General features: G+C 32.2%; 106 protein-coding genes and 7 tRNA genes (1 of these 113 cut by a window edge). 42 read left to right on the top strand and 71 right to left on the bottom strand.

The features are described 5' to 3' along the window. The first annotated feature begins 14 nt into the window (after nucleotides 1-14). Nucleotides 15-1,157 (top strand): geranylgeranyl reductase family protein, encoded by a 1,143-nt coding sequence (locus tag ACR9ES_RS12790; RefSeq protein ID WP_274633529.1) that lies wholly within the window; start codon nucleotides 15-17, stop codon nucleotides 1,155-1,157. A 33-nt stretch (nucleotides 1,158-1,190) separates the two neighbouring features. On the opposite strand, the gene ACR9ES_RS12785 is transcribed toward ACR9ES_RS12790, so the two are convergent. The 5 genes from ACR9ES_RS12785 to ACR9ES_RS12765 all read right to left on the bottom strand — a co-directional run bounded on the left by ACR9ES_RS12785 (nucleotide 1,191) and on the right by ACR9ES_RS12765 (nucleotide 5,303). Then, nucleotides 1,191-1,733 (bottom strand): hypothetical protein, encoded by a 543-nt coding sequence (locus tag ACR9ES_RS12785; protein WP_299000647.1) that lies wholly within the window; start codon nucleotides 1,731-1,733, stop codon nucleotides 1,191-1,193. 163 nt (nucleotides 1,734-1,896) lie between these two features. Continuing rightward, the gene (locus ACR9ES_RS12780; protein ID WP_274633527.1) at nucleotides 1,897-2,316 is read right to left on the bottom strand and encodes a hypothetical protein; all 420 of its coding nucleotides are present in this window, start codon (nucleotides 2,314-2,316) and stop codon (nucleotides 1,897-1,899) included. 35 nt (nucleotides 2,317-2,351) lie between these two features. Beyond that, nucleotides 2,352-2,693, bottom strand: coding sequence for a hypothetical protein (locus ACR9ES_RS12775; RefSeq protein WP_274633526.1), 342 nt, complete (start codon nucleotides 2,691-2,693; stop codon nucleotides 2,352-2,354). 108 nt (nucleotides 2,694-2,801) lie between these two features. Beyond that, a complete protein-coding gene (locus ACR9ES_RS12770; protein WP_274633525.1) occupies nucleotides 2,802-3,443 on the bottom strand; it encodes a response regulator in 642 nt (213 codons plus the stop codon). Between the two features lie 6 nt (nucleotides 3,444-3,449). After that, nucleotides 3,450-5,303 (bottom strand): tetratricopeptide repeat-containing sensor histidine kinase, encoded by a 1,854-nt coding sequence (locus ACR9ES_RS12765; protein ID WP_299000640.1) that lies wholly within the window; start codon nucleotides 5,301-5,303, stop codon nucleotides 3,450-3,452. Between the two features lie 213 nt (nucleotides 5,304-5,516). Here ACR9ES_RS12765 and ACR9ES_RS12760 point away from each other — a divergent pair, with 213 nt between their 5' ends. Both ACR9ES_RS12760 and ACR9ES_RS12755 read left to right on the top strand, forming a co-directional pair. Further along, the gene (locus ACR9ES_RS12760; RefSeq protein ID WP_299000638.1) at nucleotides 5,517-6,242 is read left to right on the top strand and encodes an AAA family ATPase; all 726 of its coding nucleotides are present in this window, start codon (nucleotides 5,517-5,519) and stop codon (nucleotides 6,240-6,242) included. Further along, nucleotides 6,239-6,970, top strand: a complete 732-nt coding sequence (locus tag ACR9ES_RS12755; protein WP_435255650.1) for a YggS family pyridoxal phosphate-dependent enzyme — start codon at nucleotides 6,239-6,241, stop codon at nucleotides 6,968-6,970. The genes ACR9ES_RS12760 and ACR9ES_RS12755 overlap by 4 nt, the downstream gene beginning before the upstream one ends. Here the strand turns inward: ACR9ES_RS12755 and ACR9ES_RS12750 are convergent. The 3 genes from ACR9ES_RS12750 to ACR9ES_RS12740 all read right to left on the bottom strand — a co-directional run bounded on the left by ACR9ES_RS12750 (nucleotide 6,967) and on the right by ACR9ES_RS12740 (nucleotide 9,651). Beyond that, on the bottom strand, nucleotides 6,967-8,598 hold the full coding sequence (locus ACR9ES_RS12750; RefSeq protein ID WP_435254460.1) for an ABC transporter substrate-binding protein: 1,632 nt from the start codon (nucleotides 8,596-8,598) through the stop codon (nucleotides 6,967-6,969). The genes ACR9ES_RS12755 and ACR9ES_RS12750 overlap by 4 nt on opposite strands. After that, nucleotides 8,555-9,067: a DUF4442 domain-containing protein gene (locus ACR9ES_RS12745; protein WP_274633522.1), complete on the bottom strand. Its 513-nt coding sequence runs from the start codon at nucleotides 9,065-9,067 to the stop codon at nucleotides 8,555-8,557. The genes ACR9ES_RS12750 and ACR9ES_RS12745 overlap by 44 nt, the downstream gene beginning before the upstream one ends. Nucleotides 9,068-9,150: 83 nt before the next feature. Next, the gene (locus ACR9ES_RS12740) at nucleotides 9,151-9,651 is read right to left on the bottom strand and encodes a GNAT family N-acetyltransferase (protein WP_274633521.1); all 501 of its coding nucleotides are present in this window, start codon (nucleotides 9,649-9,651) and stop codon (nucleotides 9,151-9,153) included. Nucleotides 9,652-9,778: 127 nt separating this feature from the next. Here ACR9ES_RS12740 and mtaB point away from each other — a divergent pair, with 127 nt between their 5' ends. From mtaB to ACR9ES_RS12720, 4 genes are read left to right on the top strand one after another with little or no spacing between them, the layout of a single operon-like run. After that, entirely contained in the window at nucleotides 9,779-11,113 is a 1,335-nt protein-coding gene (gene mtaB / locus ACR9ES_RS12735) for a tRNA (N(6)-L-threonylcarbamoyladenosine(37)-C(2))-methylthiotransferase MtaB (RefSeq protein ID WP_274633520.1), read from the top strand. Between the two features lie 37 nt (nucleotides 11,114-11,150). Beyond that, nucleotides 11,151-11,900, top strand: coding sequence for a DUF6438 domain-containing protein (locus tag ACR9ES_RS12730; protein ID WP_274633519.1), 750 nt, complete (start codon nucleotides 11,151-11,153; stop codon nucleotides 11,898-11,900). Continuing rightward, complete coding sequence (locus ACR9ES_RS12725; RefSeq protein WP_435254459.1) at nucleotides 11,900-12,565, top strand: alpha/beta hydrolase; 666 nt, start codon at nucleotides 11,900-11,902, stop codon at nucleotides 12,563-12,565. Before ACR9ES_RS12730 ends, ACR9ES_RS12725 begins: the two co-directional genes overlap by 1 nt. 37 nt (nucleotides 12,566-12,602) lie before the next feature. Next, a complete protein-coding gene (locus tag ACR9ES_RS12720) occupies nucleotides 12,603-13,505 on the top strand; it encodes a lytic transglycosylase domain-containing protein (RefSeq protein ID WP_299000622.1) in 903 nt (300 codons plus the stop codon). 260 nt (nucleotides 13,506-13,765) lie between these two features. Here the strand turns inward: ACR9ES_RS12720 and folE are convergent, their stop codons facing one another. The 6 genes from folE to nadC all read right to left on the bottom strand — a co-directional run bounded on the left by folE (nucleotide 13,766) and on the right by nadC (nucleotide 20,579). Continuing rightward, nucleotides 13,766-14,434, bottom strand: a complete 669-nt coding sequence (gene folE / locus ACR9ES_RS12715) for a GTP cyclohydrolase I FolE (protein ID WP_435254458.1) — start codon at nucleotides 14,432-14,434, stop codon at nucleotides 13,766-13,768. 72 nt (nucleotides 14,435-14,506) lie between these two features. Further along, a complete protein-coding gene (gene hisS, locus ACR9ES_RS12710) occupies nucleotides 14,507-15,871 on the bottom strand; it encodes a histidine--tRNA ligase (protein WP_435254457.1) in 1,365 nt (454 codons plus the stop codon). Nucleotides 15,872-16,026: 155 nt separating this feature from the next. After that, a complete protein-coding gene (locus ACR9ES_RS12705; protein ID WP_435254456.1) occupies nucleotides 16,027-16,962 on the bottom strand; it encodes a YihY/virulence factor BrkB family protein in 936 nt (311 codons plus the stop codon). 67 nt (nucleotides 16,963-17,029) lie between these two features. Further along, nucleotides 17,030-17,599: a pentapeptide repeat-containing protein gene (locus ACR9ES_RS12700; RefSeq protein ID WP_435254455.1), complete on the bottom strand. Its 570-nt coding sequence runs from the start codon at nucleotides 17,597-17,599 to the stop codon at nucleotides 17,030-17,032. Continuing rightward, nucleotides 17,600-19,702 (bottom strand): M3 family metallopeptidase, encoded by a 2,103-nt coding sequence (locus ACR9ES_RS12695; RefSeq protein ID WP_435254454.1) that lies wholly within the window; start codon nucleotides 19,700-19,702, stop codon nucleotides 17,600-17,602. It abuts the gene before it with no gap. A gap of 16 nt (nucleotides 19,703-19,718) precedes the next feature. Next, entirely contained in the window at nucleotides 19,719-20,579 is an 861-nt protein-coding gene (nadC, locus tag ACR9ES_RS12690) for a carboxylating nicotinate-nucleotide diphosphorylase (protein WP_435254453.1), read from the bottom strand. Nucleotides 20,580-20,742: 163 nt separating this feature from the next. Between nadC and rlmH the strand changes: the two genes are divergently transcribed. The 7 genes from rlmH (at nucleotide 20,743) to ACR9ES_RS12655 (ending at nucleotide 27,216) form a co-directional block, all read left to right on the top strand. After that, on the top strand, nucleotides 20,743-21,216 hold the full coding sequence (gene rlmH, locus ACR9ES_RS12685) for a 23S rRNA (pseudouridine(1915)-N(3))-methyltransferase RlmH (RefSeq protein ID WP_274634847.1): 474 nt from the start codon (nucleotides 20,743-20,745) through the stop codon (nucleotides 21,214-21,216). A gap of 91 nt (nucleotides 21,217-21,307) precedes the next feature. Next, nucleotides 21,308-22,159: a hypothetical protein gene (locus ACR9ES_RS12680; RefSeq protein WP_274634846.1), complete on the top strand. Its 852-nt coding sequence runs from the start codon at nucleotides 21,308-21,310 to the stop codon at nucleotides 22,157-22,159. A 137-nt stretch (nucleotides 22,160-22,296) separates the two neighbouring features. Next, nucleotides 22,297-22,875 carry a non-canonical purine NTP diphosphatase gene (locus tag ACR9ES_RS12675; protein ID WP_435254452.1) on the top strand — a complete coding sequence of 193 codons (579 nt, stop codon included), beginning with the start codon at nucleotides 22,297-22,299 and terminating at the stop codon, nucleotides 22,873-22,875. Next, nucleotides 22,876-23,907, top strand: a complete 1,032-nt coding sequence (locus ACR9ES_RS12670) for a FecCD family ABC transporter permease (protein ID WP_435254451.1) — start codon at nucleotides 22,876-22,878, stop codon at nucleotides 23,905-23,907. A gap of 6 nt (nucleotides 23,908-23,913) precedes the next feature. Continuing rightward, on the top strand, nucleotides 23,914-24,711 hold the full coding sequence (locus ACR9ES_RS12665; RefSeq protein ID WP_435254450.1) for an ABC transporter ATP-binding protein: 798 nt from the start codon (nucleotides 23,914-23,916) through the stop codon (nucleotides 24,709-24,711). Nucleotides 24,712-24,777: 66 nt separating this feature from the next. Then, complete coding sequence (locus ACR9ES_RS12660; RefSeq protein ID WP_435254449.1) at nucleotides 24,778-25,815, top strand: M28 family metallopeptidase; 1,038 nt, start codon at nucleotides 24,778-24,780, stop codon at nucleotides 25,813-25,815. Between the two features lie 231 nt (nucleotides 25,816-26,046). Beyond that, nucleotides 26,047-27,216 (top strand): histidine decarboxylase, encoded by a 1,170-nt coding sequence (locus ACR9ES_RS12655; RefSeq protein ID WP_435254448.1) that lies wholly within the window; start codon nucleotides 26,047-26,049, stop codon nucleotides 27,214-27,216. Between the two features lie 35 nt (nucleotides 27,217-27,251). Here ACR9ES_RS12655 and ACR9ES_RS12650 read toward each other — a convergent pair whose 3' ends face one another. The 3 genes from ACR9ES_RS12650 to ACR9ES_RS12640 all read right to left on the bottom strand — a co-directional run bounded on the left by ACR9ES_RS12650 (nucleotide 27,252) and on the right by ACR9ES_RS12640 (nucleotide 30,230). Beyond that, the gene (locus ACR9ES_RS12650) at nucleotides 27,252-28,337 is read right to left on the bottom strand and encodes a methyltransferase (protein ID WP_435254447.1); all 1,086 of its coding nucleotides are present in this window, start codon (nucleotides 28,335-28,337) and stop codon (nucleotides 27,252-27,254) included. A gap of 10 nt (nucleotides 28,338-28,347) precedes the next feature. Beyond that, nucleotides 28,348-29,883, bottom strand: a complete 1,536-nt coding sequence (locus ACR9ES_RS12645) for an FMN-binding glutamate synthase family protein (protein ID WP_435254446.1) — start codon at nucleotides 29,881-29,883, stop codon at nucleotides 28,348-28,350. A 95-nt stretch (nucleotides 29,884-29,978) separates the two neighbouring features. Then, a complete protein-coding gene (locus ACR9ES_RS12640) occupies nucleotides 29,979-30,230 on the bottom strand; it encodes a type B 50S ribosomal protein L31 (RefSeq protein WP_133537019.1) in 252 nt (83 codons plus the stop codon). A gap of 194 nt (nucleotides 30,231-30,424) precedes the next feature. Here ACR9ES_RS12640 and ACR9ES_RS12635 point away from each other — a divergent pair, with 194 nt between their 5' ends. From ACR9ES_RS12635 to ACR9ES_RS12620, 4 genes are all read left to right on the top strand, one after another. After that, the gene (locus ACR9ES_RS12635; protein ID WP_435254445.1) at nucleotides 30,425-31,477 is read left to right on the top strand and encodes a glutaminyl-peptide cyclotransferase; all 1,053 of its coding nucleotides are present in this window, start codon (nucleotides 30,425-30,427) and stop codon (nucleotides 31,475-31,477) included. 172 nt (nucleotides 31,478-31,649) lie between these two features. After that, nucleotides 31,650-32,330 (top strand): SDR family NAD(P)-dependent oxidoreductase, encoded by a 681-nt coding sequence (locus tag ACR9ES_RS12630; RefSeq protein ID WP_435254444.1) that lies wholly within the window; start codon nucleotides 31,650-31,652, stop codon nucleotides 32,328-32,330. A gap of 139 nt (nucleotides 32,331-32,469) precedes the next feature. Further along, nucleotides 32,470-33,066: a SprT-like domain-containing protein gene (locus tag ACR9ES_RS12625; protein ID WP_435254443.1), complete on the top strand. Its 597-nt coding sequence runs from the start codon at nucleotides 32,470-32,472 to the stop codon at nucleotides 33,064-33,066. 10 nt (nucleotides 33,067-33,076) lie between these two features. Further along, on the top strand, nucleotides 33,077-34,153 hold the full coding sequence (locus ACR9ES_RS12620) for a mannose-1-phosphate guanylyltransferase (RefSeq protein ID WP_435254442.1): 1,077 nt from the start codon (nucleotides 33,077-33,079) through the stop codon (nucleotides 34,151-34,153). Nucleotides 34,154-34,155: 2 nt separating this feature from the next. Here the strand turns inward: ACR9ES_RS12620 and lpxK are convergent, their stop codons facing one another. Beyond that, nucleotides 34,156-35,193: a tetraacyldisaccharide 4'-kinase gene (gene lpxK / locus ACR9ES_RS12615; RefSeq protein WP_435254441.1), complete on the bottom strand. Its 1,038-nt coding sequence runs from the start codon at nucleotides 35,191-35,193 to the stop codon at nucleotides 34,156-34,158. A gap of 101 nt (nucleotides 35,194-35,294) precedes the next feature. Between lpxK and ACR9ES_RS12610 the strand changes: the two genes are divergently transcribed. The 7 genes from ACR9ES_RS12610 to ACR9ES_RS12580 all read left to right on the top strand — a co-directional run bounded on the left by ACR9ES_RS12610 (nucleotide 35,295) and on the right by ACR9ES_RS12580 (nucleotide 41,488). Beyond that, a complete protein-coding gene (locus ACR9ES_RS12610; RefSeq protein ID WP_435254440.1) occupies nucleotides 35,295-36,389 on the top strand; it encodes a Nif3-like dinuclear metal center hexameric protein in 1,095 nt (364 codons plus the stop codon). A 3-nt stretch (nucleotides 36,390-36,392) separates the two neighbouring features. Then, complete coding sequence (locus tag ACR9ES_RS12605; RefSeq protein WP_435254439.1) at nucleotides 36,393-37,163, top strand: zinc ribbon domain-containing protein; 771 nt, start codon at nucleotides 36,393-36,395, stop codon at nucleotides 37,161-37,163. Between the two features lie 204 nt (nucleotides 37,164-37,367). Then, on the top strand, nucleotides 37,368-37,796 hold the full coding sequence (locus ACR9ES_RS12600) for a hypothetical protein (RefSeq protein WP_274635317.1): 429 nt from the start codon (nucleotides 37,368-37,370) through the stop codon (nucleotides 37,794-37,796). 406 nt (nucleotides 37,797-38,202) lie between these two features. Further along, nucleotides 38,203-38,850 (top strand): pyridoxamine 5'-phosphate oxidase, encoded by a 648-nt coding sequence (gene pdxH / locus ACR9ES_RS12595; protein WP_274635419.1) that lies wholly within the window; start codon nucleotides 38,203-38,205, stop codon nucleotides 38,848-38,850. Between the two features lie 29 nt (nucleotides 38,851-38,879). Beyond that, a complete protein-coding gene (locus ACR9ES_RS12590) occupies nucleotides 38,880-39,368 on the top strand; it encodes a SixA phosphatase family protein (RefSeq protein WP_028892913.1) in 489 nt (162 codons plus the stop codon). An 8-nt stretch (nucleotides 39,369-39,376) separates the two neighbouring features. Further along, nucleotides 39,377-40,273 (top strand): Ppx/GppA phosphatase family protein, encoded by an 897-nt coding sequence (locus ACR9ES_RS12585; RefSeq protein ID WP_435255649.1) that lies wholly within the window; start codon nucleotides 39,377-39,379, stop codon nucleotides 40,271-40,273. 117 nt (nucleotides 40,274-40,390) lie between these two features. Continuing rightward, nucleotides 40,391-41,488 (top strand): OmpA family protein, encoded by a 1,098-nt coding sequence (locus tag ACR9ES_RS12580; protein WP_274635288.1) that lies wholly within the window; start codon nucleotides 40,391-40,393, stop codon nucleotides 41,486-41,488. Nucleotides 41,489-41,520: 32 nt separating this feature from the next. On the opposite strand, the gene ACR9ES_RS12575 is transcribed toward ACR9ES_RS12580, so the two are convergent. The 8 genes from ACR9ES_RS12575 to ACR9ES_RS12540 all read right to left on the bottom strand — a co-directional run bounded on the left by ACR9ES_RS12575 (nucleotide 41,521) and on the right by ACR9ES_RS12540 (nucleotide 49,356). Then, nucleotides 41,521-41,991 carry a thioredoxin family protein gene (locus tag ACR9ES_RS12575; protein WP_435254438.1) on the bottom strand — a complete coding sequence of 157 codons (471 nt, stop codon included), beginning with the start codon at nucleotides 41,989-41,991 and terminating at the stop codon, nucleotides 41,521-41,523. 177 nt (nucleotides 41,992-42,168) lie between these two features. Then, nucleotides 42,169-43,620, bottom strand: coding sequence for a DUF389 domain-containing protein (locus ACR9ES_RS12570; protein ID WP_274635290.1), 1,452 nt, complete (start codon nucleotides 43,618-43,620; stop codon nucleotides 42,169-42,171). A 118-nt stretch (nucleotides 43,621-43,738) separates the two neighbouring features. Further along, complete coding sequence (locus ACR9ES_RS12565; RefSeq protein WP_435254437.1) at nucleotides 43,739-44,854, bottom strand: aminopeptidase C; 1,116 nt, start codon at nucleotides 44,852-44,854, stop codon at nucleotides 43,739-43,741. 144 nt (nucleotides 44,855-44,998) lie between these two features. Then, complete coding sequence (locus tag ACR9ES_RS12560) at nucleotides 44,999-47,398, bottom strand: TonB-dependent receptor (RefSeq protein WP_435254436.1); 2,400 nt, start codon at nucleotides 47,396-47,398, stop codon at nucleotides 44,999-45,001. A 117-nt stretch (nucleotides 47,399-47,515) separates the two neighbouring features. Beyond that, nucleotides 47,516-47,598: transfer RNA gene (locus ACR9ES_RS12555), tRNA-Tyr, on the bottom strand. A 47-nt stretch (nucleotides 47,599-47,645) separates the two neighbouring features. Beyond that, nucleotides 47,646-47,718: transfer RNA gene (locus ACR9ES_RS12550), tRNA-Lys, on the bottom strand. 133 nt (nucleotides 47,719-47,851) lie between these two features. Continuing rightward, nucleotides 47,852-48,616 (bottom strand): ABC transporter ATP-binding protein, encoded by a 765-nt coding sequence (locus ACR9ES_RS12545; protein WP_435254435.1) that lies wholly within the window; start codon nucleotides 48,614-48,616, stop codon nucleotides 47,852-47,854. After that, a complete protein-coding gene (locus tag ACR9ES_RS12540; protein WP_435254434.1) occupies nucleotides 48,616-49,356 on the bottom strand; it encodes an MlaE family ABC transporter permease in 741 nt (246 codons plus the stop codon). Before ACR9ES_RS12540 ends, ACR9ES_RS12545 begins: the two co-directional genes overlap by 1 nt. A gap of 119 nt (nucleotides 49,357-49,475) precedes the next feature. On the opposite strand from ACR9ES_RS12540, the gene pafA reads away from it, so the two are divergent. Continuing rightward, a complete protein-coding gene (gene pafA, locus ACR9ES_RS12535) occupies nucleotides 49,476-51,113 on the top strand; it encodes an alkaline phosphatase PafA (RefSeq protein ID WP_435254433.1) in 1,638 nt (545 codons plus the stop codon). A 135-nt stretch (nucleotides 51,114-51,248) separates the two neighbouring features. Here pafA and ACR9ES_RS12530 read toward each other — a convergent pair whose 3' ends face one another. The 5 genes from ACR9ES_RS12530 to ACR9ES_RS12510 form a co-directional block, all read right to left on the bottom strand. Then, nucleotides 51,249-51,404 (bottom strand): YqaE/Pmp3 family membrane protein, encoded by a 156-nt coding sequence (locus tag ACR9ES_RS12530; protein ID WP_435254432.1) that lies wholly within the window; start codon nucleotides 51,402-51,404, stop codon nucleotides 51,249-51,251. A gap of 191 nt (nucleotides 51,405-51,595) precedes the next feature. Beyond that, complete coding sequence (locus ACR9ES_RS12525) at nucleotides 51,596-54,094, bottom strand: M14 family metallopeptidase (protein ID WP_435254431.1); 2,499 nt, start codon at nucleotides 54,092-54,094, stop codon at nucleotides 51,596-51,598. A 111-nt stretch (nucleotides 54,095-54,205) separates the two neighbouring features. Continuing rightward, nucleotides 54,206-54,826 carry a thioredoxin family protein gene (locus ACR9ES_RS12520; RefSeq protein WP_435254430.1) on the bottom strand — a complete coding sequence of 207 codons (621 nt, stop codon included), beginning with the start codon at nucleotides 54,824-54,826 and terminating at the stop codon, nucleotides 54,206-54,208. Between the two features lie 6 nt (nucleotides 54,827-54,832). Continuing rightward, complete coding sequence (locus tag ACR9ES_RS12515; RefSeq protein WP_435254429.1) at nucleotides 54,833-55,345, bottom strand: TlpA disulfide reductase family protein; 513 nt, start codon at nucleotides 55,343-55,345, stop codon at nucleotides 54,833-54,835. A gap of 129 nt (nucleotides 55,346-55,474) precedes the next feature. Beyond that, complete coding sequence (locus ACR9ES_RS12510; RefSeq protein ID WP_274635155.1) at nucleotides 55,475-56,263, bottom strand: S1/P1 nuclease; 789 nt, start codon at nucleotides 56,261-56,263, stop codon at nucleotides 55,475-55,477. 123 nt (nucleotides 56,264-56,386) lie between these two features. Here ACR9ES_RS12510 and ACR9ES_RS12505 point away from each other — a divergent pair, with 123 nt between their 5' ends. The 8 genes from ACR9ES_RS12505 (at nucleotide 56,387) to ACR9ES_RS12470 (ending at nucleotide 63,293) form a co-directional block, all read left to right on the top strand. Beyond that, the gene (locus tag ACR9ES_RS12505) at nucleotides 56,387-57,247 is read left to right on the top strand and encodes an SPFH domain-containing protein (RefSeq protein WP_274635154.1); all 861 of its coding nucleotides are present in this window, start codon (nucleotides 56,387-56,389) and stop codon (nucleotides 57,245-57,247) included. A gap of 35 nt (nucleotides 57,248-57,282) precedes the next feature. Further along, entirely contained in the window at nucleotides 57,283-57,447 is a 165-nt protein-coding gene (locus ACR9ES_RS12500; protein WP_274635153.1) for a DUF4177 domain-containing protein, read from the top strand. Nucleotide 57,448: 1 nt separating this feature from the next. Next, a complete protein-coding gene (locus ACR9ES_RS12495; protein WP_299000538.1) occupies nucleotides 57,449-57,955 on the top strand; it encodes a hypothetical protein in 507 nt (168 codons plus the stop codon). A 134-nt stretch (nucleotides 57,956-58,089) separates the two neighbouring features. Beyond that, nucleotides 58,090-58,254 carry an Arc family DNA binding domain-containing protein gene (locus tag ACR9ES_RS12490; protein WP_274635151.1) on the top strand — a complete coding sequence of 55 codons (165 nt, stop codon included), beginning with the start codon at nucleotides 58,090-58,092 and terminating at the stop codon, nucleotides 58,252-58,254. 225 nt (nucleotides 58,255-58,479) lie between these two features. Then, nucleotides 58,480-60,399, top strand: a complete 1,920-nt coding sequence (locus ACR9ES_RS12485; protein WP_435254428.1) for a S9 family peptidase — start codon at nucleotides 58,480-58,482, stop codon at nucleotides 60,397-60,399. Between the two features lie 138 nt (nucleotides 60,400-60,537). After that, nucleotides 60,538-61,203 carry a DUF2490 domain-containing protein gene (locus ACR9ES_RS12480; RefSeq protein ID WP_435254427.1) on the top strand — a complete coding sequence of 222 codons (666 nt, stop codon included), beginning with the start codon at nucleotides 60,538-60,540 and terminating at the stop codon, nucleotides 61,201-61,203. A gap of 37 nt (nucleotides 61,204-61,240) precedes the next feature. Continuing rightward, nucleotides 61,241-62,548 (top strand): DUF819 domain-containing protein, encoded by a 1,308-nt coding sequence (locus ACR9ES_RS12475; RefSeq protein WP_435254426.1) that lies wholly within the window; start codon nucleotides 61,241-61,243, stop codon nucleotides 62,546-62,548. A 40-nt stretch (nucleotides 62,549-62,588) separates the two neighbouring features. Further along, the gene (locus ACR9ES_RS12470; protein ID WP_073184486.1) at nucleotides 62,589-63,293 is read left to right on the top strand and encodes a DUF4369 domain-containing protein; all 705 of its coding nucleotides are present in this window, start codon (nucleotides 62,589-62,591) and stop codon (nucleotides 63,291-63,293) included. 67 nt (nucleotides 63,294-63,360) lie between these two features. On the opposite strand, the gene ACR9ES_RS12465 is transcribed toward ACR9ES_RS12470, so the two are convergent. Then, the gene (locus ACR9ES_RS12465) at nucleotides 63,361-64,197 is read right to left on the bottom strand and encodes a universal stress protein (RefSeq protein ID WP_167714188.1); all 837 of its coding nucleotides are present in this window, start codon (nucleotides 64,195-64,197) and stop codon (nucleotides 63,361-63,363) included. Nucleotides 64,198-64,326: 129 nt separating this feature from the next. Here ACR9ES_RS12465 and ACR9ES_RS12460 point away from each other — a divergent pair, with 129 nt between their 5' ends. Beyond that, nucleotides 64,327-65,622 (top strand): hypothetical protein, encoded by a 1,296-nt coding sequence (locus tag ACR9ES_RS12460; protein WP_435254425.1) that lies wholly within the window; start codon nucleotides 64,327-64,329, stop codon nucleotides 65,620-65,622. A gap of 30 nt (nucleotides 65,623-65,652) precedes the next feature. Here ACR9ES_RS12460 and ACR9ES_RS12455 read toward each other — a convergent pair whose 3' ends face one another. From ACR9ES_RS12455 to ACR9ES_RS12400, 12 genes are all read right to left on the bottom strand, one after another. Further along, nucleotides 65,653-66,351 carry a sulfite exporter TauE/SafE family protein gene (locus ACR9ES_RS12455; RefSeq protein ID WP_435254424.1) on the bottom strand — a complete coding sequence of 233 codons (699 nt, stop codon included), beginning with the start codon at nucleotides 66,349-66,351 and terminating at the stop codon, nucleotides 65,653-65,655. Further along, a complete protein-coding gene (locus ACR9ES_RS12450; RefSeq protein WP_435254423.1) occupies nucleotides 66,351-66,797 on the bottom strand; it encodes a FixH family protein in 447 nt (148 codons plus the stop codon). Before ACR9ES_RS12450 ends, ACR9ES_RS12455 begins: the two co-directional genes overlap by 1 nt. A 65-nt stretch (nucleotides 66,798-66,862) precedes the next feature. Then, entirely contained in the window at nucleotides 66,863-68,284 is a 1,422-nt protein-coding gene (ccoG, locus tag ACR9ES_RS12445; protein WP_435254422.1) for a cytochrome c oxidase accessory protein CcoG, read from the bottom strand. Nucleotides 68,285-68,320: 36 nt separating this feature from the next. Then, complete coding sequence (locus ACR9ES_RS12440) at nucleotides 68,321-69,244, bottom strand: cbb3-type cytochrome c oxidase N-terminal domain-containing protein (RefSeq protein WP_435254421.1); 924 nt, start codon at nucleotides 69,242-69,244, stop codon at nucleotides 68,321-68,323. A gap of 14 nt (nucleotides 69,245-69,258) precedes the next feature. Next, nucleotides 69,259-69,426 carry a CcoQ/FixQ family Cbb3-type cytochrome c oxidase assembly chaperone gene (locus ACR9ES_RS12435; protein ID WP_435254420.1) on the bottom strand — a complete coding sequence of 56 codons (168 nt, stop codon included), beginning with the start codon at nucleotides 69,424-69,426 and terminating at the stop codon, nucleotides 69,259-69,261. Nucleotides 69,427-69,431: 5 nt separating this feature from the next. Beyond that, nucleotides 69,432-71,633: a cytochrome-c oxidase, cbb3-type subunit I gene (gene ccoN / locus ACR9ES_RS12430; RefSeq protein WP_435254419.1), complete on the bottom strand. Its 2,202-nt coding sequence runs from the start codon at nucleotides 71,631-71,633 to the stop codon at nucleotides 69,432-69,434. A 26-nt stretch (nucleotides 71,634-71,659) separates the two neighbouring features. Next, complete coding sequence (gene ccoS, locus ACR9ES_RS12425; protein ID WP_274633627.1) at nucleotides 71,660-71,827, bottom strand: cbb3-type cytochrome oxidase assembly protein CcoS; 168 nt, start codon at nucleotides 71,825-71,827, stop codon at nucleotides 71,660-71,662. Nucleotides 71,828-71,940: 113 nt separating this feature from the next. Then, nucleotides 71,941-73,302, bottom strand: a complete 1,362-nt coding sequence (gene hemN, locus ACR9ES_RS12420) for an oxygen-independent coproporphyrinogen III oxidase (RefSeq protein ID WP_274633626.1) — start codon at nucleotides 73,300-73,302, stop codon at nucleotides 71,941-71,943. 51 nt (nucleotides 73,303-73,353) lie between these two features. Further along, nucleotides 73,354-74,052: a purine-nucleoside phosphorylase gene (deoD, locus tag ACR9ES_RS12415; RefSeq protein WP_274633625.1), complete on the bottom strand. Its 699-nt coding sequence runs from the start codon at nucleotides 74,050-74,052 to the stop codon at nucleotides 73,354-73,356. Between the two features lie 175 nt (nucleotides 74,053-74,227). Beyond that, nucleotides 74,228-74,893: a deoxyribose-phosphate aldolase gene (gene deoC / locus ACR9ES_RS12410; protein ID WP_274633624.1), complete on the bottom strand. Its 666-nt coding sequence runs from the start codon at nucleotides 74,891-74,893 to the stop codon at nucleotides 74,228-74,230. A 2-nt stretch (nucleotides 74,894-74,895) separates the two neighbouring features. Continuing rightward, nucleotides 74,896-75,228 (bottom strand): cupin domain-containing protein, encoded by a 333-nt coding sequence (locus ACR9ES_RS12405; RefSeq protein ID WP_274633623.1) that lies wholly within the window; start codon nucleotides 75,226-75,228, stop codon nucleotides 74,896-74,898. Between the two features lie 9 nt (nucleotides 75,229-75,237). Further along, a complete protein-coding gene (locus ACR9ES_RS12400; protein WP_435254418.1) occupies nucleotides 75,238-77,613 on the bottom strand; it encodes a heavy metal translocating P-type ATPase in 2,376 nt (791 codons plus the stop codon). Nucleotides 77,614-77,715: 102 nt separating this feature from the next. Between ACR9ES_RS12400 and ACR9ES_RS12395 the strand changes: the two genes are divergently transcribed. Continuing rightward, nucleotides 77,716-78,402, top strand: a complete 687-nt coding sequence (locus ACR9ES_RS12395; RefSeq protein ID WP_435254417.1) for a Crp/Fnr family transcriptional regulator — start codon at nucleotides 77,716-77,718, stop codon at nucleotides 78,400-78,402. A 44-nt stretch (nucleotides 78,403-78,446) separates the two neighbouring features. Here ACR9ES_RS12395 and ACR9ES_RS12390 read toward each other — a convergent pair whose 3' ends face one another. The 23 genes from ACR9ES_RS12390 to ACR9ES_RS12280 all read right to left on the bottom strand — a co-directional run bounded on the left by ACR9ES_RS12390 (nucleotide 78,447) and on the right by ACR9ES_RS12280 (nucleotide 99,404). Further along, entirely contained in the window at nucleotides 78,447-78,758 is a 312-nt protein-coding gene (locus ACR9ES_RS12390) for a DUF3467 domain-containing protein (protein WP_274633621.1), read from the bottom strand. Between the two features lie 88 nt (nucleotides 78,759-78,846). After that, entirely contained in the window at nucleotides 78,847-83,118 is a 4,272-nt protein-coding gene (rpoC, locus tag ACR9ES_RS12385; protein WP_435254416.1) for a DNA-directed RNA polymerase subunit beta', read from the bottom strand. Nucleotides 83,119-83,216: 98 nt separating this feature from the next. Beyond that, nucleotides 83,217-87,026 (bottom strand): DNA-directed RNA polymerase subunit beta, encoded by a 3,810-nt coding sequence (gene rpoB, locus ACR9ES_RS12380; RefSeq protein WP_274633619.1) that lies wholly within the window; start codon nucleotides 87,024-87,026, stop codon nucleotides 83,217-83,219. A 234-nt stretch (nucleotides 87,027-87,260) separates the two neighbouring features. After that, nucleotides 87,261-87,635: a 50S ribosomal protein L7/L12 gene (rplL, locus tag ACR9ES_RS12375; RefSeq protein WP_028892878.1), complete on the bottom strand. Its 375-nt coding sequence runs from the start codon at nucleotides 87,633-87,635 to the stop codon at nucleotides 87,261-87,263. A gap of 49 nt (nucleotides 87,636-87,684) precedes the next feature. Next, entirely contained in the window at nucleotides 87,685-88,200 is a 516-nt protein-coding gene (gene rplJ, locus ACR9ES_RS12370) for a 50S ribosomal protein L10 (RefSeq protein ID WP_274633618.1), read from the bottom strand. 21 nt (nucleotides 88,201-88,221) lie between these two features. Then, nucleotides 88,222-88,914, bottom strand: a complete 693-nt coding sequence (gene rplA, locus ACR9ES_RS12365) for a 50S ribosomal protein L1 (RefSeq protein ID WP_028892876.1) — start codon at nucleotides 88,912-88,914, stop codon at nucleotides 88,222-88,224. Between the two features lie 20 nt (nucleotides 88,915-88,934). After that, nucleotides 88,935-89,372, bottom strand: a complete 438-nt coding sequence (gene rplK / locus ACR9ES_RS12360) for a 50S ribosomal protein L11 (RefSeq protein WP_274633617.1) — start codon at nucleotides 89,370-89,372, stop codon at nucleotides 88,935-88,937. Nucleotides 89,373-89,436: 64 nt separating this feature from the next. After that, complete coding sequence (nusG, locus tag ACR9ES_RS12355; RefSeq protein WP_028892874.1) at nucleotides 89,437-89,985, bottom strand: transcription termination/antitermination protein NusG; 549 nt, start codon at nucleotides 89,983-89,985, stop codon at nucleotides 89,437-89,439. A 2-nt stretch (nucleotides 89,986-89,987) separates the two neighbouring features. After that, entirely contained in the window at nucleotides 89,988-90,179 is a 192-nt protein-coding gene (gene secE, locus ACR9ES_RS12350; protein ID WP_274633616.1) for a preprotein translocase subunit SecE, read from the bottom strand. Between the two features lie 53 nt (nucleotides 90,180-90,232). Then, a tRNA-Trp gene (locus ACR9ES_RS12345) sits at nucleotides 90,233-90,305 on the bottom strand. 59 nt (nucleotides 90,306-90,364) lie between these two features. Next, nucleotides 90,365-91,552 carry an elongation factor Tu gene (tuf, locus tag ACR9ES_RS12340; protein WP_274633615.1) on the bottom strand — a complete coding sequence of 396 codons (1,188 nt, stop codon included), beginning with the start codon at nucleotides 91,550-91,552 and terminating at the stop codon, nucleotides 90,365-90,367. Between the two features lie 75 nt (nucleotides 91,553-91,627). Next, nucleotides 91,628-91,700, bottom strand: a tRNA-Thr gene (locus tag ACR9ES_RS12335). An 11-nt stretch (nucleotides 91,701-91,711) separates the two neighbouring features. Then, nucleotides 91,712-91,784: transfer RNA gene (locus ACR9ES_RS12330), tRNA-Gly, on the bottom strand. A gap of 23 nt (nucleotides 91,785-91,807) precedes the next feature. Next, nucleotides 91,808-91,890: transfer RNA gene (locus tag ACR9ES_RS12325), tRNA-Tyr, on the bottom strand. A 43-nt stretch (nucleotides 91,891-91,933) separates the two neighbouring features. Beyond that, a tRNA-Thr gene (locus ACR9ES_RS12320) sits at nucleotides 91,934-92,007 on the bottom strand. A gap of 100 nt (nucleotides 92,008-92,107) precedes the next feature. Next, a complete protein-coding gene (gene hpf, locus ACR9ES_RS12315; protein WP_435254415.1) occupies nucleotides 92,108-92,413 on the bottom strand; it encodes a ribosome hibernation-promoting factor, HPF/YfiA family in 306 nt (101 codons plus the stop codon). Between the two features lie 14 nt (nucleotides 92,414-92,427). After that, on the bottom strand, nucleotides 92,428-93,315 hold the full coding sequence (locus tag ACR9ES_RS12310) for a tyrosine-type recombinase/integrase (protein ID WP_435254414.1): 888 nt from the start codon (nucleotides 93,313-93,315) through the stop codon (nucleotides 92,428-92,430). 85 nt (nucleotides 93,316-93,400) lie between these two features. Continuing rightward, nucleotides 93,401-93,598: a 30S ribosomal protein S21 gene (gene rpsU / locus ACR9ES_RS12305; protein WP_274633612.1), complete on the bottom strand. Its 198-nt coding sequence runs from the start codon at nucleotides 93,596-93,598 to the stop codon at nucleotides 93,401-93,403. Between the two features lie 465 nt (nucleotides 93,599-94,063). Continuing rightward, nucleotides 94,064-95,230 (bottom strand): acyl-CoA dehydrogenase family protein, encoded by a 1,167-nt coding sequence (locus ACR9ES_RS12300; RefSeq protein ID WP_435254413.1) that lies wholly within the window; start codon nucleotides 95,228-95,230, stop codon nucleotides 94,064-94,066. 25 nt (nucleotides 95,231-95,255) lie between these two features. Next, nucleotides 95,256-96,155, bottom strand: a complete 900-nt coding sequence (locus ACR9ES_RS12295) for a ComEA family DNA-binding protein (RefSeq protein WP_435254412.1) — start codon at nucleotides 96,153-96,155, stop codon at nucleotides 95,256-95,258. A 13-nt stretch (nucleotides 96,156-96,168) separates the two neighbouring features. Next, nucleotides 96,169-97,860: an alanine/glycine:cation symporter family protein gene (locus tag ACR9ES_RS12290; protein ID WP_435254411.1), complete on the bottom strand. Its 1,692-nt coding sequence runs from the start codon at nucleotides 97,858-97,860 to the stop codon at nucleotides 96,169-96,171. A gap of 315 nt (nucleotides 97,861-98,175) precedes the next feature. Next, nucleotides 98,176-99,180, bottom strand: a complete 1,005-nt coding sequence (locus tag ACR9ES_RS12285) for a potassium channel family protein (RefSeq protein ID WP_435254410.1) — start codon at nucleotides 99,178-99,180, stop codon at nucleotides 98,176-98,178. Then, complete coding sequence (locus ACR9ES_RS12280) at nucleotides 99,177-99,404, bottom strand: PspC family transcriptional regulator (protein WP_099214064.1); 228 nt, start codon at nucleotides 99,402-99,404, stop codon at nucleotides 99,177-99,179. Before ACR9ES_RS12280 ends, ACR9ES_RS12285 begins: the two co-directional genes overlap by 4 nt. 113 nt (nucleotides 99,405-99,517) lie before the next feature. Here ACR9ES_RS12280 and uvrA point away from each other — a divergent pair, with 113 nt between their 5' ends. Continuing rightward, nucleotides 99,518-102,340 (top strand): excinuclease ABC subunit UvrA, encoded by a 2,823-nt coding sequence (gene uvrA / locus ACR9ES_RS12275; RefSeq protein ID WP_435254409.1) that lies wholly within the window; start codon nucleotides 99,518-99,520, stop codon nucleotides 102,338-102,340. On the opposite strand, the gene ACR9ES_RS12270 is transcribed toward uvrA, so the two are convergent. From ACR9ES_RS12270 to ACR9ES_RS12260, 3 genes are all read right to left on the bottom strand, one after another. Continuing rightward, the gene (locus ACR9ES_RS12270; protein ID WP_299034535.1) at nucleotides 102,337-104,958 is read right to left on the bottom strand and encodes a TonB-dependent receptor; all 2,622 of its coding nucleotides are present in this window, start codon (nucleotides 104,956-104,958) and stop codon (nucleotides 102,337-102,339) included. The genes uvrA and ACR9ES_RS12270 overlap by 4 nt on opposite strands. A gap of 2 nt (nucleotides 104,959-104,960) precedes the next feature. Continuing rightward, nucleotides 104,961-105,623 carry a GLPGLI family protein gene (locus tag ACR9ES_RS12265; RefSeq protein WP_299034533.1) on the bottom strand — a complete coding sequence of 221 codons (663 nt, stop codon included), beginning with the start codon at nucleotides 105,621-105,623 and terminating at the stop codon, nucleotides 104,961-104,963. A gap of 67 nt (nucleotides 105,624-105,690) precedes the next feature. Beyond that, nucleotides 105,691-105,909: a hypothetical protein gene (locus ACR9ES_RS12260; RefSeq protein ID WP_435254408.1), complete on the bottom strand. Its 219-nt coding sequence runs from the start codon at nucleotides 105,907-105,909 to the stop codon at nucleotides 105,691-105,693. 355 nt (nucleotides 105,910-106,264) lie between these two features. Between ACR9ES_RS12260 and ACR9ES_RS12255 the strand changes: the two genes are divergently transcribed. The 4 genes from ACR9ES_RS12255 to ACR9ES_RS12240 all read left to right on the top strand — a co-directional run bounded on the left by ACR9ES_RS12255 (nucleotide 106,265) and on the right by ACR9ES_RS12240 (nucleotide 113,411). Continuing rightward, nucleotides 106,265-107,098 carry an alpha/beta hydrolase gene (locus ACR9ES_RS12255; RefSeq protein WP_435254407.1) on the top strand — a complete coding sequence of 278 codons (834 nt, stop codon included), beginning with the start codon at nucleotides 106,265-106,267 and terminating at the stop codon, nucleotides 107,096-107,098. A 154-nt stretch (nucleotides 107,099-107,252) separates the two neighbouring features. Beyond that, the gene (locus ACR9ES_RS12250; RefSeq protein WP_435254406.1) at nucleotides 107,253-107,963 is read left to right on the top strand and encodes a TIGR00730 family Rossman fold protein; all 711 of its coding nucleotides are present in this window, start codon (nucleotides 107,253-107,255) and stop codon (nucleotides 107,961-107,963) included. Between the two features lie 51 nt (nucleotides 107,964-108,014). Beyond that, on the top strand, nucleotides 108,015-110,840 hold the full coding sequence (locus ACR9ES_RS12245) for an aminopeptidase (RefSeq protein ID WP_435254405.1): 2,826 nt from the start codon (nucleotides 108,015-108,017) through the stop codon (nucleotides 110,838-110,840). Nucleotides 110,841-110,957: 117 nt separating this feature from the next. Beyond that, a complete protein-coding gene (locus ACR9ES_RS12240; RefSeq protein WP_435254404.1) occupies nucleotides 110,958-113,411 on the top strand; it encodes an alpha-ketoacid dehydrogenase subunit alpha/beta in 2,454 nt (817 codons plus the stop codon). Nucleotides 113,412-113,472: 61 nt separating this feature from the next. Here ACR9ES_RS12240 and ACR9ES_RS12235 read toward each other — a convergent pair whose 3' ends face one another. Beyond that, on the bottom strand, nucleotides 113,473-114,744 hold the full coding sequence (locus ACR9ES_RS12235; protein ID WP_435254403.1) for a DUF2851 family protein: 1,272 nt from the start codon (nucleotides 114,742-114,744) through the stop codon (nucleotides 113,473-113,475). A gap of 123 nt (nucleotides 114,745-114,867) precedes the next feature. On the opposite strand from ACR9ES_RS12235, the gene ACR9ES_RS12230 reads away from it, so the two are divergent. Next, nucleotides 114,868-115,343: the 5' portion of an NAD(P)H-dependent oxidoreductase gene (locus tag ACR9ES_RS12230; RefSeq protein WP_435254402.1), read on the top strand. Its footprint extends 157 nt past the window's final position; the window shows 476 of its 633 coding nt (coding positions 1-476); the start codon lies at nucleotides 114,868-114,870; its stop codon lies off the right edge, out of view.

Genomic DNA, 115,343 nt, shown 5'->3' with positions numbered 1-115,343 from the left:
TTAAAAATAAATCTATGAAACAACACTACGATGTTGCTGTTATTGGTAGCGGACCATCAGGAGCTTCAACAGCTTTTTACTTAGCTCAAAAAGGAATTTCAACAGTTATTATTGAAAAAGAAACTTTACCCCGTTATAAAACGTGCGGTGGAGGTTTTGTTTTTAGAGGTCGTAAAAACTTACCTTTTGATATTAAAGAGGTAGTAGAAAAAGAGTTCCATACTGTTGATATTTATTTGGGAGAGAAACTTCACTTTAAAACACATAGAGAAGAGCCTACAATTTCTATGATCATGCGTGATTCTTTTGACAATCTTATTACCCAAAAAGCAAAAGAATTTGGAGCTACTTTACTAGAAAATCACAAATTAAAAGGTTTAACTTTTTCTGATGATATTATTACTCTAGAAACTTCTCAAGGTAATTTTACTGCTAATTTTGTTATTGCTGCAGATGGAGCGTTGAGTCCAACAGCTAAAATGGCTGGATGGAAAGAAGATACCCGTAAATTAATTCCTGCTCTAGAATATGAAGTAGAAGTTTCTGACGAAGATTTTGAACGTTTATCAAAAGAAGTTCGTTTTGATATTGATGCCATTCCTAATGGCTATGCTTGGAATTTTCCGAAGAAAAAACATTTATCTATTGGAGTTGCTTCCGCTAGAAGGACTAAAATTAACTTGAAAGAATATTATCAAGAATATTTAAAAACATTAGGGATTACAAATATTGTTAGCGAATCACAACATGGTTTTCAAATCCCTGTTGCCCCTCGTACAGATGGTTTTGTTAAAAATAATGTGTTTTTAATTGGTGATGCTGCTGGTTTTGCTGATCCTATTACAGCTGAAGGAATTTCTAACGCTATTTACAGTGGTAAATTGGCTGCTGAAGCTATCATTGAGAGTGAAAAAAAGTCTGAATTAGCTGAAAAATTATATTTAGAAAAAATATCGGAAAACTTACTTCCTGAAATAAAAACTGGTTTATGGCTTTCTAAATGGTTTTACGAACAAAAAAGTATTCGAAATATTGTATTAAAAAAATACGGCCAACAGTTTAGCGAAGCTATGGCAGATGTTTTTCACGGAGATAGAAGTTATCCTAAAGACATTAAAAAAACCATTGCGAAACGAATTAAAAATTTAGTTTCTTAAAGATGAAAAGCAACCTCAAAAGGGTTGCTTTTTTTAAACAAACTTCAACTTTACTCCTTTCTTCTCTGCATAAATTTTAGCCGCTTCATCTAGCTTAAGGTTTTTCTCTTTAAACTCTTGAAAACTTTTAGCTTCAAACTCATTGATTAAGATATAAATTTCTTGTTGAGATTTTCCTTCGTCGTACATATAGGCTATTTCTGCATAATCTTTTTTATAAAAACCTATACAAAACTCAAACAATTCAATAGAAGTATTTATCAACTCTTTTGAGTCTTCGTTTATTTCTAACTTTTGAACATCTTTTAAACTTTTTTCTAAATCTGGAATTGTTACTTTATGAAGATATTGAGAGAATGTTGCAGCATATTCTTCTCCATCATTATCATAATACTTTAAATATTCATTTTTTTGTAATTCTTTCAGTTGTTCAAAATATCCTATACCATAGTTAGCCGTTAACAAATTGGCTTTTAATACTGTTTTTTCAACAACTTTTTGCGGAGTTTCTTTCTGGCAGCTTACTAATAATACAAACGCTACCATGATTGTTAAAACATTTTTTATCTTTTTCATTTTCGACAATTTTTTATCGGATTATAAAAGTAAACTTTCCTTTTGTATTAAAAAAACATTGCAAACAAGGCTTTTGATTTTTTGATAGAAACCCCACACCCCTACCTATATTTTACCTCAGTTTGCAATGCTATAATTTTTTTCTTTTTCTTTCTTTTTTAGGTTATATGAATAAGAATGAAGCAACAATCATCCAAACTCCTACAATAATACCTAATATTCCAAACTTTCCTTGTTTCGGTGCAATCTTCCCTCTCAACTGTTCTGCTTTTTCTTTAGCTTCAGCATTTTTTGACAAGAATAATTTATTTATCATTCCGTATCCTAACATAAATCCTAAAACAGCTTCAACTACGCTACCAGCTAATAAAGTTACCCACCAAATTGGCGCAGTAGTTAACCAACCTAAGTTTAAAATAGCTGAAATTACCCCCCAAATTCCCCAGATACAAAAAATAAGACCGATCCATCCTTGGTAAGGCTCTATTTTTTCAAGTAACTCTTTTGCATTAGGTTTTTTCGCTAAAATTAATGACGGTACTGCCACTATACTTAGAAATACTAATGAAATTCCGTAAATCATGTTTAATTAAAATTTAAATGGTTTATATATTTGTTTTATTTATGAATTAAAAGTGCTGAAGAAAACACAAACAGCATTAATGAAGTTATGATTATAAGCCCTAAGAACATCCACCAAGGTGTTTTACTTATTTGCTTAAAATCCTTTGCTTTTTTTTGTAAATCTGGAGGCATTTGACTTTTACTCATCTCTAATTTACAATGTCCGCAAATACTATATGTTTTTTTGAATAATGGAAAAAAAGGAATCCAAAATATATGCGCATACAATCTATTTACCTGAATAAATAAACGCTCTGGTGTATTACAATAACTACAACTATGATTGTTTACAGGTTGTATGTTTATTTTGGCTTCACGCCATCCAAAAATGACCATAACTTTATTGCTTAATAATTACGGTACAAAGATGCGTTGGAAGTGTTTCTTAAAATAGACTGAAACTAGCGAAAGTTAATACCCTGTTTTCAGGGGTAGAGGTAAAAACTACTCTACTAAGCCCAGTTTTATTGCGTATTTAGTTAGACCTGCTAAGTTTTTCACATTTAATTTCGATATCAAATTTTTCCTATAACTCTCTATCGTGTGTTTGCTTAAAAAAAGTTTATCAGCTATTTCTTGTGTAGTATATTCTTCAGCAATAAGTTTAAGTACATCTTTTTCTCGTTTGGTAAGTGTTACCATTGTGTCCTTTCCTTTATTAAAGACATTATTCATGTAAGCTTGTTTCACCGATTCTGAAAAGTACTTATCGTTACCAAGTATTGTTTTTACAGCCAAAAGTAACTCTGATTGAGTAGCGTTTTTTGACAAGTAACCATCAACATCACTTTTTATTAATGTATCTATCATGCCTGTATCGGTATGCATACTAACAATCAATGTTTTTATTTCAGAACGAGCTTTCTTTATATAATCGTTTAATGTAATACCATCAATATCTGGCATAGATATGTCACTAATTACAATATCTATTGGTTGATTGGGGTTTGTATCTATATACTTAATAACATTTTCACCACTATTTGCTGTTAACAAAATATTGTAAGCGTCTTCATTATTAAAAATGCTTAACAAGCCGTCTAAAAACATTTTGTGGTCATCTACCAGAATAATATTATATGCCATACTTCATTAATTTAAAGGTACATCTATGTCTATTACCGTTCCTCTATCAGGAAAAGCATTTATAAACATTTCTCCTTTAATGATTTTTAATCTATCTTTTAAGTTTTGAAAGCCAAGTCCGTACTTTACTTTTTCTTGATCAAATCCTACTCCATCATCTTCAAAAAGTAACTTTACACTATTATTAAATACGGAAAGCTGAATATCTATCTGAGCTGCTTTCGCATGCTTTAAAGCATTCGTCAACAATTCTTGAATTATTTTGTACAACTCTACTTTTAAATTTTCTTCAATTTTATCAATCTCCTCTTTTGGATGAATTTGTAATGTTATTTCTTCGTTAGATAAATTCTTCACATTATCTATATATTCTGAAACTATTGATGTAAATGCAGAATCTTTAAATTTCTTAGGCATTAAATTATGAGACAGTTCTCTTACTTGATTGTAAGTGTCATCAACCTGCTGAATAAGATTTTCTTTTTCTGGTTTAATATCGTTTGATAACTGTAATTTTATGGTTGCTAAATTTCCTCCAATACTATCATGAAGCTCTCTCGCAATACGTTGTCTTTCATTATTCTGACCTTCTAACGATGCTTTTACCAATTTTAACTCTTGATTTTTTAATAGTGTTGTTATTTTTTGTTGACTAACCTCTTCTAAGGTTTTGGTAAGTTTACTTTGTGTTTGAAGTTTTTGATAATACATATACAACAAGCCTAGTACAGGAATTAAAACAATTAGAAAACCTATTAATATATTTGTTTTTATTGTTCTCTGTCGTTCTATCTCTTGTTTCTGCTCTAGTGTTTTGTATTGTACTTCAAGTTCATTAACCTGCTGTTTGTTTTGACTAGTTAATATTTTATGATTTATACTGTTTAGTTGAGTCATTAAAGCATGAGCATTTTTATAATCTCCTGTTTCAGCATAGGCATTTTGAAGTCCTAAAACAACTCTTCTCTCTATATCTAAATTTCCCCATTGAATAGAGTTTATATAAACCGTAGACAGTATTTTTTTCGCTGCATCATAGTCTTTCTTTTTCAAATAAAAACCACCAAGTACATTCCCAGTCTTTGCGTAAAGTGTATAAAAACCGTTTGACAAAGATTCGTTAAAAACATTAAAACAAACATTTAATGCTTCTTCAATATTGCCCTCTTTCTCTAATATTCTACTAAGCCATAAATCAACCTCTAAAGCTTTTTTTAAATATCCTTCAGAAACATAAAACATCTTTGCTTTGTTATAGTTTTCTTTTGCTTTTTCTAAGACATCTTTTGTATAATAAATAAACCCTACCTCAAAAAAAGCATCGTGTTTTAGTTTTTCATTAGGAGCGTTTTCTGAGCATTCTTCTATTATTGCTTTTCCTTCTTCTTCGTTCCCTCTAACATATTTTACAACTCCTAATCCGATTCTATTTTTAACATAGAGTTCGTCATCAAAATTCTTTTTAGAATGTTCTATTCCTTTTAAAAACCACTTTAACGCTTCATCAAACAACCCTTTTTCTAGTTTTCCTTCAGCAATAGCACAAGAAACCTTAGATAAGTACTCTTCTTTCTTCGATAAAAATTTTTCATTAGTTGTTTCAGTATACAATTCGTGACTATAATGTATAATTGAATCTATATTCCCTTTTTGTTGATGGAATTCAATAAGATCGTAGGTAGCGACATACTTCGTCTTAAAATCTTTTGCTTGTTTGATGTTTTTAAAGAGAGAATCATTAGGGATTGTTGGATTTACCCCAAAAGCCTTGAAACTTTGCATTTCAGACTGAGCCAACATTTTATAACTAAGTAATAAAAAGACTCCTAAAACTAGTTGTTTTAAGACATTCTTTTTCATTTCATTTTTTCCAAAACAATTTTTATATCCTTTCAATTATGGGTTCTTTTTTCTGAAACAATTATCACTGTCAAAATTACAGAAGTTTTTTCCTTCAAAAAACACCTACTTTCTTTTTTTATTTCATCTTAAGATTCTCTTAAATCTAACGTTCTCTTTCTTGTTCTTGATAGCTCTTAGTATATTTGCTAATCAAAAAAACAAACAACAAAAATGGCTATACACGACTTTATTCTTCATTCGAATGAAACAACTATTGACTTACATAAAATTCATTTAAGTAAGGAAAACAGAAGTTCTTTAAACCAACTTTTAAAAGAGTTTAAACATGTTGCTGTTTTAAACCAATACAAATTACCTGTAGACAACAAATTATTATTATTTGGACATACAGGATGTGGAAAAACAACCACAGCAAAAGCCATTGCAAAAACATTAAACAAGAAAATAATCACCTTAAATTTAGGTAGTATTGTTTCTTCTAAACTTGGTGAAACTGCTAAAAATATTTCTGATGTTTTTAAAAAAGCGACTCGTGAAAGCGCTGTATTATTTTTAGATGAATTTGACTACATAGGTAAAGCTCGTGATTACGACAGTAAAGATTCTGCTGAGATGAAGCGATTGGTCAATACTGTTATTCAATTAATAGATCAATTACCTAACGATGTTTTATTGGTTGCTGCTACCAATCACTCTAGTGTTATTGATACTGCTTTGTTAAGACGTTTTCAATTAAGATTACAATTTGAGGCTCCTAGTGATGCTGATTTAGATATTTATTATCAAGCTTTGTTACAAGAATTCCCTGAAGAATTTAGAGATGTAAATCCTGTATACGGAATTTCTTATGCTGAAGCCAAAGACATCACCTACAGAACTTTGAAAAATAAAATTATAGAAAAAGAAGAATTGAAAAGTCAACTAGTAAATGGATAATATTCAAAAATAACTTACACATTATTCATCATCGAATACAATTTGCCAGTGAAAAAGCTAACAGAAACCCTAAAGATGTTCGTTTATTATTAGCGACCAAAACCGTAACCCCTGAGAGAATTAACTTCGCTCTTACTCAAGGAGAAACTCTTATCGGGGAAAATAAGGTTCAGGAGTTAAAACAAAAATGTGATGCTGTAAAAGAACTAAAACCAGAAGTTCATTTTATTGGTCATTTACAAAGTAATAAAATTAAAGAGGTACTTAAATGGGCTAGTTGTATAGAATCAATCGATCGATTTTCTATAGCTGAAAAACTACATCAACGTTTGACTTTTGAAGAAAAAGAAATTGATGTATACATTCAAGTAAACACGTCTTTTGAAGAAAGTAAATTTGGAGCAAAACCAGAAGAAACTATCGAATTGATAAAAAAGATATCCGAATTTAAAAACATTCATATCAAAGGATTGATGACAATAGGTTTATTAAGTTCAGAATCTACTGAAATTCGAAAATGTTTTCAACTTTTAAAACAACTTCAAGAAGAAATTAAAGCGCTTCAAATTCCCAATGTAGAAATGAATGAACTTTCTATGGGAATGAGTGGCGATTTAGAAATTGTTATTGAAGAAGGTGCTACTATCGTACGAGTTGGAACAGCTGTATTTGGAGAACGAGTGTATCCTGACAGCTATTACTGGAACGAAGAGAAAAGTGATATTTAGCCCTTTTTTACTCTCCTTAAATCCAACAAATCAATAGGATTGATACCTAAACCGTGTACATTTTTTTGCGTAAATCGAATCACCTCATCGTAATATAACGGAACTACAGGAGCTTCTTCAATAATGATGCTATCCATTTGTTGATAGAGCTTTCGACGCTTTAACACATCAACTTCTTTGATAGATTGTTCGTACAAAACATCAAAAAATTCATTTTTAAAGTGTGTATAATTAGGTCCGTTTGGAGTAAAGTTTTTACTGTAAAATAAGGATACATAATTTTCTGCATCTGGATAATCGGCAATCCAACTCGCTCTAAAAACAGGAAGCTTACCACTCGCCTTACCTTGACGTAAAGTTGATGGTGGTATTACATCTACGTTGGTTTGCAAACCTATTTTTTGCAGTTCTCGCTGAATAAACTCACATAAATCCAAATAATTACTATTGGTGGTAATTGTAATTTGTGGATTCTCATCTCCTGTCTCTTCTTTGTATTGTGATACTAACCTCTTCGCCTTTTCTGGTTGATATGAATATCCTTGTTGATTATTAAAAGACGGTAATCCCTTCGGAATAAATCCACTTGTAGCAGGTGTACCAATTCCATTTCGCAAAAACTTGATCATCTTCTCCTTATCAAAGCCATAATTCATGGCTTGTCGTATCAGTTTTGATTTTGTTGGATGTTCCTCTTCTCCATCCTGATAAATTCCTAAATATTCTGTATTTAAATATGCTCCTGTTTGCATGCGTACCTTATCCGCATATTTCTCTTTTAAGGTTCCGTCAGTATTTAAAATATCATCTTTATACGAAGCGTCTAAACTCTTCATAAAATCTATATTTCCTTGAATAAACTGTAAAAACTCACTTTGTTTATCTGGTAAAAAAGTAACTGCTACTGCTTCTAAATACGGGAGCTGTTTTCCATTTTCATCCTTTTCAAAATAGAGTGGATTTTTCCTCAATACCAACTTTGTATTTTCAACCCAAAGTTTAAAATGAAAAGGTCCTGTACCTATCGGATTTGCTCTAAACTCATTCCCAAAATAATCAATAGCTTCTCTTGGTACAACCGAGCAATATTTCATAGCCAGCAGCCCTAAAAAAGGTGGAAAAGGTTGCTTTAAATTAATCGTAAAAGTTGAATCATTTTCAGCTTTAAAATTAGCAACATTTTGCAATACCCAACCACCTGGAGATGCTACATTTTTATCAAGTAATCGATTAAAAGAATATTCAAAATCCTTTGCTACAACGTTTCTTGTAGAGTCTTTTCCAAATAAAATATGTTTGTGAAATTGCACATCATTTCTTAACTCAAACTGATACCTCTTTCCATCTTCAGAAATTGTCCATTTTTTCGCTATTGCTGGTTTTACTTGCAAACTATCATCAAATTGTACCAATCCATTATACAATTGATTTACCGCCCAAATATTTCGCTGGTCTTTTGCAAAAGCAGGATCAAGAGAAGTAATATTAGAATGTTCGTTGTAACGGAAAACTTGTTTGTCTGTATATTTTGATTTCCTTTTAGCACATGAAAAAAGAATCAATAAGCTTAATAATACGACAACTTTATTTCTTCTTACGTTTATTTTTATAGTAGGTTTTATCTGCAATGTAAATGGTTTTAGATACTTCAGCAAAAACAACAGATTCGTCTTTGTTGGTTATTTTAATCTCTTTAATCAGATCGATTTTTTGTTCGTTTTTAACCTGTTCTTTTATTTGCTTTATTTCATTTTCAGAAAAAATAAAATCAACATAAGCATCTTGTTTTACAGGTCTTTTAAATTTTATGCTCGCTTCTTTATCCCAAACTACATAGTCATTTCCAAGAATATTCATTAATTGAATCATAAAAACAGGATCTGTAGCAGAAAATAAACTCCCTCCAAAAATAGACCCTACATAATTCTTATTCTTGTATGTAATGGGAATTTTCACTTGTGCTTTCAACAAGTCTTCAGAAACATAATTTATTTTCCCAGTAGATCTTCTATACATGGGAGAAATATTGAATCCGTACTTAAAAATAGTACTCTGTTTTAGGTACTTCTTTAAAAAATTAGAAATTGTCACGTACATACCTATTTATTGTTTAAAACCATAGTCTCTTTCCGTTTTGTGGTAATAATTACTGTATAATATGGAAATTGTTGTGTCTACTATCATAAAATCAATTCATATTTTGTTTCTGGCAAACCAATATCTTCACTGATAAATTTCTCTATTGCCACAAAATTAAATCGCTGTAAAATTTTTGCCGATGCTACATTTTCATCTACAACGCATCCAATCAATTTCTTCATTCCTATGGATTTACAATATTGTATTAATCCTTCACAAAGTTCAGTTGCAAAACCATTTCCCCAAAAACGTTCAATAAATCGATAACCTATTTCATCATTTCCCTCTTCATCTTTTATTAATGCAATTGTACCAATAAAATCTTCATTTTGTTCATTCTCTACGGCATAAATCCAAAAATCATTCGTTGGATCGTCATACCTTTTTATCAACTGTTCTAAATCTTCCTTACTTTCTTCTAAATTTTTAGGCTCACCTGTAGCGTATTGCAATACTTTCGGATTGCTTTCCAACTCATAAAACGCCTCTAAATCAGAATGTTTTAATTTTCTAACTAATAGTCTTTTAGTTTCAAAAATCATGAATATTATCGTACTTTTGCAAACCTTAAACTGTTAAAAACAGTAGCAGATTAAATAAACTATACGAACTTCTAAAAAATTGAAGACTTGTACAAGACTTTTATTTTTTATTTAGGATAGAGAAAAGATGAATGCAGATAAAAAAGTAGCTTTTTATACGTTAGGTTGTAAATTAAATTTTTCTGAAACCTCAACTATTGCAAGAAACTTTGTTAACGAAGGTTTTGAACGTGTTGAATTTGAAGAAAAAGCAGATGTATATGTGATTAATACGTGCTCAGTAACTGACAATGCTGATAAACGTTTTAAATCCATAGTAAAATCTGCCTTAAAACAAAACGAAAACGCTTTTGTAATTGGTGTTGGATGTTATGCACAATTGAAACCAGAAGAGTTAGCTGCTGTTGATGGTGTTGATTTAGTATTAGGAGCTACTGAAAAATTTAATGTAACTAGTTACATTAACGACTTAACCAAAAATGAAATTGGTGAAGTGCATTCTTGCGAAATTGAAGAAGCTGATTTTTATGTAGGTTCGTATTCTATTGGCGATCGTACCCGTGCCTTTTTAAAAGTACAAGATGGTTGCGATTACAAATGTACCTATTGTACTATTCCTCTAGCTCGCGGAATTTCTCGTAGTGATACGTTGGAAAATGTATTGAAAAATGCCAAAGAGATTTCAGAAAAAGGAATCAAAGAAATTGTATTAACTGGAGTTAATATTGGTGACTATGGAAAAGGTGAATTTGGAAATAAAAAACACGAACACACCTTTTTAGAATTGGTACAAGCATTAGATAATGTTGAAGGAATTCATCGTTTACGAATCTCTTCAATAGAACCTAACTTATTGAAAGATGAAACGATTGATTTTGTTTCTAACTCAGATACTTTTGTTCCGCATTTTCACATTCCATTACAATCAGGAAGCGACACGCTTTTAAAGAAAATGAAGCGTCGTTATTTACGCAAAGTCTATACCGATAGAGTATCAAAAATTAAAGAAGTAATGCCTAATGCTTGTATTGGTGTTGATGTTATTGTTGGTTTTCCAGGAGAAACAGATGAACTTTTCTTAGAAACTTACAACTACCTAAGTGAAATGGACATTTCTTATTTACACGTTTTCACCTATTCTGAAAGACCGAATACAGAAGCGGTTGAAATGGATGGTGTCGTACCTAAAAATGTACGTACAAAACGTAGTAAAATGTTACGCGGGTTGTCTGTTAAAAAACGTAGAGCTTTCTACGAAAGTCAAATAGGAAACACACTTACTGTTTTATTTGAAGGTGAAAATAAAGAAGGCTACATTCACGGATTTACCGAAAACTACGTTAAAGTAAAAGCCGCTTGGAATCCAGACTTGGTAAACACTCTACATAAGGTTACTTTAACTAAGATTGATGAAGATGGTTTAGTGCGTTTTGATTTTGTAGATGCTGAAGTTATTGCTTAACTTGTCAACTAGTTTACAAAATCAGCAAAAACAACCTATGAAACACGTATTATACTCTTTTTTAGCCTTAGGAATCTCTTGTGGGATGCCTAAAAAAAGTTCTGAAACCAACTTAACAGAACCAACAGAAAAAGAAATAATCGTAGAAGAAAAAAAAGCTACAAAACCTGTTGCGCCTCAAAACGAACTAATCATTGTTCTTAACAATGCTAAAAGCATTGACGATGTTAAATCTCTTGTGAAAAATAGCGGTTTAACTTGGAACAAAATGGCTTTTGAAACTGATGCTTCTAAAGTTGGGATTGTTAAAGTTCCTGAAGGAAAACGTGAGTTTTGGGTAGGGAAATTACAAGAGAGCGGAGAGTTTAGAACTGTTGACATCAATACTGAAGAAAAGTTAGCGAAGATCATTTCCGAAGAAAAAAACTCATTACTAAGAATTAGAAAAACACCGTGTTTTGGCGAGTGTCCTACCTATAGCGTTTCGATTGATAAAGATGGAAACGTAATATATAACGGTATTGATTATGTACTCATAAAAGGAACTCAAAGTTTTACTCTTACCGATAATCAATTACAAGAGCTTTCTGAAAAACTCAATAAAAAAGATTTCGCTAGTTTTAAAGAAGTGTACGATAATCCTAAAGTTTTAGATTTAGGCAGCACTTATATTATTCATAACGGAAAGCAAATTCAAATTCGTTTATGGAACAACATTCCTGACGAATTAATTGATATTAATGAATACGTAGCTGACATTTTATTCGACAAAAAATTCATAGAATAATGCCAAAAACTCACCTATATTTTGTTCCTGGTTTAGCTGCCAATACCAAAATATTTGAGCGTATTTCTTTACCAGAAGAACAGTTTGAATTGCATTTTTTAGATTGGTTGATGCCAACTTCTATTAATGAAACTATTCAAGAATATGCACAACGATTGTGTGCTAAAATTCAACATAAAAACCCTATCTTAGTGGGAGTTTCTTTTGGTGGAGTTATGGTGCAAGAAATGAGTAAAATTATCGATTGTAAAAAGGTAATTATTATTTCTAGCATTAAAAGCAATAAAGAACTTCCAAAACGTTTAAAACTAGCTCAACTAACAAAAGCCTATAAACTTTTCCCTTCAAAAGTTATTGCTAATATTGAAAATTACGAACACTATTTTTTCAATGATTATTTAAAAAAACGAGCAGAACTTTATAAAATATATTTATCGATAAGAGATAAAGATTATTTGCAATGGGCTATATACAACGTGTTACATTGGCAGCAAAAAGAACCACTAAAAGATATAACTCATATTCACGGAAAAAAAGACGAAGTTTTTCCTATTAAACATATTAAGAATTCTATTGAAATTGAGAATGGTACGCATGTAATGATACTGAACAAAGCAAAAACTATTTCTAAAATCTTAGAAAAGGAATGTTTTTTGATAGATTAAATACCACACCCAATTTCAACAAAAAATAAAGAAAAAAATGAATAAATCAATCCGCTTTTTATCAATCATAACTATAGTATTCGTAGGAATTTTATTTACCAATACTATTAGTAAAACTAACGAACCAACTATTAAAAATGTAGCTGAAACCTACGAAGTCAAAGCTTTAAAACTACCTGATGATTTAAATTTAGCAGGAGAACGTGTTCCGTTAGAAAAACCAGACATTAAAGAACGAATGGATCGTGAATTATTAGTAAACACCTATTGGCAATCAAACGGATTACTATTAATAAAACGCGCCAACAAGTACTTTCCTATCTTAGAACCATTGTTAAAAAAACATGGCTTACCTGATGATTTTAAATTTTTAGCCTTAGCTGAAAGCGGTTTTATCGATGAAACTTCTCATGCGGGCGCTGCTGGTATGTGGCACTTTATGAAGCAAACAGGTAGAGAATATGGATTAGAAATTAACAACAATGTAGACGAACGTTATCATATTGAAAAGTCTACAGAAGTAGCGGCTGAGTATTTAAAAAAATCAAAAGAACGTTTTGGTTCTTGGACACTTGCTGCTGCAGCTTATAATGCAGGAAATTACGGTGTTTCTAGAAGATTAGATGAGCAAGGAGTAACTAGCTATTACGATGCTTTATTACCTGACGAAACTGAACGATATGTATTCAGAATTTTAGCCTTAAAAGAAATCATCTCAAATCCAGAAAAATACGGTTTCACATTCGATAAAGAAGATTTATACACGTTACCTGAAACTTATACAGTAAAAGTAGATACAGCCATTACAGATATTGCTTTGTTTGCTAAAAAGTTTGGTACTACTTACAAAGATTTAAAACTACACAACTCTTGGTTAAGAGAAAACAAATTAAATAATAAGAGTAGAAAATTATACGAAATTAAAATCCCTGTTCAATAATGAATAAAGTAATGCCCTATTTTTATCTTATATTTGGTTTAGTTATACTATTTGATGGTGTTGCTCAATTTTTAGAAAATAAAGAGATATACAAGTTGCTTTTCTCTTGGACTACGACGGATAAGTATTTTTACTTAGGTATAAAAATCATCTTTAGTTTATTCTTCTTTTTTACTGGATATAAGAGGTTTAAAGCAAAAGCATAAAACAAAAAAGCGCATTCTTTCGAATGCGCTTTTTGTTTATTTATTACTTATTTTCTATTGAAAATCAGTGTTTAATTTTATGTAATCTAAAAATTCACGTTTGGTTTCTTTGTTTTTAAATGCTCCACCAAACTCAGCAGTTACTGTACTACTTTCAATATCTTTAATACCACGTGAGTTTACACATAAATGTTTAGCATCAATAACACAAGCAACATCTTGCGTTCCTAATGCTTCTTGCATTGCTTGTACTACTTGCATCGTTAAACGCTCTTGTACTTGCGGACGCTTAGCATAATACTCTACAATACGATTCATTTTAGATAAACCGATTACTTTACCTTTCGAAATGTACGCCACGTGAGCTCTACCAATAATTGGCAATAAGTGATGCTCACAAGTTGAGTACACGATGATATTTTTTTCAACTAACATTTCACCGTACTTATAGGTATTGTCAAATGTAGAAGGCTCTGGTTTGTTTTCAGGATTTAATCCCATAAACAACTCATTAACGAAAGCTTTAGCTACTCTTTTAGGAGTACCTTTCATACTATCGTCTGTTAAATCCATTCCTAAAGTTTCAAGAATTTCTCTAACACTCTCTTGAATTTTTTCAATTTTTTCTTTGTCAGAAATATCGAAAGCATCTGCACGTAAAGGTGTTTTTGCCGATGTACCGATGTGGTTCTCTCCTATTTCGTCTATTCTATCGTCATTCATTTTGTTGCTGTTCACTTCAAACATTTCTATCTAAAAATTAGTAGGGCGCAAATTTACAACATTGTTGGTAATTTACTGCACTTTATTTATCAATTCGTCTAAAGAACAAGTAGTTTGCTCTCCAACCACCATATCTTTAACAACAAGTGTACCGTTTTCAACAGTAGTTACTACAAACTCAATTTCTCTATTTATAGCGTATTTCCACTGCTTTTTTTGTTGATTATTACTAGTTGCAACATCAGGATACATCTCTGCCTTTATGTCATTACTACGTAATGTTTTTATAATTTTTACCTTTTCTAAACTCTCATTTTCATCAAAATTTAAAAACAATACTTTAGGTTTTGGTAATTCTACCGCTTCAAACAAGCCTAATTCTTCCATTACTAAGTAGATTCTGTCTAATCCGAAAGAAATTCCTACTCCAGAAACGTCTTTTAAGCCGAAGATTCCTGTTAAGTCATCATAACGACCTCCACCTCCGATAGATCCCATTTTTACACCTTCTGGCGCTGCTACTTCGTAAATAGCACCTGTGTAATAGTTCAATCCGCGAGCTAAGGTTACATCTAATTCTAAACTTGCAGAATCTAACCCAATGCTTTCAACACTATCAACCACAGTTCTTAAATCAGCCACTCCTTGTAAACCTTCTTCCGATCCTTGTAACATAGCCTCTAAAGAAGCTAACTTATCTTGATTACTTCCTGAAAAGTTAAATAACGGATCAACTTTTTCAATGGCTTCAGCAGAAATTCCTTTCTCCAACATCTCCTTAACCACACCGTCTTTTCCTATTTTATCTAACTTATCTAAAGCTACTGTAAAATCTATTAATTTGTCTGATGCACCAATTACCTCAGCAATTCCTGATAAGATTTTTCGGTTATTGATTTTGATAGTCGTACCTTTTAATCCTAACTTACTAAAAACAGTATCATATAATTGAACAAATTCAACTTCTTGCCATAATGAAGTACTTCCTACCACATCGGCATCACATTGATAAAACTCACGGAAACGTCCTTTTTGTGGTCTATCTGCCCTCCAAACTGGTTGAATTTGGTAACGTTTAAACGGGAATGTAATTTCGTTTTGGTGTTGAACTACGTAACGTGCAAACGGTACTGTTAAATCGTAACGTAATGCTTTTTCAGAAATTTTTGAAGTAACTTTTTGACTGTTTTTATCTGCCAATAAGTTTTCATCTACTTTCTTTAAATAATCACCAGAATTTAAAATTTTAAAAATTAAACGATCTCCTTCTTCACCATATTTCCCCATTAAAGTTTCAGAATTTTCAAAACTTGGCGTTTCAATAGGTTGAAATCCGAAATTTTCAAACGAATGTTTAATCGTATTAAAAATGTAATTTCTTTTTGCTACTTCTGTTGATGAAAAATCTCTTGTTCCTTTTGGGATTCCTGGTTTCATTTTATTAGTTTTTAGTCGTTAGCTCTTAGTCGTTAGTTACACTAAGTACTAAAGTATATTTATAATTATGAATTAATTGACAATTTGTAATTGTTAATTCCTAATTTGATTTGCATTTTAGCCTGCAAATATCCGAAAAAATATGAAGAAAAATATTATTTAGCTCTCGCTTTATTTTTACGCTTTAAACGGTAAATCGTAGCATTTAACTCAAAACCTAAGAGTAGGATAATTGCGTTTAACCATACAAAAAGCATCAAAATTAATAAGGTTCCTATTGAACCATATAATTGGTTATACTGAGCAAATTTCACCACATAAATTCCGAATAAGTAAAAGGTAAACATCGAAACAACAGTCGTTAAAATAGCTCCTGGAGAAAAGAATTTTACATCTTTACCCTGTTTGGTTCCGTATCTAAAGAGTAGCGATACAATGGTAAAAATCATTACAAGAAACAAGAAACCTCTTCCGTAGTAAAACAAATCTAAATCTCCTGTATTTAACCACCCAAACTTATGGATTCTTGTCAACGCTATTTGATAAAAAATAATCAACGTTACGGTAACGATTAAGAAAAAAGACATAAGTAACGATACGCCTAAAGAAATAAAATAGGCTTTAAAAACACTTCTCATTTCTTTGACATGGTACGAATATTCAAATCCGCCAAAAATGGCATTTACACCATTCGTCATTAAAAAAATAGATGCAAAAAAACCAAACGATAACAATCCGCCATATTGATTGTTAATAATATCTTTTATAACAAGATCTACCGCTTCAAAGGTTTTAGGCGGCAATGCTTCTTGCATTAATGAAAGTAGCCCTTCTTGAAAACCTTCAATTGGGATATATGGGATAAGTGTTAAAATGAATAGTAAAAACGGAAAAATTGCCATAAAGAAACTAAAAGCAATCCCTCCTGCCCTTGTTGTTAATGCTCCTTTTACAATACCTATAACATACATTTCGAGTACATCATACAAAGACATTCCTTCTAACCCCGGAATTTTAATTTTCTTTCCAAAGGCTACCAACCTGTTTATTACTGGAATCTTTTCAAGGTTATCTTCTATTGGTTTTGTCATTTTCGTTAGCTGTTGGCTTTTGGCTCTATGCTATTAGCTTTTAATTTTTCTTTTTCACTTTCAAACTTTACTCCACCACAATATCATATTTATATAACAATCCTGCAATATTCTCATTAGAAAATTTCGCTTTTTTAATACTATTATTTTCAGGATCGATCACAAAATTAGTGGCAGTTGTAAAGTCTGCTTTTTCTAAATTCGTCTGATCAAAAATTGCTCCTTTTAAATCACAATCTTTAAAGAGACCTCTACTTAGGTCAGCTTCAACAAAATCTACTTCTTGCAAATTACAACTTATAAATTTTGTAGTAGGAATTTTTAATTGGTAAAAAGAAGATAAGTTTAGTTGGCAGTTATGAAAACTCATTTCTAGCAAAAAGTTGTTGCATTCATTAAACTTTACCCCAACCATTTTACAATTTTCAAAAGTGCAATCTTTAAAAGAAGTGTGGTCTACCACTGTATTGCTAAAATTACAGTTGATAAACTCACACTCTAAAAATTCGATATTTGAAGCATGTACGTTCTCGAAATTGCAATTCTCGAACGTACAGCTGTCATATTCTCCTTTGTTGATTTTTGTTAGTGTAAAATCAGCTTTTGTGAACGTTTCGTTGTCAAAGAAATCATTCATTTATTGTAATCCTCTCGCTTTTAGCATTGGTTCAGCTTGTGGATCTCTTCCTGCAAAAACTTTATACATTTCTGCATAGTCCATCGTGTTTCCTTTCGATAAGATTTGCTCTCTAAACTTCTGACCGTTTTCTCTAGTTAACAATCCGTTGTTTTTAAACCAATCATAGGCATCGTGACTTAACATTTCTGTCCATAAATACGAGTAGTATCCTGCACCATATCCTCCGCTAAAAATGTGTGCGAAATATGTTGAACGATATCTTGGTGGCACCTCATCAATCTTTAACTTCATTTTAGCTAATGCTTCTTCTTCAAATTTAGCTACATCTTCAATGTTTGTATCTACTGAAATAGTGTGCCATTGCATATCTAAATTAGAAGATGCTAAGTTTTCAATAATTGAATATCCTTGATTGAACGTTCCTGCATTCTTAATTTTTTGTAATAACGCATCTGGAATCACTTCTCCTGTTTTATAATGTAAAGCATAGTTATTTAACACCTCTGGATGTGTTGCCCAGTTTTCATTGAATTGCGAAGGAAACTCAACAAAGTCTCTTGCCGTACTTGTTCCTGAAATTGATGCATATTTTTGATTTCCGAATAAACCATGTAACGCATGTCCGAACTCATGGAAGGTAGTTTCTACATTATCAAAGCTGATTAATGCTGGTTCTCCTTCTGCTGGTTTAGGGTAGTTACAAACGTTGTAAATTACTGGTTTTTGACCTCTTAATTTCGATTGCTTTACAAAAGCTCCCATCCACGCGCCACCGCGCTTACTGTCTCTTGCAAAGAAGTCTCCGTAGAACAATCCTAACTTGCTTCCGTCTTCTTCAAAGATTTCATACACTACTACATCTGGGTGATAAGTAGGAATATCGGTACGCTTTTTAAAGGTGATTCCGTATAATTTTGTAGCTGCATAAAACACCCCTTTTTCTAATACGTTGGTTAACTCAAAGTATGGTTTTACCTCATCTTCGTTTAAGTTGTATTTAGACTTACGTACTTTTTCAGCAAAATGATTCCAATCGTATGGTGCTAAAGTAAAATCGTTTCCTTCTTTGTTGATTTCTGCTTGAATCTCTTTCGTTTCAGCAGCTACTTTTGCTAACGACCCTGGAATTAATCCGTTGAACATTTCAAATACTTTATCAGGTGTAGAAGCCATTGTTCCTTGTAAACTCCAGCTTGCAAAGTTGTCAAAACCTAAAATTTGCGCCTTTTTAGCACGTAACAAAGCCATTTTCTTTACCAAGTCGCTTGTGTTGTACTCACCTGCGTCAGTTCTGTGAATTGATTTTTCAAACAACTCTTTACGAACTTCTCTATTTTCTAAAGTTTGTAATAACGGTTGTTGTGTAGTATTAATCAGTTGTATTTCATACTTCCCGTCTTTTTCTAAACCTTTAATTGTTTCTTCTGAAAGTCCTTTTAACTGCTCTTTATCGGTAACTGTTAAACCTCCTTTTTTACTAGCATCTAATAACTTTTTTCCGAAGTCGTTAGATAAACTTGCTAACTCAGCATTGATTTCTTTTAACTCGTTTTTCTTTTCTTCAGATAAGTTAGCTCCTGCTTTTACAAAGTTTTTGTAATACTCTTTTACCAAGTGTTTAGACTCAGCATCTAAATCAAGATTTTCTACATTATCGTATACCGCTTTTATTTTTTCAAACAACTTAGTGTTTAATAAAACTTCATCGTTGTGTTTAGAAAACTTAGGCGCTAATTCTTTTTGATTTTCTTTAATCGTATCATTTGTATGCGCTCCAGCTAATGCATAAAAAACCGATGTAGTATTGTCTAATGTTTTACTACTTTCTTCAAGTGCAACAATTGTATTTTCAAATGTTGGCGCTTCTGTATTTGCTATAATTTTAGCTATTTCTTCATTTTGAACTTCCATACCTTTTAAAATTGCAGGCATAAAGTGTTCGTTCTTTATTTTAGTAAAATCTGGTGCTCCAAAATCTAAAGAACTTTTAACTAATAATGGATTTTCTACCATATTCGAAGTGGCTTCTTTTTTTGTTCCTTCTGTTTTACATGACATAGCTACAACCAGTGTTGCTATAAGTAATAGTTGTTTTTTCATGATGTAGTAAGTTATATTATTCGACTGCTTTTAAGCTTAAGTCCATATTGTAAACCGAATGTGTTAAGGCTCCTGATGAGATAAAATCCACTCCGCACTCTGCATACTTACGAATGGTTTTTTCGTTAATTCCTCCTGAAGATTCTGTCAAACATTGCTCTCCAATCAACTCAACTGCTTTACGGGTATCCTCATAATTAAAGTTATCTATCAAAATTCTGTATACACCTTCGTTTTGTAAAATCTCTTCAATTTCTTCTAGGCTACGTGCTTCTACAATTATTTTAATATCCAGCCCTTTTTCAGCTAAATACTTCTTAGTTTTCGTAATTGCTTGAGTAATGCCTCCAGCAAAATCGATGTGATTGTCTTTAATCATTACCATATCGTATAAAGCGAATCGGTGGTTTTCACCACCACCTATTTTTACCGCCCATTTTTCTAAAGCACGAATTCCTGGTGTAGTTTTACGAGTATCTAACACCTTGGTTTTAGTTCCTTCTAACAAATTGGCAAAAAACTTAGTTTTGGTTGCAATAGCACTCATACGTTGCATTGCGTTTAGTACCAAACGTTCTGCCATTAAAATAGACTGTGATTTTCCTGATACATAAAAAACAATATCTCCGTACTTTACAGGTGATCCATCATTAATCAACGTTTCAACTTTTAAATCGGCATCTACATAGTTAAACACCATTTTAGCAAATTCTACTCCGGCTATTATTCCTTCGTCTTTTACTAATAATTTTGCTTTTCCTGTTGCATCGGCAGGTATGCATGATAATGAAGTATGATCGCCATCGCCTAAATCTTCTCTAATAGCATTTGCTATAATTAAATCTAACTCTTTATTAAATTGTTCTTGTGAAATCATAGTATTGAATTATTGACGTAAAAATACTAATGATTTTAAACTTTCTGTCGGTTCGAGTGAATTTATGAGTTAAAAACGAATAAATTTGTACCGAGAACATTGCGATATCAAAACTTCTCGATATAATTTTCTCTTAAAATCGAAAATCACTCGAAGTGACATTATGAAAATAAAACTACTCGCCATAGGTAAAACTGACAATAAGCAGTTACAGCAATTAATTGACGAATATCAAAACCGATTAAAACATTATGTAAAGTTTGAGTTGGAAATTATTCCTGATATTAAAAATGTTAAAAACTTAAGCGAGCCTCAGCAAAAAGAAAAAGAAGGAGAATTAATTCTATCTAAACTACAAGCTACCGACCAACTAGTTTTATTAGACGACAAAGGAAAACAACATACTTCTATGGAGTTTTCGCAATATCTTCAGAAGAAAATGAATTCTGGCATTAAACAATTAGTATTAGTTATTGGCGGCCCTTATGGTTTTTCTGAGGCTGTGTATACTAAAGCACAGGGAAAATTATCGTTATCAAAAATGACCTTTTCTCATCAAATGATTCGCTTATTTATTGTGGAGCAAATTTATCGCGGATTTACTATTCTTCGTAACGAACCGTATCATCACGAGTAAATTATTTCCTTTTTCAAAAAAGCCATATAAAGCAATGTTCTTTTAGTAATAAGCTGTACTTTTGCGCCCCAAAAAATTAAACTTATTAAATATGAAAACATTAAGAATATTAGCATCTATCTTCTTTATAACCTTTATTTGCTCACAACAAATTTATGCGCAAAGTGACGTTAAAACGTTAAAGACTCAGGTTAAACACAAGAAAAATCAAATTAGTGCTAATGAAGAAATTTTAATGAGTGGCGTTAGCGCTTTAAAACGTGTAAAAGCAAACTTAGAAAACTTTAAGAAAAGTAAAAAAGCCACAAAAGAAGAAGTAGAGAGAAAAGAAAAAATTGTTGCAAATATGCAACGAAGACTTACCAAATTAAATTCTCAAATTGATTTACACAAACAAGATTTAGCTTCTCTTGAAAAAAAACTAGCTAGAAAACTAAAAAAAGAGCAACCTACAACAGAAAAGACTGAAACTCCTGCTCAAAACACAAGTATTGTATACGAAGACAACATTAGTAGTGAACAAAAAGAAATTCTTTTACAAAAGCAAAAATTAGAAGATGCTCGTAAAAAATTAGACGAAGAAAGAAAAGCTAGAGAGCTTGCTTACTTAAAAGAACAAGAAGCTTTACGTTTAGAAGAAGAAAAACTGAAGCAATTAAGCAATCAAATTAAGGCTAAGGAGCAAAACATTAGCAAAGAGAAAAACACATTAATAAGTGATCTTGAAGATGATATTAGCATTAATGAAGAAATTTTGATTAGTGGAAAAGAAGGTTTAGCAAAAATGAAATCTAAACTAGAAGAAGCTAAAAAAGACGCTTCTACTTCTAAAGAAAGTATCGAACGAAAAGAAGCTATCATCAGCCAAATCGAAACTCGTTTACTTAAAATAGAAAACGAAATAGACGCTAAAAAACTTGAATTATCAAAAATTAAAGGATAAAAAAAAAGAGGCTTTAAAGCCTCTTTTTTATTTTTCTATGTGAACGCTTTATGCAACTGTATTCCTTCTACAAATAAGAAAAACAACAGTAAAGATGATAAAAATTGAATACATTTGCTTTAGTTAATTACCAATACATGAAATTAGTTTTTGCTACTAACAACCTAAATAAACTTGCTGAAGTACAAAAAATGCTTCCTACTACTATCGAGTTACTTTCTTTAAAAGATATTAATTGTTTTGATGATATTGAAGAAACAGCAACAACCTTAGAAGGAAATGCTCAAATTAAAGCCAATCACATTAGCGAAAAATACGGTTACAACTGTTTTGCTGATGACACAGGTTTAGAAGTTCCTGCTTTAAACGGGGCTCCTGGAGTGTATTCTGCACGATATGCAGGTGAACCTACCAATGCAGAGAACAACATGCAAAAACTCTTAAACGAATTACACAACAAAACTAATAGAGACGCTCAGTTTAGAACCTCGGTTTGTTTAAACTTAAACGGAGAACAATTTTTATTTGACGGCGTGTGTAAGGGACAAATTCTATCTGAAAAACAAGGTGAGCAAGGTTTTGGCTACGACCCTATTTTTCAACCTGAAGGTTATAACAACTCTTTTGCTGAAATGACAGCAGAAGAAAAAAACAAAATTAGCCATAGAGGATTAGCTATTCAGCAATTAGTTTCATTTCTAAAATCGATGAGCTAGTTGAACGTATCAAAAACATACACAACACATTTTACACTCCTGTTTGTACTACTGGTTATTTTATTTATTACCAATATTAGTTTAGGTTCTGTTTCTATCCCCATAAAAGAAATTTTCAACTTATTATCAGGAGGTGTTGCATCAAAAAGTAGTTGGGAAACCATTATTATAAGCTATCGCTTACCAAAAGCTATTACTGCAATATTAGTAGGATCTGGTTTATCTATAAGTGGCTTGTTAATGCAAACTTTATTTAGAAACCCGCTAGCAGGTCCTTTTGTTTTGGGTATTTCTTCTGGTGCTAGTTTAGGTGTTGCATTACTTATTTTAGGAGCCAGCGTTTTTGGAGGTTTCTTTTTAACATCAATGTTTTCTAATTGGGCTTTGGCAATTGCTGCTAGTATTGGGTCATTTTTTGTGCTCTCTGCGGTGATTATTGCTGCCAATAGAGTTCGAAATACCATGTCTATACTTATTATTGGATTAATGTTTGGCTCTTTAACATCGGCAGTAATTAGTGTGCTTGCCTTTTTTAGTCAAGCAGAACAAATACAACAATACTTGTTTTGGAGCTTTGGAAGTTTAGGAAATCTAACTTGGGAAGAACTTTCTATTTTTGGCCTTATTTATCTTGTTGGTATACTTGGGACTTTTTCGGTCATAAAACCTTTAAACAGTTTTCTTTTAGGTGAAAATTACGCACAAAGTCTGGGAATAAACATTAAAAAAAGCAGAAACATCATTTTACTAATTACAAGTATTCTTACTGGGGTTATCACCGCTTTTTCTGGTCCTATAGCCTTTGTTGGGTTAGCAGTTCCACATATAGCTAAAATGTTATTTTCAACCTCAAATCACAAAATACTACTCCCATCCGCTGCTTTGATTGGAGCAATTGTTTTACTAATTTGCGACTGTATAGCACAGTTACCAACGAGTGAATACACCTTACCTATTAACGCTATAACCTCATTGTTTGGAGCTCCTATTGTAATTTGGTTACTCGTTAGAAAAAAGAAAATATACGTATAAGTCGTTTTGATAAATTCTGAAAAACATACCGTACTACAAACTGAACAATTAACCATTGGCTATCAGTCAAAAAAGCAACAAACAATTATTGCTTCAGACATAAATATTGCAATTGAAAAAGGAAAATTTGTTGCATTATTGGGTAAAAATGGAATTGGAAAATCTACTTTACTACGTACACTTTCTAAAGTTCAAAAACCACTGAAAGGTATCGTAAAAATTAACCAAAAAGAACTTTCTTCTTATTCGAACCAAGAACTTTCAACTTGTTTAAGCTTAGTACTTACCGAGCGTTTACCTTTAAGTCAGCTCACCGTTTTTGAATTGGTTGCATTGGGACGACAACCTTATACTAACTGGATTGACAAACTTACTCAAGAGCACCTAAAAAAAATACTTTGGGCGATTGAACAAACTGAAATCACCCATATAAAAGACAAACGATTTTACGAGTTAAGTGATGGTCAACTGCAACGTGTATTAATTGCTCGAGCTTTAGCTCAAGATACCGAAATTATTATCTTAGACGAACCTACTGCTCACCTAGACATACACCATACTTTTAAAGTATTTTCATTACTAAAAAAACTAGTGAAAAAGACTGGTAAAACTATCATCATTTCTACACACGAAGTAAACCTAGCTATTCAATTAGCAGATGAGTTCATTTTACTTTCAGAAAATCAATTATATACTGGAACTTCTCAGGAATTGATTGAGCAAAATGCTTTTGAAGAACTTTTTCCGAAAGAACTTATAAGTTTTAACAAAACGTTAGAACAATTCGTTATTAAGAAAAATTAAATTTGAATCCCTGTAACAATTTGTTACATTTGGAAACTAATCAAACTAAACAAACCTTAATTATTGATGAAAAAATTACTTTACATGGCAGGTGCAATTGCATTGGTAGCATGTGGTTCTAGCAAAGACACAGCTAGCACTGACAATGATACTACCACTGATTTTGCTGCTAAATATGCCAAAACTATTACTGCTAAAGATTTAGGTAAACACTTATTTATTTATGCTTCGGATGAATTTGAAGGAAGAAATACTGGTGAACCTGGACAGAAAAAAGCAGTAAAGTATTTAAAAGATTTCTACGTAAGTCAAGGAATTGCTTCTCCGCTAGGTGGCGATGATTATTATCAAGAAGTACCTTCTGAATATTTAAGCAATAACCGTAGAGGAATCATTTTAAAAGATTCTGAAAACGTTCTTGCATACATCAAAGGATCTGAAAAGCCAGAAGAAATAATTGTTATTTCAGCTCATTTAGACCATGAGGGAGTTAAAAATGGTGAAATCTACAACGGTGCTGATGACGACGGTTCTGGAACAGTAGCTATTTTAGAAATTGCTGAAGCTTTTAAACAAGCTGCTGATGCTGGTAAAGGTCCAAAACGTTCTATCTTATTTTTACACGTTACTGGAGAAGAAAAAGGATTATTAGGGTCTAAATACTATTCTGAAAACCCAATTTTCCCATTAGAGAATACAGTTACCAACCTAAATATGGATATGATTGGTAGAGTTGACGATCACCATAAAGGAAATCCGAACTATATATATTTAATTGGAGCAGACAAGCTAAGTACTGAATTGCATAACGTTTCTGAAGCAATGAATAAAAAGTACACTAATATTAACTTAGACTATAAATATAACGATGATAATGACCCTAACCGTTTTTACTATCGTTCAGACCATTATAACTTTGCAAAGCATAATATTCCTGTTATTTTTTACTTTAACGGAACACATGACGACTATCACAGACCAACCGACACTCCTGACAAGATTAACTACGAGATGTTAGAAAAAAGAACTCGTTTAGTTTTTCATACTGCTTGGGAAGTTGCCAACCGTGAAAATCGCCTTGTTGTTGATAAAGCTGCAAACTAAGGTCTATCCAAATTTAAATTACAAGTTATAAAAGCTCATCAAATTGATGAGCTTTTTTTATGCTTAACTATTAACTCAGATTAAAATCCTTCATTAAAAACTAGTATCAAGAGTTCAAAACAGATTATTTAACGGTTAAAATATTTTTATTAGAAAAATAATCTAACTTTTAATATTTTAAATGACAAATACTATTGTTTAACATACTTTTGCGCGCTTAAAATTTCACTCATGGCAAACGAGCAAAAATTATCAGTAGAAAATCAAGAGAAACTACATAAACTAGAGCAAGAATTAAGTAGTGCTCGTGATACTTTTTTAGGCTATCCTGTATCAAAAGATTTTGACTATTCTGAACTAAATAAATTCTTTCAATATCCAATTAACAACCTTGGAGATCCTTTTGAGCAAGGTACTTACCGCGTACAAACTCATGAAATGGAACGTGAGGTTATCGCCTTTTTCGCTAAGTTATTCAGAGCAAATCCGAAAGATTTTTGGGGATATGTAACCAACGGTGGTTCTGAAAGTAATTTATACGGATTGTATATCGCTCGCGAGTTATTTCCGAAAGCCATGGTATACTATTCTGAGTCTACGCATTACAGTGTTCGAAAGAATATCCATTTATTAAACATCCCAAGTATTGTAATTAAATCGCAAGAAAATGGAGAAATGGATTATGAAGATTTTGAAAATACTGTTCGTATGAATCGTCATAAGCCAGTAATCGTGTTGGCAACTTTTGGGACAACTATGAAAGAAGCAAAAGACGATATAGCTAAAATTAAAGGAATTTTAAGCAACCTCGCTATTCAAGACCATTATATTCATTGTGATGCTGCTTTGGCTGGATCATTTGGTCCGTTTATGCAGCCTCGTTTACCTTTTGACTTTATGGATGGTGCAGATAGTATTTCTATCAGTGGACATAAATTTATAGGCTCTCCTATTCCTACTGGAGTATTAATGGCTAAACGATCTAACAGAGATAGAATTGCCAAGGGAATTTCTTATATCGGTTCGTTTGATACTACCATTACAGGTTCTCGTAATGGCCATTCTCCTTTATTCTTATGGTATGCCTTAAAGCAATTAGGAGTTGAGGGCTTACAACAACGTTATGAGCATAGTTTAGCTATTGCTGAATATTGCGAAGCTGAATTACAAAAAATTGGAATAAATGCTTGGAGAAACCCAAATGCGATTACTGTGGTATTACCAAAAACTCCAAAAAGTATAAAAGACAAATGGCAATTAGCTACCGAAGGAGCTATTTCTCACGTAATTTGTATGCCCAATGTAACCAAAGCACAGATTGATGAATTTGTAAGCGATTTAAAAAATTGCACCGAACAAATTATTGAAGAAGAGTTTTCCTATGATTTTTCATTAAGTTAGAGCCCTAACAAAACAAAAAAACGCTAAGAATTTTCTTAGCGTTTTTTTATACATTCTATAATTTGAAACTTTTTATTCTGTTTCAATATACTTACCGAAGCAAACAATTGATTGAGATGTGTACTATAATTTAGATGCGAATTAGCAACTAATAAAAACCTTCCGTTTACTTTTAAACAATTTTCTACACCTCTAAAAAGATTGAGTGCTACTTCTATATTATTTTCATGTTCAAAATGAAAAGGCGGATTTGACACCACTAAATCGAACGAGTTTTTATCTAATTTTCCTAAAGTATCATCACACACAAACTGTGCTTTTTTTCCTTCTAAGTTTATTTTAGATGATTCAATAGCCAAGTTAAAATCGTCTACTAAAGTTACTTCTACATCAGAATTTTGATTCGTTACTTCATAAGCGATGATACCATTCCCTGAAGCAACATCCAACACTTTTAACTCGTCAGATTTTAATTCTAAATTCTCTAAAAAAAATTGGGTACCAATGTCGATACTTCCTGAAGAAAACACTCCGTAATATTGTTGAAGAGTTTTATCTTTCCATGAAATTGTATTGATAAATTCTTTCTTCGGAAGTGATTTTTTAGGCGATTTCAACACTAATAATCGTGCTTTTTTCCACGCTTTTGACTGAGTTACCTCTTCAAAATACTGCTCAGCAACCTTTATAAAAGAAGTTGAAAAATATTTGGTCATAAACCCGCAAACTACTTCAGTATTTTCATGTGAAGCTTTGTGAATTTGTTGTAAGAACAACTCAAACAATTCTATCGACTTCGGAATTTTAATTAGTGCTAACTCAACACTCTGTAAATCGTCTAAAGGAGTTTTATAGTCAACTTCAACAAATAATTTATTCAATTCTAAATTTTGACAAATTGCTTTCTGTTGGCTTGCATACGTCCAAACTGTAGTGACTTTTTTATCGTGCAAAACACAATTCCACACTCCGAAACGATCATTAAAAACATGTACTGTTTCTATGTCTCTATCAGAAACATAATCTAACACCAACAGTTCGGCATTACTCCAAGCTCGCAAACTTTTATCGAACGTTTTTGGGTAACGCTCTAACTGATATGTTTGAGAATTAAACTCCAACAAACTGTTTTTAATACATTAACACATCTTCTTCTTCCGGGAAATAAATCTTATCTAACGACGTAATTTCTCCTCCTCTATCTCTCCTAAAAATGTGTTTTGATTCAATTTCTGTGATAGACTCTTTCCCCATTGCCGCTGTCATTTCTTTAACAGCTTTAATGGTTTTATTATGGTAATTTCTTACACGTACATTCTTATACTCAACAACCAAAGCTTTTACCAAATCTTTCTCTTGAGTTGCTACTCCTACCGGACATGTATCCATGTTACATTCACGAGCTTGAATACACCCTAAACTTAACATAAAACTACGCGCCATTCCAATAGCATCAGCACCTAAAGCCAAATATTTAATAATATCAAAAGCATCAATAGCTTTTCCACTTGCTATTATTTTTATTTGTCCTTTTAATCCGTATTTTTTCAATGTTTTATTCACAAAAGAAAGTCCTTCTAACAACGGAGTTCCTATGTAGTTTGAAAACTCTAATGGTGCAGAACCAGTACCACCTTCTCCTCCATCAACAGCTATAAAGTCAGGGTAATTATTAGCATCAGCGAATGCTTTAATCATGGCTTCTATCTCTTCATTATCTCCTACACAAAACTTAATTCCTACCGGTTTTCCTCCCGATAGCTCTCTAACTTGTTGAATAAATTCAATCATTTCTTCAAAACTAGAAAACGCATCATGACCTGGAGGCGAATCTACTCGTGTAAAAGGTTCTATTGCACGAATTGCTGCAATTTCTTTCGTGTTTTTCTTTGCAGGTAAAATTCCTCCATGACCAGGTTTCGCTCCTTGAGAAAGCTTTATTTCAACCATTTTTACTTCTGGTCTAACCGCGTTTTGCTTAAAAACTTCAGGATCAAAAACACGTCTTCCGTCTACACTTTTTCCTGCTCCGAAATATCCTGTTCCTACTTGGAAAATAAGATCTCCTCCTTGTAAGTGATACGGAGAGATTCCTCCTTCACCTGTATTGTGTGCAAAATTCCCCATTTTCGCTCCTTGATTCAATGCCATAATAGCATTTTTACTTAACGAACCAAAAGACATCGCAGAAATATTAACGATAGAAGCATCGTATTTTTGTGTACACTTATCAGAACCTATTAAAACTCGATCTCCACCAACATTGTGGTGATCTTTAGGAAATAATGAATGCTTTACAAACTCATACCCTTTTGCGTATACGTTATGTTGCGTACCAAAAGGCACGGTTTCTATCTCTTCCTTTGAACGTTGATAAACAATACTTCTCTTTTCACGGTTAATTGGTTTTCCGTTTAAATCATCTTCAATAAAGTATTGCTGAATTTTTTCACGTTCTTCTTCAAAGACCCATCGCAAACGAGCAATGACAGGAAACGCTCTCATAAGCGAGTGTTTCTTCTGAATAAAAGCATCATATATTGCTAATGAAGTAACAGCTGTTGCTATTGTTAACAATATTACATTTCCCATATCTGGCATAAAGTATACTAATACTCCGCACAGAATATTAATGGCTAAAACTACAGATAAGATAGTATCTCTCATTTCTTTATTTTTTTGGGGACAAAAATACGATTTTAAACTATAAAAAAAGCCCTGACACATAGCCAGAGCTTCTCGTATATATTAAATACGTAAAATTACTTTTTGAATTTTGCGTACTTATTTTTGAACTTATCAATACGTCCTGCTGTATCTACTAACTTAGACTTACCTGTGTAGAAAGGATGTGAAGTTCTTGAAATTTCTAATTTGATTAATGGATATTCAACACCATCTACTTCTAAAGTTTCTTTTGTATTAGCAGTTGAACGCGTTAAGAAAACATCTCCGTTAGACATATCTTTAAACGCTACCATTCTATAATTTTCTGGATGTATACCTTTTTTCATCTCTTGTAAATTTAAATCTTTTATTTTTGTTGAAAAATATAAAGTTGGTAAATCTTTATAATCATTTCATAATTCAAAAACCTGCAATGGCTCTTTGAGGGTGCAAATTTAACCCTTTTTTTTAATTTGCAAACAAATAATTTGCTTTAATTTGTACAACAAGATTTTAAATCACAGAAAACAACTTTTAATATATGCGTTTTTATACATTTTTAACTTTAGGACTAACTACTTTATTGATAACTTCTTGTAGTGATACTAATTACAAATTCAAACTTGATACAACAAAGAAAACTACTTTAGGTGAAAAAGCAGCGATAAAATTTGAACAATTAGAAGGTAATCAAATAGATTCTGTTCAGTTATATGTAAACAACAAACGTGTTAATAAAAACGAACCTAGTGTTATCATTAACACAGCCGATTTTAGTGTAGGTAAACATGCGGTTACAGCCTTGGCTTTTTATCCGAATAAATCTAAAAAACTAAACAATTCTATTGAAGTTTTAGCAAAAAAAGCTCCAAAAGTCTATTCTTACAAACTTCTTAACACCTATCCGCACGACAAAGAAGCTTATACTCAAGGATTAGAGTATAAAAACGGATATTTATATGAAAGTACAGGACGTAGAGGTCAATCTACTTTACGTAAAGTGGAGATTAAAACTGGAAAAGTTTTACAAAAAATTGATTTAGATGCGAAATACTTTGGAGAAGGAATGACCATTTTCAATAATAAAATCTATTGGTTAACATGGCAATCTCGCAAAGGTTTCATCTATGATTTAGAAACTTTTAAACAACTTGGTTCTTTCGATTATAACAACAGTAATGAAGGTTGGGGATTAACACACAACGATTCTGAATTAATAAAAACTGACGGAACTAACAAAATTTGGTTTTTAAACCCTGAAAACCTACAAGAAAAAAGAAGTATTCAGGTGTACACTCACGATAGAGCATTAGACAAGCTGAATGAAATAGAGTATATAGACGGTAAAATCTTTTCTAATTACTGGAAAACTGACGGAAAAGGTAAAGCTACCATTGCCATTATAGATCCTAACAGCGGTGCAGTTGAAGGCTTAATTGGTTTAGATGATTTACGTGATGTTATTTTAAAAGAACAAACTTTAGATCAAGACGAGGTTTTAAACGGAATTGCTTACGATGCTGAAAATAATCGTTTGTTTGTTACCGGAAAACATTGGGGAAAGTTGTTTGAAATTGAGTTGATCAAACAATAACCTCTTCGTTAAAAATAAAAAAATCCCGTTTCCTAAATAATTAAGAAACGGGATTTTTTATTCATTCTTATTTTTTTATAAACTACTTCATTTTTCATGATAATTTAAGAATGATTAGACACTAAATGTAGTGATTTTTATGTAGCTTGCCCTTTTAAATTTTGACAATTACATGAAGAATATTGTTATCACAGGAACTAGTAGAGGTATTGGATTTGAATTAGCTCAGCAGTTTGCTAATCAAGGACATCTAGTCTTAGCTCTATCAAGAAACACAAAACCTTTAGAGCAAATAAATCACTCTAATATTACAACTATTTCAGTTGATTTATCTAACGAAAATGACATAAAAAAAGCAGTTGATTTTGTTTCAATAGAATGGAAAAAGGTAGATATTCTTATCAATAATGCAGGAAAATTGATTAACAAACCTTTTGAACAATTAACTACGCAAGATTTTGAAGAGGTTTATAAAGTGAATGTTTTTGCCGTTGCTCAGTTGACTAAAAACCTACTACCTTTTATGCAACAAGGAAGTCATGTAGTAACAGTGAGTAGTATGGGCGGAATACAAGGAAGCATGAAATTCCCTGGATTAGCTGCCTATAGTTCTGCCAAGGGTGCTGTAATAACCTTATCAGAATTATTAGCCGAAGAATATAAAGAACAGCAAATAGCTTTTAATGTATTAGCCTTAGGAGCTGTACAAACAGAAATGTTAGAAGAGGCTTTCCCTGGATATGAAGCAACTTTATCAGCTAAAGAAATGGCTAACTATATTTTTGATTTCGCTTTAACAGGCAACAAATACTATAACGGAAAAGTATTACAAGTTTCTAGTTCTACTCCATAGAAAAATAACGACTGTCACTTCGAGTGATTTTCGTTCAACATAGCTGAAAAGAAAATTGTATCGTGAAGTAGTAGCTAGTTCTCGATACAATTTTTATTTTCCCATTTTATTTCAAAATAAAAACCACTCGAACTAACTTTTGAAAAAAACACTGATTAAATACATACCTGAAGAAGCTATTCCCTTAGTTGAATATTTAATTATTGAGCATAAAATCAACTTAAAAATAGTAAGCGAACGTCAAACCAAACATGGTGATTTTCGTCGACTACCCAACGGTCATATGCAAATCACAGTGAATAACAACTTAAATCCTTATCAGTTTTTGTTGACTTTAATTCATGAAATTGCACACCATGTTACCTATCAAAAATTTGGAAGAGTACAACCTCATGGTAAAGAGTGGAAAACGGTTTTTCAACATTTAATGCTGCCTTTTTTACAACCAGCAATTTATCCGAAAGATATATTACCTTATTTAGCTAATTACCTAAAAAACCCAAAGGCAAGTACAGATACTGATGTGAATTTATCGCTAGCTTTACGAAGAGGAAAATCTGAAGACGGAAAGAATTTTATCTTTGAAATTCCTAACGGAAGCATTTTTCAATTTAAAGAGACGCTGTACAAAAGAGGAAGCAAACGAAGAAAACGCTATGAATGCTTAAATTTGAGTAACAAACGCGTGTATTTATTCAATCAAAATGCAGAAGTGGAACTAGTAGCTTCAAAATAAATAAAACAGTATGAGCAGTAATTATTATGCAGTAATTATGGCGGGAGGTGTAGGTTCACGTCTTTGGCCAGTAAGTACCGAAAAGTACCCAAAACAGTTTCACGACCTATTAGGAACTGGTGAATCTTTACTGCAAAGAACTTTTAGTAGAATTAATCAGTTAATTCCTTCTGAAAACATTTTAATTGCTACGAATCAACGTTATGAAGAGTTGGTATTAGAGCAACTTCCTAAAATCAGCAGTAAACAAGTGCTACTTGAACCCACAATGCGTAATACTGCTCCTTGTATTTTGTATGCTGCATTAAAAATTCGTCAGCAAAATGAAAATGCTGTGATGTTGGTAGCTCCGTCAGATCATTGGATAGAAAACGAAACCGAATTCCTTAAAAACATAGAGACTTCTTTTAACGCTTGTACTAAAGAAGATATGCTGATGACTCTAGGAATACAACCGAATAACCCAAATACAGGGTATGGTTATATTCAATTTGAAGAAAACTCTTCTGAAATAAAAAAAGTACAAACGTTTACCGAAAAACCAAACCTAGAAAAAGCTACTCAATTTTTAGCGAGTGGTGATTATCTATGGAATGCTGGTATTTTTGTTTGGTCTGTTGCTAGTATTTTAGATTCCTTTAAAAAACATCTTCCTGAAATGGTTGCTATTTTAGATGATGGAACGAATGTTTATAATACCGATTTTGAAGACGATTTCATCAATAGCAATTATGAAAAGTGTGAAAACATTTCTATCGACTTCGGGATTATGGAACGCTCTGAAAAAGTACACGTACTCCCTGTAGATTTTGGTTGGGATGATTTGGGCACTTGGGGTTCTTTATATAACAAACTTGGTAAAGATACTCACCAAAATGCAACCGTTGGAGCCACAACTATTTTTAAAGATGCCAACGGAAATATGGTTAGCACTAAAAATGGTAAAAAAGTAGTAGTTCAAGGGCTACAAGATTTTATTATTATAGAAAAAGACGATGTGTTAGTTATTTGTCCACGCAAAGACGAGCAAGACATTAAACAACTTCGAGAAGAGGCTAAAGATACTTTTGGAGAAAAGTATGTGTAAAATTAATTCCTTTTAAAGTTTTTTAAGCTTTCTAAAATAGCTTTATCAAACTGCTCACCTCCATTAAGAAACTCACTTTTTATAGAAATATAATTAAGAGGATCAATCTTTCCTTCTAAACGCATATAATCTTTTTCGGTAGTTAGTATGATTTTTTGTTGAGAAGCTAATGCTTCATAAGATTTTTTAATGTTCTCAATATCCTGTTGAGTAAAATTGTGATGATCAGGAAAGTTTAGATGCTTGAAACTTACTTTCTTTTCTTTCAAAAAACTCAATAAAGGAGTCGGATTCGCAATTCCCGTAACTAACAAAACTTCCTTACCCTGTAAATCATCAATTGTTAACTCTTTTGTTCCTTTTAAATTCTCATCATAAACAATCGTTGTAAAGAACACTTTTTGATACGATTTCGGTTTTATCTTTCGTACTATCTTTTCTTGTTCTGTCTTCGATAAATTCTCAGGACATTTCGTAACCACAATCACACTAGCCCGTTTAGCTCCTCTCCTACTTTCTCGCAAATTCCCTGTAGGCAATACAAAATCATCTACAAATAAATCGTTATACTTGGTTAGTAAAATATAGCTACTCGCCGTTACTTTTCTATGCTGATAAGCATCATCCAACAACACTACTTCTGGCGGATTATTGAGCTGTAACAACTGTTGAATTCCATTAGTTCTATCAGCATCCACAGCTATGGTAACATCTTTTTTAAACTTCTTATAAAACTGTAAAGGTTCATCACCTACATCTTCTGCAGTATGTGTGTCATTTACTAACTGAAATCCTTCTGTTTTACGTTTATATCCACGACTTAAAACAGCAGTATTATAATCATCTTTCAGTAATCGTATCAAATATTCAATCTGAGGAGATTTTCCTGTTCCTCCTACACTCAAATTACCAACAGCAATTACAGGAATATCAAAAGAAGTAGATTTTAAAATGCCTACATTAAAAAACCAATTACGAATCCTCGTAATTACATCATACAAAACAGCAAACGGAAATAATAAAAATCGAAGTAGCTTCATTACATCAAAAGTAATAATTTAAGCATTAATCTACAGGATACTTTTATTTTCATTTTTCTACTTTGTAACTTTGCTATATTAATACTTTGAAAATTACCCAAATGCAAATAAAAGACGTTACCAACTACATTGAACAACTAGCTCCGCTTTCGTATGCTGAAGATTTTGACAATGTAGGCTTATTAATAGGGAACTATACTACTGAAGTTACTGGAGTTTTAGTCACACTTGACACGCTTGAAGAAACAGTAGATGAAGCAATTGCCAAAAATTGTAATCTTATTGTAAGCTTTCACCCAATTGTATTTAGTGGTTTGAAAAAAATCAATGGTAACAATTATGTAGAACGCGTCGTGTTAAAAGCTATTCAACATAACATTGCTATTTATGCTACACATACAGCTTTAGATAATGTTAACAATGGAGTTTCGGCTAAAATGGGAGAAGTTTTAGGACTAGAAAACATGAAAACGCTCATTCCTAAAAAAGGAATCATTAAAAAATTAACGACTTATGTTCCGTTTGCAGAGGCTACTAATTTACGCGAAAAACTATTTGAAGCGGGCGCAGGAAATATTGGTAATTATGACAACTGTTCTTTTAATATAGAAGGAAAAGGAAGTTATAGAGGCAACGAAAACTCAAATCCGACTGTTGGTAAAAAAGGAGAATTGATGTTTGAAGAAGAAACCTGTATTACGGTTACTTTTGATGCTTTTTTAGAAGGAAAAATACTTTCCGCTCTCTTTAAAAATCATCCGTATGAAGAAGTTGCTTACGAAGTAATTACCTTAGATAATCAAAACCAACATGTAGGCATGGGAATGATTGGAGAACTTCCTTCATCAATGAATGAAAAAGACTTTTTATTATTTGTAAAAGAAACCTTTAAAACAGGCTGTGTACGACATTCAGAATTGCTTGACAAACCTATTAAAAAAGTCGCTGTACTTGGAGGTTCAGGAAGTTCTGCTATTAAAAATGCCTTGCGAGCTGGCGCCGATGCTTACATAAGTGCTGATTTTAAGTATCATGAGTTTTTTAAGGCAGAAAAAAGTATCTTACTTACCGATGTTGGACATTATGAAAGCGAACAATTTACAAAAAATCTTTTAGTTGATTATCTTAACAAAAAATTTAGTACTTTTGCAATTATTTTAAGCGAAAAGAGTACAAATCCAATATACTATATTTAACAGATGGCAAAAAAAGAAGTAACGGTAGAAGAAAAATTAAGAGCGTTATATGATTTACAGTTAATCGATTCTAGAATTGACGAAATTAGAAACGTTCGCGGTGAATTACCTTTAGAAGTTGAAGATTTAGAAGATGAAGTTGCCGGATTAAACAAGAGACTTTCTAATTTAGCTGAAGATGTTAAAAATTTAGAAACTGATATTAGCAATAAAAAATCAGCTATTGACGAGTCTAAAACATTAATTAAAAAATACGAAGAACAACAAAAAAACGTTCGTAATAACCGTGAATTTGAATCTTTAACAAAAGAAATTGAATATCAAGAATTAGAAATTCAATTATCAGAAAAAAGAATTAAAGAATTCAAAGCTAAAATCGCTCAAAAGAACGAGGTTATCGACAATACTAAAGAGAAATTAGCACAACAAGAAAACCATTTAACTCACAAAAAAGGTGAATTAGATGCTATCTTAAAAGAAACTGAAAAAGAAGAGCAGTTATTAAAAGAAAAATCAGAAGAGTTCGCTCAATCTATCGACGATCACTTATTATCTGCTTATAAAAGAATTAGAACTAAAGTTCGTAACGGATTAGCTGTTGTAGCTATTGAGCGTGGTGCTGCTGGAGGTTCTTTCTTTACCATTCCACCACAGGTGCAGTTAGAAATTGCTAACCGTAAGAAAATTACAATTGACGAGCACAGTGGACGTATCTTAGTTGATGCCGCTTTAGCACAAGAAGAAAAAGAAAAGATTGATAGTTTATTCGCTTAATATTTTTTCTACCATATATTTCAAGCCCTCTTTTTAGAGGGCTTTTTTATTTTACAAAAAGCTATATTTCTTTTTTTACTATATTTAGTTCGTAAAATGAAAAGGAATAAAATTGCTAAAGCTTCTTTTATCCCGAAATATAAACCAGACAAACTTTTTGTTGATATATAACAAGTTGGCAAACATTCGTGAAAACAAAATTTTATGAAAAACCTATACAAAGAGTATCCGATTTCTATAAAAGAAAAAGCAGATGCTGAAAAACTTTTAGAAAAAGACTTTTTCTCAGGGAAAAGAAAAGATACAGTTAAAATATCAACTACTTTTTTTCATAATAAAACGAAAATTGACTTTTATGATGAACAAATTTGGGTTAGACAGAAAATCACACCTAATTTTGCATTGATTATACCCTTTGCATCTCTTTTAATCATCATATACTTGATTATTAAATCGAATAATTTTTATGTAGCAGAAAACATAGGATTACTATTTGCTACTATTTTTACTAATTATTTATTATTCATTCATTTAGCAGAAACCACTCATACAAAAATACAGAACGAAATATTTATTCATTTATACAACATAGCCAAAAAGAACCTTATTTTCAGATTTTTTATTATTCAGTAAACGTACGGTACCTATACTATAAAAAATACCTACAAGATGACTGAACTAATAATTTTAAAAGAAAAACTGAATAAAATATTAAACGCTGAAAATAAAACTGAAATATCAGAATTTATTAATTCTTTAAAAGAGCACAAAACATCCGACATTTTTAAGAAAAATATAACAATACTTTTTATAAAGTAATTGTAGATGGGTATTCAGGATATGTTTCAAAAAAATGGTTAAAAAGACAATTCTAAAAACCTCAACCATCCTTTTATTTCATTTTCAAAACTCATACTAAACACTATTTCAGCAAGCACCTTTCTAACTCCTCTTTATGTAAAGTTTGTTAAATATTAAAACGTAAAAACAGCAAAACATCTGATAAAATTGTACTTTTACATAGTATAAATTAACAGTAATGGCACACGATTTAAGTGACTACAGAAAATCTTACGAGAAAAAAGAGTTGTTAGAAAGCAACTGTCCTGAAAATCCAATTGAGTTATTTAGAGATTGGTTTTTTGTTGCCGACGAATCTGAGTTGGTAGACGAAGCCAATGCTATGACTATAGCATCTATAGGGCTAGATGGTTTTCCGAAAAGTAGAGTTGTTTTGTTAAAAAAATATACTTGGGAAGGGTTTATTTTTTATACCAATTACAATTCAGAAAAAGGGAGAGCTATTTTAAACAACAATCAAGTGTGTTTATCGTTCTTTTGGTCTGGTTTAGAGCAACAAATCATTATTAAAGGTACTGCCGAAAAATTGTCAGAAAACCTATCTGATGGCTATTTTGAATCGAGACCCGATGGAAGCAAATTAGGAGCTTGGGCTTCTGAACAAAGTAACGTAGTTACATCACGTGAAGAACTAGACCAAAGGTTAGTTTCTTTTGAAAAACAATTTGAAAATCAAGAAATTCCAAGGCCTGAACACTGGGGGGGCTTTTTAGTAAAACCTGTTTCTATTGAGTTTTGGCAAGGACGCCCAAATCGTATGCACGATCGCATTCGATACACCTTACAAAAAGATTTTTCTTGGAAACTTGAACGTTTGGCTCCTTAGTTTTATATTTACATAGTATTTATATTTGAATGAAAACACTATATATCGTTCGTCACGCAAAATCATCATGGGAGTATGATAGCGTTAAAGATATTGATAGACCTTTAAAAGAGCGTGGTATTAATGATGCCCATCTTTTGTCAAAATACCTAGCTAAGAAAATTAACAAACCTGATGTTTTTCTTTCTAGTAGCGCCAATAGAGCACTGCATACAGCGGTTATTTTTTGTGAAAACTTTGGATACCCGTTGTCAAACCTTAAAATAAAACGTCAGCTATATAATTTTAGTGATGGTTATTTAGTAAAAACAGTAAAAGCACTTGATGATAGTTTTGATAGTGCCATTGTATTTAGCCATGACCACGGTATTAATAGTTTTGTAAATAAATTTGGTAACAAACCTATTGCTCATGTAACTACTTGTGGTGTTGTAGGAATTCAGTTTGACACCAAACATTGGAAAGACATTAAGAAAGGAAGCACTATATTAGTAGAGTTTCCTAAAAACCATAGATAAATCTATATATTTTGAAAATAAAGAAGTACGGCGCTATTGATATTGGATCTAATGCAGTAAGGTTATTAGTAGCTAACGTTATTGAAGAAAGAGATAGAGAACCCCAATTTAAAAAATCATCGTTAGTTCGTGTGCCTATTCGTTTAGGAGCCGATGCTTTTGTTTCTGGGCGAATTTCAGAAGCAAACACGCAACGCATGATTGATGCAATGCAAGCCTTTAAACTCATCATGAAAATTCATGGAGTTGAACGCTATAAAGCTTGTGCTACCTCAGCAATGAGAGAAGCAGAAAATGGTGAAGAAGTTGCTAATTCAATTTTAAAAAATACTGAAGTTAAAATTGATATTATCGACGGTAAAAAAGAAGCCGCTATTATATCTTCTACCGATTTAAACCAACTAATAGAATCTGATTCTACCTATTTGTATGTTGATGTAGGTGGTGGTAGTACTGAATTCACCTTATTTTCTAAAGGAAAAATTATTCGCTCGAAATCTTTTAAAATAGGTACCGTACGTTTACTGAACAATAAAAAATCTGAAAACAAGGTTCTTTTTAGCAAAGTACAAAGTTGGATCGAAGAAAACACCCGTGACTACAGACGAATTTCTTTAATTGGATCAGGAGGAAACATCAACAAAATCTTTAAAATGTCTGGTAGAGATATTGGTAAACCTATCTCATACATTTACTTGAATGCTCAGTACCAATTTTTGAAAAAAATGAGCTACCAAGAGCGTATTTCTGAATTAGGTTTAAACCCTGATAGAGCCGATGTAATTGTTCCTGCAACAAAAATATACTTATCTGCAATGAAGTGGAGCGGCGCTAGAAAAATTTATGTTCCTAAAATTGGACTTTCAGACGGTATTATCAAAAGCTTATACTTCAATAAGTTATAACTTATTTTTAACAGTTTTTAACATAAAATAAAATTTACTATATTTGTTATATGTGACTTTCTCCCCTAAATGTGTCACATAAAAAAAACTAAATAAACACAAGTAAATTTATCTATTATGAAAAAACTATTATTAGGGGTACTAGTTGCTACTGGACTAACTAGCTTTGCTCAAGACCTACCTCAAAATCCAGAACCAGGAAAATGTTACGTTCGTTGTAAAACGCCAGAAGTATGGAAAAACGAAGATGTTACCATCGAAGTTGCCCCAGCTTATAAAAGAATTGTCACACATCCAGCTGAATACAAAACAGTAACAGAAAGAGTTATTGTTAAAGAAGCAGGACAGCGTTTAGAAATTGTACCTGCTGTTTGGGAAGACAAAGTTGTTACCTATACAGCAAAAGAAGACGCAAGTAAACTAAGCGTTATTAAAGCTACATTTAAATCTGACGAACAAGTTATTGAAACGAAAGCTGCTTCTGCAGTTTGGGAAATGAGCGAAAAAGCTCCAGATTGTGAATCAAGCGACCCTAACGACTGTAGATATTGGTGTTACAAACCAATTCCTGCTCAGTTTGTTACTATACCTTTAACGAAGTTAGATAACGATGCTTCAACACAAAAAACTTCTGTACCAGGTTTTAACAAAACATATACTAAGAAGGTAATGGTTACACCACCAACCACAAGAACTATCGAAATCCCTGCTGTTTATAAAGAAATTACTAAAACTGTTTTAGCAAAAGATGCTTGGCAAGAAGAAGTAACAGTTCCTGCTAAATACAAAACAGTTACTAAAGAAGTTTTAGTAAGCAAAGGAGGGCTAACTACTTGGAAAGAAGTTGAGTGCGAATTATTAACTTACAATCCATTACCAATTAACTGGAACTTAGGTAGTGCTACATTAACTTCATCTGCTAAACAACTTATCGATTCTAGATTATTACCTGTTTTAAAAGACGGTGTACAAGTTGAATTAGCTTCTCACACAGATTCAAGAGGTTCAAGAGAATCTAATCAAGATTTATCAGACAGAAGAGCTCAAGCTGTTGCTAACTACTTAATTTCAAAAGGAGTTAACCCAAGTCAGTTAGTAGCTAAAGGTTACGGAGAGTCTAGATTAAAGAATAGATGTTCTGATGGTGTAGCTTGTACTGAAGCTGAACACAGAGCAAACAGAAGAACTGAATTTAGAGTTATCAATCAAAAATAATTCTACTAAGAATAAATAAAAAAGAGGGTTAATTACCCTCTTTTTTTCTTTATAACAGAATCGAAAAACGGGTAATAATATTCCGTTAATATCAATCCTTTTTTATATGCTATGACTTTTTGTTTGTGGTTCAAAAAAAGTATTGTTGGATAAGATGATACTTTATATTTCTCAGCCAATTCCTTATTTAATTTTAATTTTTCCTTTTCAACTAAATCTTGATTAAAAGGAATATCCGCTTCATACAAAACGAAGTTTTCTTTTGATATATTCTTAAACTTTTCTGTACTGAAAAGCTCTCTATCTAATTTTTTACAAGGACTACACCAATCTGACCCCTTAAAATAAACCAACAAAGGTTTCTTTTCTTTTTTTGCTTGTTTTAAGGCTTCTTTATAAGAATCTGACCAGATTTCATCAACTATAGTATCCTTCTCTATTTCCTGAGACCAAGATGTGATTCCAAAAAATAATACCGCTACAAATAAAAATAAATTCCTCATATATAATATCATATGGTTCAAATTAACAAAAATAATACCATTTATTATTAAACAAATGTGACTAATTAAAAAATATAGTGTCTTACTAATGAGTTAAAAAATCACACTTTGTGTATTGCTTAACAAAAAATCAAAAAACAAAAACCTCGCTGTTGCGAGGTTTTTTCATTTTTAAGTTTAGTTTCTTCTTATTTGAATTTTATCAGTTTTCAATTCTTTTTGTATCCAAGTTCTTAACTCTCCCTCATTTTTTACCATGATAGAGTCTGCTAGCTTTTTATTCCAACTTATAGATACTACTGTAGTGGTATCTACCTTTATAAAATCACTTGATGATAATACTTTGGCTAAACTCATTTCTTTTATATCATTAAACCTGATTTTTGCCTCTGTACTAATTTTACTAAAAGGAATTGAGTTTTTATCTCTATACAAAGCATCTTGCTCTATTCTTTGGTTTAAACTAGAAATTGTTTTTTTCAAGTCATCAATTTCCATGTGTAAACCTGTGATGATATTGTCTTTTTCATCCAATTCTCTTACTGCTCTATCATAAGCATCTACTACCCTATCAACACTTTTAGCTTTATTTTCATTAATAATTAAAGAGTAAGCATCTATTTTTGGGAAGGTTTTTAATTCATTTCGTAAAAAAGATTCCGTTGCATCACTTACATCACCGTTAAAAAATAATTTTATGGTTTTCTCTTTAACCTCTAACTTTTCACGCTGCAACCATAAGTTCGGATTCTCGTATACCTTTGCTTTTAGAAACTTTTTATAACTCGCATCAATTACACTTTCGTTATATACACCTACGAAAGTAAACACCGCTGGAACCATTACTAAAAAAGCAACGAAAGATGCCATTTGAGCTATTCTTTTACGTTTTGCTGAGTTTACATAACGAATCATTGTAAACCCTAACAACTTTAATACTAAGAAAGTTGCCAACGCAATAAAGATTGTATTAATGGTAAATAAATACATAGCCCCTAAGAAATAATCGAAATTCCCTATTGCTAAACCATATCCAGCTGTACATAATGGAGGCATTAAAGCAGTTGCAATTGCCACTCCAAAAATTACTGAAGCAATGGTTCCTTTTTTAGTTCGAGCAATAATCAAAGCTAAACCACCAAAAAATGCAATTAATACATCTCGAATATCTGGACGAACCCTACCTAATAACTCTGAAGTTTCTTCACGAAGTGGAAATAAAAAGAAGAATAAAAAAGCGGTTAACAAACTCAATACAATCATCGTTGCTAAGTTGGTTAACGACTTTCGTAACGTATCAATATCATTGATTGCAATCGACATTCCCACTCCTAAGATTGGCCCCATTAGTGGAGAAATTAACATGGCACCAATTACCACAGCTGTTGAGTTAGCATTTAACCCTATAGATGCTACAAAGATTGAGCAAATTAAAATCCATGCAGTTGCTCCTTTAAAAGAAATATCGCTTTTTATCGCTTCAATTGTAGCTTCTTGATCGGTATCATCTCTAAAATCTAGAAGTTCTAATATAAACTTCTTTATCTTTTCCCATAAGCCTTTTGCATCTTGCTGTATTGCTTGCTTTGATGATTGCCCTACAGCTTCCTCTTGTTTATTTTCTTCCATAATTTTCATTTTTGTTAACTTCGGGAAAGATACAAAATTCCGAATTAGAAAAGATCTAAAAAACGCTTGCAACCATAGAACCTACAAGCGTTTATGAATTTTGGTTAAAAACCGTTGTTTAGTTTATACGTAATTTATTTTTCAAGTTTGTTGAAACTGCATCTTTGTGCACTAAAACTGAAATAGTTTTTAGTTTAAAATAAGGAACTGACATATACACATATCCATCATTCCCTTGTTTTGTCCCCCAAGAATTTTTTACTTTAAAATAGGTGTTTCCTTTTTGGTCTTTTACTAAACCTACAATATGCATTAAATGATCGTCAGTAGTATTAAAGTTTTCAAATTCTGCTTGACGTAAACTTGGTGTAATAGTTCTTTCTTCAACTATTTCTGTTAATGCTTTTTCATTTTCGGCACTACTTGCAGGTATTACAGCAACTCCGTTTTTTGATGAAAATGTTTTTTCTGAAACATCACAATCTAACTCTACTGTATATCCTTTTTTGATTGCTTCTTCTGTAACAGAAACCAACTCATCTAAAGAAACATTATAAAATGCTCCGTTAGAAAAATTATCTGGAATATTTAAAATAAATTGCTCGTATTTGTTCGCGTGTTCAAACGAACTAATCGTCACATAATTTGAAGGGTTTATTTTAACATGTTCTGCAAAAGTTTTAGGAGTGTACTCTTTTCCTTCAAAAGTAAACTTGTCTTTATTTTTTCCTAAATAAACATCCAACACACTTTCTACAGATTGCTTCCATTTAGGACTTAATTCACCAGCAGGATTTTTAATGTAAGCGTCTAACATCGATTTTAACACCGTAATCATTTCAGCATGGTTGTGCTTGTCTTGTCCCAAATCTAACCCTGTAAAAACTTGTTCAGGCACTAATCCATATTTTGCTACAGAATTCATTACATCATGTGCTAAACCGCCTTCACTAAACTGTGCTTTTCCTTGGCGATATAAGTAATTATTTGCTTTATCAGAATATGTATTACGTACTGTGTACATTTCAGATAAATCAATTTTTTTTCCTGTTAGTCTGATAATTTCTGACTCTAAAAATGAAGTAGTAGAAAAGCTCCAGCAAGTTCCTGTTCTACCTTGACTTTTTACTTCTGTATCTTCAATATCTTTTACTGTTGTGAACTGATATTTTTGTGCTGAAACTGATGTTATACTTAAAAAAGTAAATGCTGCTCCAAATAAAACTCTCTTCATTTGTTTGTATATTATTGGTTTTAGTGTTCAAATACAACTCAACAATTAAAATAATCATAGAAGATTCTATACTTGAAAAATCGTATTATAATTTTTAAACGAGCAATTTACTGTTTTCGATAAAACTTCTAAAGCTTGATACTGTTAAAAATCTACTATAACTCCTATACGTGGTAACGCCCTACCAGAAGTACTTTCTATTTCTTCTAATACATATCTAGAATTATCATTTGGATCAGTTACTCTTCCGTTTTCGTCTTCAATAGGCAATAAAAATGGTTGCTGTTTAGAGCTACTAGCATATATATTTTGAACATCTAAATATAAGTTTATGGCCGCTTTCTTTAAAAACCACGTTTTATCTACACGAATATCTAGTTGTGTATACGTATCAAGCCTTTGAGTATTTAATTTGCTATAGTCTAAAATTCCACCGTTTTGAACATCATAATTATCTTTTAAAGATGATGCTGCTAAATCATAAGGAGTATAAGGCTTACCTCCTACCAATCGGAACTTAGAACCTACCTCCCAATTCTTATTAAACTTTTTTCCTGCGGTAACCGTTAGTAAGTGTTTATTATCCCATGTAGAAGGAATATACTCTCCTAATGTGTTTTTAAATTCACTTCTTACAAAAGTATACGATGCTATTCCGTACAGTCCGCTATACGATTTTTTCTGTGCCAATAACTCAAATCCATACGCTCGACCTTCAGATGTAGAACTCACTGCTTCATTACCTATAATACCAAAATCAGCACCTAGATTTGCTAAGCTTATTTGATTTCTTAGCGAAAATGGATAGTTTTTATATCCTTTATAAAACCCTTCAAAAGTTATTTTTGAGCTTGTATCAGGCTTGTAACTTAATCCACTTACAAAATGATCTGATTGTATATATTTCAACCCATTTTTATTCTCAAACTCACCTACATCATTTTTATAACCCAACACCGTATAAGATGGCAATTGATAATAACGACCAACTGAAGAACTCACCGTCCATTTTTCAGACAAATTATAACTTAACGACAACCTTGGTGAAAACTGGTTGAATGGGTTTTTCATTTCTGAATTGTAGTCTATTCCGTCCATTCTAAACCCAAAAGAAACTCCTAATTTTTCATCTAAATATCTTTTTGATACTTGTCCGAAAACTGCATATTTAATAAAATCTATGGCTGAGTTAAAATCGTAAATGACAACTCCATCTGAATTAGCATTTTTCTGATAATTACTATTAGTATACCTCGCTGTTTCTAAATTAAAACCTAAGTTAAAATCAATTTTGTTAACAGTTTCAAAGCTATTTTCATATCGTAATTTATTTTCTATTTCTTTAGATGAGTAATCTAACAATAAATTTGCTGGTATTTCTTCATTTAAAAAATATTTCACCGCCTTGTTTTTCCACTCATTCCTACTTAGTACGACCAAGTGTGTTGAGTTTGGTGCAAAATACTTATAACTGGCTCCTACAGTATAATTCCATTGACTGTTTACGGGAACAGAATTTAAAATAACTTTATTTCTCTTTATTGTTTCTAAATCTATTTCACCATCGTTTACCTCTTTATTTATTTCAAAGTCATCAATAGCTCCCAAAGCAACTATTGATAATTCACTATTTTTTGATAATTGCGATTTAACATTTACTTGAAAATCGCTATAGGTTGGTAAAAAAGGTAGTTTTATCAACTTAAATAAGAACTGTAGATACGATTGACGTGCAGAAAACATAAAGGTTGTATTCTTCCCTAATGGTCCGTCTAACGTAATTCCTGCATCTGAGGTTCCAATAGTAGCTCTAGTATTTAACGAAGTCGGATTCCCTCTTTTTTGAGTAAACTCTATAACAGAACTTAAAGAGTTACCTCTATTGGCAGGAAATGCACTTGAATAAAAATCAACTTTACGGATTAAATCTGCATTCATAATTCCTACAGGTCCACCTGTAGCTCCTTGTGTTTGAAAATGGTTAATTACAGGAACTTCAATACCATCTAAATAAAATTTATTTTCAGAGGTTGCTCCACCTCTAATAATAATATCATTTCTAAATCCAGGATTGGAAGCTACTCCAGGAAAAGATTGAATTACTTTTAGCACATCTCTGTTTCCTCCTGGGTTCTTTTCTATTTCTGCTATACCCAAACTTTGAAGCGATAAAGGACTATCTACAGACTCTTTAAATAATGGTGCTTGTATTTGAACTTCTTTTAACTGTGTTGCATCTTCAATTAACTCTAAGGTTATATAAGGTGAGTTATCTTTTGTTACTAAATACTCATCTGAAATTAACGTTTTATAGCCCACAAACGAAGCTTGTATTTTATTATACCCTAAAGGAACGTTATTCAAGACAAACTCCCCTTTTTCATTTGAAACCGCTCCTATTTCTGTTCCATACACTAAAACATTAACGAAAGGAAGTATTTCTCTTGTTTTAGAATCAACAACTTTTCCTGAAATTACTCCTTCATTTTGAGACATTCCAGTAAACGACTGAAGTAAAACCAAGAGCATCAACACTTTTCTCATATCATACTATTAAGACCTAACAAAAATACACATTTTGTTTAACAAAAAATAAAATACATTAAACAATATAATTATAGAAACAAAAAAACCTCAATCATTTCTGATTGAGGTTTTTTGTGGGGAGAGCAGGATTCGAACCTGCGAAGTCGTAAGACAACGGAGTTACAGTCCGTCCCATTTGGCCGCTCTGGAATCTCCCCAAAGCTTTTAAAAAAAGCTTCTCAGTAAAATCGAGAAGCTTTACTAGTGACCGGGCTGGGGCTCGAACCCAGGACCCTCTCCTTAAAAGGGAGATGCTCTACCAACTGAGCTACCCGGTCATTTTTCGCTTTTGCTTTTCTGCGTTTGCGGGTGCAAATATAGAAGCTTTTATTGTTCCCACAAACATTTTTTAGAAGTTTTTTTGAAAATTTTTTAATGTTTTTTGTTACCTATTAATTAACAGAAAGTTACCTAAAGATCATTTAAGTATGCTTTTCTTACTTTTTTAAATAAATTCGATGAATACACAAAATCTACCACTGCTTCATTATCTGTTTTGAAGATTTCTTTGTGTGATCCTTCCCATGCTTTAACTCCATTTTTTAGAAAAACAATCTTATCTCCAATTTCCATCACCGAATTCATGTCGTGTGTATTTATTACTGTAGTGATTTGATATTCGTCAGTAATTTCTTGAATTAGGTTGTCTATTACAATAGATGTTTGCGGATCTAACCCTGAATTAGGCTCATCACAAAATAGGTATTTAGGATTCATTACAATAGCACGGGCAATCGCTACACGTTTTTGCATTCCTCCCGATAATTGTGCTGGAAACTTTTTATTTGAATTTTCAAGGTTTACACGTTTCAATACAAAGTTTACTCTATCTAACATTTCATCTTCTGGTTTCTTTGTAAACATTTTTAAAGGAAACATCACATTTTCTTCTACTGTTTGCGAATCAAACAATGCACTTCCTTGAAATACCATTCCTAATTCTTGTCGAAATTGACGTTTATCTTCTAACGTCATATCAATATTTGCTAAACCGTCATACACGATTGTTCCTTGTTCTGGTGTGTGCAACCCAATTAAGGATTTTAAAAAAACTGTTTTACCCGAACCACTCTGACCAATTATTAAACTTGTTTCTCCTGGCTTAAATGAGGTTGATATACCTTTTAAAATCTCAACACCATTAAATCCTTTATGTAAATTATTTACTTCTATCATTAGGTTAATAACATTTGAGTTAAGAAATAGTTTGCGATTACGATAAGTACAGTTGTCCACACTACCGATTGGGTACTTGCTTTACCAACCTCTAACGATCCTCCTTTTACATAATAACCGTGATACGAAGGTACGGTAGCTATTAAAAAAGCAAAAACCACCGTTTTTATCAATGCATACGTAATTAAAAACGGATCAAAATCCATTTGAACTCCTGCTATGTAATCTGCCCCAGAAAACAATCCTGATAAAACTCCTGCTACCCATCCTCCAAAAATTCCTAAGAACATTCCTAAAACAATTAAAAAAGGATAAAAGAAAACAGTAGCTATTATTTTAGGTAATACTAAATAATTCAATGAATTAATCCCCATTACTTCTAGCGCATCAATTTGCTCTGTAACACGCATCGTTCCTATACTTGAAGTAATATAAGACCCTACTTTTCCTGCTAAAATAATAGAACAAAATGTAGGTGCAAACTCTAAAATTACTGATCGTTTCGCCGCAAAACCAATCAACGATTTTGGTATAAACGGACTTTCTAAATTCAATGCTGTTTGCAAGGCGATTACCCCTCCAATAAAAAACGATATAAAAGCTATAATTCCTATCGACTTATGCCCCAACTCATCTACTTCTCTAAATAAAGCTTCCCGAAATACTCTTGCTCTTTGTGGCTTTGAAAAAACCTGTTTTAGCATTACAACGTATTTGCCTATATGCTCAATGTAATTCATTAAATGAAATATATTTTTTCTTTTTGCTAAAGTATTAAAAAACCATTAACTCCTCGCCTTATTTATAAGTTTTAGCTTGCTTTTTATGTACCTTTGAGTTTTAATTTTCAAAAAACAAAATGAGAAAAATAGCTTTTTTAGCAGCTATAATATGTTTAACCAGCTGCTCTGTTAATAAAAAAACAAATACTCAAAAACCAAAACTAGTAGTTGGTGTTGTTGTTGACCAAATGCGTTACGATTACCTTACTCGTTTTGCTAATAGATATGGTAACGACGGTTTTAAACGTTTACTTAGAGAAGGATACTCTTTAGAAAACGCTCATTACAATTATATTCCTACTTACACTGCTGTAGGGCATACTTCTATTTACACAGGAACAACGCCTACTAATCATGGAATTATTAGCAATCATTGGTACGATAAATATTTAAAGAAAACAATTTATTGTGTTGATGATAATAACTACAACACTGTTGGTAATAACGGTGAAGGAGGTAAAAAGTCTCCTTACAGAATGTTAACTACTACAGTAACCGATCAGTTGAAACTAGCTCAAAACATGAATGGTAAAACCATTGGTATTGCCATAAAAGATCGATCAGCTATTTTACCAGCAGGTCATACTGCTGATGCTGCTTATTGGTTTGATGGTGGTGATAAAGGGCAATGGATTTCTTCTTCTTTTTACTTAAATGAATTACCAACTTGGGTACAAGAATTTAACGCTTCTGGAAAAGCTGATGAATATTTAAGTAAACCTTGGGAAACTTTGTATGATATCAGTACGTACACTCAAAGTATTGAAGATGACAACAATTTTGAAGTTACTTTTAAAGGACAAGAGAAACCTGTATTCCCTCATGATATTCCTACTCTAAGAAAAAGTAACAACAATTACAGTATTATAAAAGGAATTCCTGCTGGTAATTCTATTACTACCGATTTTGCCAAAGCTACTATTATAGGTGAAAACTTAGGAAAATCTGAATTTGTTGATTTTATAGCAATCAGTTATTCTTCTCCTGATTATGTTGGACATCAATTTGGGGTTGCTTCTAAAGAAATTGAAGATACGTATTTACGTTTAGACCAAGATTTAGCAGAATTATTTAAGTTTTTAGATACACAAGTTGGAAAAGACAACTATACATTATTCTTAACTGCCGATCATGCTGCGGTACAAGTTCCATCATACTTAGAGTCTTTAAAAATACCTGCAGGATATGTAAAACCTGTAGCTTTTAAAAACTTTTTAAATGAGATTACTGTAAAGCATTTTAAATCGGATGAAATCATTGAAAATGTTTCAAACTTTCAAGTTTTCTTGAATAAAGATAAAATCAAAGAGTTAAAATTAGATTATGAAACGGTAGCACAAACTATCGCTGACGAAGCTATTAATCATAAGAGAATTTACAAAGCTGTAACTGCTAGAACCATGCAAACTACTACGTTCACTAACGGTATTTTACATATGTTACAAAACGGTTATAACCAAAAATTTTCGGGCGATGTAATTTTAATCCCTAATCCGTCAACTATTGCTAGTAGTTCAAGAAAAGGTACTACGCACGGTTCAGGTTACTCGTACGATACACACATTCCGATGATTTTTTATGGAAACGGAATTAAGCAAGGTGTTTCTAAAAAGAAATATGAAATTGTAGATATCGCTCCAACCATCTCTAATTTATTACAGATAGAATTCCCTAACGGATGTTCTGGAAAGATTATTGAAGAAGTTCTTGAATAGGAAACTTAGAAATGAGAAACTAGAGAATAGACCATAAAAAAACTCCAATTTGAAGAAATCAAATTGGAGTTTTTTCATTGATACATTTTCAAATTACCAAATTACCAAATTGCTACATTGTTATATTACACAAAGTTAATTCGGATTGTTTAATATGATTAGTGCTGCAATAACTCCTGGAACCCACCCACAAAGTGTTAGTAAAAATACAATTACGATTGATCCGCATCCTTTTCCTATTACTGCTAAAGGCGGAAACAAAATTGCTAATAAAACTCTTAATAAACTCATAGTACTTTTTTAGTTAGTATACTTAAAAGACGAGTTAATTAGAATTTTGTTACAATGCGAAAGCGTTAAGCTGTAGGCTGTAGGCTGTAGGCTGTAGGCTGTAGGCAAATATACGACTCCCAGCACCTAACTCTTAACGACCTAACAATTTAATAAACAGCACCCTATACCTTTTACCTAAAACCTTCAACTTACATCAACTTTCCGAAGAAAATAGCGTTCATCAATAATTTGTTAGTTCCAAACCAAAATGCTCTAAAGTTGGTGTTATCTGTAAAAACAATCACTCTACCACTACCTAATCGCTGAGCTTTAAACGGAACGGTATTTTTCAATTCCTTTAAGTTCTCTTTTGAAATATAACCACTCAATAACGGATTGTTGGTGTACTGAATTGGATTGTTATAACTCTTTGCATCAGGTTGAATAAACTGTTTTGTATTTCTAAATAATGCTATTTTATCATTCTTATATCCAAAATTGATTGGATGTGAGCGGTCAACCTTTGCTTCAAAAATTGCTCCTCCAATTACTTGCGCTCCCGATTGCAACGAACGATTTTCAAATGATACATTATTTATAGAATCTATCTTAGTTTTATTAAACTTTACATTAATAAACCCTCTGTTAGACAACCAATTTACTGCATTTCTATACCCGATTAGTACTCCTCCATTACGGACCCATACTTTTAGTCTCTCTACTAAATTCTTATCAATAGATCGACTATTCGGAACAATAATCGTCGTATACTTATCAAGGTTTACTCTCGTAGCATAATCGGTATCTAACTTTGTTATTTTAATATCGTAACGCTGATCTAATAAATGCCAAATTTCTCCTGCATCGTAACTCGTTACTCCTTTTCCTACCAACATCGCTACTTTTTGCTTTTTAACAGCTTCAAAATTTCTACTTCCTAAATCAATTCCTTCGTTCAATCCTGTAGACACTCCTTTAATTTCAATATGATTTTCATTCGCTATTGTACCTAAGAAATCAAATAATTCATTTCCATTTAATTTTTGATTTTGAGCTGGAATAAAAATAGTTCCGTAATCATACGAATTGCCATCGTTTACAAACTTTTTCATCGCTACCTTCGCTCGCAATCCTTTTTCTAAAATCGTATTTAACGCTTTAGGTGTGTTGTACTCATTCCAAGAAAATAAGTAGCCTACACTACTTTTTTGTTGAATTATTCCTTGTTTTGATTGTAATTGAGTCACCTCAGCTCCTGCTTTTGATAATGAAATATTATCAGCAAAATCAACTCCAAATGCATAATTAAAAGTCCAAGCAGATACATCATAAAACAAACTATCTTTAAATGTAGTTCGTACATCAAACATTGCTTTTACCAACCTGTGATTTTTTTGATTCATAGGCACTACATAACTATAACCTTTTTTGAAACGTTTTCCATTCGATGTAAAATCTTCTTTTAACTCGTGAAGTTTTATTTGATGACGTTGTAAAACCTCAGCTAAATGATTTGTCTTTGCAGCATCTTTTTCATCACCAAACACTATTGCTTTTTTCGTTTCTGAGCTTCTTGAATTTTTATAAAAACCTTGTTGATACTGTAAGATTTTAGTTCGCATGTTTTTAGCAGCTTCTAGTGTTGACAATGCTGCTGTAAACTGATTTCGAATGGTAAACGGAAAGGTTAATATTCCGTTTTCACTTTCTTGCGCATGCCCGCGAGAACTTCCTTGTTCAAATAAAATTCCGATACTTCCATTAATATCTGGAAAAGTTGACCCTTTTCCGTAGTAAAAATCATCAAAACTTTCCTCTGAATAATACGTTGAACCAATTTTATCAAGTGCTTTTGCATGATAGGTTGCTATTTCCTTAGTTAATTCCTGATTCATTTTTGGAGTCAACGGATTTGTTCTACTCGGAATCCCTGGTTGGAAAAAGAAAGTTGAGTTCGTTCCCATTTCATGATGATCGGTTAAAATATTCGGTAACCACTTGTGAAAAGTTTTAATTCTTGCTCTACTCTCAGGTAATTGAACTGGCAACCAATCACGATTCATATCAAACCAATAATGATTCGTTCTTCCTCCTGGCCAAACCTCATGATACTCTCTATCATTTGGATCTGGATTTATATTATTTGCCTTATTTGTATTTGCCCAATACGCAAAACGTTGTAAACCATCTGGGTTCATTGCCGGATCAAAAAGTATTACTGAGTTATTTAATAATCCCTCTATTTTTTGCCCTTCTGCTGCTGCTAAATAATACACTGCTGCCAAGGCTGCATTTGAACCACTTGCTTCATTTCCGTGAATTGAAAACCCTTGGTATACCACTATTGGACTGTTAGAAACATCTATAGAAGCATCGTTTGTTGCTTTCATGTGCTTTTCTCGTATTTCTTCTAAATTCTGATGATTGTTAGAAGAAGTTATCGTTAACAACACCAACGGTCTTCCTTCATAAGTTGTTCCTCTGTTTTCAAGCACTACTCTATCTGAAGCATTCGCAAGTGCTTTCATATATTCTATCAACTTATCATGGGTTACATGCCACTCTCCTACTTCGTGTCCTAAAACTGATTTTGGTGTTGGTATATTTTGATTATAAGAAACATCTTGTGGTAGGTAATAATTTAAATCGACTGTTTGTGCCGTTAATGTCGCACTAACAAATAGTAGTGATAGTAATAGTTTCTTCATTATTTAATTTTAAGTTGATTGTTATAACTACGATTGAAATTGTGTATTAATTCTGTTTAAATAATAAAAATCCCACATAAAAGTGGGATTCTTATATCCTATTGGTATTTATTAACTGTTTCTTTTATCTTTTATAGAACATCCTATTGCTCTAGTATCAGTTTTTGTTGGCTTTTCTCCTTTCAACAAAGCATCAACCGCATTTTCAACAAAACGTTCTTTTACATTATTCTCGTTACGAGAGCTATCATCAATAGCACCAATATATTCAACAATTAATTTACCTTTCTTTTTATTTAATATGTAAACATGTGGTGTTTTAGTTGCTCCGTATTTTGGATACACCTCTTGACCTTCGTCAAACAAATAAGGAAACGTAAAACCTTTTTCTTTTGCACGTACTTTCATCGCTTCAAAACTATCTCCTTTTGAAACCTCTGGGTCATTTGGATTAATAGCAATTACAGGAAATCCTTTCTTTTTGTATTTCTTATCCAACGCAATAATTCTGTCTTCATTCGCTACTGAATACGGACACATATTACACGTAAACACTACAATAAATCCTTTTGCTTCTGAATAATCAGCTAAAGAAACCATAGTGTCGTCTATATTTTTTAGTGAAAAATCGGCCGCTTCATCTCCTACCTTATATCCTTTTGAAGGATTAATCGTAAATGCAGATACAGTTGCAACTACTAACAATAACAATGTTATTTTAAATGTTTTCATAATTATTTAGTTTAAAAAGGTTTGTAATTCGTGTTGTAACTCTTCATAGCTAAATGATTGCTCGTAAAACTTTCTTTTTTCTTTATTGTAAATTAACGTTGCTGGTATAGAACCCGACCAATTTTCAGCAATATCTGGTATCCAAAACTGTTCATTTGCATCATCAAAATGAAGTACTTTAGATTCTAATTTTCTTTTTTTAACAAATGGAATTAGGTTACTTTCCTTCTGTTTAGGAAAATCTAAACTCACCAAAACTACCTCTACATTTTTATCTTTATACGCTGCGTTTAACTTTTCAAAAGCAGGGAGTTCTTTTACACAAGGCATACACCAAGTTGCCCAAAAATTGATAACATAGGTCTTATCTTCATTTTTATGCAGCAGCGGTTTTAACGCTTCGTAATTTAGCGTAGCTATTTTAATAGAAGACTCTGTAACCTCATCTGTTTCTCTTGGTTTTTCTTTACAAGAAAACAACATGAAACTCCCTAAAAAAAGTATTAGAATTTTATGCATTTGATATTTGTTTCCTCTCAAAATTAACTGATTGTGTTAGTTAAAAAGCAGAATTAACGAAACATTAACAAGAAAAAAGCCCGAAAAAATACTTTTTCGGGCTTTTACTATCAGTAATACTTTTATTGCTTAGCTATAAATTTCATTCAATAATTTAGCTAATCGTAAACCTCCTTTTTGTAATTGTTCTCTTACTACAGGAAAATAAACATATGAATAGCGGTAGCGTAAATTCTCTCCTACCTCAACAGATTTATACACCTCTTTGGTTATTTTATGTGTATCGTGTAACCAATCTACCACAGTTCCTTGTTGAATTACTTTTATTTGTTCTTTCGATAAATCTTTAGCATTACTTGCTAATTCAATATAACTCATATCCCACTTATTAAGTAAATCTTCATCCCATACTCTATGTAAATTTGATCCTTTACCATGCCACTGAACTTGTATCTTATTTCCTCCTAAATCCTCTTTTAGACCTATGTGCATAGGTTGATGCAAGTCTCCTACTAAATGTACTAACATTTTTAAGTAAAAACGTTTATCTTCTGTAGAGCTATTTTCATTCTTTAGTACTTTCATACATTTCTCAATACCTGTAACCATATCTCCTTCTGGGTTCTTTTCGGTATCTTCATAACGAGCATCTAATGGCATATTTACATAATGCCAAGTATAAAATTTACCATATTTCTTTCTATCAGATTTTATTTCATCTGCATACGTAGATACAAACGCTAAACTTTCTCCTTGTAATAGCTTTTCTATTTTCTTTTTAGCTTTTTTAGTCAAGTGTTTTTCTGCAATCTTTCCTGTAGCTCTATGACCAGTTGGTCCCCATACATCTTCATTATTAGCTATTGACGAAACACTTACCAAAAACGCAGCGAATACTATTAAAAATTTTGTCTTCATGAATAGTTTAAATTATAATCGGAAGCTAAATTATAAAAATAATTCCTCAAAAATTTGGATTTAACAAAAATTAAATCATATCTTTATGATATCGTTTTAATATCACTTTAACTAAAACAAAAAATGAAAGGAGAAAAAATCATCAAACCAGCTAATGGATATTTAATGTTCTTTATTGTTCTTGCACTTTTTATAAGTGGAATTACATTAGCTATTAAAACAGAAAATCCAATATTCATATTAATGTCTGTATTAGCATTTATTTTAGCATTAGGTTTCATTTTAGTGAATCCTAATTCTTCTAAAGTTTTATTATTCTTTGGAAAATATGTTGGTACCGTAAAGCAAAATGGATTGTATTGGGCTAACCCTTTATACAAAAAGAAAACTATTTCTTTAAGAGCGAGTAATTTTGATAGTGAGCGTTTAAAAGTGAATGACAAACTTGGAAACCCAGTAATGATTAGCACCATTTTAGTGTGGCGAGTTACCGAAACTTATAAAGCTGCTTTTGATGTAGACAATTATGAAAATTTCGTTCGTGTACAAACAGATGCTGCTGTACGTAAACTAGCTAGCATGTATCCGTATGATAATTTTGCTGATGAAGGTCATGAAGAAGATATTACTTTACGTTCTAGTGTTAATGAAGTAAGTGAAGCTTTAGAAAAAGAATTGGAAGAGCGTTTAGCTATTGCTGGTATCGAAGTTTTAGAAGCACGAATTGGTTATTTGGCCTATGCACAAGAAATTGCAAGTGCTATGTTAAAGCGTCAACAAGCTACAGCTATTGTTGCAGCACGTCATAAAATAGTGCAAGGAGCTGTTGATATGGTAGACATGGCTTTAGAAGAATTGAATAAAAAAGAAATTGTTCAGTTAGACGAAGAACGTAAAGCTGCAATGGTTAGTAATTTATTAGTGATTTTATGTGGAGATAAAGAAGCATCGCCAGTAGTTAATGCAGGAACGTTGAATCATTAATAGGTTAAAAGACTGAAAAATTAAAAGATTAAAAGATGAAGGAATATAAAATAATTAAGCAAGAATTTAGCTGGACAAACTCCCAACAAAACTTTGAAGACCAATTAAATAATTTTGCCAAACAAGGATGGCGTGTTATTAACGTTCTAGAAAGAAATAGTATTTTATTAGCTGTACTTGAAAAGGATAAAAACCGATAGAATGAAAATTTTTAAAGAAGAGCAACGATTTACACAACTTTGGTTATTAGTAATATTAGCTGTAAGTTTAATTGTACCCGTAATACTTATTGTTAAAGAATATATGCAAGAAAATTCTACAATGAGTTCTACAGAGTTAACACTTACTCTTCTTGGGATTTTAGCTTCATTTGCTTTTATTTTCATTTTCAAGTTAACCACAAGAATTGACGAATATGGAATTCATTATCAATTCTTTCCTTTTCATCTATCCTTAAGAAAAATAGCTTGGTCTGAAATTAAAAAAGCCTATGTCAGAAATTATGACCCAATTGGTGAATATGGAGGATGGGGCTTAAAAGGCGGATTACTTTGGAATAAAAAAAGAGGAACTGCTTTAAATATTTCAGGAGATATAGGTATTCAACTAGAACTAAAAAATGGTAAAAAATTACTTATAGGAACCAAAAAAGAACAAGAAGCAAAACGTGTTTTAGAAACCTATGAACATAAAGTACAACAATTATGATACGGATAATATTATTTACCATCATATACCTTTTTAGTTTCATTCTCTCTTTGATATAACTAAATATTAGGAAGTTGTATTTTTGACCCGTAACTTAACTCTTAAACACAACCGTTTCTTACATAAAAACAAACATGGCAAAAAAGAAAGCATTTGCACTCCGCATAAACGAAGACATGTTAAAAGCTATTGAAAAATGGGCTTCTGACGAGTTTCGATCTACCAATGGGCAGATTGAATGGATGCTTATGCAAGTACTTAAAGAAGCAAAAAGAGAACCCAAAAAGAAAGAAGATTAACTTCAAAATCTTAACTCCCTGTAAAAAAAACGTCTAATTTTTAATTAGGCTTTTCTATTTTGTAAATTGTACAAATATAAAAACAGCTTTATCAAAAAAACCAATGCTTTTTTCGATAAAGACTGGAAAGAATATAAAGTTGAGGTATAAAAAATAGATTTATCTCCGTTTAAAGAAACCGAAAAATTTTCTGTAGAATAATTTCAAATTAAAAAATCTTACATAATGAAAAGAATAATCGTTCTACTCGCTATTACTATTATAGCCAGTGCTTGTAAAAAAGAGCAAAAAAAGCCAACAGAAGTTGTTGAAACACTTAAAGAATACTCTATCGAACAAATGATGGATAACGAGAGTGTTTCAGGAGGAAGTTTTTCTCCAGACAACTCAAAATTACTCGTAACCAGTAATCGTTCGGGAATTTATAACATGTATACAGTTTCTACAGCTGGAGGAGAATTTAAACCAATAACAAAATCAGACAGCTCTTCTGTTTTTGCTACATCTTATTTTCCAAAGGATGAGAGAATGTTATTCAGGATGGATAATAATGGAGATGAAATTTATCATATATTTTTAAGAGAACTTGATGGTACCATTAAAAACTTAACACCAACTAAAGGTGCTAGAGCTGGATTTTTTGGTTGGGCAAAAGATGAGAAAAGTTTCTTTTTTACTTCTAATAAAAGAGATAAGCGTTTTATGGACCTTTATGAAATGGATCTTGAAACTTTTACTCCTACCATGATTTATGAAAATAAAGACGGTTATAACGTAGCAGCAATATCAAATAATAAAAACATTCTAGCGCTAAGCAAAACGGTTAACACTAACGATAGCGACTTGTTTTTGTTTGATAGAAGCACTAAAGTAATTACAAAAATTAATCTTACGTTGAGTGGTAATTCAGCCGCTGATTTTTCTATTGATGATACTGATTTTTACTACACAACAGATGCAGAAGGTGAATTCGCTACCTTAATGAAATATACCATTAGCACCAATGAAACAGAAAAAGTGTTAGCGAAAGATTGGGATATTTCTGGAAGCTATTTTACCAACAATGGAAAATATAGAGTCACTTATATTAACGAGGATGCAAAAAATGTAATTGAAGTTTTTGATGTTGCTGAAGGTAAAAATATAACCTTACCTAATGTTAACGGAAAAAGTATAACTAGCGTTGGTTTTTCTAGAGATGAAAACATGATGCGTTTTTATGCTGGAGGTTCTGATGCACCATCTAACTTATACGTTTACGATTTAGCAACTCAAAAACAAACACAACTAACCGATGTTTTAAACAAAGAAATTAATCCTAACGACTTGGTAGAAGCAAAAGTAATTCGCTACCCTTCTTTTGATGGAGTGACGATTCCTGCTATTTATTATCTACCTCATCAAGCTTCAGAAGACAATAAAGTTCCTGCTTTAGTTTGGGTACATGGAGGACCAGGTGGGCAATCTCGTCAAAACTTTAGTTCGCTAATTCAATATTTAGTTAATCATGGATATGCTGTATTAGCTGTTAATAACCGTGGAAGTAGTGGTTATGGTAAAACCTTTTTTACTATGGATGACTTAAATCACGGTGAAAAAGATTTACAAGACTGTGTAGAAGGAAAAAACTGGTTAGCAAATCAATCAGAAATTGACGCTGAAAAAATAGGAATTATTGGAGGGTCTTATGGCGGCTATATGACCATGGCTGCATTAACCTATACCCCTGAAGAATTTGCCGTAGGTGTAAACATTTACGGGGTTACAAACTGGATGCGTACTTTAAAAAGTATTCCATCTTGGTGGGAATCTTTTAGAGAAGCTTTATACAAAGAATTAGGAGACCCGTATTCTGCCGATTCTGTTAGGCTTAAAAGAATTTCTCCTTTATTTCACACCGATAAAGTAACCAAACCTTTAATGGTTTTACAAGGAGCTAAAGACCCGAGAGTTTTACAAGTAGAGTCTGATGAAATTGTGGCTGGAGTTAAGAAAAACGGTGTTCCTGTGGAATATGTTCTTTTTGATGATGAAGGGCACGGTTTTGTAAAAAAGGAAAATCAAATAGAAGCAAATAGTAAAATCTTACAGTTCTTAGACACCTATTTAAAGAAGGAAGAGCCAATTAAAAACGATGATTTATAAACAAATTCAAAGAACTTTAACAGTATAACTTTTCCAAAAAATTATCGAGTTTATATTTTTGTCAGCATAACATAAAATCTCCCACATATCTATTTATGTGGGGGATTTTTAATATCACAAAGAACCACAATTACTACTATGCGAAAATTATTCTTATTAATTATCACCTTATTTTCATTAAGCAGTTTTTCTCAAAATCAACCTGACCCTACCAAAGAATTAGGTGTATGGTACATGTACAACGGATCTCACCAAATCTCAGATAAGTTTGGCTTAAAATCTATGGCACATTTTCGCTTCTTTGAAGTTGGAGACGATATGCAACAATTCATCGGACGTTTAGGGGCTAATTATAAATTCAATAAAAACATAAGTGCTACTGTTGGGTATGCTTTCCTAAATACAGATAGAACCTATGATATAAATGGAGGTGATTTTAACGAACATCGTATTTATGAAGATGTAAACGTAAACCATAAAATAGCTAGTTTAAATTTAGCACACCGTTTTAGAAGTGAACAACGTTTTATTGAATCGACCACTAGTAATTTCTTTCGATATCAATTAGCCTTAAGTCATCCTATCGATGAAAAATGGTCGACATACCTATACAATGAAACTTTTTTAGATTTTGAAGGTGAAGCATACAATCAAAACTGGTTCGGAACTGGTTTTAAATACAAAGTTTCTGATATTATAAAACTTCACGCAGGATATCAGCTAATCAATGTTAATGATGTTGGCAATTTTAATAGAATTCAATTAGGAATTGCAATTACCACAGATCACAGAAAAAAGAACTAACTATTATTTCATACTTTAGTGGCAAATTTTTTTTTAGATGGAAGCACCTCTTTTTACAAACGATGCAATCGTATTTGGTATTTTAATGATTTCTTTAGGTTTTGTTTTTTATACAGAATCACAAACCTCAGGATTTTGGCATAAATTTTATAAAATAGTACCAGGTTTATTCATGGCCTATTTTATCCCAGCAATATTTACTACTCTAGGAGTTATTTCTCCTGAATGGGAAACTACAAATGCTGCTGGCGAAGTGGTAAAAAACAAATCGCAATTATACTACGTATCTAGTCGATTTTTATTACCTGCTGCCTTAGTTTTAATGACTTTAAGTATTGATTTAAAAGCAATTTTCAATTTAGGTTCAAAAGCATTAATTATGTTTTTTACAGGAACTATCGGAATTGTTATTGGAGGTCCTATCGCTATTTTATTAATTTCTACTGTTTCACCTGAAACTGTTGGCGGCGCAGATTTCGATGCTGTATGGAGAGGTTTATCAACCCTTGCTGGTAGTTGGATTGGTGGTGGCGCTAACCAAACTGCCATGTTAGAAATTTACAAATATAATCCTGCTAAATATGGAGGAATGGTATTTGTTGATATTGTTGTTGCTAATATTTGGATGGCTATTATTTTAATCGGAATTGGTAAAAAAGATAAAATTGATAAGTGGTTAAAAGCTGACACTTCTGCTATTGAAGACTTAAAAGAACGAGTTTCGAGTTTTACACAAGGTGTACGTAGAAATCCTACCTTAACTGATTTTATCATCATGTTAGCTATTGCTTTTGGTACTGTTGGTTTTGGTCATTTTGCTGCAGGATATTTAAGCGAAATCTTTGCTGCTATTACTGCTAGTATGGAATCTCAAACATGGCGAAATATCTTTTCATTTTTAGGATCAGGGTTCTTCTGGTTAATCAGTATTTCAACTATTGTAGCGATACTTTTATCATTTACAAAAGCTAAAAATTATGAAGGTGCTGGAGCCAGTAAAATTGGTAGTATTTTTATTTATGTACTAGTAGCAACTATTGGTATGAAAATGGACTTAACCTTAATTTTTGACAATGTAGGATTAATTGCTATTGGTTTAGTTTGGATGGCTATTCATGCAGGATTATTAATCTTAGTAGCTAAATTAATCCGTGCTCCATATTTCTTCTTGGCTGTAGGAAGTCAAGCAAATGTTGGTGGGGCTGCATCTGCCCCAATCGTAGCGCAAGCTTTTCATCCATCTTTAGCAACTGTAGGTGTTTTATTAGCTGTTTTCGGATACGCTATCGGTACCGTAGGCGCAATCCTATGTACAATTTTAATGGAAATAGCCTCAAAAGTTTAGGAGAAATCTGCATATTTGCAACAGACAAATTTTGAATTCAATGAAGAAAATTATTGCTTTTTTCGCAATTGCACTTGTTGCTTTTGCTTGTTCCTCTAAAAAAGAAGGAAACATGGTTGTTAAAGGTCAGATTAAAGGATTAAAAAAAGGTACTTTATATCTTCAAAAGATGAAGGACACATTATTGGTATCTGTTGATTCTATGGCGTTGTTAGGTGATGATAAATTTATATTAACAGATAATGTTGAGTCTCCTGTAATGTATTACTTAACTTTTGATGGTAATACAACAGATAAACACATTATGTTTTTTGGGGAAGAAGGTGAAATTACCATCAACGATAAAATTGAAGAGTTTGGTTTTAAACCTGAAATTAAAGGTTCTAAAAATCAAGAAGTAATGAATGAGTATCGTAAAATAAACCAACGTTTTATGGAGCAACGTCTAGATTTTGTAAAAAAAGAAGTAGAAGCTCGTCAAGCTCAAGATGAGGTACAATTAGAACAAGTAGAAGCAGATTATAAGAAAATGGTACGTCGTCGTTTCTTATTCTCTACAAACTTTGCTATTGCAAACGCTGATAGTGAAGCTGCACCATATATTGCTTTATCTGAACTGTATGATGCTAATATTCAACTTTTAGATACAATTAATAATAGCTTAACTGATAAAGTTAAAAATTCTGAATACGGTAAACGTTTACAAAAGTTTGTAGATGACATAAAAACTAAAGAAGGAAAGTAAATATTCTTTTCTTTAAAAGAAGTAAAAAAGCTCATTCAGTTTGAATGAGCTTTTTTACTTTTATATTCTAAATTTTAAAAGACAATACTGGTAACTTACTGTGATTGGCAATATCTTCTGAAATACTACCTTCAAAAAAGTGTGCTATTCCCTTTCTACCATGCGTAGCTACTACTAAAACATCTGAGTTTATTTTGTCTGCATAATAGAACACTCCCTTTTCTACAGAATAATCAGAAATTATTTTTACTTTATGAATGTTTTCATCATAGCTTTCATTTGTTTGATTAAAAAAATGCTTCATTCTTTCTTCTAACTCTTCGGTGCTTTTAAACTTAGACGTTGGTGTACTTACATATACCAGCTCCATATCTGCATTAAACTTCTTAAGAAACTCTTTCGCTTCCATATATGGTTTTACATCGTCATCAGAAAAATCACAAGCAAACAGTATCTTTTCTATCTGTTTTACTATCGGTTCCTCTTTTATTACTAATACAGGTACATGCGCATAACGGATTACCTTTTCTGTATTAGAACCAATAAACATTTCTTTTAAACCACTAGCTCCTTTAGATCCCATAACAATCAAATCTGCTCCTTCATTTCTTGCCAACTGGTCTATTTCGCTAAAGATTTTAAAATGCTTTATAATTGGGGTTACTTTTATACCCGATAAATACTCTTTCTCTAAAAATTCTGCTAACTTTTTCTCAGACATTTGTAAATAAAACAACATTTCTTGTTGTAAATAACTTTCTGATCTACTTAAAACAGCATTAGATAACTCAAGCATATGTACTACCAACACCTCAGCGTCTGACTTTTTTGCTAAAAAAGCTGCTGTTTGTAAAGCATTTTCAGAATATTCAGAAAAATCAACTGGGACTATAATTTTTTTCATGATTAATTACTTTTAGGTTCTACGTCTTCTATAAAGTTACCTAAATTTTGTCAGTAAAGCTATGATTTTTGTCACTTTATAAACCACTATATATTCTATACATTTGCTTTCTTAAATTTTACATTTGTTATGGATAAAAACTCTTCTAAATTTGTAGGCGTTGTTGTACGTGCCTTTATTTCTTTAATGGTCGTTTCTATTTTAGGTATTTTATTAAAGTTTTTTATTACCATACCCAATCGTATTTTTTTTAATAGATCTATAGCATATACTAGTACACATTATTCATATAAACCAGGACAAAATGGATGGACTTTTGATTTTTTTGTATTAAACAATGATGGTTTATATGTAGCCTTACCCTTACTTCTAGTGATTTTTATTGCTTTAGTTTTTTACTTTGGAGTATTTTCTGCTATTGCAACATTTTTAAATTTTAAAGCACAAAACACGCAATTAGCCAAAAGAGATTTTATTTTAACACTACTTGTTGTTAGCTTCTACTTTATGCCCAAATACATAAATATTGATTCTTTTTTAAACATCAATGAAAGAGGTGATTATGTACTTAAAGAGCGCATATATAATCCTAATAATGAAATTTGGGAAATAGGTGTTCAAAAAATAAGAGGTAACTATATTAAAGAACATAAAACCGTAAGCAATGACTCTTCATTTTTAGTTGTAAGAAAATTTAACACTAAAAAAATAGATACAGTTTTATTTGAAAAATTAGTTATTCCAGGCAATAATGTTTACGTTTTTAGTGCAAAAGATACCTTATGGTTATTTGAAGCTTCTAATAATTATATAAAAGCTTTTAACATGGTTAACAGCAACATGGTTATAAAAAACAAAGAAGATTTAAACCGTATGATGCCCAAAAAACATCAAAAAAGTGGTATTGCCGAATTAAGTTATTCTCCTGCTCAAAAAAATAGTGTCTATGTAAAAACTAATTACGGTGAGGTATTATACTTGCATACAGATGATAATTTAATTACTGATAGATACAAATACACTAACAGCACATACTATCTAAGACGCATAAACGAACATAGATATAAATTATATGCAAAAAAGAAACAGCTAGCTACCACCTTACAAGAAACTATCTTTTTAAATGCTGAAATTATTTCTTATAGAAATAATGTTGTTGTTATTAGACACAAAGTCAACATAAAAAAAGAAACTCCTTATATCATTTCAGCATATGATACTATAACAGGAAATAAACTATGGGATTTTAATGAAGAAAACAATCCTTTTTTAAATAATGCTCATGGTAAAGTTACTGTGGATGCAACTTTTTTACCAAACAAAACAATTCTTAGTTTTTATGATGTTTTTACATTAAAAGGAAATATAATAATAGACAATCAAGGAAACTATATAAAACAGGAAATTAACATAACCAACTATTAAACAAGTTTTTTACACTTTTCAAAATTATGATTAATGGCAACCTTTAACTGAATTATGAAGATCAGATACAGGAAGTGGAGAAACATAAGGTATTCCTAACCCTAGTCCTCTAAGAATAAACAATACTCCAATAATAATTACAACATAAGGTATTGCTTGTTGAATTCTTTTTCGCACCAAACCATTTGCAAAATTCCCTACATAAACCACTGCCGTCATTAATGGTATTGTTCCTAATCCGAAGAGAAACATATATAGGCTTCCTGATAACATATTAGTTGTACTCAACGCTCCAAAAACTGCCATATAAACTAATCCACAAGGAAGAAACCCATTTAAAAAACCTATGGTAAAGAAAGTATCATTCCCTTTTTTCTTTAGCTCTTTTCCTAAAGAAGACTTTACTTTCATTACCAATTTATTAATAGGCGTTGAAAAATTATACTTTTGAAAAGTTTTAGGTAATAAGATTACCAAAATCATTAAAACACCTACGATGATTGAAAGTTGTTGTTGAAATCCGAAAAAGTAAAATCCTTTTCCTAATAACCCAAACAACAAACCTATTAAACTGTAGGTAAATAGGCGCCCTAAATGGTAGCTTGCTATTTGAAAGAACTGTTTTACTTTATTCGTTCTGTCTACAGGTAACATAAAGGCTATAGGACCACACATGCCTATACAGTGAAAACTACCTAATAAACCAAATATGATTGCTGAAAGAAACATTAGTAAACTAATTCTTTCTGAAATAAATAATCTTTATTTTTGTAGTTCCAGGAAACTGTTATGTTCCAACGACCACCCAACAAACGTTTCTCAGGCACGAGCAAATATGTTTCGGAGATCGAAATAGGTATTTCGAAATCCAATTGTTTATCAGATGGTCTGTATAGGAACACTTTTCCTTTTATATCTTTAGGGTTAAAGTCCGTTGGAAAATGGACTTTAATTCCTTCAGTTACTTTTTCTATTTTAATATTCTTTTTTAATGCTTTCGCATTTTTAGTAGCATCTAATTTGTTCTGAAATTCTAATTCTTGTTGGTAGTATTTTTCAGTTACTAAATCGTGATTAAAGTTTTTACCTGTACTCATCGTTACTACGAAATACATGATAAACCCTATAAATCCTACAATTGCTATTACTATACCCGTGCCCCAGTTTAGTTTCATTTTATTTTATTTTTTTGCTATTAGCTTTTGGCTTTTAGCATTAATTCTATTTATTTTCGACCAATTTATCTATAACTTCTTGGTCCTAAAAAGTTGGTAGTAGTTGTTTCAATAAGTTTATCACCACTATATACTCCAATTTTTAGTTTTTCCTTTTCATCTTTCATTTCTGATTGATGTAGTTCTATAAACAATGTACCTTCTGCTAATCCTTGTTTAGGTACTTCAAAATCTTGATGTGTTACCGTTTCTATTTTTCCTTTATGAGATAACAATTTATAACTCACATTATCTATTTGTTTTGTTGTTTTATTTACTACTTTAAAAGTGTAAATATTACTAATAACTCCGTTTTCTTTGTGTTGATACAACTGCCCTGGCAATCGTAAAATTGTTGCTTCTACATCGTTCCTCAAAAACAGCATCCCTATTAAAATTCCTATTAAAATAAACAAAACTGCTGAGTACCCTTTCATTCTTGCAGTGAATTTAAAAGGTGCTTTCTTTACAATATTTTCTTCACTTGCATAACGAATAAGTCCTTTTGGCAATCCTACTTTTTCCATTATATGGTCACATTCATCAATACAAGCTGTACAGTTTACACATTCTAATTGCGTACCGTTTCGAATATCTATTCCTGTAGGACATACATGCACACATTGAAAACAATCTATACAATCTCCTTTTCCAGACGCTGCTCTATCTTCTTTTTTATTAAACTTTCCTCTCCCTGCTTTTCCTTCTCCTCTTACATGATCGTAAGCCACATTAATAGTTTTATTATCTAACAGTACTCCTTGTAATCTACCATAAGGGCAAGCTATAATGCAAACTTGCTCTCTAAACCATGCAAAAATAAAATAGAATACTCCTGTAAATATTAATAGTGAAATTAAGGTACTAAGATTATCTAACGGGTTACTTGTTATATAACTTATTAATTTGTCGCTTCCTATTAAATAGGCTAAGAATACATTGGCTATAATAAAAGAGATGATAAAAAATATAATCCATTTTAAAACTCTCTTTCTAATTTTCTCTGCATTCCAAGGTTGTTTCGCTAATCGTATTTGTTTACCTCTATCTCCTTCAATTAGATATTCTATTTTTCTGAACACCATTTCTAAGAAAATGGTTTGCGGACAAATCCAACCGCAAAAAATTCGACCAAAAACAACAGTAAATAGAATGATAAACACCACTCCTATTATCATTGAAATCACCATTAAATGAAAGTCTTGTGGCCAAAAAGGAAATCCGAAAATGTTAAATTTACGTTCTAAAACATTAAATAGTAAAAACTGATTTCCGTTAATTTTAATAAACGGTGCTAGTAATAAAAACGCTAATAAAAAATAGCTTATATAGCTTCGATACTTATAAAACTTTCCGCTTGGTTTTTTTGGAAACACCCAAGCCCTTTTTCCTTCATCATTTATAGTACCAATACTATCTCTGAATTGTTCGTTTTTGGGTGTTTCCATAATCAACTATTAAAAACTAATTTGTAACTTCTATTTTTATTGAATACTATCTTTTACTTGCTCTTCTATTGGTTCTGCAACAGTTGATGCTTGACCTTCTTCTTTATATAACTCTCCTTGAGGTTCTTTTGGTTTTGCTGGGGTAGTTCCTTGTAAAGAAATTATATAACTCGCAACCTTTTGAATGTCTTTAGGTTTTAATGTTTTGTTCCAAGCAACCATACCTTTACCATCTCTACCTCCATTAGCAACTGTATTAAAAATATTCTTCATTCCTCCTCCTAAAATCCAATACTCATCTGTCAGATTAGGTCCTATACCTCCTCCTCCATCAGCCATATGACATGCTGCACAGTTTAAATTAAATACAGCTTTACCTCTACTTAAATCGGCATCAGAAGTTAATACTGTAGCAGTTTCTGCATCAATAATAGCTTCCTTTGAGTTTGATTTAAATGCTGCTAATTCTCTTTTAGCTTCTGCTACTGCTTGAGCATACTCCATTTCTTGGTTATCTGCTCCTAATACATGATATCTTACTAAATATACTGCTGCAAAAATGATTGTTGCATAGAACATATATAGCCACCATGGTGGTAAGTTATTGTCTAACTCTTTAATTCCATCATAATTATGATCAAGAATAATTTCATCTTCTTGCTCAATTGCTTTGGCTTCTGTCCACTTACTAATAAGTTTTTTAGCCCAAGCCCAGTTATCAACTTCTTCTGGTTTAACTCCGTCTTTTTCCATTTGAAGTTGCTCTGCTCTTTGTTGCGCTACAATGTTTAAAGCTTCTTTTAAAACTACAACAGTTATAAGCCCTACAATTGCTATCCAAACTAATGGATGTTCATATAGGCTAAATGGATTTTGGTATGATTTAATTGCAGTAGCAATAGCAAAAAAGGTTACTGCAACAAAAATGATATATACTATAGATTGAAAATATTTTTTCATCTTGTTTAATTTTACTAATTATCTAAAGGTAATTCACTTACTCTACTTATATATTCTTTTTTGGCTGTAAATACCCACCAAAATAACACTACGAAAAATGTAAAGAATATGGTTAGCGAAATAATTGGGTATAGTTCAATACCTGCAATTGTTTCCATATGGTTTTTTACAAACTTTAACATAATTTCTAGTTTTTAGCGCTTAATTGATCTTCAACATCTTTTACTTTAATATCGGTACCTAATCGTTGTAAGTAAGCTATTAAGGCTACGATTTCTCTATCTTTCATTTCTATGAAAGTTTGTCCGTTTTCTTGAGCGTACTTTTTATCAGCTTCATAGTTTGCTTTGAAATCAGGGTCTGCGTATAAATTCTCTTGAATTTTCGCTCCTTGAGCATCCATACTTGCTTGTGCATTGGCAATATCTTCATCAGTATATGGAACTCCTAGACTTACCATTGCTTTCATTTTTCTTTCAGTATCACTCTTATCTAACTCATCTCTTACTAACCATTGGTATGCTGGCATGATAGATCCTGGTGATGTACTTTGTGGATCGTACATGTGGTTTAAGTGCCAACTATCGTTATACTTATCTCCAACTCTTAATAAATCTGGACCTGTACGTTTAGAACCCCATAAGAATGGATGATCGTACACAAACTCTCCTGCTTTAGCAAACTCTCCGTAACGTTCTACTTCTGACCTGAATGGACGTACCATTTGTGAGTGACATCCAACACATCCTTCACGGATATAAATATCTCTACCTTCTAATTCTAACGGCGTATATGGTTGTACACTTGTTATTGTTGGAATATTAGATTTTACTAATAATGTTGGTATAATTTGTACAATTCCTCCAATTAAAATAGCTACAGTAGCATATATGGTTAATTTTACAGGTCTTCTTTCTAACCAAGTGTGCCATCCTTCATTTGAAGTTCTGTGCTTAGAAACTTTAGTTAATGCTGGTGCTTCTGCTAACTCATCAGCAACTTCAGTTCCTGATTTAACTGTTTTAATAATATTATATAACATTACGAAAGCTCCAAGAATATATAAACTTCCTCCAATAGCACGCATCCAATACATTGGTATAATTTCATTTACTGTTTCTAAGAAATTACCGTATGTTAAGGTTCCGTCTGGATTAAATTGTTTCCACATAGAAGCTTGTACAAACCCTGCTACGTACATTGGTAATGCATACATGATGATACCTAAAGTTCCAATCCAGAAGTGGAAGTTAGCCAATGCTGTAGAGTATAATTTTGTTTTGAACATTCTTGGTACTAACCAGTATAACATACCGAAAGTTAAGAATCCGTTCCATGCTAAAGCACCTACGTGTACGTGAGCAATAATCCAATCACTAAAGTGTGCAATTGCGTTTACATTCTTTAACGATAACATTGGTCCTTCAAAAGTTGCCATACCATAACCTGTAATTGCAACTACCATGAATTTTAATACTGGATCTACTCTTACTTTATCCCAAGCTCCACGAAGTGTTAATAATCCGTTGATCATACCTCCCCAAGATGGTGCGATTAACATTACAGAGAATGCTACTCCTAAGTTTTGAGCCCAATCTGGTAAAGATGAATATAATAAGTGGTGAGGTCCTGCCCAGATGTAGATAAAAATTAACGACCAGAAGTGTACAATAGATAATCTATATGAATATACCGGACGGTTAGCCGCCTTAGGAACAAAGTAGTACATTAATCCTAAGAACGGGGTTGTTAAGAAAAATGCTACGGCGTTATGCCCGTACCACCATTGTACCAGTGCATCTTGAACCCCTGCATACACAGAATAACTTTTCATGAAACTTACTGGAAGCTCTAAACTGTTAAAAATATGTAATACCGCTACGGTTACAAAAGTTCCTAAGTAGAACCAAATTGCTACATATAAATGGCGTTGTCTTCTTTGTAAGATTGTCCAAATCATGTTAGCACCAAAAGCCACCCAAACTAGTGCTATGGCTATATCAATTGGCCATTCTAATTCGGCGTATTCTTTTGAAGTTGTATACCCTAACGGAAGTGTTATGGCTGCTGCAACAATAATTAACTGCCATCCCCAAAAGTTAAAGTTACTTAAAAAGTTACTCGCCATACGTGCCTTAAGCAATCGCTGTAACGAATAATACACCCCCGCAAAAATGGCATTTCCTACGAAAGCGAAAATTACTGCATTGGTGTGTAGTGGTCTTAAACGACCGAAACTTAACCACGAAATTCCGTCAGTTAAATTTGGGAATAAAAACATAAAAGCCAATGTCAATCCTACTGTAAAACCTACTATTCCCCATAGTAAGGTTGCGTAGATGAATTTTTTTACGATCTTATTATCGTAATAAAATTGTTGCATTTCCATAATCTATTTGAATTTAATATCTATTGTTAGTTGTTAATATTGTCTTCTTTTACCAATTCATCATCAAACAACATGCGAACCGATGGCGTATACGAATCATCGTACTGCCCATTTTTTACTGAAACAATAAATGCTATAAAGAAAATAATAGCCACTAAAATACTTAGTGTAAGTAGTAAATAAATAACGCTCATATCTTGCCTGATAATTTGTAGTTCAAAGATAATTGTGAAGATTTTCTTAAAATATGACATTTATCATATTTGAATCTTTTTTTAAAAAGATAACCTTCTTTTAATATTTTTCATTAAATAGTCATTGAAAACAACTTTGTTTCTGGTTGTTTTTCATGTAATTTTTTATCGAAAGCCATGCAAATATTTCGCACATACGGTCTTGCTTTTTCAGGTACTATCAACTCGCTTCCTTCAACAGACACCAATCCATCAGCTATCATTTCTTCTAGCTTTTCTATGTACATTTCTACATTTTCAATTTTTAATGAATCTTCTTTCCACGAAGTAGAAAAATGACACATAATATTTAAAATATGTTTTCTAATAATTAAATCTTCTTCGGATAAAATATGTCCTCTAAACACAGGAATCTCGCCTTCGTTAACTACTTTTTCATATTCTTTTACCGTTTTCACATTTTGCGCAAATCCGTACCAAGAATCTGAAATTGCCGACATACCCAAACCAATCATTAACTGAGTTTTATTAGCGGTATATCCCATAAAGTTACGGTGTAAAGTTTTCTCTTCGGTCGCTTTGTATAAACTGTCTGTTGGTAATGCAAAATGATCCATCCCTATTTCAACATAGCCCATTTCCGCAAATAACTCCTTACCTATTTCATATAACTCTCGTTTCTCTTCATTCTTAGGTAAATCGTTTTCATTAAATCCACGTTGCCCTACTCCTTTTACCCACGGCACATGCGCATAACTGTAAAACGAAATTCTATCAGGTTGTAGTTCTTTGGTTCTATTAATGGTATAAATTACATTTTCTTTCGTTTGAAACGGAAGACCAAACACTAAATCGTGGCTGATAGAAGTATATCCTATCTCTTTTGCCCAATTATGTACTTTCTCTACATTTTCAAATGGTTGAATTCTGTGGATTGCTTCTTGTACCTTCGGATTGTAATCTTGCACTCCAAAACTTACACGTGTAAACCCTAAATTATACAATGTCTGTAAATGCTCTTTCGTAGTATTGTTCGGATGCCCTTCAAAACTAAATTCATGATCAGGATGTTTTTCAGCATTCATAAAAATTCCATCAATCAATCTTTTTAATTGTGTTTCAGAAAAGAACGTTGGCGTTCCTCCTCCTAAATGAATTTCTTTTATTATTGGTTTTTCATCTACCAAATCAACGTACAATTGCCACTCTTTTAACACCGTTTCTATATACGGATCTTCAACTTCATGACGCTTTGTAATATGTTTGTGGCACGCACAAAACGTACATAAACTTTCACAAAACGGTAAGTGAATGTATAAACTAATTCCTTCTGTAGAATTACTTTCTATAAACGATTGTTTAAACGTTGCTATCCATTTCTCCTTTGAAAAAGTTTCATTGTCCCAATACGGAACAGTTGGATAACTCGTATATCTTGGTCCTGGAATGTTATATTTTTGAATAAGTGAATTCATGTTCTCGATACTATTTTGTTTCATTCTTCTACAAAATCACTCGAACTGACATTAAGCCAATTCTAAAGCAATTTCTATCATTTCTTTAAAAGTTTGCTCTCTTTCTTCGGCAGTTGTTCTTTCTTTTGTAACCAAACTATCTGAAATAGTTAAGATTGATAATGCGTTTACTTTGTGTTTAGCAGCAACGGTATACAATCCGTTTGTTTCCATTTCAACACACAGCACACCGTAATCTGCCCATTTTTTATAGCTTTCAAATTCATCAGCATAAAACTCATCAGAACTTAAAATATTCCCTGCTTTTAACTGAATTCCTTTTTCTTTTGCTACTTCAATAGCTTTTAGAAACAACTCAAAACTCGCCGTTGGCGCATAATCGGCTCCGTTAAAACGAATCGTATTTAATCCTGAGTTGGTTGAAGCCGCCATCGCTATAACAATATCTCTAATTCTTACTTCCTTTTGATAAGAACCTGCTGAACCTACTCGAATTAAATTTTTAACTCCGTACTCAGTAATCAATTCATGAGCATAGATTAACGCTGAAGGAATTCCCATTCCTGTTCCTTGTACAGAAATCTTCTTTCCATGATAAGTTCCTGTGAATCCTAACATACCTCGAACATCATTATAGCAAACTGGATTTTCTAAAAATGTTTCTGCAATCCACTTTGCTCGCATAGGATCACCTGGTAATAAAACAGTTTCTGCTATTTCTCCTTTTTTTGCTTCAATATGTACGCTCATTATTTTAGATTTTTAGATGTTTGGATACTTGGGTGCTTAGATATTTGGATTATTTGATTGTTAGATTACTTTTGGCTGAAAGCTGTAAGCTATATGCTGTAGGCTATACGCACTTGTAACTTTTCACTTTTAGTTTTACATTTTTCACTTTTCACTTTTCGTTTTCAAACTCCTATTAATATTGATCTTTATCAGCAGTTCCTTCTGTTATTAATGAAACTCCAGAAGAAGTTCCTAAACGTGTTACTCCCATTGCTATATACTTCAGTGCAGTTTCTATATCTCTAATTCCTCCTGCTGCCTTTATTTGAGCTTTTCCATCTACCACACTATCCATGATAGTTACATCTTCAAAAGTTGCTCCTCCTGTTCCAAAGCCCGTTGATGTTTTCACAAAATCAGCACCTGCATTTACAGCTAACTTACTTGCTGTTTTTATCTGTTTTTTTGACAAATAACAATTTTCAAAAATCACTTTTAAAGTGTTTTCTCCTATCGCTTCTTTAATCAATCGGATTTCTTTTTCAACATATTTTTCATCTCCTTCTAATAGCTTTCCTATATTGATAACCATATCAATTTCTGATGCTCCATTTTTTATACAATCTTTAGCTTCAAAAACTTTCGCTTCGGTAGTCATTGCTCCTAACGGAAAACCAATAACCGCAGCTACTTTTACCTCTGTTTCCTGTAACTCTTTTGCTGCTAATTCTACATAACAACCATTTACACAAACTGCAAAAAAATTATATTCTTTAGCTTCATTACAAAGCTTAACGATATCTGCTTTTGTCGCTGTAGCTTTCAACAACGTATGATCTATGTATCTATTCAGCCTCATAACTAAACTTCTTTAACTCTGTTTACTGAATCTGATTTGGATAAGGTTAAACGCACAACACTGTCTTCTAAAGCAGTTAAGTTATGTATAATTTTTGCTTCTAAAGAAATCATATCTCCTGAATTTAACCTCTTTACTTCATTGTTTACACCAAAATCTATGTTTCCTTTCAGTACTTGAACAACTATTGGATAAGGTGCTTTATGATCTTTCATTACCTGATTTTTCTTAAAAACTATTCTAATTTCTTTGGAAAAATCGGTTTCTAACAATAAAGAAACAGCTACCTTTTCTTCATTGTACTCTAAGTTTTCTAAAAATGCTGCTGTTTTCATATTTTAAATTTATTTTAGTTTTCTTCCTAACATATTGGTAGCAATCGTTGTAAATACTACCACACTTATAGAGCTTAAAGGCATTAAAATTGCTGCAATTACAGGCATTAATTGCCCTGTTACTGCAAAATAAAGTCCTACAACATTGTACATTAAAGATAATAAAAAACAATATTTTATAATTTTTACTGCTTTTTTTGAGGCTTTTATATAATCTGCTATCTGATTAAATTTCGTCGCATCTAAAATCGCATCACAGGCTGGAGAAAACACGTTAATATTCTCAGATATTACAACTCCCACATTACTTTGAGCTAGAGCTCCAGCATCATTCAATCCGTCTCCAATCATCAACACACTCTTATCTTTTTCTTGCAACTCCTCAACATAGTGCAATTTATCTTGTGGTTTTTGATTGAATAAAAAGGTGGTTTCTTTCGGTAAAAACTCTTCTAAAAACTTCTTTTCTCCTTCATTATCTCCAGATACTATCGATAAATCATATTTCTTATTTAGCTGAGTAAATAATTCCTGAACACCTTTTCTATAGGCATTTTTGAAAACATACTTTCCTTTGTATTCATCATTAACACTAATATGTACTGAAGTATCTAAATTCGTTTGCTCTTTTGCATTTTTAACAAAAGAAGATGAACCTATTTTTATTTTTGTTTGTTGATAATTCGCTTCAATTCCTTTACCTACGTGCTCTTGATAACTATCTACGGTTAACACCTCTTCATCTTGTAACGAAGTGTACAACATTCTACTTAATGGGTGATTCGACGCTCTAAGAGAACTTTTTAGTATTGATTTTTGAGTGGGATCTAAGCTTTCTCCTTCATACGTTATTGTGTTTTCTTTATTCGTGGTAAGCGTACCTGTTTTATCAAAAATTACCGAATTAACAGCTGCTAATTGTTCTACTACAGTCGCATTTTTAAGATAGAATTTCTTTCTGCCAAAAATTCGCAAGATGTTTCCTAAAGTAAACGGAGCTGCCAATGCAATTGCACACGGACATGCGATAATTAGAACCGAAGTAAATACGTTTAACGCTACACTTGAATCGTAATACAGCCAAAATCCAGTAGATAAAAAAGCGATAGATAAAACAACTATGGTAAAGTTTTTACTTATCTCATCTGTTAATGTTTTAAAAGATGAGTTTTTATCTTTCTGAAACACATCATTACTCCATAATTGTGTCAAATAACTTTGTGAAACCGACGCTAACACTTCCATTTCTATACTTCCAGACAATTGTTTTCCTCCTGCGAACAACTTATCTCCCGATTTTTTGTTTACGGGCACTTCTTCACCTGTAACGAAACTGTAATCTATTTTTGCTTCTCCGCTAATTAAAATTCCATCAACAGGAATCAACTCCTGATTTCTAATTAATAATCTATCTCCTTTTTTAACTTCATAAATTTGAGTATTCTCTTCTTTTTTGTCAGAAGTTATCTTGGTTACCGCAATTGGAAAATACGATTTATAATCACGTTCAAACGATAAGAAATTATAAGTTTTCTGCTGAAAAAACTTCCCAAGTAATAAAAAGAATACTAATCCAGTTAAACTATCGAAGAATCCAGTTCCTAAATCAAAAAGAATTTCTGCCGTACTACGAACAAACAGCACAAATATTCCTAAAGCAATAGGAACATCGATGTTTAAAATTTTTGAGCGCAAGCCTTTATAAGCTGAAATGAAATAATCAATTCCTGCATAAAACACTACTGGAAGTGAAAAAATAAACATCAACCAACGGAATACACCTTTGTATTGTTCTAACCAGTATTCTGACACTTCAAAATATTCAGGAAATGATAAAAACATCACGTTTCCGAAAGCAAAACCAGCAATTCCTAATTTATAAATTAAGCTGCGATCAACTTTCTTTTTTCCAACTTCATAATCTTCTAAACTGATATACGGTTCATAACCAATAGAACTTAATAATAGTACTATTTCTTTTAGTGAAGTCTTTTCTGAATTGTACGTAATTCGTACAGTTTTTTTCGGGAAGTTAACTTGCGCCGACGAAACATTACTTTGCAGTTTGTGTAGATTTTCTAAAACCCAAATACACGAACTACAGTGAATATGCGGTATATACAGATTAATGACCTGCATATTACCATCGTTAAACTCAAGAAGTTTTTCTACAATCGGTTGATTATCTAAAAAATCGTACTTTCCTTGTATTTCTTCAGGGATAGCTCCTGGGTTGTTTTGAAAATCGTAATAACACGTTAAATCGTTTTCTGAAAATATTTCATAAACGGTTTTACACCCTTTACAGCAGAAAAATTTATCTTGTACTGTAATTTTTTCGGTATCACATTCGTTACCACAATGAAAACATATTTTGCTTTCCATATTTACTCTTTTGCCTACAACAAATGTCCGATAAGATTCTATTTTAAAACATGATAATTGTCAGCTTTTTCTGTATATTTGAGTGGAAAAAAAGGCAAAAATATGAGCAAGTGTGAGCAGTGTATTATTCGGGAATTCAACTCCTTAAAAACTTTAACGAAAGACGAATTAATAAGAATTACTGGGTGTAAAACATCGAAAACGGTAAGAAAAGGTGAAGTTTTATTTGATGAAGGAGAATATATTAATGGAGTATTTTGTATTAAAGAAGGAGTTTGTAAGGTTTCTAAAATGAGTGATAATGGTAGAGATCAAATTATTCATTTAATACAAAAAGGAGATATTTTAGGAGAACGTAGTTTAATAAACAACGAAGCCTCAAATTTAAAGGCTATTGCCATAAATGATATGGAAGTTTGTTTTATTCCTAAAGATGAAATTATTAGGGATTTAGAGAACAATCCTCATTTTTCTTTAGATCTTTTAAGAAAAATGGCTAACTCACTAAAAAAAGCAGATGATGTTATTGTTGATATGGCTCAAAAAACCGTAAAACAACGTTTAGCAGCTACTCTTTTGTTTTTAGAAGCCAAGTTTGAAAAAAATGATAATGGCTCTATAAAGGTTAACTTATCTAGAGAAGATATTGCCAATATTATAGGAACTGCCACTGAAAGTGCCATCCGATTACTTTCTGAATTTAAAAAGAAGAAAATGATCGATTTACAAGGAAAAGAAATCGTTATTTTAGATGTTAAAGCCTTAAAAGACTTGTCTGAAGGTTTCTAAATATAAAAACAAAAAAAATCGTCTAAATAGACGATTTTTTTGTTTTAAGCTTCACCTGTAGTCCCACCAAAATTCATTGGAATTGGAGGCTGCTCATAATCTTTAATTTCACCATGTGCTTGTTCAAACTTACGAATATTATCTGCCAACGCTTTTGATAAACGTTTTGCATGTTGTGGTGTTAATATAATTCTCGATTTTACTTTTGCCTTAGGTACACCTGGCATAATGTTGATGAAATCAACAATAAACTCTGAAACAGAATGGTTTATAATAGCTAAATTACTATAGGTTCCTTCAGCTATTTCTTGATCTAATTCTATGTTTAATTGAGGTTCTTTTTTAGTATCGTCCATACTGTAATATATTATTTTTTTAGAAAAAAACAAGGGTTTAGAGTTTTAAAAACTCTAAACCCTTGCTATAATTTATAAACATAAGTTCTTATAAACTTTGTTCAATCTCATCTTTAGGACCTACGATTTGATCTTCGTATGCTCTCATTCCTGTACCTGCTGGTATACGCTTACCTACAATTACATTTTCTTTTAATCCTTCTAAGGTATCTACTTTACCGTTTACTGCGGCTTCGTTTAATACTTTAGTAGTTTCCTGGAACGACGCAGCTGAGATAAACGACTTCGTTTGTAACGAAGCTCTTGTAATACCTTGTAATACTTGCTCAGCAGTAGCTGGTTGAGCATCACGTGCAATTACTAAGTTTTTATCTTCTCTACGTAATAAAGAGTTTTCATCTCTTAATTGACGAGCAGTAACAATTTGTCCTGGTTTTAAGTTTGCTGAATCTCCTGAGTCTTCAACAACTTTCATTCCGTAGATAGCATCGTTTTCTTTAATGAAATCAGTTTTATGAACTAATTGATTTTCTAAGAATAAGGTATCTCCTGAATCAATAATTCTAACTTTACGCATCATTTGACGTACTACTACTTCGAAATGCTTGTCATTAATCTTCACCCCTTGTAAACGATATACTTCTTGAATTTCGTTTACTAAGTACTCTTGTACAGCTGAAGGTCCTTTGATATTTAAGATATCTGTTGGAGTAATTGCTCCGTCAGATAACGGCATACCTGCTTTGATAAAGTCATTTTCTTGAACTAAGATTTGGTTAGATAACTTGATTAAGTATTTTCTAACATCACCTGTTTTAGATTCAATAATGATTTCACGGTTACCTCGTTTAATCTTACCAAAAGATACAACTCCGTCAATCTCAGCAACTACTGCTGGGTTAGATGGGTTACGTGCTTCAAATAATTCTGTTACACGTGGTAAACCTCCTGTAATATCTCCTGCTTTACCAGACTTACGAGGAATTTTTACTAATGTTTTACCAGACTCAACTTTATCACCATTATCAACAATTAAGTGAGCTCCTACTGGTAAACTGTATGAACGTAATGCATTACCATCAGCATCTTCAATGATTAATGAAGGAATGATTTTCTTGTTCTTAGAATCAGTAATTACTTTTTCTTGGAAACCTGTTTGTTCATCAATTTCTACAGAGTAGTTAATTCCTTGCTCTAAGTTATCAAACTTCACTTTACCAGCGAATTCTGAAACGATAACTCCGTTAAATGGATCCCATTGACATAGGGCATCTCCTTTTTTGATCGTTTTTCTATCTTTATCAAAAATAATAGAACCGTAAGGAATAATATTTGTACTTAATACAACTCCGTTTTTCTTATCTATAATTTTAACTTCGGCAGTACGAGAAATAACGATATCTACTTCTTCTCCTGCTGCGTCTTTACCTTTAACCGTACGTAAATCATCAATAGTTACATCTCCATCAAACTTAGCGATTAACTTGTTGTCTTCTGAAATATTTCCTGCTACCCCTCCAACGTGGAACGTACGTAATGTTAACTGTGTACCTGGTTCTCCAATCGATTGTGCTGCAATTACACCAACTGCTTCACCTCTTTGAACTTTTTGACCAGTAGACATACTTTGTCCGTAACACTTCTCACAAATTCCTTTTTCAGATTCACAAGTTAATGCAGAACGAACTTCGATTGTATCTACCCCTGCAGCTTCAATTTTATCTGCTAATATTGGAGTAATTAATTCTCCTGCAGCGATTAATAACTCATCTGAATTTGGTGGATATACATCGTGTAATGCTGTACGACCAGAAATTCTATCACTTAAAGATTCAACGATTTCATCATTCTTCTTTAATGCAGAAACTTCTAATCCTCTTAATGTACCACAATCTACTTCATTAATGATAACATCTTGAGATACATCTACTAAACGACGTGTTAAATAACCTGCATCGGCTGTTTTTAATGCGGTATCGGCAAGACCTTTACGAGCACCGTGCGTAGAGATAAAGTATTCTAAGATTGATAAACCTTCTTTAAAGTTAGATAAAATCGGGTTTTCAATAATTTCTCCACCACTAGCTGTAGACTTTTTAGGTTTTGCCATCAGACCACGCATACCTGTTAACTGACGAATCTGCTCTTTCGATCCACGCGCTCCAGAATCTAACATCATGAATACTGAGTTAAATCCTTGTTGGTCTTCACGTAAACGCTTCATCGATAATTCAGTTAATCGGTTGTTGGTAGACCCCCAAACATCAATTACCTGGTTATAACGCTCTTTTTGCGTTAACATACCCATGTTATAGTTCATGATAATACCATCCACTTCTTGGTTTGCCTCAGCAATCATAGCGTGTTTCTCTTCTGGAATAATGATATCACCTAATGAGAATGATAAACCACCTTCGAAGGCGTATTTATATCCCATATTTTTAATTTCATCTAAGAATTTTCCAACAGCTGGTATATCAGTAACTTTTAAAATTCTACTAATAACACCTCTTAATGATTTCTTAGTTAAAACTTCATTAATAAACCCTGCTTCTTCTGGTACAACTTCGTTGAATAAAACTCTACCTACAGTAGTTTCAATAATTCTAACTACGTGCTCTCCATTAACTACATCATTAGTACGAACCTTAATACCTGCGTTTAGGTCTACTTTCTCTTCATTTAAGGCAATAATTACCTCTTCTGGAGAATAGAAAGTTAATCCTTCACCCTTAATTGGCACTTCAGGAGTTGACTTTCTTTCTTTAGTCATATAATAAAGTCCTAATACCATATCTTGTGATGGTACTGTAATAGGAGCTCCATTTGCTGGGTTTAAGATATTGTGAGAACCTAACATTAATAGTTGAGCCTCTAAAATAGCTTCTGGCCCTAATGGTAAGTGAACCGCCATTTGATCCCCATCAAAATCCGCGTTAAATGCCGAACATGCTAATGGGTGTAAACGAATTGCTTTACCTTCTATTAATTTTGGTTGGAATGCTTGAATACCTAAACGGTGTAAGGTAGGGGCACGGTTTAATAATACCGGGTGTCCTTTAATTACATTTTCTAAGATATCCCAAACAACTGGTTCTTTGCGATCTATAATTTTCTTTGCAGATTTTACAGTTTTAACAATACCTCTTTCGATTAACTTACGAATAACGAAAGGCTTGTATAGTTCTGCTGCCATATCTTTTGGCAATCCACATTCAAATAATCTTAATTCTGGTCCAACAACAATTACCGAACGTGCAGAATAATCAACACGCTTACCTAATAAGTTTTGACGGAAACGTCCTTGTTTACCTTTTAAACTATCAGATAATGATTTTAATGGTCTATTAGACTCAGTTTTTACTGCAGATGATTTACGTGTGTTATCAAATAATGAATCTACTGATTCTTGTAACATACGTTTCTCGTTACGTAAAATTACTTCTGGAGCTTTGATTTCCATTAATCGCTTTAAACGATTGTTACGGATGATTACACGACGGTATAAATCATTTAAATCAGAAGTAGCGAAACGACCTCCATCTAACGGAACTAATGGACGTAATTCTGGTGGTATAACCGGAATTACTTTCATAATCATCCATTCTGGATTATTTTCTCTGTTCTTTTGAGAATCTCTAAAAGCTTCAACAACATTTAAACGCTTTAATGCTTCGTTTTTACGTTGCTTAGAAGTTTCAGTATTTGCTTTATGACGTAACTCATAAGATAATTGGTCTAAATCGATTCTTTCTAATAAATCGATTAAACACTCTGCTCCCATTTTAGCGATAAACTTATTAGGATCAGAATCTTCTAAGTACATATTTTCTTGTGGAAGTGTATCTAAAATATCTAAATACTCTTCTTCTGTTAAGAAATCCATTTTTTGTAATGGTTCTCCTTCAGCATTTTTAGCAATACCTGGTTGAATTACTACGTAACGCTCGTAGTAAATAATCATATCTAACTTTTTAGATGGTAACCCTAAAAGGTATCCCATTTTGTTAGGTAATGATCTAAAATACCAAATATGTGCTACAGGTACTACTAAGTTAATATGACCTACTCTATCTCTACGTACTTTTTTCTCAGTAACTTCAACCCCACAACGGTCACAAACGATACCTTTATATCGAATTCTTTTGTATTTACCACACGCACACTCGTAATCTTTTACAGGACCAAAGATACGCTCACAAAATAACCCATCTCTTTCTGGTTTATGTGTACGGTAGTTAATTGTTTCTGGTTTTAACACCTCACCTTTAGAAGCCTCTAAAATAGACTCAGGTGATGCTAAACCTATTGAAATTTTGTTAAACTTCTTAACAGTGTATTTTTCGTTTTTTCTTGCCATGATAATGGATTCGAATTAAAAATAAATGTCTTTTAACAAGACTGATATTGAAAAAATGATTTGCCTCAGAGCCTAGACTCTGAGGCATTTCACTGTGATTATTCTTCTAATTTAACGTCTAATCCTAAACCTTTAAGTTCGTGCATTAATACGTTAAATGATTCTGGTAAACCTGGTTCTGGCATAGCCTCACCTTTTACAATACTTTCGTAAGTTTTTGCTCTACCTAATACGTCATCAGACTTAACAGTTAAGATTTCACGTAAGATACTTGATGCACCATATGCTTCAAGTGCCCAAACTTCCATCTCTCCAAAACGCTGACCTCCAAACTGAGCTTTACCTCCTAATGGCTGTTGTGTAATTAATGAGTAAGGTCCGATAGAACGTGCATGCATCTTATCTTCAATCATGTGACCTAACTTAATCATATAAATTACTCCTACCGTTGCTGGCTGATCGAAACGCTTACCTGTACCTCCGTCATATAAGTATGTATGACCGAATCTTGGAATTCCTGCTTCGTCTGTTAATTTATTAATTTCATCTAAAGAAGCCCCATCGAAAATAGGAGTCGCATATTTTTGACCTAATTTTTGACCTGCCCATCCAAGAACAGTTTCATAAATCTGACCAATGTTCATACGCGATGGTACCCCTAATGGGTTTAATACGATATCTACTGGTGTTCCATCTTCTAAGAAAGGCATATCTTCTTGACGTACGATACGTGCAACAATACCTTTGTTTCCGTGACGTCCTGCCATCTTATCTCCTACTTTTAATTTACGTTTCTTAGCAACATAAATTTTAGCAAGTTTTAAGATTCCGGCTGGTAATTCGTCTCCTACAGAAATAGTAAACTTCTCACGACGTAAAACTCCTTGTAAATCGTTTACTTTAATCTTGTAGTTGTGAACTAATTCTACAACTAAATCGTTTAACTCCTTATCGGTAGTCCAAGTTCCGTTTAAATGTGTAAAGTCTTCAACAGAGTTTAACATTTTTTGCGTGAACTTCTTACCTTTTGGTAATACTTCTTCTCCTAAGTCGTTATAAACTCCTTGAGATGTTTTACCTGATACTAAGTTGAATAATTTTTCAACTAATACATCTTTTAAGTCTTCAAACTTAGATACGTAAGATGCTTCTAAAGCAGCGATAGCTTCTTTATCACGAGCACGTTTATTCTTATCTTTTACTGCACGTTTGAATAATTTTTTGTTGATTACAACACCTCTTAATGATGGAGAAGCTTTTAATGATGCATCTTTTACATCACCTGCTTTATCACCAAAGATGGCACGTAATAACTTTTCTTCTGGAGTTGGATCAGATTCTCCTTTTGGTGTAATCTTACCAATTAAGATGTCACCAGGATTTACTTCTGCTCCAATACGAATCATACCGTTTTCATCTAAGTCTTTAGTAGCCTCTTCAGAAACGTTAGGAATATCGTTTGTTAACTCCTCTGCTCCTAACTTCGTATCACGAACATCTAATGAATACTCATCAATGTGGATAGAAGTAAAGATATCTTCACGAACAACTTTTTCAGAAATCACAATCGCATCCTCGAAGTTATACCCTTTCCAAGGCATGAAGGCTACTTTCATGTTTCTACCTAAAGCTAATTCTCCTTTTTGTGTTGCATAACCTTCACAAAGCACTTGTCCTTCTTCAACTCTATCACCTACTTTTACGATTGGTTTTAGGTTGATGTTCGTACCTTGGTTGGTTTTTCTAAACTTAATTAAGTCGTATGATACTTCATCAGAATCGAAGCTTACCATTCGCTCTTCTTCTGTTCTGTCGTACTTAATTGTAATTTTGTTAGCATCTACATACTCAACAACTCCTGCTCCTTCAGCATTGATTAAGATACGAGAATCTTTAGCAACTCTACGCTCTAAACCAGTACCAACGATTGGAGATTCTGGACGTAATAATGGAACTGCTTGACGCATCATGTTCGATCCCATTAACGCACGGTTGGCATCATCATGCTCTAAGAAAGGAATTAACGATGCTGAAATCGAAGCGATTTGGTTAGGCGCAACGTCCATATAGTTAATTGCTTCAGGACTTTCTACTGGGAAATCTCCTTCTTCACGAGCAATTACTCTATCTCCTTCTATCTTACCATCATTTGCAACAGGTAAGTTAGATTGAGCAATCTTCATTCCTTCTTCCTCCTCAGCACTTAAATAAATAGGCTCTTCAGAAGAAACTGAACCGTTTTCTACTTTCTTATATGGAGTTTCAATGAATCCCATATTGTTAACTTTAGCATATACAGCTAAAGAAGAAATAAGTCCAATGTTTGGTCCTTCAGGTGTTTCAATCGGACATAAACGACCGTAGTGAGTATAGTGAACGTCACGCACCTCGAAACCTGCTCTTTCACGTGATAAACCTCCAGGTCCTAAAGCCGATAAACGACGTTTATGAGTAATCTCTGCTAATGGGTTTGTTTGATCCATAAACTGAGATAACTGGTTGGTACCAAAGAAAGAGTTAATTACTGAAGATAAAGTCTTAGCGTTAATTAAGTCGATTGGAGTAAATACTTCGTTGTCACGAACATTCATTCTTTCACGAATAGTACGTGCCATACGAGCTAAACCTACACCAAATTGTCCTGCTAATTGCTCACCAACAGTTCTAACACGACGGTTAGATAAGTGATCGATATCATCTACTTCAGCTTTTGAATTGATTAACTCAATTAAATACTTAATGATGGTAATGATATCGTTCTTTGTTAATACTTTTTGATCTAAATCTTCATTTAACTGAAGTTTAGTATTCATTCTAAAACGTCCTACCTCACCTAAACTATAACGTTGCTCTGAGAAGAATAATTTTTCAATAATTCCTCTTGCAGTTTCCTCGTCTGGCGGTTCAGCATTACGTAATTGTCTATATATATGCTCTACAGCCTCTTTTTCAGAGTTTGTAGGATCTTTTTGTAATGTATTGTGGATGATTGCATAGTCTGCTTGCTGATTATCTTCTTTGTGTAATAAAATAGTCTTAGCACCAGAATCTATAATTTCATCAATATGTTCTTTTTCAATAATGGTATCACGATCGAAAATAATTTCGTTACGCTCAATCGATACTACTTCTCCTGTATCTTCATCAACGAAATCTTCGTGCCAAGTTTTTAAAACTCTCGCCGCTAATTTATGCCCTAATACCTTCTTTAATCCAGCTTTTGAAACTTTTACTTCTTCAGCTAAATCAAAAATTTCTAATATATCTTTATCTCTTTCAAAACCGATGGCTCTGAATAATGTTGTTACTGGTAATTTTTTCTTTCTATCAATATAAGCGTACATTACTTGATTGATATCGGTAGCAAATTCTATCCAAGAACCTTTGAAAGGAATTACTCTTGCAGAGTACAATTTGGTTCCGTTTGCGTGGAAAGATTGCCCAAAGAATACACCTGGTGAACGGTGTAATTGCGACACTACAACTCTTTCTGCTCCATTAATAATGAATGTTCCAGAGTTAGTCATATAAGGAATTGTACCTAAATATACATCTTGAACTATCGTTTCAAAATCTTCGTGTTCAGGATCGGTACAATATAATTTTAAACGTGCTTTTAAAGGTACACTGTAAGTTAAACCACGCTCGATACATTCTTGAATGCTATATCTTGGTGGATCTACAAAGTAGTCTAAAAATTCTAGTACAAATTGATTACGTGTATCAGTAATCGGGAAGTTATCCATAAAGGTTTTGTACAAACCTTCTTCTCCACGTTCTTCTGCTTTAGTTTGCAATTGGAAAAAATCTTGAAATGATTTTACCTGAATATCTAAAAAATCTGGATAATCAGTTCCTAACTGCGAAGACGCGAAGTTAATTCTTTCAGTAGTGTTTATCGTTGCCAAAAGAGATGCTATTTTTAATTAAAAATAATATTTTTGAAACTTAACCGTTTCAATACTGCAATTTTAATTGCTTTACTGATTAAAAACCAGCACTTTATAATCGTAAAATCACAATGGAATTTATTGTGAAAAATAAAGAACGAATATATACACAAAATGGTTTAGGCCTAAAAACATGTGTTTTTAGTACCTAAACCTTAATTGTTTTTCCCCGTTTTAAATCGGGAGTATAGCTTACTTAAGCTCTACCTCAGCTCCTGCTTCTTCTAAAGACTTCTTAAGACCTTCTGCCTCATCTTTAGAGATTGCTTCTTTTACTGGTGCTGGTGCGCTATCAACGATTTCTTTAGCTTCTTTTAATCCTAATCCAGTTAATTCTTTAACTAACTTTACAACTGCTAATTTAGAACCACCTGCTGCTTTTAAGATTACATCAAACTCAGTTTTTTCTTCAGCTGCATCTCCACCACCTGCTGCTGGACCTGCTACTGCTACAGCTGCTGCTGCTGGCTCAATACCATACTCTTCTTTTAAAATATCAGCTAATTCATTAACTTCTTTTACTGTTAAGTTAACTAATTGCTCTGCGAAATCTTTTAAATCTGCCATTTTAATTGTTTTTAAAAATTTTATTATTTTAGTTTATTAGTGCGCGAAATTATTTTTCTGATAATGTCTTTAAGATACCTGATAACTTACCACCACCTGATTGTAATGCTGAAACAACATTCTTAGCAGGAGATTGTAATAAGGTAATAATATCTCCAATAAGTTCTTCTTTAGACTTGATGTTAACAAGAGCGTCTAATTGGTCATCTCCAACATAAACTGCTTCTTCAACATACGCACCTTTTAATAAAGGCTTGTCTGATTTTTTTCTGAACTCTTTGATAACTTTTGCTGGTGCATTTGCAGCCTCAGCAATTAACATTGAAGTATTACCTTTTAATACGTCTGGTAACTCTCCGAAATCTTTATCAGAAGCTTCCATTGCTTTAGAAAGCAATGTATTTTTAACAACAGCCAATTGTACGTTAGCTTTGAAACAAGCTCTACGTAAGTTAGATGTAGTAGCTGCATCTAAACCAGAAATATCTGCTAAATAGATTGTGCTAGTATCTGCTAATTGTGCTGTTAAATCTTGTATTACTTGTGATTTTTCCTCTCTAGTCATAATTAAAAAGTTTTAACTGCCTTACGATACTGTTTTAACATCTACAGCAACACTAGGGCTCATAGTAGAAGAGATAAAGATACTCTTAATATAAGTTCCTTTAGCCGCTGTTGGCTTTAATTTAATTAATGTTTGAATTAACTCGTTTGCATTTTCTGTAATCTTTGCAGCATCAAAAGATGCTTTTCCGATTGCAGCGTGTACAATACCAGTTTTATCTACTTTAAAGTCGATTTTACCAGCTTTTACTTCTTGTACTGCTTTTGCAACATCCATAGTTACTGTACCTGTTTTTGGGTTTGGCATTAAACCACGAGGACCTAATACACGTCCTAAAGGACCTAATTTACCCATTACTGAAGGCATAGTAATAATAACGTCAACATCAGTCCATCCTCCTTTAATTTTTTGAAGGTACTCATCTAATCCAACATAATCAGCACCAGCTTCTTTAGCTTCTGCTTCTTTATCTGGAGTAACTAATGCTAAAACTTTTACATCTTTACCAGTTCCGTGAGGTAATGTTACAACACCACGAACCATTTGATTAGCTTTACGAGGATCTACTCCTAAACGCACAGCTAAATCTACAGATGCATCAAATTTTACGTTTGTAATTTCTTTAACTAAAGCTGATGCTTCACTTAAATTATAAACTTTAGAGCTATCTACTTTAGCACGAGCCTCTTTTTGTTTTTTAGTCAATCTTGCCATTTTCTAAATCTCTTTTAAGTTTATGCAGGAGCATCACCTGTTACTGTTAATCCCATAGAACGAGCTGTTCCGGCAATCATTTTCATTGCAGACTCTACTTCAAAGGCATTCATATCAGCCATTTTGTCTTCTGCAATTCCACGAATTTGATCCCAAGATACGCTTGCTACTTTCTTTCTATTAGGCTCACCTGAACCTTTCTTAATTTTGGCCGCTTCTAATAATTGTACCGCAGCTGGTGGAGTTTTTACAACAAACTCGAAAGATTTGTCTGTATAAACTGTAATAACAACAGGTAATACTTTACCTTGTTTGTCCTGTGTACGAGCATTAAACTGCTTACAGAACTCCATGATGTTAACACCGGCAGCACCTAAAGCGGGTCCAACTGGTGGCGACGGATTCGCTGCACCTCCCCTAACTTGTAGTTTTACTAATTTACTTACTTCTTTTGCCATTGTTTAAGATTTAACGATGTGCTTAAATTGGAAGCTTAAACACACCAAAATATAGGTGTAACAATTATATTTTCTCTACTTGCATGTAATTTAGTTCTAATGGAGTTTTTCTTCCGAAAATCTTTACCATTACCTCTAATTTACGTTTTTCTTCATTAACCTTTTCAACTGTTCCATCGAATCCGTTGAAAGGCCCGTCAATTACTTTTACAGTTTCACCAACTGAATAAGGAATTGCAACGTTTTCATCTTTAACAGAAAGTTCATCAACCTTACCTAACATTCTGTTTACTTCTGATTTACGCATTGGTACAGGATCTCCTCCTTTTGTTTCACCTAAAAAACCAATAACTCCAGTTACTGATTTGATTACGTGAGGAACCTCACCTGCTAAATTAGCTTCTACCATTACATAACCAGGAAAGTAAACTCTTTCTCTGTTTATCTTCTTTCCGTTTCGTACTTGAATAACTTTTTCAGTTGGAACGATTACTTGGTTTACATAATCAGACAACCCATGACGCGCTATTTCAGTCTCGATATAAGATTTAACCTTATTTTCTTGACCTCCAATAGCTCTCACAACATACCATTTCATCACCGAATCAGCCATCATTAAAACATTTTAAAGAAGTTATCTAATCCTGTTTGAAAAACTTTATCTATTCCAGCTACTGCTAAAGCAAAAACAATAGTGAATACTGCTACTACCACTGTAGACTTTTGAGCTTCTTCGCGAGATGCCCAAGTCATATTGGTATTTAATTCTTCAAAAGAATCTTTAATATATTGTACAAAGTTACTCATATTTTATCCTTTTAACGAGTTGCAGTAAAACCACAACTCGTTTTTAATTTTTGCACGGGTTGAGAGACTCGAACTCCCGACACCTGGTTTTGGAGACCAGTGCTCTACCAACTGAGCTAAACCCGTATTTATAAAGGAGTCTCACTAATAAGGAGACTCCTTATAAATTTATAATTAAACTATAATTAGTCTAAAATTTCAGTTACCTGACCAGCTCCTACTGTTCTACCTCCTTCACGGATTGCGAACTGTAAACCAACGTTTAATGCGATTGGTTGGATTAAGTCTACGATGATAGTTAAGTTATCACCTGGCATTACCATCTCTACTCCTTCTGGTAAGTTGATGTTACCAGTTACGTCTGTTGTACGTACGTAGAACTGTGGACGGTAGTTGTTGTGGAATGGAGTGTGACGTCCACCTTCTTCTTTCTTTAAGATATATACCTCAGCTTTAAATTTAGCGTGTGGAGTAATAGAACCTGGTTTACAGATTACCATACCTCTTTTAATATCTTCTTTTGCAATACCTCTTAATAAGATACCTGCGTTATCTCCAGCCTCTCCTCTATCTAAGATTTGACGGAACATTTCGATACCAGTTACAGTAGAAGTTAACTTCTCGTCACCCATACCGATGATCTCTACAGGATCTCCAGTGTTAACGATACCAGTTTCGATACGTCCTGTTGCTACAGTACCACGACCAGTAATAGAGAATACATCTTCGATTGGCATTAAGAATGGCTTTTCAGTATCTCTTGGCGGCTCTTCAATCCAAGTATCAACAGCTTCCATTAATTCTAATACTGTATCAACCCACTTTTGCTCTCCGTTTAATGCACCTAAAGCAGAACCAGCGATTACAGGGCCGTTATCTCCATCGTACTCATAGAAAGATAATAAGTCTCTTACTTCCATTTCTACTAACTCTAATAACTCCTCGTCATCAACCATATCAACTTTGTTTAAGAAAACAACGATACGTGGAATACCTACCTGACGACCTAATAAGATGTGCTCACGAGTTTGTGGCATTGGACCATCTGTAGCAGCTACTACTAAGATAGCACCATCCATTTGTGCAGCACCTGTTACCATGTTCTTTACGTAATCGGCGTGACCTGGACAGTCAACGTGTGCGTAGTGACGGTTAGCTGTTGCATACTCTACGTGAGAAGAGTTAATTGTAATACCTCTTTCTTTTTCTTCTGGAGCGTTATCGATTTGATCAAAAGCTCTTTGCTCAGAATATCCTGCATCTGCTAATACTTTAGTAATTGCAGCAGTTAAAGTAGTTTTACCGTGATCTACGTGACCAATAGTACCTACGTTTAAGTGCGGTTTCGAACGATCATAAGTTCCTTTTGCCATGATTATTAATTTTAATTCTTAGTTAAATATATTTAGTGTTATTTTAAAACTCTTGTCAAATAAACTCTAAAATAGAGCCAACAACGGGATTTGAACCCGTGACCTCATCCCTACCAAGGATGCGCTCTACCAACTGAGCTATGTCGGCAACGAATTTAGAGCGGGAGACCGGGTTCGAACCGGCGACATTCAGCTTGGAAGGCTGACGCTCTACCAACTGAGCTACTCCCGCAATTTTGCTTCTTAAGATTTTTGTGGGGAGAGCAGGATTCGAACCTGCGAAGTCGTAAGACAACGGAGTTACAGTCCGTCCCATTTGGCCGCTCTGGAATCTCCCCAAAAATCTTAAATCAAAATTTTAATGAACTTTTGTTCTTTTAGAGCCGATGGAGGGACTCGAACCCACGACCTGCTGATTACAAATCAGCTGCTCTAGCCAGCTGAGCTACATCGGCAATTGCTATAAAAAAACAATCCGCTATTTCTAACGGACTGCAAATGTAAAAAGTAATTTTTGATTTTTAAAACTTTTTTTAATTATTTTTTATTGTTTTTTTATACAAGAGCATCTTTCTTTTTTTCTTTAGACTTTTGCAACTGTCTTTTTAATGATTCTACCGACATACTAACTCCTTCTTCAAAAGTTTTGCATTGCTTTTTCACCATTAACTCATCTCCTGGTATATTGATTTTTACCTCTGTAATTTTATTCTCTTTTTCGCTCGTTTTTTGCACTTTTAAAAATACTTCTGCATCAACGATCTTATCATGAAACCTTTCTAATCCTCCTACTTTTTTCTCAATGTAATCTATTAACTTTTTGTCTGCTGAGAAATTTACTGATTGCGTGAATACCTTCATAATTCTTCGATCTTTTAGGTTGACTCTCTAGGATGAGCCTTATTATACACTTTTTTTATTTGTTCCAAGCTATTATGCGTATACACTTGGGTAGAGGCTAAACTTGAATGCCCTAGTAATTCTTTAACCGAATTTAACGACGCACCGTTATTTAATAAATGCGTTGCAAAAGCGTGCCTTAAAATATGGGGGCTTTTTTTTGCTTTTGTCGACACCCTACTAAAGTACAAATTTATTATTCGGTAAACAAGGGTTTCATAAATTTTAACTCCCTTTTTGGTCACAAAAAGCGCTTCTTCATTTTCTATTTCATACGCTTTTTTTTCAGACAAATATTTCTCTAACGTTTTATAGACTGACGGCAAGATTGTTACATATCGTTCTTTATTCCTTTTTCCTAAAACTTTAATTGCTTTTTTAGAATAATCTACATCTTTCTCTTTAACATTTATTAACTCTATTCTTCTCATTCCTGTTGAATACAATAACTCAACAATTAATCGATCTCTTATCGATTCAAAATCGGAAGCTTTATTCAACAACTTCAACACCTCTTCTACTTCATTTTGATCGAATGGTGTTTGAATTTTCTTTTGAACTTTTAACGCTTTATGACTCGCTAGCGGATTCGTTGTTACCTCTCCTATTTTTTGCAAAAACTTATAAAAGGTCTTTAGTGAACTTACCTTTCTATTTACACTTCTATTAGACACACCACTATTCACCAAACTAACAATCCATGTTCGTATTTGGTTATAATGTATGTTTTCTAAATCTTCTTGATCAAATTCAACCTCACAAAAATCTTTAAATGCAATCAAATCTGTATTGTATGCTTGTATAGTATGTTTCGAATAGTTTCTCTCAAACGCTAAGTATTCTAAAAAAGCTTCAATAAGCATATATCTTTCTTTTTATTAAAATGAAGGTACAAAAAAAACCTGTATTGAGATCAACACAGGTTTTTATACATTATAAGGATGATTACTATCCTACTTCTTCTTGAGTTCTTAACTTCTGAACGTAAGATGCTTTAATCATTTGAGCACGTTTAGCTACAGACGGCTTTGTAAATTGCTTTCTGTTACGTAATTGCTTCATCGTTTTTGTACGATCAAATTTACGCTTATAACGTTTTAACGCTCTATCGATATTCTCTCCTTCTTTAACTGGAATGATTAACATATTTTTGCACCTCCTTTCATTGTAGTTTTCTATATTTTAAAATCTTTTGATAAAACACAGTATATCAGAAGATTATATTATTTTTAATTTATTTGGACGGCAAAGATACAAAGTATTGGTTTAAAACCAACTATTTTTAAATTTCTTTTCATAAAAAAAATCCTGTTATCAAAAACAGGATTCTTATTTAGTATTATTTAACCAACTTAGGTTGCTGGCTTGTATTCTTTTTTGTCTATTACCATTTTTGCAATGCGAGGACGCATTTTCGCAAAAATGATAATCAACAACATTACGTAGCTGGCTTATATTCTTTCTTATCTATTACCATTTTTGCGATGCGAGAACGCATTTTCGCAAAAATGATAATCAAACAACATTACGTAGCTGGCTTATATTCTTTCTTATCTATTACCATTTTTGCGATGCGAGAACGCATTTTCGCAAAAATGATAATCAACAACATTACGTAGCTGGCTTATATTCTTTCTTATCTATTACCATTTTTGCGATAATCTCTTTTAAGATTTCAGAAGTTCCTCCACCAATTGGTCCTAAACGGCTATCACGAAGTAAACGCGCCATAGGATATTCTTCCATATAACCATAACCTCCTAACAATTGCAATGCATCGTAAATTACCTCATCTGCCATTTTAGTTGACAATAATTTACTCATACTCGCTTCTTTCACCACATAAACACCATCGTTTAATCTTTTTGCGATAGAGTAATTGTATTCTTTACACATATCTACTCTACTTGCCATTTCAGCAACTTTATGACGTAAGGCTTGGAATTTATCTAATGTTTTTCCAAATGCTTGACGCTCACTCATATATTGCACAGCGTAATCAACAGCATATTCTGCACGTGCGTGCGCGTTGATTCCCATAATTAATCTTTCTAACGCAAAGTGTTGCATGATATATGGAAATCCTTTTCCTTCTTCACCCATTAAGTTTTCAGCAGGAATTACCACATTATCAAAAGCGATTTCAGCAGTATCTGAAGCTCTCCAACCTAATTTATCTAATTTAGTTGATGAAATTCCTGGAGTATCTCTATCAACCATAAAAATACTCATTCCTCTATGTTTATCTTCTGGATTTGTTTTCGCAGCTACTACCAAATAATCAGAATACACTCCATTTGTAATAAATGTTTTTGAGCCGTTAAGTACATAAGTGTCTCCTTTTTTTACTGCTGTAGTTCGCATTCCTGCAACATCACTTCCGCCAAAAGGTTCAGTAATACATAAACATCCTATTTTATCACCTTCAATACTTGGTGTTAAGTATTCTCTTTTAATACGATCGTCTCCTTCTTTATTTACGTGTGTCATTGCTAAGTATGCATGCGCCCACATATTAGCTGCGAAACCACCTGAATTCACCTTTTGTAATTCTTCTAAAAAGATTACTGTATAAAAAAGGTCTAAGCCTAATCCTCCGTATTCTTCTGGTTGATTTAAACCAAAGTATCCCATTTCACCGAATTTCTTCCAGATAAAACGTTCAACAGTTCCTTCTTTTTCCCATTTATCTATATGCGGAACAACCTCTTTTTGTAAAAAATCTTTAAAACTTTGACGAAAAGACTCGTGCTCTTCAGTAAAATACATACTGTTCATTCGTTCTCTAATTGTTTGTTGTTTGTTATTGTGCTTCCAAATATATAACTATTCTATCGTATTTGTCTAGTGGAAAATCTTTAATATTTCTTAATTCTGAAATATCTTGAAGCTCTGCCACCTCATCTCGATACTCAAAAATCTTTTTACATAGCTCATAATCTATATATGGATTTTTCAATACTTCCTTAAAAGTAGCTGTGTTTACATTTACTTTTGATATAATTGGTTTATCTACAATTTTGAATGTTTCTAGAACCTCGTTAGCAGTTTCTTTGCTCAATCCCCAAACCTCATACAATTGAGATGAAAGCGAATATCCTTGTAATTTATTTCGGTATTTTATAATTCTTATAGCAAGCACTTCTCCTACTCCACTAACAGTTTCAAAATCTTGTTGCGTAGCTTTATTAATATCGTTCGTAGAAATTTTATGTACCTTATTATATATAGGTTTTTCAAAAGAACTCGTTTCAATAGTTTTATTTTTCTTTTGATTTTCTCTTTTGACTACCCAATCTGGGAATTTAAAATAAGGAGATATTGCAGCCAACAAACTATCTGACACTTTGGTTATTTGTTGAAATTCGGATACGGAGTTTACAAACTTGTTTTGTTTTCTGTAAGTATGAAGTCTATCAATTTCTTCTGTGGTCATTCCTAATTGATATCCTTTGAAGTCTGTTATATAATTTGGATTAAATGGAAACAACTTCGGCTTCCTGTTTTCTAGCTCTATTTGCTTTAAACTATCTATTTGGTATTGAAAAGCTATTAATTCATCTGTTGTAGTGTTTTGCTCATCTTCCGAAGAAAAATCAACAAAAGCATAAATGAATTGTAAGACGACAATTACCGCCAACAAAAAGAAAACCCCATTTCGTTGGCGTTTGTTATACCAGAAAAGGGGTTTAAATATTTTCATTTTTTTTTAGTTTTTAATCTTCAATTGCTTCCTTTTTTAGGTTAATAGCATCCATATACCTTTTTAATTGCTTTTTAACCACTGGCATTAACAAGTATAAACCTACCATATTTGGGAACACCATTGCAAAAATCATTGCATCTGAGAAATCCCAAATAGATTTCATACTAGCCGCAGCACCAATTACCACGAAAGTTAAGAATAAAAATTTATATGTTAAATCAGCTCTTTTACCTCTACCAAATAAAAACTTCCAAGACTGTAACCCGTAGTAAGACCATGAAATCATCGTTGATACTGCAAATAACACTACTGCAACAGTTAAAAATACATTTGAATAAGGTATATATGCTGCAAATGCTTTTGATGTAATTCCTGCTCCTTCATACGCAACTCCATCAATAAATACAGATCCAGAACCATCTCCTCCGTATTCGAATGCTCCTCCGAAGTTAAACATGATAATTACTAAAGCTGTCATTGTACAAATTAATACCGTGTCAATAAATGGCTCTAATAAGGCTACTAAACCTTCAGAAGCTGAATATTTTGTTTTTACTGCTGAATGCGCAATTGAAGCAGAACCTGCTCCTGCTTCATTTGAGAAAGCTGCTCTTTTGAACCCTACTAATAACACACCAATAACACCACCAACTCCAATTGCTGTTGGATTAAATGCTTCTGTAAGAATTAAAGAAATAGCATCATCAATTAAAGAAAAGTTACTAAAAATAATATACAAACATGCTAATACGTAAAGCACCGCCATAAACGGAACTACTTTTTCTGTTACCGAAGCAATTCTTTTAATTCCTCCAATAATGATAATTCCTACTAAAGCTGCCAACACTAAACCTATTATGGCTCCTGCTGCTGTACTTTCTAACCCTAATAACTCTTTAATTACAATTGTTGCTTGATTAGATTGTGCTGCGTTACCACCACCAAAAGAACCTCCAATACAGAACACCGCAAATGCAGCTGCTGCAATTTTACCTAAGGTTGCATATCCTTTTTCTTTTAATCCTTTTGATAAATAATACATAGGACCTCCATATACTGTACCGTCTTTCCCTACATCACGATAGTGAACTCCTAAAGTACATTCAACAAATTTTGTTGACATACCTAATAAACCACAAATAATCATCCAGAAAGTTGCTCCTGGACCTCCTAAAGCAATTGCCAATGCAACCCCTGCAATATTACCATTACCTACTGTACCCGAAACAGCAGTTGCTAATGCTTGGAAATGCGATACTTCTCCTTCATGACTCTCATCTCTTATCGTATCTTTTATATCTCCATCAATTTCTAAATCGCTATGTATGCTTTCAATATTTTCTATATGTTCTTCGATATCATCTACATTGTTCATATCAACTCCTTGAGCTATACCATCTTCTCCATACAATAATTGCGCTCCATGCTTCTCTATATCTTCATATTTACCTCTAACAACATTGATTGCTGTAAAAAAGTGGCGAATGTTAGGAAACCCAAAATAAACCGTAAAAAAAGCGGCACTTGCCACTAACAAAATCAATACAAAAGGGGTTCCAAATACTGGAAAGAAAATTACACTACTAAAGAAATCTGATATAGGTTTAAATGCTTCATCAATTTGTTGATCCAAACCTTTTTCTTGTGCAAATGTGAACATCGGCGTTATCAAAAACAGCAATGCAAGTAATCTTTTATTCATAATGTAAGTATTAGATTTTTTGATTTAGTAGCCCGCAATATCATAAAAAAATGAACTTACAACAAGTTTTAATCGTTAAATATGAAGATAAGATTAGTTTTTCTTTAAATTTTTGTAAAACCCTACTTAAACCACTAATCGTGTATTGGCTTTATTTTGAAGATATCCTCAGCTTTACTGGTTTTTAAAACTTTTATAGAAAAGCAACATAAACCTTAAGGAGACTAGGGTTTTTAGAAAATGAAAAAGAATGTACTTTTATTTAGTTTTTCACAACTATTTTGATAGACAACTTAAAAAATCATTCATCTTTTTTTAAAATAGCTTTCTTAAAGTATTTATTTGTTCTGGTCGCCCTAAAACAATAAGATTTCCTCCTGCTTCTAGCTTTACTTCTGCTTCAGGATTTATAATATACTCCTTACTTGGTGTGCGGTAACCGATAATGGTACATCCGGTCTTTTTACGAAGATCTAAGTCTAAAATTGTTTTATCTAAGTATTTTTCTGGCAAATCATTAATAGCTACTTCTTCTAAGTTTGCTGTAGTTTCTCCTTCAATAGTTAATCTATCTACAAACTCAATTACATCTGGAGTTACCACTAAAGATGCCATGTGAGAACCTCCCAACTTATCGGGCATAATCACATTATCAGCCCCGGCAATTTTTAACTTATTGTAAGATGTTTCTTTCGAAGCTCTACTGATAATTTTACAATCTTTATTTAACTGTTTTGCTGTTAATACTACAAATAAATTATCGGCATCTGAAGGTAATGCTGTAATTAAATTATCGGCATTCATTATACCTGCTCGCAATAAAGTTTCGTCAAGCGTAGCGTCTCCTTCAATTGTTAGCACTCCTTTTTCATCTAACTGTTTAACGATTCCTTCGTACTTTTCAACCACAACTATTTGTTTTTTATAACTTTTTAGTTTCGAAATAGCTTGTCTTCCATTTCTTCCATAACCACAAACAATAGTGTGTCCTTGTAATTCTTCTATTTTTTTTTGCACTTTTTTTACTTTTATTTGATGAAAAAATTGCCCACTGATTAAATATTCCGAAAATGATGAAACTGCATAACCAATAACAAATAAACTCGACACTATTAAACCTATAGTAAATAGTTTTTCTCCTACTCCGAACGGATGCACTTCTCCAAACCCAATAGTACTTATTGTAATAGTTGTCATATAAAGTGCATCGACAAACGAATACCCAAAAAGTAGGATATATCCCAATACACCAAGCGCTACTATTGACGTGGAAAAAATAATCGCTCTATATAACCTTGATTGAAATACGGTGTTTGTCATAAATCAAAAACGGAAGTTCTTTTGGTGTAAATCATATCTTTTAAACGCAATAAAAACGCCATGGTTAAGTATAACCCGAATGACAAACCTACAGTAACAAATGATATATAAATAAAAAATAAACGAACATTAGTAGCTCGCATACCTAAACGATCTGCAAATCGTGAAGACACATTAAACCCGTGTCGTTCAAAAAAATGTCGTACAGAATGGATAAATTTCATTTATTAATTAAGTTTTATTCGCAAGATACCAATTTCAACTCATTTGTTAAACATCACTACTTTAAAATAAATTTGGTTTTGGTAACTTTGCTGTTTTTGGTAAAATCCTCACTTTGAAAGAACAAGAATATATAGAAGTTTACGGAGCAAGAGCTCACAATTTAAAGAATATCGATATTAAAATCCCTCGTGAAAAGCTGGTTGTGATTACTGGTTTAAGCGGAAGCGGGAAATCTTCTTTAGCTTTCGACACTATTTATGCAGAAGGTCAGCGTCGATATATCGAAACATTTTCTGCCTATGCACGTCAGTTTTTAGGTGGATTAGAGCGTCCTGATGTTGACAAAATAGATGGTTTATCTCCCGTAATTTCTATTGAACAAAAGACGACTAATAAAAGTCCACGTTCTACTGTAGGTACCATTACCGAAATTTACGATTTCCTACGTTTATTATTTTCTCGTGCAGCAGATGCTTACTCATACAATACAGGAGAGAAAATGGTAAGTTATTCTGACGAGCAGATCAAAGAATTGATTTTAAAAGATTTTGATGGAAAACGCATTGCAATTCTTGCTCCTTTAATCAAATCTAGAAAAGGGCATTATCGTGAGTTGTTCGAGCAAATTTCTAAACAAGGATTCGTACGTGTGCGTGTCGATGGAAAAATTAGAGAAATTGAAAAAGGTATGAAACTCGATCGTTATAAAACCCACGATATTGAAGTGGTTATCGATCGATTAGCCGTGAATGATGCTGCTGAAAAACGTTTAGAAGAAACTATTAAAACAGCTTTATATACAGGTGATAACATCTTAATGGTAATTGATGTTGATGATGAAAAACCGCGTTATTTCAGTCGAGAATTAATGTGTCCTACTACAGGAATTGCTTATCCAAACCCTGAACCTAATACTTTTTCTTTCAACTCTCCTAAAGGAGCTTGTACGCATTGCAACGGATTGGGAATTACCAACGAAATAAACAATCAAAAAGTAATTCCTGACGATAACATTTCCATTAAAAACGGAGGAATTGTTCCGCTAGGAGAACAAAAAAATAGCTGGATTTTTAAACAGCTTCAAACTATCGCTGAGCGTTATAATTTTAAATTAACCGATCCTATAAAAAGCATTCCAAAAGAAGCTATGGAAGTTATTTTACATGGTGGAAAGGAAAAGTTTGAAATTCAGTCAAAAGCTGCAGGAGTTACTAGAAACTACGAGATCGACTTTGAAGGCATCATCGCTTTTATTGAAAATCAATATAACAATTCTGAAAGTACTTCTATCAAACGTTGGGCTAAAGATTTTATGGATGAAGTTACTTGTTCTGTATGTGAAGGAAAACGTTTGAAGAAAGAAGCCCTTCATTTTAAAATCACTGATAAAAACATCAGCGATTTAGCTCATATGGATGTACTAGAATTAGCTAGCTGGTTTCAAAAAGTTGATAAAAAACTTTCAGAAAAGCAACTAACTATTGCCGCTGAAATTTTAAAAGAAATCCGTACACGAATTCAATTTTTATTAGATGTTGGTTTGGATTATTTGACTTTGGACAGAACTTCAAAGTCACTTTCAGGTGGTGAAGCACAACGTATTCGATTGGCAACACAAATTGGTTCTCAATTAGTCGGGGTACTTTATATTTTAGATGAGCCAAGTATTGGTTTACATCAACGTGACAATCAGAAATTAATCGATTCTTTAATTAAACTTCGTGATGTTGGAAACTCTGTTTTAGTAGTAGAACACGATGAAGACATGATTAAAAATGCTGATTTTGTCTTAGATATTGGCCCAGGTGCAGGACGACATGGTGGTGAAATTGTAAGTGAAGGTACTTTTGAAGATTTAAAAAGCCATGATACACTTACAGCAGATTACCTATCTAAAAGAAAAGAAATAAAGGTTCCTAAAAAACGTCGTGAAGGGAACGGAAATAGTATTAAACTATCAGGAGCTTCTGGAAACAATTTAAAAAATGTTTCTGTTGAGTTCCCTTTAGGAAAAATGATTTGTGTAACAGGTGTTTCTGGTAGTGGAAAATCTACTTTAATTAACGAAACCCTCTACCCTATTTTAAATTCTCATATTTATAGAGCGGTAAAAAAGCCGATGCCTTACAAGAAAATTGAAGGTTTAGAACATATTGATAAGGTAATTGATATTGACCAGTCTCCTATTGGTAGAACTCCACGTTCTAACCCTGCAACATATACTGGTGTGTTTAGCGAAATTAGAAGCTTATTTGCTAAAACTCCAGAAGCATCTATTCGTGGTTATAAACCAGGTAGATTCAGCTTCAATGTAAAAGGTGGTCGTTGTGAAACTTGTCAAGGAGGAGGTGTTCGAGTTATAGAAATGAATTTCTTACCCGATGTTCATGTAGAATGTGAAACCTGTCAAGGAAAGCGTTTTAATAGAGAAACCTTAGAAATCCGTTACAAAGGAAAGTCAATTTCTGATGTATTAGATATGACTATTAATGAAGCTACCGAATTTTTTGAGCACATTCCTAAAATACACCGTAAGTTAAAAACCATTAAAGATGTTGGGCTGGGGTATATTACTTTAGGGCAACAATCTACCACACTTTCTGGTGGTGAAGCGCAACGTATTAAATTAGCTTCAGAATTATCAAAAAGAGATACCGGAAACACCTTTTATATTTTAGATGAACCAACTACTGGATTACACTTTGAAGATATCCGCGTTTTAATGGAAGTACTAAACAAATTAGCCAACAAAGGAAATACCGTATTAATTATTGAGCATAATTTAGATGTTATAAAACTTGCCGATTATATTATTGACATCGGTATGGAAGGTGGGAAAAAAGGTGGAAAAGTACTAACTTCAGGTACCCCAGAAGAGGTTGCTAAACATAAAACAAGTTATACTGCCAAATTTTTGAAGAAAGAGTTGAATTAAAAATGATAACGTAAACCTACTAAAACATTCCCTTCTAACCTTTCAAAAACTGTTAATAGAGAGTACGCTTCTGTATTTTGTATAGAAGCAAACTGGTTTTCTTGTAAATTTAAAATATTGGCTCCTTTTAAGAAAAGTTGAATTTCCTTATTAAAATTCCATTTAGTAGAAAAATTCAAAGAATAAACACTTTCTTTATTATTGTTAGATTTTATGTTTTGATATAAACACCCCAAACTCCATACTATATCCCCTACCTTTCCATAAACTTTGGGATGAATATTTAGCTTCGTATACGAATAATCTAAATTAGAAAAATCATTTTTTAAGATTGAGTTAGAAAAATATAAATTTAACTTTGTTTGAAAAGGCGTTTTTTTAAACATTGAGGTAAACCTAACATCAATATCGTAATTATTAGTTTTATTATTGTTTTTTTCTTCTTTAAAATATGATAGTGAATTTGTTTTTTTATACGAAAGTTTTGCATTCCATCTTAAAGGTAATGAATGTATAGTTTTTGTATGATATAGGTTAACTTCAAAACCATCTTCAGGAACACGAATATATTCTTGTTCTATAAAATTATCTTTAAAACTTGAACTAAATCCTATTTGGTTTTTACTTTTAAAGTAATTTGCTTGAACTGAAAGCATCCTATTCTTTTTTGAATTAAAATCATCAAAACTTAAAGTAAAGGTTTCTTTTTTTACTGGAGTAAAAACATCATTATTATTTAAAATTATTGTTTGGTAGTTTAACACTCTGTTTTGAGTATTCATTTGAAAAATTGAAATGTTTTTTTTTGATTTAGAATACGATATCCCCAACTCTCTCCCATTATTAAACCTAAAACTCATTGAAAAATTTGGAAGTAACCAATTGTAATTTCTTTTTTGCGAAAGAACTTTTAATCTATTACTTATATAACTTAAACTAGCATTAACGGATAACTGCTTATTAAACTCGTGACTCAACGAATTAAACCACGAAAATTGAGTTTGTTTTTTATCTGCATTAAAATAAAAATCAGGTTGATTACTAGCTTTATTAATTAGCTCTTCATTGTTATTTATGTAAAAAAATGATGTAGTTAATTTAGTTTGCTCTTTTAAATCATACACTATTTTAGAATTAACATTTATTGAGTGTTGTTTTACATTTGTTTCTTGTCTAAAATTATAATCATTTGAAAAAACCAAGTTAAAAAAAGGTTGGTCAGAAGTAAGAATAAAATCTCTTTGTTGGGTTTTATAATCATAACTTAAGCCTGATTTTAAATAGAGTTTAGATGTTAATTGATTTTTATATTCTAAATACTGCCCTATTAAAAAATCGTTATCAATTATTTTATTATCAAAGTTCGTATTTCCTTTAATAATTATATTTTCATTGTTTTTAAATGGGTTAAGTTTTAAATTATATTTAAGAGCTTCATCTTCATCTTTTTTGTAAGTAAAGTTTAAAAATGAATTGCCTAAATTACTTTTTACCAAACTGTTTTCTGTTTCTTGTGTAGTTAAAGTATCTACTCCTATAAAATTTTTATAATTTCTTTTTTGCTCTTGAATTTTGGTATAATCATAAGTTACATACCCATTAACTTTAGTTTTTTTAGAAAGCTTATTTACAAAATTTAAAGAATTAAAAATAGTGCTTCTACTATCTACATTTTTATTTACAAAAACATACCTTGGTGTTTTTGCATGGTCTATTTCATATATGCCAGAACCACCCTCATGATAATTACTCGTAAAATTACCTATACCCCCTTGCATTTCTATATAATCAGACATATTAATTGCTGGCTCACCAATATTATTAGCTTCTGAAACTAATGCAAAATTTCCTTTCTTAATAAATTTAAACAAGTTTGTGTGGAATTGGTACTTTTTGTCAACTCCAGAGTTCCCTTCAACATTACCAACTATTTTATTTTTATAATTTTTGTGCAAAGTAACGTTTAAAACTATTTTTCCAGATTTTTTATTCCCAATATCATCAAACTCTTTAAAGTTTTTTATAATCTGAATACCTTGTATAGCCTCTACTGGCAGGTTTTCGGTTGCCATTTCGTGTTTTTTTCCAAAAAAATCTTCTCCTTCAACAACAACTTTATCTATTTTATTTCCTTGAAAATTTATTTTTTTGTTATCGTCTATCGTTAAACCAGGTAGTTTTTCTACTAAGTCTTTTAAATTTGTTTCTGTGCTATCTCTAATTTTAGACAAATTATAGGTAATAGAATCTTTTTTTAACGTAAACTCTTTGTAGTTTGAAGATATAATAACTTCTTTTAGAGTTGTAGTTTGTTCTTCTAGTATGATAATATTTGTGAGATTGTTTTTTTGAAAGTTTGTTTTTTGAGGCTTATATCCTAAAAGGGTAGTTTTTAAATAATACCCATTTAAACTACCAGAAACAATAAATGAAAAATTTCCTTTCTCGTTTGAAGAGGTATAGCTTTTAGTTAATTCAGACTCTTTTTCTACTAATTGGATAGTAGCGTAAGAAATTGGCTTTCTTTGTTTATCTATAACTTTACCAAGAATTTTAACTTGTGAAAAACAAAAAAAATCACTTAACACAAACAATATTACAACAAAAACACGTGTCAAATTTAGTGAGTTTTACCAGTCGTTTTTTTTGTTTTAACTACTCCTTTTTTTAATTCGTTAAGCGTTTGAAAAGTTGTTGTTTTATCTTTCTTTGGTAAAATACTTTTTGATTTACTTTTTTCTATTTTAGTTACTTTATAGATAAAGTAATCATTCTCTAAATATAATATAAGCCCAGGTAGCCCTCCATACTCTCTAGGTCCTCCACTAACCCCTAACTCTTCTGTATACCATGCAGTAATTATTCCTTTATCACTTTTCGCTATTGCTTTTTTACAATTTAACCCTTCAATGAAAACACTCTCATTTTTCATATCCCATATGATTTGATTAATATCACTTATTAATGAGATACTATTTTTTTCTCCTATCTGTCTTATCGCTGTATTCTTTTTTAAATCTTTAAAATAAACTTGATATGGTACTTCTTTAAGTCTTACCACTTCTGTTGCTCCTTCATTAACTTCTTCTTTCCCGATTTTTTTTGGGTCAACTACATAAGCATATTCTTTGATATTATGCAGTAAAGTAGCTTTTGTAAATAAGTTATCTTTTTTGTCTTCTACCTTATGATACTCATCATAGCTAATAATTATGCTTTTAGAGTTTTGAGAATATGAAAAAGTTAAAGAGACAAAAAAAAGAATAGTTAAGATATTTTTCATTATAATTATTTTTAAAATAAAAAATACAGGTGCTTAGAAAGCACCTGTATTTTAATTTATTGTTTTATTATTCATTACAAGGGTAAAAAGTGGTCGTCTTAGTCTCTGTCCTCGTTGTACTTCCATCACTATTTATAACTAACTTATCTGTATACGTTGTCACAACTCTACAGAAATCTTCTTTAACATCAATTTCCTTTAGATTAGAAATAGAACTATCCTTAGCCTCTATTGTCGAAAAAGCTGCAACTCCTGTAAATGCAACTACAAATAAAATTTTTTTCATTTTTTTTTTATTTTAAAAATTAGATTGATTAAAAACTACTATTTTAAAAAAATAGCAAACCATCACAACAAATTATTCTGCTGCGTAAACTCTTCAAAAAACTAAAAGAATGATTGCAATTTTATAATTTCATTCTCTTTTTGCATGCAAATCTTTTTGAAAACTGATCAAATTCTCTCAAGACGTTTCAAACATAAAAAAAAAAAAAACACACACCAAGTTTATTTTCATTTTTTTTTATTATTTAGCTGTATAACAAGACTCTTAACTATACAGCTACAGAAGAAGTTACTAAACATAAAACAAGTTATACTGCAAAATTTTTGAAGAAAGAACTAAACTAAAAACCCTAGCTATGATGAAGAATTATTTTTACATTCTAATACTTTTCACCTCAATTGCATGTAATACCAAAAGACAAGAGGTTAAAATAGAAAATGAAAAAGAGCTAATTTCTATCGGTGAAGTAGCTACTTTACACTCTTCTATTTTAAATGAAGACAGAAATTTAAATATTTATTTACCTCATGGTTATCATCCTGATTCAACTAGAACCTATAATACTATTTATTTGTTAGACGGCTCTAAAGAAGAGGATTTTAAACACATTACTGGACTGGTTCAGTTTATGCAATTATCTACTCAAATGCAACCCACGATTGTTGTTGGTATTGAAAATATTGATAGAAATAGAGATTTTACACACCCAAGTAAAGATAGTTTAGATACTAAAGATTTTCCTACCCATGGAGGCTCAGAGAAATTCATTCGTTTTTTAAAGGAAGAAGCACAACCATACATCAATAAAAACTATAAAACCAATAATCATACAACATTAATCGGTCAATCGTTAGGAGGTTTATTAGCTACAGAAATTTTACTAAAAAACCCAAGTATGTTTAACGATTATATCATTGTTAGTCCGTCGTTATGGTGGAACGAATACCGAATGCTAAAAAACATTGATAGTTTGTTAAACAATCAGCAATTTTCTAATCCAAATGTGTTTTTATCTGTTGGAAAAGAGCATCCTGCAATGAATCAAATTGCCGATGATTTAGCTGAAAAATTAACCAGCAAGAGTGACATCAACTGTATTTACAAACCAGACTATAATGAGGATCATGCTACCATATTGCATCCTGCGGTACACGAAGCATTTAAAACACTTTATAAAGAAGAGCACTAAAATATATTTTTCAAGCACCACACAAAAACTATCTTTTAGGTAGTTTTTTTCTTTTACCTTTTTTCTATTGTTAAAAACCGCTAAATTAGCAGGCTTGCTAAAATTTAAATTTTCAGCAAATAATTTGTTATTTAATATAAAAAGTAGAAGAATTATGACTCAGAATGATGATAGAAAAATTAGAGAAAAACTACAACAAAAAACTTGGAACGAAATAAAAACAAACGACTCTTGGGCAATTTTTAAAATTATGTCTGAGTTTGTTGATGGCTATGAAAAACTAAGTAAAATAGGACCTTGTGTATCTATTTTTGGTTCTGCACGTACAAAAACAGACGACCCATATTATAAACTAGCCGAAGAAGTAGCTTTTAAACTAACGCAAAGTGGATTTGGAGTTATTACTGGTGGTGGACCAGGTATTATGGAAGCTGGTAATAAAGGAGCTCATCGCGGTAAAGGAACTTCGGTAGGTTTAAATATCGAATTACCTTTTGAACAACATGACAATCCTTGGATTGATAGCGATAAAAACTTAGAATTCGATTACTTTTTTGTTCGCAAGGTTATGTTTGTAAAATACTCACAAGGTTTTGTAGTGATGCCTGGTGGTTTTGGTACGATGGATGAACTTTTTGAAGCAATCACTCTTATTCAAACCAACAAAATTGGTCGTTTCCCAATTGTTTTAGTTGGTAAAAAATTCTGGGGTGGTTTATTAGACTGGATTAAAAACACCTTAATAGAAGAAGGAAACATTAGCGAAAAAGACCTCAACCTATTTAGAGTAGTTGATACTGCTGAAGAAGCCGTAGAACACTTCAATAAATTCTATGCTAAATATCAGTTGAAACCTAATTTCTAAAAATAATTATCTTTAAAGCTCGTTGAATTCACATCGAGCTTTTTTTATTTAATGCTGAAAAAAAAAATATCCCTTTTTATAACTTTTGTCTCTTTGTGCTGTGTTCATCTACTAGCGCAAGAAAACAGTATTGAAATAAAAGCAAGACTAGATGTAGATGACGATCTTATTCATATTGATCAAAAAATAATTTATTTCAACACTTCTACCTCAAATATATCTGAACTTTATCTGCACAATTGGGGAAATAGTTTTACTGACAACAATACTCCTTTAGCAAAACGTTTTATTGAAGATTATAAAAATGACTTTTACTTTTCTAAAGATCAAGACAAAGGGTTTAGCTACATAAAAAACGTAACCGTTAACAATAAACGAGTTGTTTTTAAAGAGAAAAAAAAGCAGCCTGATATTGTTAAAATAAACCTTGACGAAGAACTAAAACCGAACGATAGTTTAATTATAAACACTTCCTATTTTGTAAAAATTCCGAATGCCAAATACACAGGATACGGAAAAACAAAAACAGGCTATCATTTACGTTTTTGGTATGTAACTCCCGCTATTTTTGATGGAGAATGGCACCTCATGAGTAACATAAATCTAGATGATTTATACGAAAACCTTTCTAGCTATAACATTTCTATTGAAGTTCCTAAAAATTACTTTGTTGAGAGCAACTTGTATCAATATAAAACCGAACAAAAAGATGTTACCAATTACTATTTAGTTGGCGGAAAAAAGAAAGATATTATATTACATATAGACTCTCTTAAAACATTCAAATCTTTCAAGATAAAGGATAAAGAAATAAAAACAGATGCTTATTTAAAGAGTATTCCTAATAAGGAAACAACTAAGATTATAGACAGACAAATACAATTTATTGAAAATTTTATAGGAAAACATCCGCACCCCGAAATTCTTGTTGATGCTCGTACAGTAAGCAAAAACTCATTGCATGAAATTTATGGTCTTCCGAAATGGTTAAAACCATTTCCTAATAATTTTAGATGGGAAACCGGATTTTTTAAAGCACTTGTCCAAAAATATTTTGACGATGTTATTATTCAAAATACCCGAAAAGATTATTGGCTAACCGACGGTTTACAAACCTTTTTGATGATGGAGTACGTTAAAAAATATTATCCTGACGTTACTATTTTAGGTAAATACTCTAACTACTGGCCTATTAAATCGTATAATATTTCACAGTTAAAACAAAATGATAAATACGCGCTTGTTTATCAATTTAGTTCTCGTAAATTTTATGATCAACCTTTAACTACAGCTAGCGATTCGCTTTCTAACTTTAATAGAAAGGTAGTTAGTAAATACAAAGCAGGACTTGGTTTTAAATATCTTCAAAACTTTGTTGGAGACAGTATTTTAAAAAAATCTGTAAAAGAGTTCTATATAAAACATCAACTTAAACCTTCAAATAGTAGTGATTTCGCTAATATACTTCAAAAAAACACTTCTAAAGATTTACAGTGGTTCTTTGGAGATTATATTACTACTGACAAAAAAATAGACTATAAAATAAATAAAGTTGCTTTTTCTAAAAACAAAGATTCTTTATACGTAACTATTAAAAATAAAAGTGATTTCAGCGCTCCTGTGGCTTTGTATGGAATTCAAAAAAAAGACATTGAATTTAAAACTTGGGTAACCGATGTTGATTCAACCAAAACCGTAAAAATTAAAAGAGGTGATTTTAAAAAGCTTGCATTAAACTATGAAAATAGCTACCCTGAGTTTAATTCATTAGATAATTTTAGAAATGTAAATAACAACCTTATCAACAAACCACTTCAATTTCGTTTTTTCAAAGATTTTGAAAACCCCTATTACAATCAACTATTTTATTATCCCGATTTTAAATACAATTTATATGATGGATTAATACTTGGGGTTAACATTAATAACAGATCAATCGTCAATAGAAATTTTGAATTCAGCATCACTCCAAACTACAGTACAAAGAGTCAAAATTTAACAGGTTCATTCGTTGTTGCCTACAATCATTTTCTTAAAAGCCCCGACTTATATAAAATACGCTACGGAATTGGCGGTAGTAATTTTCATTACGCCCCAGAGCTTGGTTACAACACTCTAACTCCCTTTGTTAGTTTTCAGTTTAGGCGAAACACCCTTCGTGATATTGGGTCAAAATCTTTTACTGTTCGACTTGTAAGTGTTAATAAAGAAATTCCGTCAGGTGGAATTAAAAGTGATAAAGACAAATACAATATTTTTAATTTACGTTACATTAACAATAAGTTTGATGCTGTAAAAAGAATCCGCTTTGCTGCCAATGCCGAAATAAATTCAAGTTTTAGTAAAATATCAACAGATCTTCGTTACAGAAAATTTTTTACTGCGGATGAAAGTTATGAAATTCGATTTTTTGGCGGACTTTTTGTGTCCAATAAAACAGAAGGAAATTATTTTAGCTTCGGATTAAACCGCGGAAACGATTATTTATTTGAACAAAATTTATTTGGACGTTCTGAAAACGATGGAATTTTCAGCCAACAATTTGTTGTTGGTCAAGGAGGTTTTAAATCGAAATTTAACACTCCCTCATTTGCCAATCAATTTATAACTTCAGTAAACACCAGCGTAAGCGTTTGGAAGTGGGCCGAAATTTACAATGATGTTGCCATGCTGAAAAACAAAAGTGATTCTCCTAAGTTTTTTTATGAAAATGGTATTCGTTTAAACTTCCTTCCTGATATTTTTGAATTTTATCTTCCAGTATATACAAATGAAGGATTTGAAGTTACCAAAGAAGCCTATCCTTCAAAAATTAGGTTTATCATCACGACTGATATTGATCAGATTTATAACTTTATTAGAAGAGGTATATTATAGATACTTCAATATTTTTTGATTTTTCGCTTTATTTTTGAAAAATATGCAATGAAAAGAGAAATTTTTAAATTTCAACTAAAAAACCTATCTTTGTAACCATACCTAAATTAGATGATTATGATGCAAAATACCGAAATAGTTAATACTCAACAGCTTTCTTTTGAAGATTTTAAAAACGAAGTTTTAAACGACTATAGAATTGCTCGTATTAGTCGAGAATGTAGTTTATTAGGGCGTAGAGAAGTTTTAACAGGTAAAGCTAAATTTGGGATTTTCGGTGATGGCAAAGAAGTACCTCAATTAGCTATGGCTAAAGCCTTTCAAAATGGAGATTTTCGTTCGGGTTATTACCGCGATCAAACCTTTATGATGGCTATTGGAGAATTAACTCCACAACAATTTTTTGCTGGTTTATATGCTCATACTGATATTGATGTTGAGCCGATGTCAGCAGGTCGTCAAATGGGAGGTCATTTTGCAACCCATTCTTTAGATGAAAATGGAGATTGGAAAAACTTAACAGCTCAAAAAAACTCATCATCTGACATCTCTCCTACTGCAGGTCAAATGCCTCGTTTGTTAGGATTGGCACAAGCATCTAAAATTTACAGAAACGTTGAAGGATTAGAAAAACACACTAATTTTTCAATCAACGGAAACGAAGTTGCTTGGGGCACCATTGGTAATGCTAGTACAAGTGAAGGATTGTTTTTTGAAACAATCAACGCAGCTGGTGTTTTACAAGTTCCAATGGTGATGAATGTTTGGGATGATGAGTACGGAATTTCAGTACACGCACGTCATCAAACTACCAAAGAAAGCATTTCTGAAATCTTAAAAGGATTCCAACGTGAAAACGAAAGTAACGGGTATGAAATCTTTGTAGTAAATGGTTGGGATTATGTTCAATTAATCGACACTTATAACAAAGCTTCTCAAATTGCAAGAGAGCAACATATTCCTGTATTAATTCATGTAAAAGAATTAACGCAACCTCAAGGACACTCTACTTCTGGTTCTCACGAACGTTACAAATCGAAAGAGCGTTTACAATGGGAGCAAGAATTTGATTGTATCAATCAAATGCGTAAATGGATTTTAGAGTTTGAATTAGAAAATGAAGACGGAGAAACTTTAAAATTTATTGATTCTGAAGAAGATTTAATCAATATTGAAAAAGAAGCTAAAAAAGAAGTAAGTAAAGCTAAACGTGATGCTTGGAGTGCTTATACTAATGAAATTAAAGCAGAAGTTGCTGAAGCTATTACTTTATTAGATACTATCGCTGAAAAGAGCAACAACGGATCTTTCATTACAAAATACAAAAACGACTTAGGTGCTATTGCAGAACCTATTAGAAAAGATATTTTAGTAGCTGCTCGTAAAACGTTACGTTATTTAAGAGATGAAAATCTTGCTGAAAAAACGACTTTACAAAACTTTATTAAAACTTCAATTGATAAAGCTGCTGTAAAATATTCTGCTCATTTATTAAGTGAAACTGAATTAGCTACTGAAAATGTTCCAGCTGAAGCTCCAACCTATGCTTCAGAAAAAAATATGGTAGATGCACGTATTATTATGCGTGATAATTTTGATGCAATTTTGGCAAAACACCCAGAGGTATTAATCTTTGGAGAGGATGCAGGTTATATTGGAGATGTAAACCAAGGATTAGAAGGTTTACAAGAGAAGTTTGGTGAATTACGTGTTTCTGATACTGGAATTCGTGAAGCTACCATTTTAGGTCAAGGTATTGGTATGGCTATGCGTGGTTTACGTCCGATTGCTGAAATTCAATATTTAGATTATTTACTGTACGCTTTACAAATTATGAGTGACGATTTAGCTACGTTACGTTACCGTACGTTTGGTAAACAAAAAGCACCGTTAATTATTCGTACTCGTGGACACCGTTTAGAAGGAATTTGGCATTCTGGTTCTCCAATGGGTGGAATTATCAATAACGTAAGAGGTATTCACGTATTGGTTCCTCGTAACATGACCAAAGCTGCCGGATTCTATAATACTTTATTAGAAGGTGACGATCCTGCTTTAGTAGTAGAATGTTTAAATGGATACCGTTTAAAAGAAGAATTACCAACCAACTTAGGAGATTTTAAAACTCCAATCGGTGTTGTTGAAACGATCAAAGAAGGAAACGATATTACCATTGTTTCTTATGGTTCTACCCTACGCATTGTCGAAGAAGCTGCTAAAGATTTAGCGCAAGTAGGTATAGATGTAGAAATTGTAGATACGCAAAGCTTATTACCTTTTGATGTTAATCACGATACGGTAAAATCAGTTGCAAAAACAAATCGTTTATTGGTAGTTGACGAAGATGTTCCTGGAGGAGCTTCAGCATATTTATTACAAGAAATTGTTGAAAACCAAAACGGATACAAACATTTAGATAGCAAACCTCAAACTTTAACAGCAAAAGCACACAGACCTGCTTATGGTACTGACGGAGATTACTTCTCTAAACCTTCTGCTGAAGATATTTTTGAAAAAGTATACGAAATTATGCACGAGGTAAATCCTGCAAAATTTAAGAGTTTATACTAACACTTCGCTTTTAGATAAAAGAATATAGATGAATCTCGTGAGTTTACATTCACGAGATTTTTTATTTACGCAACAAGCTATTTCCTATAGCGCATTGTAAACATTTTTGCTTTGTGCAATAGTTATTTTTTAACTCTAACAAAGCTTGTGTTTCAAAAGCATTTTTCCCTTTAATTTTTAACTCAGAAAACTTACTAACAATAGAGTTTTTCTCTGATTTTAATTGTTGCATTAATTGCAATAATTGTTCTTCATTTACTGCTCCTCTTTCTTGTTCATACACAAATTTTAAAGGTATTATCGTATTGATGACAAGTAAATCAACAAACGACTTTGTAAGTCTTTTAGGTGATTTTTTTGAAGTGGTTTCAAACGTGTAATGTGTTTTCCAAAAATCATTCACCTCAACCGAAAACAACATATAAAAATCTTGCAAACGAGAGACTTCTACTATTTGAGAAAATAAATGCTGATGCCTGAAATACAAAGCAACCAACTGAGCTATTCGAATCGTTGGAAAATTGTTCGGTCGCATTCTAAAAAATTGAAATCGGTTTTTTGTTAAAGGCTGTAACTGATGTTTATGCTGTAAGTATTTATACTCATTTTGCAGTTGTGTATAATAACCATCTTCAACTTCGTCTTCTAAAAATCCTGATTGCCCAAACAATAAAGCTGATAGTTGCTCTTCCTGAAACCGAACTTTTCGCAATACAGAAAAATCAAAAGAATTAGACATATCAAAAAAAGCTTCTCCATTTACTTTTAATCCAAAGTTTTTGGCAAGTAGTTTAAATAACACAGCTTCATAATCATTATTTGATTTCACCAACAATTCTTTGATAAAAACAGCTTTATTTTCTAATCGTTCAAAATACAGTCGCTCCAACCAATTATTCAACAAAAAAGAATCTACTTCAGCTATTTGTTTTTCACAGGGAATCCATCGTTGTTCTTTTGAAAATAATTTTTGATAATTTACCAATACTTCTTTTTGAACAAATTGCTTCAATTCTAAAGTAGGTAAAGGAAGGTTATTTCTCATAAAAACATCAGCATCATAACTCCACACCACATGTAAAATTATCGCATCGTAATTTGTATCTTCTTCATGATGATGTGCATACCAATCAGATGATTTTAAATGAATCTCTATATTTCCAATCCATAACTGACCATCAATTTTTAATTGTGTGTTTAAAAAATCAGGACCGGTATTGGTATTATAAATTCCTGAATTAACAATCTCAATAGACTCTCCTTTGGTCGATTTTAAATCTGTTGTACTGAACAGCTTGTATTTCCACAAAAAATGTAAAAACTCTTCTTTCATAAACTTCCTTTTTCTCCATGAATTTACAAAATATTTCTATGGCATTATCAATTTTTATTATCCAAAGTATTTTATAACAATATCCTATTCAACTATTTTTGCCGAATAAGAAAATTAAACCACATGAATAGTATAGAAAATTTACAATGGCGTTATGCTGTTAAAAAATTTGACGAACATAAATTTCTTTCTGAAGAGCAAATCAATATTTTAAAAGAAGCTTTTAACTTAACTGCAACTTCATACGGGTTACAACCTGTAAAAATGGTTGTGGTAAAAAACAAAGATTTACAGCAACAATTAGTAGCACATTCTTGGAACCAACTTCAGGTTGTGCAAGCTTCGCATTTATTAGTACTTTGTATTCCTAAAGAATTGACTTCTGAACACGTTGAGAGTTACTTTAAATTAGTAAAAGATACAAGAAACACGCCAGACGAAATTCTAAATCCGTTTAAAGAATTTTTAGTAAATGACATTGCTAACAAACCCAAAGAGATTCTTACCTCTTGGATGAAAAATCAAGCCTATATCGCTTTAGGAAATCTTATGACCGTAGCTGCAAACGAAAAGATTGACAGTTGCCCTATGGAAGGTTT

This window comes from Tenacibaculum sp. A30 (genome assembly GCF_051200845.1).
Classification (GTDB): Bacteria; Bacteroidota; Bacteroidia; order Flavobacteriales; family Flavobacteriaceae; genus Polaribacter.
The sequence above is the reverse complement of the archived record's forward strand: the minus strand, read 5'-3'. Positions and strand labels throughout refer to the sequence as shown.

Excerpts from the sequence above, each read along its gene's own strand:
- ACR9ES_RS12790 (WP_274633529.1), top strand. The coding sequence starts at position 15 with ATGAAACAACACTACGATGTTGCTGTTATTGGTAGCGGACCATCAGGA.
- ACR9ES_RS12785 (WP_299000647.1), bottom strand. The coding sequence starts at position 1,733 with ATGAAAAAGATAAAAAATGTTTTAACAATCATGGTAGCGTTTGTATTA.
- ACR9ES_RS12780 (WP_274633527.1), bottom strand. The coding sequence starts at position 2,316 with ATGATTTACGGAATTTCATTAGTATTTCTAAGTATAGTGGCAGTACCG.
- ACR9ES_RS12775 (WP_274633526.1), bottom strand. The coding sequence starts at position 2,693 with ATGGTCATTTTTGGATGGCGTGAAGCCAAAATAAACATACAACCTGTA.
- ACR9ES_RS12770 (WP_274633525.1), bottom strand. The coding sequence starts at position 3,443 with ATGGCATATAATATTATTCTGGTAGATGACCACAAAATGTTTTTAGAC.
- ACR9ES_RS12765 (WP_299000640.1), bottom strand. The coding sequence starts at position 5,303 with ATGAAAAAGAATGTCTTAAAACAACTAGTTTTAGGAGTCTTTTTATTA.
- ACR9ES_RS12760 (WP_299000638.1), top strand. The coding sequence starts at position 5,517 with ATGGCTATACACGACTTTATTCTTCATTCGAATGAAACAACTATTGAC.
- ACR9ES_RS12745 (WP_274633522.1), bottom strand. The coding sequence starts at position 9,067 with ATGTACGTGACAATTTCTAATTTTTTAAAGAAGTACCTAAAACAGAGT.
- ACR9ES_RS12740 (WP_274633521.1), bottom strand. The coding sequence starts at position 9,651 with ATGATTTTTGAAACTAAAAGACTATTAGTTAGAAAATTAAAACATTCT.
- mtaB (WP_274633520.1), top strand. The coding sequence starts at position 9,779 with ATGAATGCAGATAAAAAAGTAGCTTTTTATACGTTAGGTTGTAAATTA.
- ACR9ES_RS12730 (WP_274633519.1), top strand. The coding sequence starts at position 11,151 with ATGAAACACGTATTATACTCTTTTTTAGCCTTAGGAATCTCTTGTGGG.
- ACR9ES_RS12725 (WP_435254459.1), top strand. The coding sequence starts at position 11,900 with ATGCCAAAAACTCACCTATATTTTGTTCCTGGTTTAGCTGCCAATACC.
- ACR9ES_RS12720 (WP_299000622.1), top strand. The coding sequence starts at position 12,603 with ATGAATAAATCAATCCGCTTTTTATCAATCATAACTATAGTATTCGTA.
- folE (WP_435254458.1), bottom strand. The coding sequence starts at position 14,434 with ATGAATGACGATAGAATAGACGAAATAGGAGAGAACCACATCGGTACA.
- hisS (WP_435254457.1), bottom strand. The coding sequence starts at position 15,871 with ATGAAACCAGGAATCCCAAAAGGAACAAGAGATTTTTCATCAACAGAA.
- ACR9ES_RS12705 (WP_435254456.1), bottom strand. The coding sequence starts at position 16,962 with ATGACAAAACCAATAGAAGATAACCTTGAAAAGATTCCAGTAATAAAC.
- ACR9ES_RS12700 (WP_435254455.1), bottom strand. The coding sequence starts at position 17,599 with ATGAATGATTTCTTTGACAACGAAACGTTCACAAAAGCTGATTTTACA.
- ACR9ES_RS12695 (WP_435254454.1), bottom strand. The coding sequence starts at position 19,702 with ATGAAAAAACAACTATTACTTATAGCAACACTGGTTGTAGCTATGTCA.
- nadC (WP_435254453.1), bottom strand. The coding sequence starts at position 20,579 with ATGATTTCACAAGAACAATTTAATAAAGAGTTAGATTTAATTATAGCA.
- rlmH (WP_274634847.1), top strand. The coding sequence starts at position 20,743 with ATGAAAATAAAACTACTCGCCATAGGTAAAACTGACAATAAGCAGTTA.
- ACR9ES_RS12680 (WP_274634846.1), top strand. The coding sequence starts at position 21,308 with ATGAAAACATTAAGAATATTAGCATCTATCTTCTTTATAACCTTTATT.
- ACR9ES_RS12675 (WP_435254452.1), top strand. The coding sequence starts at position 22,297 with ATGAAATTAGTTTTTGCTACTAACAACCTAAATAAACTTGCTGAAGTA.
- ACR9ES_RS12660 (WP_435254449.1), top strand. The coding sequence starts at position 24,778 with ATGAAAAAATTACTTTACATGGCAGGTGCAATTGCATTGGTAGCATGT.
- ACR9ES_RS12655 (WP_435254448.1), top strand. The coding sequence starts at position 26,047 with ATGGCAAACGAGCAAAAATTATCAGTAGAAAATCAAGAGAAACTACAT.
- ACR9ES_RS12645 (WP_435254446.1), bottom strand. The coding sequence starts at position 29,883 with ATGAGAGATACTATCTTATCTGTAGTTTTAGCCATTAATATTCTGTGC.
- ACR9ES_RS12640 (WP_133537019.1), bottom strand. The coding sequence starts at position 30,230 with ATGAAAAAAGGTATACATCCAGAAAATTATAGAATGGTAGCGTTTAAA.
- ACR9ES_RS12635 (WP_435254445.1), top strand. The coding sequence starts at position 30,425 with ATGCGTTTTTATACATTTTTAACTTTAGGACTAACTACTTTATTGATA.
- ACR9ES_RS12630 (WP_435254444.1), top strand. The coding sequence starts at position 31,650 with ATGAAGAATATTGTTATCACAGGAACTAGTAGAGGTATTGGATTTGAA.
- ACR9ES_RS12620 (WP_435254442.1), top strand. The coding sequence starts at position 33,077 with ATGAGCAGTAATTATTATGCAGTAATTATGGCGGGAGGTGTAGGTTCA.
- lpxK (WP_435254441.1), bottom strand. The coding sequence starts at position 35,193 with ATGAAGCTACTTCGATTTTTATTATTTCCGTTTGCTGTTTTGTATGAT.
- ACR9ES_RS12610 (WP_435254440.1), top strand. The coding sequence starts at position 35,295 with ATGCAAATAAAAGACGTTACCAACTACATTGAACAACTAGCTCCGCTT.
- ACR9ES_RS12605 (WP_435254439.1), top strand. The coding sequence starts at position 36,393 with ATGGCAAAAAAAGAAGTAACGGTAGAAGAAAAATTAAGAGCGTTATAT.
- ACR9ES_RS12600 (WP_274635317.1), top strand. The coding sequence starts at position 37,368 with ATGAAAAACCTATACAAAGAGTATCCGATTTCTATAAAAGAAAAAGCA.
- pdxH (WP_274635419.1), top strand. The coding sequence starts at position 38,203 with ATGGCACACGATTTAAGTGACTACAGAAAATCTTACGAGAAAAAAGAG.
- ACR9ES_RS12590 (WP_028892913.1), top strand. The coding sequence starts at position 38,880 with ATGAAAACACTATATATCGTTCGTCACGCAAAATCATCATGGGAGTAT.
- ACR9ES_RS12580 (WP_274635288.1), top strand. The coding sequence starts at position 40,391 with ATGAAAAAACTATTATTAGGGGTACTAGTTGCTACTGGACTAACTAGC.
- ACR9ES_RS12575 (WP_435254438.1), bottom strand. The coding sequence starts at position 41,991 with ATGAGGAATTTATTTTTATTTGTAGCGGTATTATTTTTTGGAATCACA.
- ACR9ES_RS12570 (WP_274635290.1), bottom strand. The coding sequence starts at position 43,620 with ATGGAAGAAAATAAACAAGAGGAAGCTGTAGGGCAATCATCAAAGCAA.
- ACR9ES_RS12565 (WP_435254437.1), bottom strand. The coding sequence starts at position 44,854 with ATGAAGAGAGTTTTATTTGGAGCAGCATTTACTTTTTTAAGTATAACA.
- ACR9ES_RS12560 (WP_435254436.1), bottom strand. The coding sequence starts at position 47,398 with ATGAGAAAAGTGTTGATGCTCTTGGTTTTACTTCAGTCGTTTACTGGA.
- ACR9ES_RS12545 (WP_435254435.1), bottom strand. The coding sequence starts at position 48,616 with ATGATAGAAGTAAATAATTTACATAAAGGATTTAATGGTGTTGAGATT.
- ACR9ES_RS12540 (WP_435254434.1), bottom strand. The coding sequence starts at position 49,356 with ATGAATTACATTGAGCATATAGGCAAATACGTTGTAATGCTAAAACAG.
- pafA (WP_435254433.1), top strand. The coding sequence starts at position 49,476 with ATGAGAAAAATAGCTTTTTTAGCAGCTATAATATGTTTAACCAGCTGC.
- ACR9ES_RS12530 (WP_435254432.1), bottom strand. The coding sequence starts at position 51,404 with ATGAGTTTATTAAGAGTTTTATTAGCAATTTTGTTTCCGCCTTTAGCA.
- ACR9ES_RS12525 (WP_435254431.1), bottom strand. The coding sequence starts at position 54,094 with ATGAAGAAACTATTACTATCACTACTATTTGTTAGTGCGACATTAACG.
- ACR9ES_RS12520 (WP_435254430.1), bottom strand. The coding sequence starts at position 54,826 with ATGAAAACATTTAAAATAACATTGTTATTGTTAGTAGTTGCAACTGTA.
- ACR9ES_RS12515 (WP_435254429.1), bottom strand. The coding sequence starts at position 55,345 with ATGCATAAAATTCTAATACTTTTTTTAGGGAGTTTCATGTTGTTTTCT.
- ACR9ES_RS12510 (WP_274635155.1), bottom strand. The coding sequence starts at position 56,263 with ATGAAGACAAAATTTTTAATAGTATTCGCTGCGTTTTTGGTAAGTGTT.
- ACR9ES_RS12505 (WP_274635154.1), top strand. The coding sequence starts at position 56,387 with ATGAAAGGAGAAAAAATCATCAAACCAGCTAATGGATATTTAATGTTC.
- ACR9ES_RS12500 (WP_274635153.1), top strand. The coding sequence starts at position 57,283 with ATGAAGGAATATAAAATAATTAAGCAAGAATTTAGCTGGACAAACTCC.
- ACR9ES_RS12495 (WP_299000538.1), top strand. The coding sequence starts at position 57,449 with ATGAAAATTTTTAAAGAAGAGCAACGATTTACACAACTTTGGTTATTA.
- ACR9ES_RS12490 (WP_274635151.1), top strand. The coding sequence starts at position 58,090 with ATGGCAAAAAAGAAAGCATTTGCACTCCGCATAAACGAAGACATGTTA.
- ACR9ES_RS12485 (WP_435254428.1), top strand. The coding sequence starts at position 58,480 with ATGAAAAGAATAATCGTTCTACTCGCTATTACTATTATAGCCAGTGCT.
- ACR9ES_RS12480 (WP_435254427.1), top strand. The coding sequence starts at position 60,538 with ATGCGAAAATTATTCTTATTAATTATCACCTTATTTTCATTAAGCAGT.
- ACR9ES_RS12475 (WP_435254426.1), top strand. The coding sequence starts at position 61,241 with ATGGAAGCACCTCTTTTTACAAACGATGCAATCGTATTTGGTATTTTA.
- ACR9ES_RS12470 (WP_073184486.1), top strand. The coding sequence starts at position 62,589 with ATGAAGAAAATTATTGCTTTTTTCGCAATTGCACTTGTTGCTTTTGCT.
- ACR9ES_RS12465 (WP_167714188.1), bottom strand. The coding sequence starts at position 64,197 with ATGAAAAAAATTATAGTCCCAGTTGATTTTTCTGAATATTCTGAAAAT.
- ACR9ES_RS12460 (WP_435254425.1), top strand. The coding sequence starts at position 64,327 with ATGGATAAAAACTCTTCTAAATTTGTAGGCGTTGTTGTACGTGCCTTT.
- ACR9ES_RS12455 (WP_435254424.1), bottom strand. The coding sequence starts at position 66,351 with ATGTTTCTTTCAGCAATCATATTTGGTTTATTAGGTAGTTTTCACTGT.
- ACR9ES_RS12450 (WP_435254423.1), bottom strand. The coding sequence starts at position 66,797 with ATGAAACTAAACTGGGGCACGGGTATAGTAATAGCAATTGTAGGATTT.
- ccoG (WP_435254422.1), bottom strand. The coding sequence starts at position 68,284 with ATGGAAACACCCAAAAACGAACAATTCAGAGATAGTATTGGTACTATA.
- ACR9ES_RS12440 (WP_435254421.1), bottom strand. The coding sequence starts at position 69,244 with ATGAAAAAATATTTTCAATCTATAGTATATATCATTTTTGTTGCAGTA.
- ACR9ES_RS12435 (WP_435254420.1), bottom strand. The coding sequence starts at position 69,426 with ATGTTAAAGTTTGTAAAAAACCATATGGAAACAATTGCAGGTATTGAA.
- ccoN (WP_435254419.1), bottom strand. The coding sequence starts at position 71,633 with ATGGAAATGCAACAATTTTATTACGATAATAAGATCGTAAAAAAATTC.
- ccoS (WP_274633627.1), bottom strand. The coding sequence starts at position 71,827 with ATGAGCGTTATTTATTTACTACTTACACTAAGTATTTTAGTGGCTATT.
- hemN (WP_274633626.1), bottom strand. The coding sequence starts at position 73,302 with ATGAATTCACTTATTCAAAAATATAACATTCCAGGACCAAGATATACG.
- deoD (WP_274633625.1), bottom strand. The coding sequence starts at position 74,052 with ATGAGCGTACATATTGAAGCAAAAAAAGGAGAAATAGCAGAAACTGTT.
- deoC (WP_274633624.1), bottom strand. The coding sequence starts at position 74,893 with ATGAGGCTGAATAGATACATAGATCATACGTTGTTGAAAGCTACAGCG.
- ACR9ES_RS12405 (WP_274633623.1), bottom strand. The coding sequence starts at position 75,228 with ATGAAAACAGCAGCATTTTTAGAAAACTTAGAGTACAATGAAGAAAAG.
- ACR9ES_RS12400 (WP_435254418.1), bottom strand. The coding sequence starts at position 77,613 with ATGGAAAGCAAAATATGTTTTCATTGTGGTAACGAATGTGATACCGAA.
- ACR9ES_RS12395 (WP_435254417.1), top strand. The coding sequence starts at position 77,716 with ATGAGCAAGTGTGAGCAGTGTATTATTCGGGAATTCAACTCCTTAAAA.
- ACR9ES_RS12390 (WP_274633621.1), bottom strand. The coding sequence starts at position 78,758 with ATGGACGATACTAAAAAAGAACCTCAATTAAACATAGAATTAGATCAA.
- rpoC (WP_435254416.1), bottom strand. The coding sequence starts at position 83,118 with ATGGCAAGAAAAAACGAAAAATACACTGTTAAGAAGTTTAACAAAATT.
- rplL (WP_028892878.1), bottom strand. The coding sequence starts at position 87,635 with ATGGCAGATTTAAAAGATTTCGCAGAGCAATTAGTTAACTTAACAGTA.
- rplJ (WP_274633618.1), bottom strand. The coding sequence starts at position 88,200 with ATGACTAGAGAGGAAAAATCACAAGTAATACAAGATTTAACAGCACAA.
- rplA (WP_028892876.1), bottom strand. The coding sequence starts at position 88,914 with ATGGCAAGATTGACTAAAAAACAAAAAGAGGCTCGTGCTAAAGTAGAT.
- rplK (WP_274633617.1), bottom strand. The coding sequence starts at position 89,372 with ATGGCAAAAGAAGTAAGTAAATTAGTAAAACTACAAGTTAGGGGAGGT.
- nusG (WP_028892874.1), bottom strand. The coding sequence starts at position 89,985 with ATGGCTGATTCGGTGATGAAATGGTATGTTGTGAGAGCTATTGGAGGT.
- secE (WP_274633616.1), bottom strand. The coding sequence starts at position 90,179 with ATGAGTAACTTTGTACAATATATTAAAGATTCTTTTGAAGAATTAAAT.
- tuf (WP_274633615.1), bottom strand. The coding sequence starts at position 91,552 with ATGGCAAAAGGAACTTATGATCGTTCGAAACCGCACTTAAACGTAGGT.
- hpf (WP_435254415.1), bottom strand. The coding sequence starts at position 92,413 with ATGAAGGTATTCACGCAATCAGTAAATTTCTCAGCAGACAAAAAGTTA.
- ACR9ES_RS12310 (WP_435254414.1), bottom strand. The coding sequence starts at position 93,315 with ATGCTTATTGAAGCTTTTTTAGAATACTTAGCGTTTGAGAGAAACTAT.
- rpsU (WP_274633612.1), bottom strand. The coding sequence starts at position 93,598 with ATGTTAATCATTCCAGTTAAAGAAGGAGAGAATATCGATAGAGCGTTA.
- ACR9ES_RS12300 (WP_435254413.1), bottom strand. The coding sequence starts at position 95,230 with ATGAACAGTATGTATTTTACTGAAGAGCACGAGTCTTTTCGTCAAAGT.
- ACR9ES_RS12295 (WP_435254412.1), bottom strand. The coding sequence starts at position 96,155 with ATGAAAATATTTAAACCCCTTTTCTGGTATAACAAACGCCAACGAAAT.
- ACR9ES_RS12290 (WP_435254411.1), bottom strand. The coding sequence starts at position 97,860 with ATGAATAAAAGATTACTTGCATTGCTGTTTTTGATAACGCCGATGTTC.
- ACR9ES_RS12285 (WP_435254410.1), bottom strand. The coding sequence starts at position 99,180 with ATGACAAACACCGTATTTCAATCAAGGTTATATAGAGCGATTATTTTT.
- ACR9ES_RS12280 (WP_099214064.1), bottom strand. The coding sequence starts at position 99,404 with ATGAAATTTATCCATTCTGTACGACATTTTTTTGAACGACACGGGTTT.
- ACR9ES_RS12265 (WP_299034533.1), bottom strand. The coding sequence starts at position 105,623 with ATGAAAAATATCTTAACTATTCTTTTTTTTGTCTCTTTAACTTTTTCA.
- ACR9ES_RS12260 (WP_435254408.1), bottom strand. The coding sequence starts at position 105,909 with ATGAAAAAAATTTTATTTGTAGTTGCATTTACAGGAGTTGCAGCTTTT.
- ACR9ES_RS12255 (WP_435254407.1), top strand. The coding sequence starts at position 106,265 with ATGATGAAGAATTATTTTTACATTCTAATACTTTTCACCTCAATTGCA.
- ACR9ES_RS12250 (WP_435254406.1), top strand. The coding sequence starts at position 107,253 with ATGACTCAGAATGATGATAGAAAAATTAGAGAAAAACTACAACAAAAA.
- ACR9ES_RS12245 (WP_435254405.1), top strand. The coding sequence starts at position 108,015 with ATGCTGAAAAAAAAAATATCCCTTTTTATAACTTTTGTCTCTTTGTGC.
- ACR9ES_RS12240 (WP_435254404.1), top strand. The coding sequence starts at position 110,958 with ATGATGCAAAATACCGAAATAGTTAATACTCAACAGCTTTCTTTTGAA.
- ACR9ES_RS12235 (WP_435254403.1), bottom strand. The coding sequence starts at position 114,744 with ATGAAAGAAGAGTTTTTACATTTTTTGTGGAAATACAAGCTGTTCAGT.